Annotated in this window: 96 protein-coding genes and 11 pseudogenes (2 of these 107 only partly in view); 61 read left to right on the top strand and 46 right to left on the bottom strand. The window is 61.0% G+C overall.

What is annotated here, in order from left to right; genetic code table 11:
* The 3 genes from P9272_RS03980 to P9272_RS03970 form a co-directional block, all read right to left on the bottom strand.
* Window positions 1–973 carry the 5' portion of an ABC transporter permease gene (locus P9272_RS03980; protein ID WP_278159183.1) on the bottom strand. The gene continues 38 nt to the left of window position 1, outside the view, so the window shows 973 of its 1011 coding nt (coding positions 1–973); it begins with the start codon at window positions 971–973; its stop codon lies off the left edge, out of view.
* Window positions 973–1902: an ABC transporter permease gene (locus tag P9272_RS03975; RefSeq protein WP_278159181.1), complete on the bottom strand. Its 930-nt coding sequence runs from the start codon at window positions 1900–1902 to the stop codon at window positions 973–975. The genes P9272_RS03980 and P9272_RS03975 overlap by 1 nt, the downstream gene beginning before the upstream one ends.
* 65 nt (window positions 1903–1967) lie before the next feature.
* Window positions 1968–3629, bottom strand: a complete 1662-nt coding sequence (locus tag P9272_RS03970; RefSeq protein WP_278159179.1) for an ABC transporter substrate-binding protein — start codon at window positions 3627–3629, stop codon at window positions 1968–1970.
* Window positions 3630–3842: 213 nt separating this feature from the next.
* Between P9272_RS03970 and P9272_RS03965 the strand changes: the two genes are divergently transcribed.
* The 3 genes from P9272_RS03965 to P9272_RS03955 all read left to right on the top strand — a co-directional run bounded on the left by P9272_RS03965 (window position 3843) and on the right by P9272_RS03955 (window position 7153).
* Window positions 3843–4820 carry an asparaginase gene (locus P9272_RS03965; protein ID WP_278159177.1) on the top strand — a complete coding sequence of 326 codons (978 nt, stop codon included), beginning with the start codon at window positions 3843–3845 and terminating at the stop codon, window positions 4818–4820.
* A gap of 82 nt (window positions 4821–4902) precedes the next feature.
* Window positions 4903–5979, top strand: coding sequence for a tartrate dehydrogenase (locus P9272_RS03960; RefSeq protein ID WP_278159175.1), 1077 nt, complete (start codon window positions 4903–4905; stop codon window positions 5977–5979).
* 10 nt (window positions 5980–5989) lie between these two features.
* A complete protein-coding gene (locus P9272_RS03955) occupies window positions 5990–7153 on the top strand; it encodes a mandelate racemase/muconate lactonizing enzyme family protein (RefSeq protein ID WP_278159173.1) in 1164 nt (387 codons plus the stop codon).
* Between the two features lie 76 nt (window positions 7154–7229).
* Here P9272_RS03955 and P9272_RS03950 read toward each other — a convergent pair whose 3' ends face one another.
* Window positions 7230–8312: a tartrate dehydrogenase gene (locus P9272_RS03950; RefSeq protein ID WP_278159172.1), complete on the bottom strand. Its 1083-nt coding sequence runs from the start codon at window positions 8310–8312 to the stop codon at window positions 7230–7232.
* A 184-nt stretch (window positions 8313–8496) separates the two neighbouring features.
* Between P9272_RS03950 and P9272_RS03945 the strand changes: the two genes are divergently transcribed.
* Window positions 8497–9411 (top strand): LysR family transcriptional regulator, encoded by a 915-nt coding sequence (locus P9272_RS03945; protein WP_278159170.1) that lies wholly within the window; start codon window positions 8497–8499, stop codon window positions 9409–9411.
* Window positions 9412–10260: 849 nt separating this feature from the next.
* On the opposite strand, the gene P9272_RS03940 is transcribed toward P9272_RS03945, so the two are convergent.
* On the bottom strand, window positions 10261–11046 hold the full coding sequence (locus P9272_RS03940) for a GGDEF domain-containing protein (RefSeq protein WP_278159168.1): 786 nt from the start codon (window positions 11044–11046) through the stop codon (window positions 10261–10263).
* A gap of 123 nt (window positions 11047–11169) precedes the next feature.
* Here P9272_RS03940 and P9272_RS03935 point away from each other — a divergent pair, with 123 nt between their 5' ends.
* From P9272_RS03935 to P9272_RS03925, 3 genes and pseudogenes are all read left to right on the top strand, one after another.
* Window positions 11170–11643: an IS1595 family transposase gene (locus tag P9272_RS03935; RefSeq protein WP_278159166.1), complete on the top strand. Its 474-nt coding sequence runs from the start codon at window positions 11170–11172 to the stop codon at window positions 11641–11643.
* 38 nt (window positions 11644–11681) lie between these two features.
* Window positions 11682–11867, top strand: a pseudogene (locus tag P9272_RS03930) (transposase); the annotation flags it as partial.
* Window positions 11788–12054 (top strand): transposase, encoded by a 267-nt coding sequence (locus tag P9272_RS03925; RefSeq protein WP_278159236.1) that lies wholly within the window; start codon window positions 11788–11790, stop codon window positions 12052–12054. The pseudogene P9272_RS03930 and the gene P9272_RS03925, both read left to right, overlap by 80 nt.
* Here the strand turns inward: P9272_RS03925 and P9272_RS03920 are convergent.
* The 5 genes from P9272_RS03920 to P9272_RS03900 all read right to left on the bottom strand — a co-directional run bounded on the left by P9272_RS03920 (window position 11987) and on the right by P9272_RS03900 (window position 15531).
* Window positions 11987–12175, bottom strand: coding sequence for a hypothetical protein (locus P9272_RS03920; RefSeq protein WP_278159243.1), 189 nt, complete (start codon window positions 12173–12175; stop codon window positions 11987–11989). The two genes, P9272_RS03925 and P9272_RS03920, sit on opposite strands and share 68 nt — an antisense overlap.
* Entirely contained in the window at window positions 12175–12870 is a 696-nt protein-coding gene (locus tag P9272_RS03915; protein ID WP_278159164.1) for a hypothetical protein, read from the bottom strand. Before P9272_RS03915 ends, P9272_RS03920 begins: the two co-directional genes overlap by 1 nt.
* 62 nt (window positions 12871–12932) lie before the next feature.
* The gene (locus P9272_RS03910) at window positions 12933–13484 is read right to left on the bottom strand and encodes a hypothetical protein (RefSeq protein WP_278159162.1); all 552 of its coding nucleotides are present in this window, start codon (window positions 13482–13484) and stop codon (window positions 12933–12935) included.
* 256 nt (window positions 13485–13740) lie between these two features.
* A complete protein-coding gene (locus tag P9272_RS03905; protein WP_278159160.1) occupies window positions 13741–14652 on the bottom strand; it encodes an amidohydrolase family protein in 912 nt (303 codons plus the stop codon).
* 9 nt (window positions 14653–14661) lie between these two features.
* Window positions 14662–15531 (bottom strand): IclR family transcriptional regulator, encoded by an 870-nt coding sequence (locus P9272_RS03900; protein ID WP_278159158.1) that lies wholly within the window; start codon window positions 15529–15531, stop codon window positions 14662–14664.
* 129 nt (window positions 15532–15660) lie between these two features.
* On the opposite strand from P9272_RS03900, the gene P9272_RS03895 reads away from it, so the two are divergent.
* The 8 genes from P9272_RS03895 to P9272_RS03855 all read left to right on the top strand — a co-directional run bounded on the left by P9272_RS03895 (window position 15661) and on the right by P9272_RS03855 (window position 23283).
* Complete coding sequence (locus P9272_RS03895) at window positions 15661–16848, top strand: substrate-binding domain-containing protein (protein WP_278159156.1); 1188 nt, start codon at window positions 15661–15663, stop codon at window positions 16846–16848.
* 74 nt (window positions 16849–16922) lie between these two features.
* A complete protein-coding gene (locus P9272_RS03890; RefSeq protein ID WP_278159154.1) occupies window positions 16923–17939 on the top strand; it encodes a succinylglutamate desuccinylase/aspartoacylase family protein in 1017 nt (338 codons plus the stop codon).
* Window positions 17936–18886: a threonine/serine dehydratase gene (locus P9272_RS03885; RefSeq protein WP_278159152.1), complete on the top strand. Its 951-nt coding sequence runs from the start codon at window positions 17936–17938 to the stop codon at window positions 18884–18886. Before P9272_RS03890 ends, P9272_RS03885 begins: the two co-directional genes overlap by 4 nt.
* A gap of 1 nt (window position 18887) precedes the next feature.
* Window positions 18888–19649 (top strand): ATP-binding cassette domain-containing protein, encoded by a 762-nt coding sequence (locus tag P9272_RS03880; RefSeq protein WP_278159150.1) that lies wholly within the window; start codon window positions 18888–18890, stop codon window positions 19647–19649.
* Complete coding sequence (locus P9272_RS03875; protein ID WP_278159147.1) at window positions 19639–20388, top strand: ATP-binding cassette domain-containing protein; 750 nt, start codon at window positions 19639–19641, stop codon at window positions 20386–20388. Before P9272_RS03880 ends, P9272_RS03875 begins: the two co-directional genes overlap by 11 nt.
* Window positions 20385–21377, top strand: coding sequence for an ABC transporter permease (locus tag P9272_RS03870; RefSeq protein WP_278159145.1), 993 nt, complete (start codon window positions 20385–20387; stop codon window positions 21375–21377). The genes P9272_RS03875 and P9272_RS03870 overlap by 4 nt, the downstream gene beginning before the upstream one ends.
* Window positions 21374–22342, top strand: coding sequence for an ABC transporter permease (locus P9272_RS03865; protein WP_278159143.1), 969 nt, complete (start codon window positions 21374–21376; stop codon window positions 22340–22342). Before P9272_RS03870 ends, P9272_RS03865 begins: the two co-directional genes overlap by 4 nt.
* A gap of 578 nt (window positions 22343–22920) precedes the next feature.
* Entirely contained in the window at window positions 22921–23283 is a 363-nt protein-coding gene (locus P9272_RS03855) for a hypothetical protein (RefSeq protein ID WP_278159141.1), read from the top strand.
* Window positions 23284–23550: 267 nt separating this feature from the next.
* On the opposite strand, the pseudogene P9272_RS03850 reads toward P9272_RS03855, so the two are convergent.
* From P9272_RS03850 to P9272_RS03835, 4 genes and pseudogenes are all read right to left on the bottom strand, one after another.
* Window positions 23551–25000 (bottom strand): annotated as a pseudogene (locus P9272_RS03850) (ISKra4 family transposase).
* Between the two features lie 88 nt (window positions 25001–25088).
* Window positions 25089–25922 (bottom strand): annotated as a pseudogene (locus P9272_RS03845) (IS1595 family transposase); the annotation flags it as partial.
* A gap of 118 nt (window positions 25923–26040) precedes the next feature.
* Window positions 26041–26343, bottom strand: a pseudogene (locus P9272_RS03840) (Tn3 family transposase); the annotation flags it as partial.
* A gap of 548 nt (window positions 26344–26891) precedes the next feature.
* Complete coding sequence (locus P9272_RS03835; RefSeq protein WP_278159139.1) at window positions 26892–27182, bottom strand: hypothetical protein; 291 nt, start codon at window positions 27180–27182, stop codon at window positions 26892–26894.
* A gap of 588 nt (window positions 27183–27770) precedes the next feature.
* On the opposite strand from P9272_RS03835, the gene P9272_RS03830 reads away from it, so the two are divergent.
* A complete protein-coding gene (locus P9272_RS03830; protein ID WP_278159137.1) occupies window positions 27771–28160 on the top strand; it encodes a hypothetical protein in 390 nt (129 codons plus the stop codon).
* A 400-nt stretch (window positions 28161–28560) separates the two neighbouring features.
* Window positions 28561–29937, top strand: coding sequence for an FAD-binding oxidoreductase (locus P9272_RS03825; protein WP_278159135.1), 1377 nt, complete (start codon window positions 28561–28563; stop codon window positions 29935–29937).
* A gap of 404 nt (window positions 29938–30341) precedes the next feature.
* On the opposite strand, the gene P9272_RS03820 is transcribed toward P9272_RS03825, so the two are convergent.
* Window positions 30342–31403, bottom strand: a complete 1062-nt coding sequence (locus P9272_RS03820; RefSeq protein ID WP_278159133.1) for a medium chain dehydrogenase/reductase family protein — start codon at window positions 31401–31403, stop codon at window positions 30342–30344.
* Window positions 31404–31893: 490 nt separating this feature from the next.
* Between P9272_RS03820 and P9272_RS03815 the strand changes: the two genes are divergently transcribed.
* Complete coding sequence (locus tag P9272_RS03815) at window positions 31894–32187, top strand: hypothetical protein (RefSeq protein ID WP_278159131.1); 294 nt, start codon at window positions 31894–31896, stop codon at window positions 32185–32187.
* Window positions 32188–32451: 264 nt separating this feature from the next.
* On the opposite strand, the gene P9272_RS03810 is transcribed toward P9272_RS03815, so the two are convergent.
* The 6 genes and pseudogenes from P9272_RS03810 to P9272_RS03785 all read right to left on the bottom strand — a co-directional run.
* Entirely contained in the window at window positions 32452–32691 is a 240-nt protein-coding gene (locus tag P9272_RS03810) for a hypothetical protein (RefSeq protein ID WP_278159130.1), read from the bottom strand.
* Between the two features lie 132 nt (window positions 32692–32823).
* Complete coding sequence (locus tag P9272_RS03805) at window positions 32824–32955, bottom strand: hypothetical protein (RefSeq protein WP_278159128.1); 132 nt, start codon at window positions 32953–32955, stop codon at window positions 32824–32826.
* A gap of 174 nt (window positions 32956–33129) precedes the next feature.
* A complete protein-coding gene (locus P9272_RS03800; protein ID WP_278159127.1) occupies window positions 33130–33327 on the bottom strand; it encodes a hypothetical protein in 198 nt (65 codons plus the stop codon).
* A 58-nt stretch (window positions 33328–33385) separates the two neighbouring features.
* A complete protein-coding gene (locus P9272_RS36055; RefSeq protein WP_347404028.1) occupies window positions 33386–33532 on the bottom strand; it encodes a hypothetical protein in 147 nt (48 codons plus the stop codon).
* A gap of 609 nt (window positions 33533–34141) precedes the next feature.
* Window positions 34142–34833 (bottom strand): annotated as a pseudogene (locus P9272_RS03790) (SMC-Scp complex subunit ScpB).
* A 2-nt stretch (window positions 34834–34835) separates the two neighbouring features.
* Window positions 34836–35009, bottom strand: a pseudogene (locus P9272_RS03785) (DUF1403 family protein); the annotation flags it as partial.
* 268 nt (window positions 35010–35277) lie between these two features.
* On the opposite strand from P9272_RS03785, the gene P9272_RS03780 reads away from it, so the two are divergent.
* From P9272_RS03780 to P9272_RS03765, 4 genes and pseudogenes are all read left to right on the top strand, one after another.
* Complete coding sequence (locus tag P9272_RS03780; RefSeq protein WP_278159125.1) at window positions 35278–36360, top strand: site-2 protease family protein; 1083 nt, start codon at window positions 35278–35280, stop codon at window positions 36358–36360.
* 686 nt (window positions 36361–37046) lie between these two features.
* Entirely contained in the window at window positions 37047–37685 is a 639-nt protein-coding gene (locus tag P9272_RS03775; protein WP_278159124.1) for a DUF1326 domain-containing protein, read from the top strand.
* Between the two features lie 9 nt (window positions 37686–37694).
* The gene (locus P9272_RS03770) at window positions 37695–38588 is read left to right on the top strand and encodes a DUF2182 domain-containing protein (protein WP_278159123.1); all 894 of its coding nucleotides are present in this window, start codon (window positions 37695–37697) and stop codon (window positions 38586–38588) included.
* 505 nt (window positions 38589–39093) lie between these two features.
* A pseudogene (locus tag P9272_RS03765) lies at window positions 39094–40120 on the top strand (IS110 family transposase).
* Window positions 40121–40435: 315 nt separating this feature from the next.
* Here the strand turns inward: P9272_RS03765 and P9272_RS03760 are convergent.
* The 3 genes from P9272_RS03760 to P9272_RS03750 form a co-directional block, all read right to left on the bottom strand.
* Window positions 40436–43411, bottom strand: coding sequence for a Tn3 family transposase (locus P9272_RS03760; protein WP_278159122.1), 2976 nt, complete (start codon window positions 43409–43411; stop codon window positions 40436–40438).
* 389 nt (window positions 43412–43800) lie between these two features.
* Window positions 43801–44487 (bottom strand): XRE family transcriptional regulator, encoded by a 687-nt coding sequence (locus P9272_RS03755; RefSeq protein ID WP_278159121.1) that lies wholly within the window; start codon window positions 44485–44487, stop codon window positions 43801–43803.
* 108 nt (window positions 44488–44595) lie between these two features.
* Window positions 44596–45717: an RHE_PE00001 family protein gene (locus P9272_RS03750; RefSeq protein WP_278159120.1), complete on the bottom strand. Its 1122-nt coding sequence runs from the start codon at window positions 45715–45717 to the stop codon at window positions 44596–44598.
* 176 nt (window positions 45718–45893) lie between these two features.
* Here P9272_RS03750 and P9272_RS03745 point away from each other — a divergent pair, with 176 nt between their 5' ends.
* Window positions 45894–47063 carry a tyrosine-type recombinase/integrase gene (locus P9272_RS03745; RefSeq protein WP_278159119.1) on the top strand — a complete coding sequence of 390 codons (1170 nt, stop codon included), beginning with the start codon at window positions 45894–45896 and terminating at the stop codon, window positions 47061–47063.
* A gap of 22 nt (window positions 47064–47085) precedes the next feature.
* Here the strand turns inward: P9272_RS03745 and repC are convergent, their stop codons facing one another.
* The 3 genes from repC to repA form a co-directional block, all read right to left on the bottom strand.
* Window positions 47086–48423 (bottom strand): plasmid replication protein RepC, encoded by a 1338-nt coding sequence (gene repC, locus P9272_RS03740; protein ID WP_278159118.1) that lies wholly within the window; start codon window positions 48421–48423, stop codon window positions 47086–47088.
* Window positions 48424–48589: 166 nt separating this feature from the next.
* A complete protein-coding gene (gene repB / locus P9272_RS03735) occupies window positions 48590–49600 on the bottom strand; it encodes a plasmid partitioning protein RepB (RefSeq protein WP_278159116.1) in 1011 nt (336 codons plus the stop codon).
* A 2-nt stretch (window positions 49601–49602) separates the two neighbouring features.
* The gene (gene repA / locus P9272_RS03730; RefSeq protein WP_278159234.1) at window positions 49603–50748 is read right to left on the bottom strand and encodes a plasmid partitioning protein RepA; all 1146 of its coding nucleotides are present in this window, start codon (window positions 50746–50748) and stop codon (window positions 49603–49605) included.
* A gap of 2226 nt (window positions 50749–52974) precedes the next feature.
* On the opposite strand from repA, the gene P9272_RS03725 reads away from it, so the two are divergent.
* The 3 genes from P9272_RS03725 to P9272_RS03715 all read left to right on the top strand — a co-directional run bounded on the left by P9272_RS03725 (window position 52975) and on the right by P9272_RS03715 (window position 56385).
* Window positions 52975–53253, top strand: coding sequence for a hypothetical protein (locus tag P9272_RS03725; protein WP_278159113.1), 279 nt, complete (start codon window positions 52975–52977; stop codon window positions 53251–53253).
* Between the two features lie 791 nt (window positions 53254–54044).
* Window positions 54045–55370: a serine hydrolase domain-containing protein gene (locus P9272_RS03720; protein ID WP_278159111.1), complete on the top strand. Its 1326-nt coding sequence runs from the start codon at window positions 54045–54047 to the stop codon at window positions 55368–55370.
* A gap of 97 nt (window positions 55371–55467) precedes the next feature.
* Window positions 55468–56385 carry a 2-dehydropantoate 2-reductase gene (locus P9272_RS03715; RefSeq protein WP_278159109.1) on the top strand — a complete coding sequence of 306 codons (918 nt, stop codon included), beginning with the start codon at window positions 55468–55470 and terminating at the stop codon, window positions 56383–56385.
* 156 nt (window positions 56386–56541) lie between these two features.
* On the opposite strand, the gene P9272_RS03710 is transcribed toward P9272_RS03715, so the two are convergent.
* The 3 genes from P9272_RS03710 to P9272_RS03700 form a co-directional block, all read right to left on the bottom strand.
* Complete coding sequence (locus P9272_RS03710; protein ID WP_278159107.1) at window positions 56542–57156, bottom strand: response regulator transcription factor; 615 nt, start codon at window positions 57154–57156, stop codon at window positions 56542–56544.
* Window positions 57157–57414: 258 nt separating this feature from the next.
* Entirely contained in the window at window positions 57415–58578 is a 1164-nt protein-coding gene (locus P9272_RS03705) for an aminopeptidase P family protein (protein ID WP_278159105.1), read from the bottom strand.
* 53 nt (window positions 58579–58631) lie between these two features.
* Complete coding sequence (locus P9272_RS03700) at window positions 58632–59369, bottom strand: GntR family transcriptional regulator (protein WP_278159103.1); 738 nt, start codon at window positions 59367–59369, stop codon at window positions 58632–58634.
* Window positions 59370–59576: 207 nt separating this feature from the next.
* Here P9272_RS03700 and ehuB point away from each other — a divergent pair, with 207 nt between their 5' ends.
* The 6 genes from ehuB (at window position 59577) to P9272_RS03670 (ending at window position 64910) form a co-directional block, all read left to right on the top strand.
* Window positions 59577–60458 (top strand): ectoine/hydroxyectoine ABC transporter substrate-binding protein EhuB, encoded by an 882-nt coding sequence (gene ehuB / locus P9272_RS03695; RefSeq protein WP_278159101.1) that lies wholly within the window; start codon window positions 59577–59579, stop codon window positions 60456–60458.
* 108 nt (window positions 60459–60566) lie between these two features.
* Complete coding sequence (locus P9272_RS03690) at window positions 60567–61235, top strand: amino acid ABC transporter permease (RefSeq protein WP_278159099.1); 669 nt, start codon at window positions 60567–60569, stop codon at window positions 61233–61235.
* Window positions 61225–61881 carry an amino acid ABC transporter permease gene (locus P9272_RS03685; RefSeq protein ID WP_278159097.1) on the top strand — a complete coding sequence of 219 codons (657 nt, stop codon included), beginning with the start codon at window positions 61225–61227 and terminating at the stop codon, window positions 61879–61881. The genes P9272_RS03690 and P9272_RS03685 overlap by 11 nt, the downstream gene beginning before the upstream one ends.
* Complete coding sequence (locus tag P9272_RS03680; protein ID WP_278159095.1) at window positions 61878–62699, top strand: amino acid ABC transporter ATP-binding protein; 822 nt, start codon at window positions 61878–61880, stop codon at window positions 62697–62699. The genes P9272_RS03685 and P9272_RS03680 overlap by 4 nt, the downstream gene beginning before the upstream one ends.
* A 16-nt stretch (window positions 62700–62715) precedes the next feature.
* A complete protein-coding gene (locus P9272_RS03675) occupies window positions 62716–63750 on the top strand; it encodes a succinylglutamate desuccinylase/aspartoacylase family protein (RefSeq protein WP_278159092.1) in 1035 nt (344 codons plus the stop codon).
* A 131-nt stretch (window positions 63751–63881) separates the two neighbouring features.
* A complete protein-coding gene (locus tag P9272_RS03670; RefSeq protein WP_278159090.1) occupies window positions 63882–64910 on the top strand; it encodes a pyridoxal-phosphate dependent enzyme in 1029 nt (342 codons plus the stop codon).
* 37 nt (window positions 64911–64947) lie between these two features.
* On the opposite strand, the gene P9272_RS03665 is transcribed toward P9272_RS03670, so the two are convergent.
* The 9 genes from P9272_RS03665 to P9272_RS03625 form a co-directional block, all read right to left on the bottom strand.
* On the bottom strand, window positions 64948–66282 hold the full coding sequence (locus tag P9272_RS03665) for an MmgE/PrpD family protein (RefSeq protein ID WP_278159088.1): 1335 nt from the start codon (window positions 66280–66282) through the stop codon (window positions 64948–64950).
* Between the two features lie 77 nt (window positions 66283–66359).
* On the bottom strand, window positions 66360–66920 hold the full coding sequence (locus P9272_RS03660) for a GNAT family N-acetyltransferase (protein WP_278159086.1): 561 nt from the start codon (window positions 66918–66920) through the stop codon (window positions 66360–66362).
* Window positions 66917–68374, bottom strand: a complete 1458-nt coding sequence (locus tag P9272_RS03655) for an MFS transporter (protein ID WP_278159083.1) — start codon at window positions 68372–68374, stop codon at window positions 66917–66919. The genes P9272_RS03660 and P9272_RS03655 overlap by 4 nt, the downstream gene beginning before the upstream one ends.
* On the bottom strand, window positions 68326–69360 hold the full coding sequence (locus P9272_RS03650; RefSeq protein ID WP_278159081.1) for a pyridoxal-phosphate dependent enzyme: 1035 nt from the start codon (window positions 69358–69360) through the stop codon (window positions 68326–68328). The genes P9272_RS03655 and P9272_RS03650 overlap by 49 nt, the downstream gene beginning before the upstream one ends.
* A gap of 25 nt (window positions 69361–69385) precedes the next feature.
* The gene (locus P9272_RS03645; protein WP_278159080.1) at window positions 69386–70105 is read right to left on the bottom strand and encodes a GHMP kinase; all 720 of its coding nucleotides are present in this window, start codon (window positions 70103–70105) and stop codon (window positions 69386–69388) included.
* Between the two features lie 509 nt (window positions 70106–70614).
* The gene (locus tag P9272_RS03640) at window positions 70615–71316 is read right to left on the bottom strand and encodes a response regulator transcription factor (protein ID WP_278159078.1); all 702 of its coding nucleotides are present in this window, start codon (window positions 71314–71316) and stop codon (window positions 70615–70617) included.
* A gap of 154 nt (window positions 71317–71470) precedes the next feature.
* A complete protein-coding gene (locus tag P9272_RS03635) occupies window positions 71471–71941 on the bottom strand; it encodes a Fic family protein (protein WP_278159075.1) in 471 nt (156 codons plus the stop codon).
* 530 nt (window positions 71942–72471) lie between these two features.
* Window positions 72472–75726: an EAL domain-containing protein gene (locus tag P9272_RS03630; RefSeq protein WP_278159073.1), complete on the bottom strand. Its 3255-nt coding sequence runs from the start codon at window positions 75724–75726 to the stop codon at window positions 72472–72474.
* Window positions 75727–76747: 1021 nt separating this feature from the next.
* Entirely contained in the window at window positions 76748–76876 is a 129-nt protein-coding gene (locus P9272_RS03625) for a hypothetical protein (RefSeq protein WP_278159071.1), read from the bottom strand.
* A 158-nt stretch (window positions 76877–77034) separates the two neighbouring features.
* On the opposite strand from P9272_RS03625, the pseudogene P9272_RS03620 reads away from it, so the two are divergent.
* Window positions 77035–77196: pseudogene (locus tag P9272_RS03620) on the top strand (helix-turn-helix transcriptional regulator); the annotation flags it as partial.
* Between the two features lie 51 nt (window positions 77197–77247).
* On the opposite strand, the gene P9272_RS03615 reads toward P9272_RS03620, so the two are convergent.
* Both P9272_RS03615 and P9272_RS03610 read right to left on the bottom strand, forming a co-directional pair.
* Window positions 77248–77373, bottom strand: coding sequence for a hypothetical protein (locus tag P9272_RS03615; protein WP_278159242.1), 126 nt, complete (start codon window positions 77371–77373; stop codon window positions 77248–77250).
* A 99-nt stretch (window positions 77374–77472) separates the two neighbouring features.
* A complete protein-coding gene (locus P9272_RS03610; RefSeq protein WP_278159069.1) occupies window positions 77473–80355 on the bottom strand; it encodes a hypothetical protein in 2883 nt (960 codons plus the stop codon).
* Between the two features lie 276 nt (window positions 80356–80631).
* Here P9272_RS03610 and P9272_RS03605 point away from each other — a divergent pair.
* From P9272_RS03605 to P9272_RS03520, 19 genes and pseudogenes are all read left to right on the top strand, one after another.
* Window positions 80632–80844, top strand: a pseudogene (locus P9272_RS03605) (NADP-dependent oxidoreductase); the annotation flags it as partial.
* A gap of 305 nt (window positions 80845–81149) precedes the next feature.
* The gene (locus tag P9272_RS03600) at window positions 81150–81599 is read left to right on the top strand and encodes a MucR family transcriptional regulator (RefSeq protein WP_278159067.1); all 450 of its coding nucleotides are present in this window, start codon (window positions 81150–81152) and stop codon (window positions 81597–81599) included.
* Window positions 81600–81773: 174 nt separating this feature from the next.
* Window positions 81774–82022, top strand: coding sequence for a hypothetical protein (locus tag P9272_RS03595; RefSeq protein ID WP_278159065.1), 249 nt, complete (start codon window positions 81774–81776; stop codon window positions 82020–82022).
* A 360-nt stretch (window positions 82023–82382) separates the two neighbouring features.
* Window positions 82383–83291, top strand: coding sequence for a nucleotidyltransferase and HEPN domain-containing protein (locus tag P9272_RS03590; protein ID WP_278159063.1), 909 nt, complete (start codon window positions 82383–82385; stop codon window positions 83289–83291).
* A 294-nt stretch (window positions 83292–83585) separates the two neighbouring features.
* The gene (locus tag P9272_RS03585; RefSeq protein ID WP_278159062.1) at window positions 83586–84542 is read left to right on the top strand and encodes a DUF1403 family protein; all 957 of its coding nucleotides are present in this window, start codon (window positions 83586–83588) and stop codon (window positions 84540–84542) included.
* A gap of 2 nt (window positions 84543–84544) precedes the next feature.
* Window positions 84545–85240 (top strand): SMC-Scp complex subunit ScpB, encoded by a 696-nt coding sequence (locus tag P9272_RS03580; RefSeq protein WP_278159060.1) that lies wholly within the window; start codon window positions 84545–84547, stop codon window positions 85238–85240.
* Between the two features lie 260 nt (window positions 85241–85500).
* Window positions 85501–86280, top strand: coding sequence for a hypothetical protein (locus tag P9272_RS03575; RefSeq protein ID WP_278159058.1), 780 nt, complete (start codon window positions 85501–85503; stop codon window positions 86278–86280).
* Window positions 86281–86372: 92 nt separating this feature from the next.
* Window positions 86373–86543 (top strand): annotated as a pseudogene (locus P9272_RS36050) (DUF4236 domain-containing protein); the annotation flags it as partial.
* A 419-nt stretch (window positions 86544–86962) separates the two neighbouring features.
* A complete protein-coding gene (locus tag P9272_RS03570) occupies window positions 86963–87787 on the top strand; it encodes a hypothetical protein (protein WP_278159056.1) in 825 nt (274 codons plus the stop codon).
* 14 nt (window positions 87788–87801) lie between these two features.
* Entirely contained in the window at window positions 87802–88395 is a 594-nt protein-coding gene (locus tag P9272_RS03565; RefSeq protein ID WP_278159054.1) for a hypothetical protein, read from the top strand.
* 3 nt (window positions 88396–88398) lie between these two features.
* Complete coding sequence (locus tag P9272_RS03560; protein ID WP_278159052.1) at window positions 88399–91713, top strand: ATP-dependent helicase; 3315 nt, start codon at window positions 88399–88401, stop codon at window positions 91711–91713.
* Between the two features lie 78 nt (window positions 91714–91791).
* Window positions 91792–92283, top strand: coding sequence for a hypothetical protein (locus P9272_RS03555; RefSeq protein ID WP_278159050.1), 492 nt, complete (start codon window positions 91792–91794; stop codon window positions 92281–92283).
* A gap of 36 nt (window positions 92284–92319) precedes the next feature.
* Complete coding sequence (locus P9272_RS03550) at window positions 92320–92772, top strand: hypothetical protein (RefSeq protein WP_278159048.1); 453 nt, start codon at window positions 92320–92322, stop codon at window positions 92770–92772.
* Window positions 92726–93247 carry a hypothetical protein gene (locus tag P9272_RS03545; RefSeq protein ID WP_278159046.1) on the top strand — a complete coding sequence of 174 codons (522 nt, stop codon included), beginning with the start codon at window positions 92726–92728 and terminating at the stop codon, window positions 93245–93247. Before P9272_RS03550 ends, P9272_RS03545 begins: the two co-directional genes overlap by 47 nt.
* Before the next feature lie 2 nt (window positions 93248–93249).
* Entirely contained in the window at window positions 93250–94614 is a 1365-nt protein-coding gene (locus P9272_RS03540) for a hypothetical protein (protein ID WP_278159044.1), read from the top strand.
* A 187-nt stretch (window positions 94615–94801) separates the two neighbouring features.
* The gene (locus tag P9272_RS03535) at window positions 94802–98122 is read left to right on the top strand and encodes a type ISP restriction/modification enzyme (RefSeq protein ID WP_278159042.1); all 3321 of its coding nucleotides are present in this window, start codon (window positions 94802–94804) and stop codon (window positions 98120–98122) included.
* Window positions 98123–98223: 101 nt separating this feature from the next.
* Complete coding sequence (locus tag P9272_RS03530; RefSeq protein ID WP_278159041.1) at window positions 98224–98505, top strand: hypothetical protein; 282 nt, start codon at window positions 98224–98226, stop codon at window positions 98503–98505.
* 18 nt (window positions 98506–98523) lie between these two features.
* Window positions 98524–99480: an HrgA protein gene (locus tag P9272_RS03525; protein ID WP_278159039.1), complete on the top strand. Its 957-nt coding sequence runs from the start codon at window positions 98524–98526 to the stop codon at window positions 99478–99480.
* A gap of 57 nt (window positions 99481–99537) precedes the next feature.
* Window positions 99538–99762, top strand: coding sequence for a hypothetical protein (locus P9272_RS03520; protein WP_278159037.1), 225 nt, complete (start codon window positions 99538–99540; stop codon window positions 99760–99762).
* A gap of 37 nt (window positions 99763–99799) precedes the next feature.
* Here P9272_RS03520 and P9272_RS03515 read toward each other — a convergent pair whose 3' ends face one another.
* Window positions 99800–100510: a topoisomerase DNA-binding C4 zinc finger domain-containing protein gene (locus P9272_RS03515; RefSeq protein WP_278159035.1), complete on the bottom strand. Its 711-nt coding sequence runs from the start codon at window positions 100508–100510 to the stop codon at window positions 99800–99802.
* Between the two features lie 539 nt (window positions 100511–101049).
* On the opposite strand from P9272_RS03515, the gene P9272_RS03510 reads away from it, so the two are divergent.
* The 4 genes from P9272_RS03510 (at window position 101050) to P9272_RS03495 (ending at window position 107183) form a co-directional block, all read left to right on the top strand.
* On the top strand, window positions 101050–102309 hold the full coding sequence (locus P9272_RS03510; protein WP_278159033.1) for a DNA repair exonuclease: 1260 nt from the start codon (window positions 101050–101052) through the stop codon (window positions 102307–102309).
* Window positions 102306–105779: an AAA family ATPase gene (locus P9272_RS03505; RefSeq protein ID WP_278159031.1), complete on the top strand. Its 3474-nt coding sequence runs from the start codon at window positions 102306–102308 to the stop codon at window positions 105777–105779. The genes P9272_RS03510 and P9272_RS03505 overlap by 4 nt, the downstream gene beginning before the upstream one ends.
* A gap of 299 nt (window positions 105780–106078) precedes the next feature.
* Entirely contained in the window at window positions 106079–106315 is a 237-nt protein-coding gene (locus P9272_RS03500; protein WP_278159029.1) for a hypothetical protein, read from the top strand.
* A 697-nt stretch (window positions 106316–107012) separates the two neighbouring features.
* On the top strand, window positions 107013–107183 hold the full coding sequence (locus tag P9272_RS03495) for a hypothetical protein (RefSeq protein WP_278159027.1): 171 nt from the start codon (window positions 107013–107015) through the stop codon (window positions 107181–107183).
* A gap of 45 nt (window positions 107184–107228) precedes the next feature.
* Here P9272_RS03495 and P9272_RS03490 read toward each other — a convergent pair whose 3' ends face one another.
* On the bottom strand, window positions 107229–107714 hold the full coding sequence (locus tag P9272_RS03490) for an Lrp/AsnC family transcriptional regulator (protein ID WP_278159232.1): 486 nt from the start codon (window positions 107712–107714) through the stop codon (window positions 107229–107231).
* A 127-nt stretch (window positions 107715–107841) separates the two neighbouring features.
* On the opposite strand from P9272_RS03490, the pseudogene P9272_RS03485 reads away from it, so the two are divergent.
* Window positions 107842–110233: pseudogene (locus P9272_RS03485) on the top strand (transketolase).
* A gap of 115 nt (window positions 110234–110348) precedes the next feature.
* Here P9272_RS03485 and P9272_RS03480 read toward each other — a convergent pair.
* From P9272_RS03480 to P9272_RS03470, 3 genes are all read right to left on the bottom strand, one after another.
* Complete coding sequence (locus P9272_RS03480) at window positions 110349–110939, bottom strand: thermonuclease family protein (RefSeq protein ID WP_278159025.1); 591 nt, start codon at window positions 110937–110939, stop codon at window positions 110349–110351.
* Between the two features lie 95 nt (window positions 110940–111034).
* Window positions 111035–111571, bottom strand: coding sequence for a thermonuclease family protein (locus P9272_RS03475; protein ID WP_278159023.1), 537 nt, complete (start codon window positions 111569–111571; stop codon window positions 111035–111037).
* Entirely contained in the window at window positions 111568–112164 is a 597-nt protein-coding gene (locus tag P9272_RS03470; RefSeq protein ID WP_278159230.1) for a hypothetical protein, read from the bottom strand. Before P9272_RS03470 ends, P9272_RS03475 begins: the two co-directional genes overlap by 4 nt.
* Before the next feature lie 161 nt (window positions 112165–112325).
* Here P9272_RS03470 and P9272_RS03465 point away from each other — a divergent pair, with 161 nt between their 5' ends.
* The 4 genes in view from P9272_RS03465 to P9272_RS03450 are tightly spaced (at most 15 nt apart) and all read left to right on the top strand, a layout consistent with a single transcriptional unit that may run on beyond the window.
* Window positions 112326–113201 carry a lytic transglycosylase domain-containing protein gene (locus P9272_RS03465; protein ID WP_278159021.1) on the top strand — a complete coding sequence of 292 codons (876 nt, stop codon included), beginning with the start codon at window positions 112326–112328 and terminating at the stop codon, window positions 113199–113201.
* A 15-nt stretch (window positions 113202–113216) separates the two neighbouring features.
* Window positions 113217–113558: a TrbC/VirB2 family protein gene (locus P9272_RS03460; RefSeq protein ID WP_278159019.1), complete on the top strand. Its 342-nt coding sequence runs from the start codon at window positions 113217–113219 to the stop codon at window positions 113556–113558.
* A gap of 4 nt (window positions 113559–113562) precedes the next feature.
* On the top strand, window positions 113563–113862 hold the full coding sequence (locus P9272_RS03455; RefSeq protein WP_278159018.1) for a VirB3 family type IV secretion system protein: 300 nt from the start codon (window positions 113563–113565) through the stop codon (window positions 113860–113862).
* A gap of 2 nt (window positions 113863–113864) precedes the next feature.
* Window positions 113865–115343 carry the 5' portion of a VirB4 family type IV secretion system protein gene (locus P9272_RS03450; RefSeq protein WP_278159016.1) on the top strand. The gene runs 927 nt beyond the window's last position, so 1479 of the gene's 2406 nt are visible here — the first part of the coding sequence; its start codon is at window positions 113865–113867; the stop codon falls past the right edge of the window.

Below are 115343 nucleotides of genomic sequence, written 5' to 3'. Positions count from 1 at the left end.
GATCGACCATGATATACACGATGAGAGAGAAAATGGCAGAGAACAGTACAAAACCCAGTACTGGATAGATATCTGAGTTGAGCACGCCCTGTACAGCGTACTGCCCTGCCCCACCCCATGAAAACACGATCTCGACCAGCACGGCGCCCCCAATTAGGAAGCCGTAGAGCACGCTGATGATGGTCACGATGGACGGTAGAGCGTTGCGCAAGGCATGACGCACGACAAGGTTCTGCGGCACTCCGCAAAGCACCTCGTAGCGGCTGAAATCGGACTCCAGCATCTTGTCCATCGTTGCTTGGGTCATCTTCAAGATCGGGCCGGCATTGAGCAGCCCCAGCGTCAAAACCGGCAGGGCCAGGTGCGCACACGCAGACCAGAATGCCTCGAGGTCGCCCGCCAGCAGCGCGTCGATCGTTAGCGCGCCCGTCACTGGAACAGGCGGAATAACGATCATATCGATCCGTCCGAGCGGCGCGGGTGCCCAGCCGAGCACGGTGTAGAAGATGAAGATCAGAACCAGCGCGAACCAGAAATCCGGCAGAGCGCCGGCACTGAGGCCGTAGAGATCGGAAACGCGTGCAACCCAGCCGTTCGGCTTGCGCGCCGCATAGACACCCAGTGTCACACCCACAATGATGGCGAGAAGCAGGGAGAACGTTACGAGCTCGAGGGTAGCGGGAAAGCGCTGAAGCAGGTCTTCGAGCACCGGCCGTGTCGTTTGCCAGGAGGTGCCAAGGTCGCCATGCAGCAGATTGCGTATATAAATCAGAAACTGCATGTACAGCGGTTGGTCGAGGCCAAGTTGCTGTCGCAAGGCGGCTATGGCCGACGGTGTCGCCGTGGGGCCAAGCATCAGCACCGCTGGGTCACCTGGAATGCTCTTCACCAGCAGGAATGAGACAAGCACGATGCCCAGGAGTTGCGGTATGACAAAGACAAGCCGCTTTCCGAGATAGGCGAGGATGCGCATCAGCTTTCCTCCGCCGGAACATCCACCGCAATACGGCCGCTGCGCTCACGCGCCTCACTTAGAAGCTGCCTGCGCTTCGACGGATCGGCAAGGACCTCGATGGATGCGCCGACCAGAGAAAAGCCGAAAACGGTAATCGCGAGCATTGCACCGGGGAACATGGATGGCCACCACTGGCCGGTGACGACGTTCTGGAAGCCCATCGCAATCATACTGCCCCATTCCGGCGTCGGCGCGCGCACCCCGGCGCCGACGAACGACAGGGCTGACGTCAGCAGGATGCCCCATCCGATATTGACCGAAAGCTGTGCCAGCACGGGCGCCATCGCATTCGGAATGACATGGCGCATGATCGTGTGCAGATCAGACAGGCCATTGACCTGCGAGGCCTCGACGTACCGCATAGAACGGATGCTGAGCACCTGCGAACGCATCAAGCGCAGATAAATCGGTGCGTTGACGAACGCGATTGCAAGCACCACTGTCTGGATGCTCTGACCGAGGCTGGCGACCAGCGCGATGGCAAAAACGAAGACGGGAAAGGCCTGCAGCACGTCCGCCGCCCGCATGATAGCAAAAGACAGCCAAACGCGTATGCCATGTCCGCTGCTGTAGAAGCCAACGACCGCACCGATCGAGCTGCCGGCCATGGCCGAAAGGAGCGTTCCCAAAATGGCAATCGTCAGGTCGATGCGCGGCGCGTAGATGGAGCGGCTGAAGATGTCCATGCCGACATTGTCAGTGCCGAAAAGATGGACTGCACTCGGCGGCTGCAGGAAGCTCACGGAGTCCGCTTGGGTCGGCGAATAGGGTGCAATGGCCGGCGCAAGGATAGCCAGCAATGCAATTGATATGACGATCAGATAGCCTAGGGCAAATCTAGGCCGGATGACCGCCAGCCTTATGAGAAGGCCAAGCTTCGAAGACATCTATACTCTTTTCCAATGATCGAAAGACCTCCGGAGGCCAGAGAAGCCTCCGGAGGAAGCAGTCATCAGCCTCGGGTAAAATCCTGGAACCTGAGATTATTTGACGTATAGTAGGTGAAACCCTTGAGGTTCGCCTTACGTGCGAGCGTGTATTTTGGATAGGCAATGAAGCCCCATGGCGCTTCGTCCATTAAGGTCTTCTGAACCTCGGTGTATTTCTGCTTGCGAATATTGTCGTCCAGCGTCGCAAGACCGTCTTTGATCATTTTGTCGACGGCCTTGTTGTCGTAGTTGGAGTAATTCACATAGCTTTCCGAATTGAAGTAGAGATAGGTCGAATAACCGGGATCCGGCGTCCACGGCGAGTCGAGGTAGAAGATCATCGGCTTGGCGCGCTTGGTGACATTCTCGTAGAACACACCGGCCGGCAGCTTCTCCAGCGTCAGTTCGATGCCAATCTGCTTCAATGCAGTCTGGATTAGCAACGCGATCGGCTCCTGCGTGGGATCGCCCGCATTGTAGGACAGGCTGGTCGCGAGGTTCTTGGCGCCGGCCTTGGCCAGTATCTCCTTAGCCTTGGCGATGTCGTAGGCATAGTTGAAGAAGCTCTCGTCCGCCATCGGGTAAATGTACGGCATAGGCGCCTTCTGCTCGTCGGCGTAGCCGTAGTAGATTGTGCGAATGATCTCGTCGCGCGGGATGGCTAGGTTGACGGCACGACGCACGTCGACATTGTCGAACGGCGCGATCTTGGCGTTGAGTTCCAGCCAGATCATATAGGAAGAATTCACCGCATCCACAGCCACGTTCGGCTGCTTCTTCAGCGCCTCGAGCTCACGTGGCTGCAGGAACTGGGCTATATCGACCGCGCCGCCCTGCAGCAGCGAGAAACGGCTGGACGATTGCGGCACCTCGCGCATGATGACGCGCTTCATGAACGGCTTCTTATCCCAGTAGTCGTCCCGAGCCTCAAACACGGCCTGCTGACCACGCACGAGTTGCGCAAGACGATAAGGACCGAAGCCCGCGCTGTCGTTCTTCAAGAAGTTGACCGCCCAGGGGTCGTCCTTGCCACCGACTTCAGCACATTTGGTGGCATCATAGATCGGGTTTGCCAGATTGCACTGCTGCTTCAACAGAAGCGGGTTCGGCTGATCGAGGTTGAAGGAAATGGCGTAGTCACCCTCGACCTTGATCTGGTCTGACGTCTTCAGACCCAGCACCGCCGTCTGGAAGAGGCCCTGTCCTTTCAGATTGAACTTGCGGTCCCACGTCCACTTCACGTCCTTCGACGTAAACTTGTTGCCCCAGTTGGAGACGACACCCTCACGCAGCTTGAACGTCGCCTTGCGACCATCGGGCGCCACTTCCCAGCTCTCTGCCAGACGACCACGCAAGGCGAGATTGTTTGGCTTGTCTGTATGGACGCCCGTGTCCTCGCGCAGAACGCCCGGTGCGTTCGGGTCTTCCATCTTCTCGTAGCCGAGCATGTATTCGTAGAGCGCGCCGAGCGAATCGATGGAGCCAAGGCTAACGTCGAACTCGATATCGAGGCCTTGTGGCGTTGCAGGAGCCGCGATCACCAAAGTGCTGTTGGCATCCTGAGCGAGCGCCTCTCCGAAGCGGCCCGTGGACGAAAGAAGCGCTGCGCCGCCAACTGCGGCGGTCGTCTTGAGGAACTGCCGACGCGTCGACGCCAACTGAATTCTAGTAAAACTCTCTGCCATGTGCGTTCCCCTTTGATCGCGCGCAGCCGCGCTTCTTCCCAGTTAATTTTGGCCTGACCAAACAGCCCATGAGCATTAATATGCAATTTGGCCTGACCGTCAACTCCAAAGGAAGCGGAAATTATCGGTCGTCACGCAAATGGCGAGAAGGGTGTCTTGATTTCTCGGTCTGACCAACATATTCAACGCCGGAGACACGAGCGAGGAAACGAAATGCCGAAAATCTGTCTGATAACAACAGGGGGGACCATCGCATCCAAGCTGGAGCCGGAGACCGGGCACGTGACGGCAAGCGTCACCGGAACTGAACTGAGAGCGATGCTGCATGACCCCCTCGAGCGCATCGAGATCGTAATCGATGAATTCTCCAATGTCGGCAGCTATGCCATTGACCTGCCGTTGGGTTTTTCACTAGCCCAGCGCATCTCGCAGCGCCTCGACGAGGGCTTCGATGGAGTGGTGGTCACTCACGGCACCGACACGATGGAGGAGACTGCCTTCATGGCCGATCTCTTGGTCCGTTCCGACAAGCCAATTGTCTTTACCGGAGCGCAGCACGCGGCCGATCAGCCAAACCCGGACGGCCCCCGCAACATAGCGGACTCGCTCCGGTTGGCGGCCTCGGACACAGCCCGCGGCCTGGGCGCGGTGATCTGTTTCGAGCAGGAATTCCATGCCGCGCGGGACGTTACAAAGTCCCATACCTCGCGCACCGACACGTTCATCTCCCACGAGCACGGCAAGCTCGGCGAAGTGGACGGCGACCGCATCGTGCTTCATCGCCGGCCGATCCTAAGGCGCAGCTATGAAGCGAAGGGAGTGGTAGCCGACGTGGAACTCGTCAAACTGGCGATGGGTATTAGCGACCGCTATCTGCGCTTTGCAGCCGACAATGGTGCCAAGGCGATCATCCTGGAAGGTTTCGGTCGCGGCAACGCCCCGCCTTTGGTAACGGCCACTGCGACGGCGCTCGTGAAGAGGGGATTGCCTGTCATCATGACCAGCCGCTGCCAGCGAGGCCGCGTCAGGCCGATCTACGGCAATGGCGGCGGCAAGACGCTATCGGACGGGGGCGTGATTTTCGCCGGCGATCTGAGCGGCCAGAAGGCCCGAGTGCTCGTTTCCGTGCTGCTCGGAATTGGGCTTAACGGCGAACGTCTGCGCGAAGAGATCGAATACATCGCAGGGTAAGCCTCGCGGTCATTTTTTGGTGTCAGCTGCCGCTCAGTCTGAAGCATGTACACCGCCTGCTCCGCAGACCGGGAAAAGCAATATGTCAGAAAAGAAGCACCGAATCGCAGTCATCCCCGGCGACGGCATTGGCAAGGAAGTCGTCCCCGAGGGACTGCGAGTTCTGGACGCGGCGGCAAGGCGTTTCGGCCTTGACCTGCAGTTCGACCACTTCGACTTCGCCTCCTGCGACTATTACGCCAAGCATGGCTGCATGATGCCGGAGGACTGGAAGTCCAGGATCGAAACCCACGATGCGATCCTCTTCGGCGCGGTCGGCTGGCCGGCAACGGTTCCCGACCATATTTCGCTTTGGGGATCGCTCCTACAGTTCCGCCGCGAATTCGATCAGTACGTCAACCTGCGTCCGGTTCGCCTGATGCCGGGAGTGCCTTCGCCGCTTGCCAATCGCAAGCCTGGCGACATCGATTTCTTCGTTGTACGCGAAAATACCGAGGGCGAATATTCCTCCATCGGCGGCAAGATGTATCCGGGCACGGAGCGCGAGATCGTCATCCAGGAAACCGTGATGTCGCGGGTGGGAGTCGACCGCATCCTGCGCTTCGCGTTCGACCTGGCGCGGAAACGTCCGCGCAAGCACCTTACCTCGGCTACCAAGTCCAACGGCATTTCGATCACCATGCCGTACTGGGACGAACGTGTGGAGGCTATGGCCGCGAATTATCCGGACGTTTCCTGGGACAAGTACCACATCGATATTCTGACTGCTCATTTCGTGCTCAATCCTGACCGTTTCGACGTTGTGGTGGCATCCAATCTTTTCGGCGACATTCTCTCCGATCTTGGACCTGCCTGCACCGGCACCATCGGCATTGCGCCGTCGGCGAACATCAATCCCGAGGGGCGGTTCCCCTCGCTCTTCGAGCCTGTGCACGGTTCGGCTCCTGATATTGCCGGCAAAGGCATCGCCAATCCCATCGGCCAGATATGGACTGCGGCCATGATGCTCGACCACCTCGGTCATGAAGAGGCCAGCCGCGCGATCGTGAAGGCCATAGAGGCAGCGCTGAGGAACGAGGCCACCCGTACGCGGGATCTCGGCGGCAAGGCCGATACCGTCACTTGCGGCAAAGCGGTCGCAGCCGCGCTCGAAGCATAAGGATCAGCGCATGCGCATAGTCGACATCAGGGAAAAGACGGTCTCGATCGCCTCGCCCATTGCCAACGCCTATATCGACTTCTCCAAAATGACCTGCTCGGCCGTGGCGGTGATCACCGACGTGATACGGGACGGCAAGCCGGTCATAGGCTACGGCTTCAACTCGAACGGACGCTACGGGCAGGGCGCGCTGATGCGCGACCGCTTCCTGTCGCGCGTTCTGGAAGCCGACCCGAACACGCTGATCGACCACGAGAACGATAATCTCGATCCGTTCGCCATCTGGAAGACGCTGATGACGAACGAGAAGCCCGGCGGCCATGGCGAACGGTCCGTGGCGGTCGGCACCATCGACATGGCCGTTTGGGATGCAGTCGCCAAGATTGCGGGCGTACCTATTTGGAGACTTCTGGCCGACCGCTACAGGAACGGTATCGCCGATGAGAAGGTTTGGGTCTACGCGGCCGGCGGCTACTATTACCCGGGCAAGGATCACTCCAAACTCCAGGCGGAGATGCGCAGTTATCTCGACCGAGGTTATAAGGTCGTAAAGATGAAGATAGGCGCGGTACCGCTGGAAGATGATTTGCGTCGCATTGAAGCGGTGCTCGAAGTCGTGGGCGACGGCAGACGTCTAGCAGTCGACGCCAACGGGCGCTTCGATGTACATACCGCCATCGCCTACGCCAAGGCGATGCGCCCTTACGGTTTGTTTTGGTACGAGGAAGCCGGGGACCCGCTTGACTATGCGCTGCAGGCGGAACTCGCCGCCCATTATGATGGACCGATGGCAACGGGCGAGAACCTGTTCTCGCATCAGGACGCGCGCAACCTTTTGCGCTATGGCGGCATGCGGGCCGACCGGGACTATCTGCAATTCGACTGCGCCCTCTCCTACGGCCTGGTGGAGTATCTGCGTACGCTGGAAGTTATGAAATCGCTGGGATGGTCCTCCCGACGCGTCGTGCCGCACGGCGGGCACCAGATGTCGCTCAACATCGCCGCCGGACTGCATCTTGGCGGTAACGAATCCTACCCGGATGTTTTCCAGCCTTTCGGCGGCTTCGCTGACGACATTGCCGTTGAAGACGGCTACGTCAGGCTGCCCGATACGCCTGGTGTGGGCTTCGAGAAGAAGGCGGAGCTCTACAAGCTGTTTCGCCAGCTGCACTAACCATCTATTTTACGCCGGTTCTCACTTTTCCTGGAATTGCTTTAGCCGGCCTGCCGGCCGGGTCGGCAGCGTAAGGTCAGCCGGCGAGGAGGTTGCGCCCGCGTATGGCTTTGCAGACCGCTTCGGTGACTTCGCGTGTGGTTGCCTTGCCGCCGGCGTCCGGCGTCATGATGCCGGCCTCGCCGGCGCGTTCGATGGCGCGCATGAGCTGGTCGGCTGCTTCCTGCTCGCCCAGGTGGCCGAGCATCTGCACCGCCGTCCAGAATGTGGCGACCGGATTTGCAATGCCTTTGCCGGCGATATCGAATGCCGATCCATGGATTGGCTCGAACATGGACGGGAAACGCCTTTCGGGGTCGATGTTGGCCGTCGGCGCGACGCCGATGCTGCCGGCGAGCGCGCCGGCGAGATCCGAGAGCACATCGGCATGAAGGTTCGTCGCCACGATCGTGTCGAGGCTCTGTGGCTTCGCCACCATGCGCACTGTTACGGCGTCGACCAGCATCTTGTCCCAGGTGACGTCCGCAAACTCGCGCGAGACGGTTTCGGCAATCTCGTCCCACATGACCATGCCATGGCGCTGCGCATTCGATTTAGTGACGACGGTCAGGAGCTTGCGCGGCCGGGACTGCGCCAGCCGGAAGGCGTAGCGGATGATGCGTTCCACACCGACGCGCGTAAAGACGGCGACGTCCATGCCGACTTCCTCGGGCAGGCCGCGATGCACCCGCCCACCGGCGCCTGAATATTCACCCTCGGAATTCTCGCGCACGATCACCCAGTCGAGGTCGCCGGCCCGGACATCGCGCAGCGGAGAGGCGATGCCGGGCAGGATCTTGGTCGGTCGCACATTGGCGTATTGATCGAAACCCTGACAGATCTGCAGGCGCAGTCCCCAAAGGGTGATGTGGTCGGGCACGTCGATCACGCCGACGGCGCCAAAAAAGATGGCGTCGAACTTCTTGAGCTGTTCCAGCCCGTCGGCCGGCATCATGACGCCGTACTGCTTGTAGTAGTCCGATCCCCAGTCGAAGAGATCGAATTCCAGCTTCAGGTCGCCGCGCTGCTCGGCCAGCACCTTGAGCACGGTGATGCCGGCATCAATAACCTCTGGCCCAATTCCGTCAGCGGGAATTGCCGCGATCGAATATTTGCGCACTGTCAATCTCCTTGGCATGCGATGACAGGAGCTGCCAAAGCTAGGCGAAGGCTTCCCGAGCCAGGGTAAAGGCATCGAGCTTCACACCGGCCTGCTTCGGGTTTAGAGGCTGGATTGTGCCTGCTTCAACGCGCTTTTGATTATATAAAAATGTGATTTAATCGAACTCAAAAGGGAATGCGCGTTGGAACTGCACCAACTCCGATGCTTTGTTATGGCGGCCGACGAGCTGCATTTCGGGCGTGCGGCGCAGCGCCTCGATATGCTGCCCTCATCGCTTAGCCGACATATACGGATGCTGGAGGAAGATCTCGGCGTGCGGCTGATGATGCGCACGACCCGCAACGCCGTTCTGACCGAACATGGATCTTTCCTGCTGGAAGAAGCCAGGGCTTTGCTGGCCAGAGCCGACGATTTGGAAAACCGCCTTCGAGAGAAGGGGCGCAACCGAGCGGCAGTGCTGCGCCTTGGCGTGATTGACAGTGCGGCCGTGGGGGTGGTGCCACGCCTGCTTCACGATTTTCGCGAAATCGCGCCCGACGTGACCGTGCAGGTGCTGGAGGACAAGACGATCCGGCTGCTGCCTCGCGTACTTTCGGGACGGCTGGACCTTGCGCTGATCCGGCCGTCTGCTGCGCCAAGCCGTCGCCTGGAGCTGCTTTTCTTGCTTTACGAAACCGCTGTCGTGGCCGTGTCCTCAAGCCACGAACTGGCTCACCGCGCCAGCGTTTCGGTTACGGATCTTGTGGACCAGACGCTCATTGTTCCGGAGCGGCGGTCACGCCCGCACAGCCACGACCTCACGATGCGGCTGTTCAGCGAGCGCGGTCTCGCGGCTAAAGTCGTCCATCTTGCCGATGAAAAGCAGACCATCGTGAACCTTGTGGCGGAGGGGATGGGCATCGCCATCGTACCGCGCTGGGCTTCTCGTTTGCAGGTCAAAGGCGTGACCTATGTCGCCCTCGACACGCTGGATACGAATGGGTTGAAAAAATTGCCGCTGGCTGTCGCCTGGACCGGCAGCACGCGCGATTCTGTCCGGGACGCGATGATCGATCTCCTGCGAAGCAACATCGATGTCTACGCCAGGGACGCCTGAACGCTTTCCGTTTTGGCAAGTCGCTCTCTAAACGCACGACCAGTTAATTAAAGTACCCAAAGCTCAGCCTGCATCCATATCCGGTGGGCCTATGCACAGTACAAATATAAGAACCCAGATATGATGTTCTCGATGGTCCGGAAGCAGATTGCACATTTTAATTGGCCGATCAGGACCAATGGAAATTCAATTTCGGCCAGTCTGATATTCTTTTTGCGGGCAGCTCGTCCGCATACTTTTCTAATGAAGCAATAGAAGTTCTCCAAGTTGGACCATCAGCGCCGCTACCGTCGCGCAAAGATCGGGACGGACTATCGCGCCAGAGCGAAAGCCGCCGCCAGTTCCGGGAGGCGTCCCGGCTGGGCCGCCGCTTGCGGCAGCGCTGGCTGGCTGCATATGGCGCTTCGTGCGGCTATCGATGGCGTTACCCGATACGGATTCCGACGCAAAGCCGGCCGCTATTCCGATCAAAGACCGGCCAGTTTTCGGCACTGAAGATTACCTCCTGGGTCAGCAACTTGGCATCAAGTGCCCCGCGGTAAATGGGGAGATTTTGATGCCGGCGAAGAGAAGGCTGACCATGAGACAATTGAGACAAATGCTTCGGCTTGCCGGAAGCGGGACGAACTGCCGCGAGATAGCAGTCATTTGGGGATAGCGCGCAGCACGGTGCAGGATAACCTGCAGCGTGCGGCAGCAATTGGATTGACATGGCCCTTGCCGGGCGAACTGACCGACGATGCGCTTGAGAACTCTAATGCGAGAACACGTATTTGGGTTCCCTTGCTGTCGGTTTTCATTCCGGCACCGGTTCGACGGGCTATCCACAGTTTGCCCATAGCGCGTCGACTACGGTATCACGACGCGCAACTTGGCTGCCTCATAGTCAAATGAAACGCGGTTCCGTCCACGGTACTTCGCGTCAAGAAGGCATCGTCCTGCTGTGCGAAGAGCATCTTGAGGGTCTGCACCGCGGGGAATTTCCGCGCCCCCGATGCTGACGGTCACTTTCACGTCATCCGGTAGCCCTTTGATCCACGGAAGTCCTCCGACATGCCGACGGATGTTCTCCGCAATGGTCATTGCCTGCTCTTTGTGCACGCCTCGCAGCAGGACCCCGAACTCTTCGCCGCCAAGGCGCCCAATCGAGTCGCCTGATCGCGTCAGATAGACCAGCGCTTTTGCAATTTGCACCAAGGTCTCGTCTCCCTTGGCATGTCCGTGCTTGTCATTGAATAGGGAGAAGTGATCCGGGTCGATCAGAAGAAGCGTGTCACATTCCCCTTCATCTCGCTTCCGGTCTATCCTAGCCATGAATTCACCGCGGCTGAAAAGCCCCGTCATCGGGTCGTGACTCGTTACGAAGGTCAGTCGATCATGCGTCTCTCTCAGCGCCTCATACGACTTCTCCAGCTTGTCACATGTGTCCTGGATCGTTTCTGCTTGGGCGAAGATGTAGGAGCCGACGGGCATTCCTATCAGAATGGGAATGAAGGTGCATTCCACCCAGCTCAGCCAATCGATCGGCATCTGCAAGGCCAGCCTGGCGGTAAACGACAGGGCGAACGTCGCAACGATTGCAATTATCGTCACAACTATCGACTTGCCCACAATACGCTTGGTGCGAGGCGTCATAATGCTTCTTCAAATATCGACATTGTTTCTTTAGGCAAATGTATTGAAAAAGTTCTTACCCAGTCAATTAAGATGGGAATTATCCCCTTGACGTACGTAAGGTGACTGCCCTATATTGAGGGCATGAGCAAGAGCAAATCGCCCCTCTTTTCGGTTCGTGACTTCTTCACCCGCTTCCCGGATGACGACGCCTGCCTGAACCACATCATGGAAGTCCGGTTCGGCATGAAGCACCCGTGCCGGAAGTGCCTGAACGTTGCCACGTTCCATCGCCTTTCCAAGGTCCGCGCTTTCGCTTGCTCGCATTGCGGTGACCATGTTCACCCGACAGCCGGCACCGTGTTCGAGGACACCCGTACGCCGCTCCAGTCGTGGTTTTATGCGATCTATCTGCTCGTCACGACGCGCCATGGCGTTTCGGGCAAGGAACTCCAGCGTCAGCTTGGAGTGACCTACAAGACCGCCTACCGCATGGGCATGAAAATCCGTGAGCTTATCGGCTCGCTTCAGGACTTCGACATGCTGCAAGGCCACGTCGAGATGGATGAGGCATACGTGCTATCGTCCCGGCACACGCGGTCGCGGCGCGGCTGGTAAGACCATTGTCATGGGCATAAAGGAACGTGGGCGGCGACATGCGAGCGGTCGTGATCCCAAACGTAAAGAAGTCCACGCTTCGCGACGTGACGTTTCGCAATGTCAAGGAAGGTTCTACCGTCTCGACGGACGAACTCATGTCGTATGGCTTACTGGAGGGTGACGGCTACAAGCACGGCGTGGTCACCCACTCGCAAAAGGAACTGGTCGCACTACGATTGGCGCGCTGGCGAGACGTTTTCGACGAACCACGTCGAAAGCTTCTGGGTTCTGTTCAAGCGGTCGGTTCGCTCGACGCATATTCACGTGTCGTCGAAGCACATGCACCGCTATCTGGATGAGTTCACTTTCCGGTCGAACCACCGCGAGATGCAGAACGCGATGTTCGATCTGATCGTGGCTCGTGTTTGATGACATTGGAGGCGGCTTTCAGAAAGACCGCCTCTTTGACGGGGCCGACACCGGCGGCCTCTTGCTGGCGGATGAATTCTTCCAGCCGATTCTCTTTCAAAGCCTTGGCAAGCGACAACATTAGGCCACTCTCGCGTAACGAAGGAAATCGTCATTCGAAGCCGTTAGTTCGATGACGTTGGCAACGTCTGATAGCATTCCCCCCTTGACCCCGAGCGTGGCTAGGCTCCGTACGACCGCATTTAGCGCAATACCCTCATCTCGCGCGGCAACGTCGGAGAACATCATATATTTGTTGGCTATTGAGTTCGCGTGCATCGATACGAATTCAAAGACGGCACGTTTGCCTTGCGAAAGTGTCACGACATTGTGTGCTGGCCAGACAGCCCGGCGGCCTTCTAACTGAACGATTTTGGCCACAGACGGCGCACCAAATATCTGGCGCACTCGCTCATACACCTCATCGTTTCGTCGCCGCTCGCGATCTTCTTCGGCCTTCAGCACCGCAAGCGATGCAGCTTGCACCGACGCATTGGCAACGGCTGTAATGGCCCCTTCCACACGATCTATCGGGGCCCACAGCACGAAGATGCTGTGGCCGTCATAGCCAATTCCGAAACGCTCGGCGGCGCGCTTGGCCTGATGGTCATAATAGTCAGTAGCGCCAGCCAGGTATGCCTCCGTGTGGCCGGCGGCCATGTCAGATACAAACACCTTGTCAGCACTAAATCCGATTTCGACCGTGCAGCCTGAACCACTGGGATAGAGCACCGGCATGGAAACGCGCACGCGCTCGGTGCTGGCTTGGGTGGCCATAAGCCGCTCCACAGCCTGCTTTATGCGTTCGTCTCTTGCCGTCGTTTCCATTCCATAACCCATCAGAACAGCGACCCTTGCGCGCTACGTGGCGGAATGTTGTCGCGGTTCACTATGTTGAGTTTAGCACAAGCGAACGCCAGAGCCTCATCGAAATTTTCGAAATCAGGATTAATCGGCCGCGCACACTGCACATCACCGGAACGAATTCTGCCTTCTGACTCAATAACATGGTCTAGACAGATATGGTCGTGTGTCTGCCCCATGACGAAGTGCAGACCATGGAACTCGGCCGGCCCATGATAGCCGTTCGTGTGGGCGCGTGTCGGTCTCCAGTCGAGCCTGTAGAGGGTATGTTTGGTCCTCCCAACGGGTTTGTCACAATCGAGTTGGAACGTGGCGCTGTCGATGTCGCTTGGCTGGAATGTGATCCGAAACCACACGCCTCTCGGTATCGTGCCGGCGACTGCAACGCGCGTTTCGAATATGTGCCGTTCGGAACGGGTTTCCCTATTTTCGGCGCGCTTCCACGGCCCGATCTCAACGAGCGTTTTTTCGGATTCGATCAGGAATTTTGCTTCGTCGACCCCAAGCCACATTTCACCATTGGACATGGAATCGTGGCGATACGCAACGTACGTACGTCAAGAGGATAATTCCCTATCGGTTACCGTATTATGGGGTGTCATCACTCACGGGCCGAAGGACAACGTCAGTTTTCAGGATATCAGAAGCTGACCTTTACATCCAACACAACGACCCTGTGCAGCAGCAAAGGAAGTCCGGCTCGCCCCCCACTTTTGCTCCTCCACGAATGCCGGCTGGAACGAACCCAGGAACGGCTGCACCAAGCATCCCACGTGCAGTGACCTATGCGACACTAGGGATTCGATAAATGCGCCGAGCCGTGTCGTGAAACAGCGCTCGCTGTTCTGCGGCGGTGAATTCGGCGGCGACGGCCCGATAGATGGCATAGGTTTCACTATAGGTCGCATGCAGGCTCGTCACCGGGAAATCGCTTGCGAACATGGTCCGTTCGGGGCCGAAAGCCTCTACGCAATGCAGAATCAGCGGCCGGATGCTGGCGAGAGTCCAATCGGGATCGTATCCGGTCAGGGCCGAAATTTTGATCGCGACATTGGGTGCCGTTGCAAGTTCGGCGATGCCTCGACGCCAGGCGGCCATGGCGTCGATGTCCCGGTCGACCGGGCTGCCGCTATGGTTCAGCACGAATTGCTGGTCGGGGAAAGCCGCGGCAAGTCGAATAGCGTCGGTTAATTGGCCGGCAAAGATCATGAGATCGAAGCTCAGCCTGTGGTTCCGCAGCTGCGCCAGCCCCCGTCGCCAGGCCGGGTCGTCCATCACATCGCGTCGGGCGCGAAAAGATCTGGCGGGGTCGCGATGCCAGCTCAGAATATCGCGGATGCCGACTACATCAGGAAATGCCGCCTGCTGCGCAAGAAGCTCTGGCGCATCTGGTCGGTCGAGCGCGACATGGGCGACGTAACGACGTGCAACGCCCGCGCGGCGGGCGAGCCCATCAAGCCAGCGCGTTTCGCCAACACAGTCGGCATCCAGCCAGGCCGCTTCGACATGCACTGTGGCAACGACGTTCTGATCCTTCGAGTCGGCCAGATAATCGTCGATCATGTAGCTGCGCCGCAACCGGGCATTGCTGTCGGTACCGGCCACTGGCGGAGCAAGCCAGGGGTGCTTTCCCAGTTCGAGGTCCCACAGATGATGGTGCGGGTCGATGATGGGACCGGTATAGGGACTGGGCATCGATAATCCTCATTCGGGATGCGAAGCGCGGGTCAGCGGGTCCGATAGCGGAAACTCGGGTGCCGGCGGCGTGCCGCCCAGGATGTTCGACAGCTCGCAGGCCGCCTTGAATTGCGATGCGGCTGCCTGCTGGATCGGCACCCGCCCGCGCACCGACTGAAGGAACGGCATGGTCAGCGCGGCCAGAGCCTGTCCCCGCCCGTCGAGGATCGGGAAACTCACGTCGGTGATACCGGCAATGTTTTCACCGGCAATCAGCTCGTAGTGCCGCGCGGCGATGGCTTCAATGCGCTGCCGCACCCGCTGCAATTCCGCGCGATCGATGCCGTAGGCTGCCAGCGCGTCGAAATTCCACTCGCGCATCGCTGGCGTCTGGAAGGCCAGGATCACCCGCCCCGAGGCGGTGTGCTCGGCCGGACTCGACGTGCCGAGCCGCACCCGGAAGCCAAGCGGCGCCGGACTGTCGGCATAGGCGATGGTGCGGATGAACGCTCCCTCCAGCACCGTCAGCAGGATTGATTGCTGCGTCTCCGCAGCGAGCCGCAGCAGGATCGGGTTGGCGGCCGTGGTGAGCATTTCGATCGGCGGAAAAGCGAGCGCCAGATCGTACAGCTTCATCGACAGCCTGAAGGAATCGTCCTGCGGCCCGCGGCGAATATAGCCCCGGCGCTCCAGCGAGACGACCATGCGGTAGACCTCCTGCAGCGAGCGGCTGAGCTGCTGGGCGATCTGACTCTGGGTCAGTCCTTCGGATTGGCGGGCGAGCAGCTCGAGCACGTCCAGGCCCTTCTCCAGCGCGGGCGCGAGATAGGTCGCCTGCCCCTCCTTGGGCGCCTTTTCCGCCCGCGCGGCGACGTCGCCCTTCCTTGGCCCACCCATTTGATTCTGGTCCTGTTCGTTCCGGTCGGCAGGAACTTGCTGATCTCGGCGGCGATTGACAAGCGCGCAAAGTTTCTATTACCTATTAAAACATGCTATCATATATGAAATCAACAGGGGAACTCGACCATGGATACGCATGCCGTTCGCATACTTTTTCCAGCTCTGCTGCTCGCCGGGCTGGCACTTCCGACAGCCGCTCTCGCGGATGGCAAGGCGGCGCTTGCCACGCTCCCGGACAATCTGCAGAGCCTCTATGTCGGGGCTGAACAGAATGTGCAGCCGTCGGCCTTCGACGGCTTCGCGATGCCGGCCAAGCCGTGGAAATGGTGCCATTCCGAATCGTATCAGGGGAATCCCTGGCGGGTGGCGCTGACCAACCACTTCAAGAGCCTCGTCGGCGCTTTCCAGGCCGACGGCAGCGTCAGCAGCTTCGAGCTTTCGGACTCGAACGGCGACACCAGCCAGCAGATCGCCCAGCTCCGTGCCTTCATCGACAAGAAATGCAGCATCATCACGGTCGTGGCCGGATCGTCGACCGCGCTGAACGATGCCATCGAGGCGGCCTATAAGGCGGGCATTCCGGTGGTCTCAGTGGGCCTCGTCACCACCCCCTACGCGGTCAGCGTCGATTCCAACTACATCAAGTTCGGCTACGACATGGCCAAGGACATCACCACGGCGCTCAACGGCAAGGGCAATGTCCTGAGGGTCGAGGGCATCGCTGGCAGTCCGCTTGTCGCCGAGCAGCGCATCGGCGCCGACAAGGCGTTTGCGGAATCGCCCGACGTGAAGGTCGTGCGCGACGTTAACGGCAACTGGACTGCGGCGGTGACCAAGACTGTGGTGCTGCAGGCGCTCGCCACCAATCCCGGTCCGATCGAAGCGGTGTGGACTTCGGGCAGCGAAGCGCGCGTCGTGGCCGAGGCCTTCGCGCAGGCAGGCCGGCCGGCGCCCATCATCACCGGCAGCATTTCGGGCGATGCTCTCGGCTATTGGAAGGCGCATCCCGACTTCAAGTTCACGGGTGGCGCGCTGCTGCCGTCGTGGACAGCGCAGACCGCAGTGCGCGTCGGCGTCCGGATGTTGCTCGGCCAGGAGCCCAAGGTGAGCCTGGTGGAAATCCCTGTCCCCGACGTCAAGATCGGCGACCTCGGATCCTGGTACCGTTCATGCATGACAGCCAACGCCGTATCGGTCTTCCCGGTCGCGCCACAGGATCCGATGCCGGAGGACCTGATGAACGGGTATTTCAAGAAGCCGGCACCAACGCCGCAATTCGACTACGCCAAGACGCCGGATCCCTGCGCCCAATAACTCCCGTCGAGGCCTCCCAAGGGCCTTCCTCGGAGGGCCCTTCCCCACCTTCAGACATCTTTGGCAGAACCACCATGAAGCTTGTCAGCACGGCCAGCACGGATATCGATTTCGAAAAGGACGGAAAGCAGATCGGCTTCGTCAACCTGCCGCTCTCCGTTCACGAGGATGCCTGGGGCGTCGTACCGATCCCGCTAACCGTGATCAAGAACGGCAAGGGGCCGACCATCCTGCTGCAGGGTGGCAACCATGGCGACGAATATGAGGGGCCGATCGCGCTCGGCGAGTTGATCCGCGACCTCGATCCGGCTTCGATCTCGGGCCGGCTGATCATCGTACCGGCAATCAATCTGCCCGCAGTCGTGGCGGGCCGTCGGACCTCGCCGGTCGACGACCTCAATCTCAATCGCGTGTTCCCGGGCGATCATGGCGGCACCATCACCGCCCAGATCGCCGCCTACATCAGCGATGTCCTGTTCCCGATGGCCGATGTCTTCGTCGACCTCCACTCCGGCGGGTCGTCATCGGTCAACGTGCCGAGCGCCGCCATCGAGCCCGCCGCCGATCCGGAGCATTTCAAGCGTAACATCGACGCGGTCGTGGCGTTCGGCGCGCCCATGGTCGTGATCATCTCCAATCGCGGCGATCCCCGAACCTCGACGGCCACGGCGGTGCGCGCCGGACTGACGGTGGTCGGCACCGAGCTCGCCGGTGGCGGCGGGGTATCCGTCGAAGCGCTGGCGGTCGTCCGGCGCGGCCTGCGCAACCTGCTGGCGCATTTCGGCGTGCTGCCGCCCGGAGAAGATGGGCCGGCGCCCTTGAAGCGGCCTGACATCTACGAGGTCACTCCCGATGCCTATGTGCTTGCCACCGAGACAGGCGTGTTCGAACCGCTGCAACTGAACGGTGTTGAGGTGCATGCCGGCGAGGCGGCCGGGCGCATTCATTTTCTTGCCAATCCCGGCCGCGCTCCGGAAACGCTCTACTACCGGGCCGACGGCATCGTTTACGTGCGCCGCCAGCCGGGCCAGGTCCGGCCCGGTAACGTTTGCATGGTCGTGGCCACGCCCTATCGGGGGCAACTGCCGTGATCGGCCTCGACGATGTGCGGGCCGCGGCCGAACGCATCGCCCCCTACATCCGAAGCACGCCAGTCGTGAAAGCGACGGCTACCCGTCAGCCATTGGCGGATGCCGAAGTCTGGATGAAGCTTGAGTCGCTGCAGCCGACCGGCTCCTTCAAGGCCAGAGGAGCCACCAACCGCCTGCTGACCACGCCCCGGCAAGAGCTCGCCGCCGGCATCGTCACCGCTTCGGGCGGCAATCACGGCCTCGCGACCGCGCGGGCGGCAACGATCGCCGGAGTGAGGGCCACGGTCTTCGTGCCCGAGACGGCTGAGCAGGCCAAGATCGAAAAGCTCCGTGCGTGGGGCGCCGAGGTCCGCGTCGAGGGCGCCATCTGGGACGCTACCAATCGTGCGGCCCTCGCGTTTGCCAAGGAGCGCAAGGCAGCCTATTTCCATCCCTTTGCCGATCCCCAGGTCGTGGCCGGTCAGGGCACGATCGGGCTCGAGCTCATCGAGGCTCTGCCGGAACTCGATGTCGCGCTGGTCGCGATCGGGGGCGGCGGATTGATCTCCGGCATTTCTGTTGCGCTCAAGGCGCTGAAACCTTCGATCTGTATTATAGGCATCGAGCCCACCGGTTCGCCGACGCTGCAAGCCTCTCTTGCCGCCGGCCATGTGGTCACCTTGCCGGCCGTCACCACCCGTATCGCCACAATGGCCTGCGGGAGAACAGACGAGCGCATCTTCGGCATCGTGCGCGAGCATGTCGACGAGATCGTCCTCGTCAAAGACGATGACATGCAGGCGGCTGCGCGCTGGCTGTGGTTCGAATTCGGCATCGCGGCCGACCTGAGCGGCGCGGCCGGCATCGCGGCCCTACGCTCGGGCAGGCTCCGTTTGCCGCCGCGCGCGAAGATCGCGACGCTTATCTGCGGTGCCGGCAGCAACGGCATCGGCGCGGACGGCCAATGAGATGACCGGCGAGCGGGCCCCGATGCTGGAAGCGTGCGGCCTCTCGAAGCGCTATGGCGAGACCGTGGCCCTGTCGAACGTCGATCTCGCCTTCCAGCCGGGCTCGGTCCACGCCATCCTGGGCGAGAACGGGTGCGGCAAGAGCACGCTGGTCAAATTGCTCTCCGGGATCGTCGCACCCTCGTCGGGGAGCATCCGGATGCTTGGCCGGCCGGTCACCGGCTCCAATCCGGCGCGCATCCAGAAACTCGGCCTGGCGACCGTTTTCCAGGAAGTGCTGCTCACCCCCGAACGCTCCGTGGCCGACAACATCGTGCTCGGCACCGGCTCGGCCTTCGGCTGGCGCGCCAGCCGCTTGGCGCGTCACGGCTTCGCCGCCGCGGCTCTCTCGCGGATCACCAGCCTGCCGATCGATCTCGATGCGCCCGCCGGATCGCTGTCGCTGGCGGTGGGCCAATTGGTCGTGCTGGCGCGGGCTCTGGTCCGCCGCCCGAAAATCCTCGTGCTCGACGAGGTCACCGCCGCGCTCGACCTCGGAGACCGTAACGCGGTGTTCGAGGTGATCGAGGACCACGCTCGGGCGGGAGGCCTGGTGCTGTTCATCTCGCACCGGATGGACGAGGTGATGCGTCTGGCCCATCGGGTCACCGTGCTGCGCAATGGGCAACTGGTCGATACGCTCGAAACCGCGTCGGTTTCTGCCGAGCGGCTGCTGCAATTGATGGCGCCCGCCACCGCCAGGGAGCTTGATCATGCCGTCTGAACCGGCCCTGCGTGTCGAAGGCGTGTCGCTTGGCCACAATCTGCCCGGGCTGGACGAACTCGTCCATGCGGGTGAGATCGTCGGTCTCGCCGGTCTAGACGGGCATGGCCAGGACGCCTTCCTCGAAACGCTTGCCGGCTTGCGAGCGCCGGTGGCCGGTCGCGTCCTTGTTCGTCATGCCAGCGCGGGCTATGTCGAAATTGACGATTTCCGCAACGCGACACGGCTCGGCATCGCCTATCTTGCCCGTGACCGCAGAGCCAACGGCATCTTTCCCTCGCTGTCGATCCTCGACAATTTCAGCATGGTGACGCTGGGGCGCGATCGTCGCTTCGGATTGATCAGCACGCGCGCCAGGCGTGAACGCTTCGAGCGCTTCCGCGAGCGGCTGTCGATCGTCTCGCCCGGCGGCAACAAACCGATCACGGCTCTTTCTGGCGGCAACCAGCAAAAGGTGCTGCTGGCGCGCTGGCTGGCTCGCGAACCCAGGATTCTCCTCCTTAACGACCCCACTCGCGGCGTCGATCAGCGGACCCGTGAAACGCTCTACCAGGCCTTCCGCGATCTCGCGCGGCAGGAGGGGATGGCGCTCGTCGTGTTGTCCTCGGAGCTCGAGGAAATCTTCCGCCTCTGCGATCGGCTTCTTGTGTTCCGCGAGCAGGGCCTCGTCGCTACCTTTTCAGGAGCCGATATGAACAGCAGCACAGTGATCGCGGCAATGTTCGGGCGCGTCGCATGACAGCCGCAGCGCCAATTGCTGGCAGAGCGCCCGCGCGATCCCATGGCATTGGAGCGCATCTCGCCGGTCGTCGCGAGTCGGCGCCGGCGCTGGTCATCCTTGTCGTTCTCCTCATCGTGGACCTCTGGCTGAACCGGGCCTGGATGCTGCCCGGCTCCTGGGGCACCGTCATCGGCCTCGCAGGTCCGACGATGGCGGCCGCCATCGCCTCGATGCCGGCGATCATGGCAGGGCGCGGCGGCATCGACGTCTCGATCGGTCCTTTGATGGGGTTCATCAACATCATCCTGGTCAAGGTGCTGGCGGGCGATCTGGGCATCGACCAACCCTGGGTGCTGGTGCCGGTCGCCCTTGCGATCGGCGCGCTCGTCGGGCTGTTTAACGGACTGCTCTCCGCGGTGCTGCGCATCCAGCCGATCGTGGCCACGCTCGGCACCTATCTGGTGCTCAGCGGCGTGACGCTGACCCTTCTGCCGGCGCCGGAGGGCGCAGCGCCCGCCTGGCTGAAGACCCTTGCCGGCCCCTACTCCATCGTCCCGCTCGCCGGCATGGCGGCAATCTGGCTGCTGGTAAAGCGCCTGACCGTCTATGATTGGCTGATGGCGTGCGGCAGTGATGACCGTGCCTGCTTCACCGCCGGCATCCCGGTAACCGGCGTGCGTTTGTTCGCCTACACGCTTGGCGGCCTTTTTGCCGGCGCCGGAGGGCTTTTGCTCAGCGCGCTGCTCGGCTCGGCCGACCCCAATGTCGGCCCCACCTTCACGCTGGTCGCCATCTCCGGCGTTGCGCTAGGCGGCGTCAGCCTTGCAGGAGGGCGCGGCGGCTTCGCGGCAGCGGGGGTGGGCGCGGCGGTGATCTTCCTGCTGCAGAGCACGCTCACCTATTTCAACGTCTCGAGCTTCCTGCTGCACACCCTCTACGGTGTCATCCTGGTCGCATCCGTGTCGCTGAACGCGCTGACCGGCCGCATCGCGGGAGGATCAAGATGAACGTCCCTCCTGGCCTCGGCGCCAACACGAGCCGTACCCTTGGCGCCATCGGCATGGCTCTGGTGCTGCTCGTCCTTGGTTCGCTGACGATCGAGGGCTTCGGCGCGCCGTTCGCCATCCGCTCGATGCTCGTCCTGGCGACATTCATAGCCGTGGCCTCCATCGGCCAGACACTCGTGGTCGTGCTTGGCGGCATAGACCTGTCGATCCCCTTCGTGATCGGCTTCGCCAACGTCGTTGCCGCCTCGCTTTATGGTGACGGGGTGGCGTTCTGGCTGGTCTGCATCATCGTAGCGCTGCTGTCGATGGCCATCGGAGCCCTCAACGGCACGCTGACCTCTTACCTCAGGATCCACCCTTTGATCGTAACGCTCGGCGTCGGCACAACGGTACAAGGGATCGTGCTGATGTGGACGGGCGGTCTACCCACCGGCTCAGCTCCTGCCTATCTGAGCGAGTTCGTGTCGATCGGTGGAACGATCGGCCCGCTGCCTGTGCCGTGGGTCGTGCCGTGCTTCGCGGTGCTGGCGGCCTTTGTCTATCTGATGCTCGTGCGCACGCCGTTCGGCCGCCAGATCTATGCGCTCGGCAGCAACCCGACGGCAGCGCCGCTGGCGCTGATCGACCCGCATCGGATCGTCATCGTCAGCTACGCGCTGAGCGCGCTGTTCGCTGCGCTCGCGGGCATTCTGCTGCTTGGCTTTACCGGCTCGGCCTATGGCGACGTAGGCCAACCTTACCTGTTCCAGACCATTGCCGCGGTCGTGATCGGCGGCACCGCCCTTGTCGGCGGGCGTGGCAGCCTGATCGGCACGATAGCCGGCTCGGCAGTTCTGATCGAGCTCAACACATTCCTGATCGGCCTCGGCCTCGCGCCTTCCACCGTGCAGGCGGCGCTGGGAATGGTCATTCTCGCATTGGTCTCAATCTACGGCCGCGAGGCCCATGTCCGTACGCTGATCTGACGCCACCGTACGGGCTGGCATAACACGCCGTTTAAGCCCGCCAATTGGGCCGGGTGGTTGACCCCGAGGCGGAAAATGTTTTCCTCCAGCACGTTCAGCGAGTCCAACGATGTTCTGGAATTGTCTATCTCTGCTATGAGCGGCTGCCACAGGATCGCACGCGTTAGCCCCTCCCCCTTGGTCTCAAGGCGATCGACAAAGTGCTTGATGTTTTCCTTGGCGATAAACCTGTCCACGTCCTACCGACAGCTCTGCTTGAGAGGCCGCCCACGCACAAGCCTGTATAGGTCGAACTGACAAGCTAGCGAAGCTGCCGGCGGGCAGATTGTGTCCATTCCCGCCAATGGGTGGGATAGACATCGACTTGCCGTCCTGTCTTGGCGTCCTGCCAACCAGAAGTCACACGACGACAAGGGAAAGCCAGCGCGTGCTCACCCTCATGGTTCGATGACAGCCAGCTCGAGCATGGAGAAATATGGGGCGCTTAGAATAGGATTGCACATAGCTCCGTAAATGCACGAGGGTTTCGACGCCGGATTTGATTTGCGTCAGTTTTTGGTGTCCGCATCTTTTCCCAAGTGTGTCTGCGTAGTCAATCTACGACGTTTATCGATCTCCCGGATATCTCGACGCCGCGTGGCAGGGAGCACGGCGCCGGACAAATAGCGAATGCCATCGCTCGGCTGGCGGGGCTGCTCAACGAAACCCGGCTGGACTGCGAATGCCATTCCAAGTTCGACGAGGCGTTGTCTCGCTTCGTCACGCAACAAATAGGGCTGGCGGCCCGCGAGCATCTGACCAACGCCCGCCTCCAACGCGCGCATATCCAGACCATTCTATTCTTCTTGCAGGACCTCGAAGAGATCGGAGGGGCGGAGCGGGCTAGCAGCGTTTACCTGGACTTCGCCCATCTCTTCGATGACCTCGCAGCAATTGCATAGCGCGGCGCGCATTCGATGCGGCAGCTCAGTCAGCTGGCCGCGCTTTCCTCGAGGACATCACGCGGGTAGCCCGCCAGTTCCAATGTCGGTCGACGCAAGCACAAGGCTTCATTCTCAAATGGCACCACATGGCGGCACCGTTCCTCTGGACCCGGCTCGGCATGCGCCCCCGCCAAGCCTCGAACGCTGCACCTTAGCCGCGGCGAAAGGTCGGGAGCCTGAGCGGTGGCGATTGCGGACTCATGGAGACCGGTAACTTCTCTGGGGTTATGCGGCTCGGAGTAGAGGCGGCTTTGGCTTGAACAACGATGGCACCTGAGGTTCTGGCAGCCGAAATTTTGCAGCCGATCGCGAAGCTCCATTCATTTCGGCGGTTCGAACCTGCATCAGCATGTGGCCACCATGGAGAGACCAGGGCATCTGCTGTTTCTTCACCATACGTTTGGCGACCATAGAATTGACCGCCGACTCGGCAAGGGTGGTGGCGACGCGAAGCCCAGCCCGGTAGCGCTTTCGGTAGTTGACGAACGCACCGCGGTTCGAACGGACATAGGTCAGGAGCTGCGCGCAGAGGCTGTGAAGCCGTGCGATCGAAAACCTGTCTTCTTCCTCCCAATCCTTCAGTCTCGCCAGGAGACGCTCCAAGTCGCGGATCGCTCGGTCCACGCGTCCGTGCCACAGACGCCACTTCACTGCTCTGATGTCGCTGTCGATGGACGGGAACGCGCCGGTGAGACCAGAGCGGGCTCGAACCATGTGATCCGCGATCTGCTGCATGGGCTGAATCTTCATAGCGATGTGGAACCAGTCGATGATGTGTGGTCGGCCTCGGCATTGCACGAGGTAGCCGTTTGAGGATCTCGGCGCCGTCGGAAATCACGGTCACATCGCCAAAGCCGCAATACCCCGCTTGCCGGAGGGCGTGAAGGGCGCGATCCCGTATCGCGTGTTGGCCGGTGTTGCTGGTGGTGAAATACCGGCCGCCCGCATCTCCCCGCCCACCACGACCGCAGCGGGCAATAACAATCTCGAAATTTCTTGCTGAGTTTGCATCGGCGCTGCGAACATGAGCGGTATCGATACTGACGACGAACTCTTTGCGTCGATCGCCAGGGAGCTGCATTTCGAGCTGGCGCTGCTCATCCATCTGCGTTCTCGCACACCACGATTCCTTGGTGATCTGATCGTCAAGCCGCTCGCCCACCTTGATCGTCCGCTTGCGCACGGTTGCATGCGTCTCGGTCCGCTCGATGGGCAGGAATTCCGCGAGCACGCTGGCCGCCTGTCGGTACGGGATCAAGCTTCCGAGCCGCGCCGTCAACTCCATCAGCTCGGGCGTCGCCCGATCCGGACAGATTTCCTTGAGCGGCGCGAACGCGGCATCCATCCCTGGATGGCAATCCCGGCACAACATCCAGCGGGGATTGCGAACCTCCACCGTGCCGAACACCGTTCGAATTCGACGCGGCGTATGGTCTTTGACTGGCCGAAAGTTGTGGCAATCCGGACAGACCCGTCGAAAGAGTGTGTAAGCTTCCGCCTCTTCGTTCACGACTGCGCTCTGCAGGGCGACCATGATCTTCTTGCCATCGTCGATCGACAGGCCGAGGTCTCCGTCACGCAGACGCTTATCGCTTTTGTCGATCCGGACCTCTCGGCGACAGATGTTGCCGAATTCGTTCGTCCCTTCGATCGAAATCGTCCACTCAATTGCCATCACTACCTCCGCAACCAAAGAGATGGTGATGGACCGGTTGGCGCTAACAAATCGTGCCGCGCTCACCCCAGAAAAGTTACCGGTCTCTGGTGCGACGGACGCGAGAGTTGAAACCTTCGGCCGAATTGACGTGGACGGCGTCACGAACTTACTCGCCGCTGGAATGCTTCACGGTCTCGTGCTCGGCGAAGCTCTCGCCAATGGACATGAACGTCTTCCACTCGTCACTCATTAGACGGGCATGGGGTTCGATTTGCGTTTCGACAGCACGCTCCGCAGCGCGCAATGACAGGCCGATCACGACTGCGGCGCGTGCGTCGCCGGCTGGCGTGCCGGGTGCGACGTCATTTGGGCGCTGCACCATTGTCAGAACCGACGTTTTCTCCGTGTTCGCCTGACCTTTGCGGCCTCGCCCGGGAGGCAGGTCGTCCGGATGTTTCCGGGGCTTTCCACCAAGATGGAAATGGTCGATCTCCACTGTGCCGTCGAGCATGTGCGCCCGCGCCATCATCAGGCGCAAAGCATGTCCCATCCGCCAGGCCGTCGGTTGACTCACTCCAAGGCTCTCGTCGAGCCGAACCGAGGACAGACCCTTGTCCGATTGCAGGATCAGCCACATTGCCTTCAGCCAGACACGCAAGGGAAGCTTCGTGGAGTGCAGCGGCGTGTGCGTTGTAACCGTGAACTGGAACCGGCAATCGCCGCTGGAGCATTGATATAGTCCCGGTCGGGCCCGCCGTTTGCCCATGTCACGACCGGCTATCGCGATTGAGCGCTTGTACCCGCAAGAGGGGCAGACCCGACCATCCCGCCACACCATGCCTTCCAACAATTTCCGACAATGTTCCTCATCGCGGAAAGCCACGACCATCTCTTCGATTGTTCGGATCCTGGAAAGCATCCCGGTCATGGTCTCATGCATTCAGGCCTCCTTCGAACAAGGCAAAGAATCGCATGCAAAAGCCACCATTTCAAGAGAATTACTGTCTTTAGTTGATAAAGGCTTCGTACGCTAAGGTCGAACAGAGCATAAACATCAGGCGCTTCAGATTAAAGTCCAACACCTGCTTTACTTCGTTGAGCCAAGCTACGCCGTCACTGCCCACGCCAAGGCCAAGCCGATCCTCTTCTTTCATCGTGATGAACGCCGATCGCGGCATGAGGTGCTCGTCGATCGGGCGGAATGATCGGCTACCCTCTACCCAGATATCCGCAGAGCGAAGCCGCTCGCGCAATGCGGCGAGCGTGGCTATTTCATAGAGCCGGCGATCGGGCTTCTGCTGCCCAAAGATCAGTTTGCGATCGGTCGGACTGAGATGGCTGGTTGGGACACGCTCGGGTACCCAAGATACGCCAAACTGAGACATCGTTGGCGGAGACACCCTGGCCCACGCTTACCGTGGTCTTGGCAGTGACTGATTGCCAGATGAGGTAGTTGGACGGTGACTCCGCTTCGGGGACGACACCCTTGTCGCCGTCGCGCCAATAGCCAGAGCGACAAGACAAGCCGTGGGAAGTGCTGGGTGCTCTCGAGTGTAAGCAAAAAAAGCCCGCCTTCTCGCCGAAGATCGACACGACCGGATATGCAATCCCGCGGCCGGCCCGTGGTGGCGCATCTTCTCCGAAACAAAGGAAAACAAGAAACCCGTTAGCTTCTGGAACATTCAGGGGAACCCGATGTTCGGTAGCAGCGACGCATCCTCCCGAGCGTTCCAAGGCGTCGCGTGGATGCGGGAGCCGACACCGCGCCCTGTAAATCAGGGTGCGTTCGCATCGATTTTATCTCACCGTTCCCATCAGGCAGAAGCTTCAACGCGCCGCTCTTGGCTTCGATGCGATGTACGCTCTCAGGACGATATGCTAATGGCGGGTTGTTCGCGCCCCAAGAAAACTATCGGCCGCGTTCGGACGAATCTCTGTCTTGCAGCGGATTGATGAAACGCCAGAAGCGGGAAGCGTAGCCTTTCCAACCGTCCGACTTGCGCTTCCGATAATCCTCACGTCGCCGCGACGGCCTGTCCGGCCTGGGAGAATCGACGGCGCTCTTCAGGAACCGCTCGGCCTCATCAGACCATCCTGTGGCCTCGCCATCGTTGTCGCGAATTGACTGACGGTACGCCGCGCGCAATCCGTCGAGGTCGTAGATTGATACCTCATCGCTGATATCGTCTTTTCGCCGCATCAGGAGCCCCTGTCAGCAGAGTCCGCGATTTATCCTAGGGCCACGCAAGTTAAACACGAACGGGCGATCGCTGCCCATTTCTGGGCATAATCCGAAGTGGTTACCTATCCCTTGACAACCAAAAGCCCATCGTACGTAGGGACCCTAAGCGACGGGCTTTCCCAAATTGGCTACACCCCGGACGATTTGGTTGCTCGCGAATTGGTGCCACTGCTGCTCTGCTGACGGACGTATTGCCGATCGGCTAGGCCGTGAACGCGTAGACGATCAGGAACGATGCGATGCGTGTCGCCGAACGTCTCGAAGCCGAGCTCGGCCCCGAGCAGACCACTTTCGCGAGCGGATGCCAGGCCGAATGGAACAAGATGTGGATCCCCGGACCGCCAGTTACGATCGGATCGACGGCGGCTATGTGCGCAGTTGGACCGACAGGCCGACGAATTTCGAGGTGATTGTCGGCAAGTCTGTGCCCGAGGACAGGCCTGTGCCGCGATTTGGCTTTGTAGCCGGACACGAAAAGCCGAAGCGCCATGCGACCAGACGCAGGCACCGATCGACAGTCGGGGAAGCCGGGCATTAAACGTCAACTTGCAGGCAACGTTTCTGAAGCCAATTTCGTCCCAAGAGTCGGTCGGCAACGACGCACGCGAAAAGATTGACCCGGCGCGAAGGATTGGTAAATTCTACATCATGGGAAGGGTCATTAGTATCGTTGAGGGCGATGTTGCGTTAGAGCAGATACCGGCGCTGATCGAGGCCTATAAGAACCTGATCGACAGCGGGTTGCCTCCTTCGATTGTGCAAAGCTTCCTGGTACAGCGATCACATGATCATGTGGCGATCATCACGGTTTGGCGGACGCGTGAGGACCTACAAGCCATGATCGACAGCGGCGGCGAACCGGTGGCCCGCCGACTGATCCGGGAAGCCGGTGGGCAACCGCAAGCCAATTTTCATGACGTTTTGATAGCGGGCTAGGTCGGAGAGGCTTTATTGTCAGCAGGAAGTGAGCAGGCCGGCGCGGCAGCGCTTTCTGTAGTGGTGATTGTGCAGCGGGATCTTCGGCTGGAGAAATAAATGCCGCTGGCCATAGATTCTGGCTCGAGGAAGACAGCCCCGGCACAACAGGCCCGTTCAGCGGCATTTGACGACCTGACCCGTTGTCGGAATGAATTCCCTCGCTGGATGGCTGTAACGAAGCGGACGGCCGGGTGTCCCTGCTCGACACCGATAGTGCTGCCGCCCTCTGGCCCATCTGGCGTCTCACGGCGAAGTTTGGGATTGTCAATGCCCGTTCCCAGTGTCAATCTTGCCCCGCAGAGCCGGTCATCCGGTGGATGTCGGTTATTCGGAAGCAAAATCTGAAGAGGCTTTCGTCATGGGTACCGATAGCCCAGCCAGCACGAGCGCGGAGATTGCGAGTCTGGTGCTGTCCGGCGAGGTGCTGCATCCCGGTGCACCGGGGTATGACCTGGCGCGCAGAATTCATAACGGGCTGATCGACAAGTATCCGAAGCTAATTGCGCGCAGCGCGGGAACAGCAGATGTCGTCGATGCTGTGAACTACGGGCGCGATCAGGGGCTGGAGATTGCGATACGGGGCGGGGGCCACAATGTGGCAGGCCGCTCCACTGTTGAAGGCGGATTGATGATTGATCTGTCGGCGATGCGAGGCGTTTATGTTGACGCCAGGGCGTGTGTCGCCCATGTGCAGGGGGGCGCTACGTGGGCCCTCGTCAATCGCGAAACCCAAATTCATGGTTTGGCGGTGACCGGCGGGGTGATCTCGTCTACCGGCGTCGCCGGGCTCACGCTCGGCGGTGGTATCGGCTGGCTTATGTCGAAGTATGGGCTGGCGCTCGACAATCTCGTTAGCGCCGAACTCGTGACGGCGCAGGGGAAGGTGGTGCGGGCGAACGCCGAACAGTATGCCGATCTGTTCTGGGCGATCCGTGGCGGAGGTGGCAATTTCGGTGTCGCGACCTCATTCGAGTTCAAGCTGCATCCGGTCGGACCGATGGTGACCGGGGGGTTGGTGGCGCACCCCTTCCCGAAGGCACAGGAAATGTTGCGCTTCTTTCGCGACCGCACCCAAAGTCTCCCCGATGAGATGACGCTGGTGGCGGCGCTGACCCACGCGCCGGATGGTTCCGGGATGCCGATCTCGGCCATTGCCGCCGCGCATTTTGGCAGTCTCGCGGAAGGCGCGGCAGCAGTGAAACCGATCAAGGACTTCGGGCCACCGATCATGGACGTCTTAGGGCCGATTCCCTATACCGCGCTCAACGGCATGCTCGATGCTGGTTATCCTCGCGGTGCGCTCAACTATTGGAAGTCGGCTTTCCTGAAGGAGTTGAGCGATGGCGCCATCGACACGATGGTGGCGTGCTTCGCCCGTTGCCCAACACCTATGAGTGGCCTTCTCCTCGAACATTTCCACGGCGCCGTGACCCGCATCGCACCAACGGCAACCGCATTTCCGCATCGCCAGGTGGGCTATAATCTGCTGGTTCTTGCGCAGTGGATGGACCCCGCGCAGACGTCGGCTTGCATTGCCTGGTGCAAGGAAACCTATGAAACGCTCCGCCCGTTCATGGCCGACAGCCGGTATGTCAACTATTTGGGCGACGATGAGATGCAGGATCAGGCCATGGCGGCCGCTTATGGGCCGAACCAGGCGCGGCTCCGCCAGATCAAGGCGAAGTATGATCCGGATAATTTGTTTCACCTTAACCAGAATATCAGGCCGGGGTGAAGAACTGCCAGGATCGAACGCGGCGAAGTTATCGTCGGGATTCATGTGTGCACTGGTCTGACCCTATGATTTGTCGGTCCGGCGTCCCTCTAATGATTAACTACGAAAAAAAAATCCTCGGCAACCGGCTCCTTTTATGCGTTCGGCTGCTTCTGCCGTTCGAGTGCGACGTCGGTGAGATTTGTCCAGAACAATAGTATGAAAGTCTCAGTGTGCAGGAGTCCGAGTTCGACATTTGACACTCTAGAGAACGGGGCATGCCCTCCGCTTTTTCCCGTCGTCGATTGACTGCAATCAAGAAGCAGTAGAGCCATGCGTCCATGGAACATGATGAAGGGTCTGAGTACAGTCAATCTAACGCGGGCCCACTCCAAGGCTACCCGTCACGTTTGAAAGGCTTCGCTTTAGCTCGGCAATCCTTGTCGAGTGGCCAGCGAATTGCAGATCAGCACGAGCTTGCCCTTGACCCCTCCCTGACCGAGCAGCTCCTGGGCGCGACGAGCCTCAATCAATGGCATCCGCTCGGCGACCATTGGTTTGATCTTCCCGTCGCGAAGCAGCTCGAGCAAGGCGCCGAGATCTTCGCGGAACCAAGCGAGCTTCCACCGTTTCAGATATTGTATGCTGTAGGGGAGTATGCGTCGTCGGCCTGGTGAAACGAAAGCGCGGACCGCGTACCACGCAGGTCGCAATATCCCGCGAAGACGGTAACGCAAGCCCCCTGCCAGTTGGCCTTTCTGCAGAAATGAGGTGAAGCCATAGGCTATGACGCGGCCACCAGGCCTCAGAGTTCGAAACGAACGCCAGACATTGGTCTCGCCGACCCCATCGAAGACGACATCCACGCCGTCGTTTGTCAGGCGATGTATCTCTTTGACGAAATCGGTTCGCTCGTAGTCGATCGGCGTGGCCCCGAGATCGGATACGATCTGATGAGTTGCAAGAGATGCGGTCCCATACATCTCAAGACCTGCCAGGCGCCCAAGTTGCAGCAGAGCCGTGCCGACTCCGCCGGCCGCGCCATGGATGAGGACCCGTTGACCCGGTGAGGCATGCCCAAGGCGATGCATCATCTGATAGGCCGTAACGTAGTTCAGCACGAGGCTGACTGCCTCGGCGGGATCAACACCGGTTGGAACCGGAGTGAGTTCATCTCCCGGCAGACAGATGAACTGAGCGTAACCACCATGAATGGGGAGCGCCGCAACCATTTTACCAACCATCGCATGGGAGGCTCCTTCTCCGGCCTCATCCACGACGCCAACAATGTCCCATCCTGGCGTGAATGGCAGGGTCGTTTTTTCCGGATGAATCCCCTCCCGCATCAGTAGCTCTGCGAAGGAGACGCCGGCGGCGATTGTTTGCACCCGCAGCTCACCCGACGCCGGATGGGGCGCGTCTTCCTCCACGATCTCCAGAACTTCAGGTCCGCCATGGTGGCGAACAACGACGCGTAGAGACTTCATGAGGCTCGGTCCAGATCGAACTCCTCCACTGAGGAAAACTCAGACGAACGGTACCGCGCGCTGGTGTGAAGCGACTTGTTCCAGATCAACCCCACGAAACAATTGCCCACCACCCCACTCCCATTTGAGCAGAAAGGCATTGGGACGCAGCCGCGACAGTGGCTGGAATGGACTCACACCAGCTCCCATTTGGCATGAGCGGAAACGAGTGACCGGTCAGGGTGGGCTTTCCATGCTGCATGGTGGCTAATCAAACCACGCCTTCAAATCGTTCCACGAAACCTCCGCTGGGACCAAAGAGGCCAGCGGACGAAGCTTTCGTCACTTTTGCTTTCCGCGTGACCTGAAACCCCGCCGACGTCGCCGCCGCCAATGATGCCGATCGCCGAACGACGACTTTTCGCGCGAATATCGATAACATGAGGAGTCGCTAATGTGGGCGCCATGGCCTACAAACAGCAATCGCTCAAACGTCACGATGGAGGACGAGATGGCTTATGGGATAGTTCACCACTTTCCGGGTGGGACAAAGTCACAGTACGAGGCCTCGATCGCCGCTGTGCATCCAGCAGGCGGTGCTCTGCCAAAGGGTCAGACCTTCCATGCGGCTGGACCGTCCTCGGGGGGGTGGACAATCGTTGCCATCCACGACTCCAAGGAGAGTTGGGAGAAGTTCCGCGATGGAATCCTGATGCCCACGATGAGCAAGGGCATTAAGGGCGGCTTCACCTCGCCACCCCAAGAGACAGCGTTCGAAGTCCAGAACATTCATGGCGGAACCTAGGCAACTGAATATGGCCATCGTCGTTAAAAGCAGGGCTGAGTAATAGATCGCGGCGGGGAAAGGCCCGGAAGCCGAAGCTCCGGGCCGGGTCGGAAAGTCAGCCCCTGCCAATGCCGCGTCCGTCACCTGCACACAACAACGGCTTGCACGTTTGAGAACGACAAGCGGTGTATTCACCCTTCGTTGTTACATTACGCATGCTGACGTTAGCCATGCGGACACAGTTTGCGGGTAGGCTCCGGTAGGTTGCACAACGCTGGGCTATTAGTTTCCCAGCTGTCTGTCGGCTGGGAAAAATACAACGTTGTGGTCGCGCTTGCGGATTTCCATCTCGCGGTAAATCAGAATGGTCATGGTCATCTCGGCGCTCCCGGCGAGTGACTTTCCTGGCATAGTCTCCAAGAAGGCTCTGAGCGTTTCGTCATCCATCGTAGAGAGATGCGCTTTGATGGCTTCGATTCCATCGCCAAGCCCCACAAGCAACCTTGCCGCAATCTGCATCATCTGCCCCACCAGTACCCCCCGGGGCGTCATACCCCAATTTCAAAACCGCCAGAATGATCTTCAAGTGACCGGCGTGTCAGAACCGTTCTTATTTCGCTTGGCCTTGTGGGCGACGCGCAGCGGGTTTGGTGTTCAGACCAGCCCTGTCATATGCATCAAATGAACAATCTTGATGCCTATCGCTTGCACAAGTTCACCGCCGTTGGCGGCCAAATCCCAGCCAAAGTATGCAGCCCAGCAAAAAAGCACCATGGCAAAACGCATTAGAGAATTCTAATGCGCCTCGCTTTACGGATCGTTACTAGGGCGCGCAAAGGCACAGATCACGCTGATCAATCGACGATAACACTTTAACCATTAACCTGGCGGCCGTGTGAATGGGCTGTCATCCATTCTGCCTATGCCCGCTGTCTGCCCGCAAACGGACAGCGTGCATTTTCATAAGCGCTTCCGCTTTTCCAGTTCTCGATATACGAGGACCAGCGCCACCATTTCCGCGCTCCCTGCCGGCGCGTTCCTTGGCAACCGCTTTTCAAGTGCGGCAAGGTTGACTTCATCCAGCTGGGAGAGGTGGTCCTGGATCGCCTCTATGGCATCGTGGAGCTTCGCTATTAGCTCGACCGCTACGACTTGCATCTGCGCCTCCCATTGAAGGGGACCAGCGAGCATACGCCCGCTACACGCTTAATATATATTAGTTTTGCTTAATCGGGCGGTCCGGCGTTAGAGCACCCGTCGTCGCCGTCGTGAACTGCGCTGTATATCCGGCCAGGATCGTCGGCAAGACGCACTTGGCGATCGCGCTTGGGCGAGAGGCGCCCGGCGGGCCAAGCAGCAGCACGTTCTGCCTGTTGGCGATCCAACGGGAAGCGGCCAGGTCGCGGATCTGCTTGTGCCTCGAAGTCGAAGCCCCCAAGCTCCTTCACGAGCCGGGAAGTATGCGAGCTTCAGCGCCATCTCGATGCGGCGGCGATCGGAACCTGTTGTCAACGACAACGGGACAGAAGAGACGTCTAGAGCGGCTTACCGCCGGGCGTGAAGGGTAACTTTCGTCGCGAAACAGCCGATTCACCATTCCTTCACGATATTAGCGCGCAGCGGACCAAAGGCTCATGTGAGGTTGGGTACTCGGTCCCAATTGAGCGGTTGAGCTTACGCTTCTAGATTGCGCACGCGGGGAGGAAACGGTTGCCACGACTCAACCCCCGCATTGGCCGGTGCAGCGCGACCCCCAAGAATAACCCAGCGCGCGCCGGCCAGCCCGCTAGTCACCATTCCTTCACGATATAAGCGCCCGCTGATTCAAGCACATTTTGCGGAACAGATTGCGATCTCGCCAGTTCAGGAGTTCGGGTAGGTACGGCGCGACTACCCCCGCGCCTGTCGCCTCAGTACCCGCTACTGCGCGCCGCCCTCCCTCCCAGCGGCGGGCTTCTTTCGTTCGCCGGCCTTAGACGCCAATTTCCACCTCGGCGTCCTGCGAATCTGAAGTAAGCTCCGGCATGATATCGCCGGCCAGAAGCTTCTCCTTCGACAGCAGCCCCGCGTCCTCGAGCGCCTCGAAATCCGGCAGCTGGCGCAACGTGTCGAGCCCGAACTGCGACAGGAAATTCTTCGTCGTCACATAGGTGTAGGGAGCGCCCGGCTGCGGACTGCGCGGTCCCGAGGCGATCAGGTCCTGCGCGCGCAACACGCCAATCAGATCGCGCGACACCTCCTTGCCGAAGAAGGAAGACAGCCGCGGGTAATCGGCTGGAAATAGGCAATGCACATGAGGACGAGCGCCTCCGACTCCGACAGTTCTTTTGTCCCCTGCCCCGCAGGGGTGCCGAAAGCGGCGTGGATGGCGTCGCCAAAGAGTTTCTTGGTCCGGTGCTGCCAACCGCCGGCGACGGAAACCAACTCGTAGGGGCGGCCGGCGAGCTCGGCGCGGATGTCGTCGATGACCAGGTCGAGATTGCAGTTTTTTCCCACCACCCGCGCCAGCACCTCGCGCGGCACAGGCTTGCTGGCCGCAAAGATCACCGCTTCGACGCGGCCCATCCATTCGCGCCAGCGCAGTTCTGGCGGCAGACGTTCCAGCTCGGTGTCCAGCAACGCCGGCTGCTCGTTTATCTTGCGCCGAACGGAGGCTTGGCTCATCGCTACAGCCCAAACAGCCGGAAGGTGGTGCGCCCGGAGAGCTCGCGCACGGCCTCGAGCTGCTGGAGGCGCTCGAACAGGCGGCGCGCCGCAAAGCGAGACAGGTTCTTTGTCACGAGCGATCCGGCCACGGCATCTTCATTCAGGAGCAAAACGATCACGTCGCCGGCGCCCTTTCAATGATAACCTCGCCAGCGACTCCAACCGTTCCTTGAGTCCCTCCTTCAGCCGCTCGAGGCGCTTGCGCGAGCCTCGCAATAGGCGCCAACCTCGCAGACGCTGCAGCGGCAGATAGCTACCGGGGTTGTACCCAAGACCTCATGAGAAGATCTCGCGCCGGTCGGAGCCACGCGCTCTAACGAATGGCGAGGCACTTGACGCGACTGCAGACGGGGGCATGCTCGGCGCGCGCGGCCTGCTACTCGACCCCGACGGAGTTACATCATGCAGTGGTCCTACCCGATCCTCCATGTCGGCGGCACCGAGATCCGCATCCACCTGACCTTCCTGCTGCTGCTCGCCTGGATCGGCATCGCCTATTTCCAGGAGGGTGGAACGTCGGCTGCGATCGAGGGCGTCGGCTTCATCGGCGCCGTGTTCGCCTGCGTGCTGTTGCATGAGCTCGGCCATGCCGCTGCCGCTAGTCGCTACGGCATCCGAACTCCAAAGATCACGCTCTTGCCGATCGGCGGCGTCGCGGAGTTGGAGCGCCTACCCGAGAAGCCGTCGGAAGAGATCGTCGTGGCGCTCGCCGGCCCGCTGGTCAATGTCGCCATTGCCGCTTTCCTCATAGTCGCGCTCGGGACCACCGTCGGTATCAACGCGCTGACGTCTATGGATAACCCGCATGCTGCGTTCTTGGCTCGCCTGGCCGCCGTCAATATCTGGCTGGTTCTGTTCAACCTCATTCCTGCCTTTCCGATGGACGGCGGGCGCGTGCTGCGCGCCTTGCTCGCCACGCGCTACAACCGCGTGCGCGCGACGGAGATTGCAGGGACCGTCGGTCAGTTCGCCGCCTTCGCCTTCGGCTTCATCGGTCTTGTCGCCGGCAACGTGCTGCTGATATTCGTTGCGATCTTCGTCTACCTCGCCGCCACTGCCGAAACGCAAGCGATGGGGCTCGAGGCAGCGGCGCGTGCCGTCAACGTCCGCGACGTCATGATCAGCCGGTTCGAAAGCCTGTCGGCTACCGCGACCCTCGACGAGGCGGCACAGGCCCTGTTGCGCACGACACAACACGAGTTCCCGATCGTCGACGGTGACGGCAAGCTGCGCGGCGTGCTGACGCGTGAGGGGCTGGTCGCCGGCCTGCAGCAGCGCGGCGGTCAGGCTCCCGTGATCGAGGCAATGGCCGCAAGTATCCCGGTGGTGCGCGACGATGAGAAGCTCATCAAGGCGCTCGAACCCCTGAAGAAGGGAACTGCACCTGCCGTCGGCGTTGTGGATGCCAAGGGCCGTTTGGTCGGTTATGTCACCATCGAAAACGTCGGCGAGCTCATGCTGCTGCGCAGCGCCGTTGCAAGCTGACAGATCTCGGTCGGGCCGCGGCCCATGGATATAGAGCGCGTGAGATGCGCTTGCGCGAAATGGTGCAGACTGAAGGGCGGGAAGCGCGCTTAAAAATCGGGCAGCCCGTTAGCGCCTCCCGGTCGAGCGTGAGAAATTGAACGGCGCTCCATACAGGCCCGACAGGTTCGGCGCGCCCTTGAGCTCTAGCCGAGACGATGCGGCTTCCCGGCCTGCGCCATACCCGAGGCGCCGGCGGAACTTGCCAATCCGGTGGAGTTGCCGGAGTGCGAGGCGGGGCAGACGACAGCGCCGGGTTCCCCATAAACCGGCCCTGTGCAAGTCGCGGGATGCTGATCACCAGCGCGCGAACGGCGCGCGTTTCAAGCAACGATCGCTCTGCATCGAAAACTTTAGGAATACGAACTTTTGAGCCCTGTCGGCGGCCGAGCACTGCGTAGGGAGGCGCATGGCGCCCGACCCCTCGTCAAGGCCTGACTCGCTCGGCATTTCTTGGCCTTGCTGTTTCCCGCAGCGGCTCTATGCGAAAAGCGAAGCTAGCATGTGGCGGCTGGGTTCTGATGAGAGCAGTTCTTGGGCACAAGCGGTGACTTGTGGCCAGGCGGCCAGCCCATCAGCGAACGACGCGCTGGATTTTAACCCGGGATCGACGTATAGTCTGGTCCTGAATCTCCGGAGGGACAGCCATGAATGCCGTGCCTCAATGGCGGCTCGCAGGCGACTGGTTCGACATCTGCAGCTGCGACATCCCTTGCCCTTGCGAGTTCGCACAACGGCCAACGGGTAATCACTGCCAAGGCGTGCTCGCCTGGCATGTGCGCGAGGGTCAATATGGCGACGTGAAACTCGACGGCCTGACGCTCGTGGCACTCGGCGAGTTTGAAGGCAATCTCTGGGCTGGCGAAGCAAAGGCCGCGATGGGCATGTATCTCGACGAAAGGGCGAACGAGCGGCAGCGCGAAGCCCTGCAGACGATCTTCGGCGGCCACGCCGGCGGCTGGCCGGCGGGCTTTGCCGCCAATGTCGGCGAGATGCGTGGCATCGAGTTCGTTCCGATCACTTTCGAGGTGGCGGGCGACCTCTCCACCTGGCGGATCGATATTCCTGGCCTTGTCGTCGGACACGCGGAAGCGCTTTCCGGACCCACCACGCCGCCCGGCAAGCGGGTGCAGACGATCAACCCGCCAGGCTCGGAGGTCGGCCCGGGCCAGGTTGCCACCTGGGGGCGTTCTGTCGAGGTGAGCACCAAAGGCTTCGGACTCGATTGGACTGGAACGGCCCGCTCGAGCAAGCACATTCCGTTCGACTGGACCGGCCCGAACTAGGGCATCACAATGGCTGACGCGTTGCTCAGGACATCGCGGCGGTTCACCCGAAATCTGCGCGGCATCCCGCTCGGTCTACTCGCATCGCTCGCTGTGCTAACAGCGGCGGCATGGGCGCTCACCCTCTACCAGACGTTCAGCATGGACATGCCCATGGGCATTGCCGTGCGCGGCGGCATGGAGGGTATGGAAGGCATGGCCGGCATGGCGATGGCCGGAATTGCCGCCGACGGCTGGTCAGTTGCCGGCGCCGCCGCTTTTCTCGCTGTGTGGACGGTAATGATGGCGGCCATGATGCTGCCAGCTGCGGCGCCAATGATTTTTATGTTCGCGGCGGCGCAGGCGAGGCGCGAACAGCACGTGGCCATCCCGACATGGATCTTCGTCGCGGGCTATCTGCTCATCTGGGCGGCGGTGGGCCTTGTCGTATATGTCCTGGTCCAGCTCGCTAGCGACTTTGCAACGAGCCTCGATCCACCCCAGCGTTCGAAATGGGCACCGCTCGCGCTCGGTGCCACGCTTGGCGTCGCGGGGCTCTACCAATTCACGACCTTCAAGCACATTTGCCTTAGCCATTGCCGTTCGCCGCTTGCTTTCGTTGCGCAGCACTGGCGCGACGGTCGTCTTGGCGCGCTCAAGATGGGGCTGCGCCACGGCCTCTATTGCTTTGGCTGCTGCTGGGCGCTGTTTGCCGTGCTGGTTGCGGCCGGCGTCATGAGCGTTGCCTGGATGCTGCTTCTGACGCTGGTCGTCTTCGTCGAGAAGCTGCTACCGCGTGGCCGGCGCTTCGAAGGTAGTCTGGGCGTTGCGCTAGTGGCTCTGGGCATCGTTGTATCGCTCGGGGCGATTGAGATGCCTTGGATGAGCGGTCAGGGGGCTTTGATTGCAAATTTTCGTCGGTAACAGGCTTCGAGATCGCTACTGATCAATTTTAACATATAATTTTCGGACAGCCGATGGTGACCGATGCCAGACCCCACGTCCGACACTCTCGATCGCATTCATGATAGAATCGCCAAGGCAGCGCCCTCGGGTGTGTGGTCACGCGCCAGGCGGCGCAGCTTCCACCCTTGACTGAGCGGGAGAAGGCCTGATCGACCGCAGCGCGCCCCGCCACATCGAGGAAGTCGCTGGGCGTGAAGAGACCACCACGCCCGCCGGCGCGGTATCCATCGGGAGACAAAAAGACCACGCCTTGCGAACCGCGAGGTCAGTTTGTGCTGAAAGGCTTTGTAGCCGCTCCAAGATATCCAGTCTTGCCAAGGCACGGATCGAACACCGGGATCAATGCCAACAACATCGCAGCTTGGGGTCGGAACAAGATGGGGTGGTTGCCGTCCTCCCCCACCCGGCATCGCAATGTGCCAAGATGATGTGGTGTAGGCCACAGGACGGAGAAGACGGCAAGATGAAGGATACGATGATCGGGGTGGACCTGGCAAAGAGTGTTTTCCAGGTGCACGGGGCGTCGGAGACAGGCGAGGTGAAATTCCGCAGGAAGTTGTCGCGAGGTCAGTTCTTGCGGTTCATGTCGGAACAGCCGCCAGCACTTGTGATCATGGAGGCCTGCGGCAGTGCACATTACTGGGCGCGCGAGTTGGTCAACATAGGTCATGAGGTCAAGCTGATCGCGCCACAATACGTGCGCCCGTTCGTGAAGCGCCAGAAGAACGACGCTGCCGATGCCGAGGCAATTGTCATAGCGGCCCGCCAGCCCGAGATGCGCTTCGTTGCGCCCAAGACGTCGGATCAGCAAGCGCGGGCAGTTCTGTTCCGGGCACGCGAGCGTACCGTTCGCCAGCGAACGGAACTGGTGAACGCTCCGCGCTGTTCTCTACGAATATGGCCAGATCATTCCGCAGGGTATTGGCCACATTAAGCGCATTGAGGCTATTGTCGGGAATGCTGAGGTCGACCTGCCCGAGCTTGTGAGGGAAGAGTGCTATGACCTTCTTGCTCAGATCGGCGAGAAGACGGCCCGGATCGACGAAAAGGCCAAGAAGCTCGCGGAACTATCCCGCCAAAGCGGAGTCGCACGGCGGCTTCAGACCATGCCGGGTGTCGGGCCGCTGATTGCCCTAGCCGTCGAGGCTTTCGCACCAGCGATGGAGAGCTTCCGATGCGGACGGGATTTTGCCGCTTGGCTCGGCCTCGTCCCCCGCCAATTCTCGTCAGGCGGAAAGGAACGGCTCGGTCGTGTGTCGAAGGCCGGGCAGGCCGACATCCGCAGGCTACTGATCATCGGCGCAATGACCCGTGTTAGGTGGGCGAGCCACAAACCGCCTGTGCAGGGATCGTGGCTTTCGCGGATGCTCGCGAAGAAGCCGAGAATGCTGGTGGCGATCGCACTGGCGAACAAGATGGCCCGGAAAATATGGGCCATGCTGACGAAGCAGGAAGATTATCGAGACCCGGCTCTGGCTGTGGCGGCGTGACAAGCAACCGACCGCGGACAACCAGGACCGGCAAGGAGGTGTGAGAAGTCGATGACCTGAATGGGCGCATGATCGAACCGATCCGGAAAGGGAAAACCAGTACTGCTCTTGGGGCCCAGAGCTCGGGAACAAGATTTGGACCCGCTCCGCAGATCACCATACCGGCCAGCGGCTCCTGAAAGTGCCGCAAGTAAAGGCCTGACAGAAGACCGCACTCGATCACACGTCAAAAAGTCAGAAACTACTTGCGCAATGGACGGCAACCACAGAAGAGCAGTTCGAAATCGTACGCTAAGGTCGAACGGAGCAGGAACGTTATGCGGCACGCCGTAGCCCAGCCGGGAGGCGGAGCGACCTGAAGCCTTCCGGAAGATGTTGCTCGCTGTCCCAGGTGTAGATGCCCGTCAGGTTGATATGCTCCCAACTCAGCGGCGAGACAGGCTTCAACAGCGGATCTGGAACGTTCCTTCCCGCTCGCTTGAGCTGTGTGACCGCGCGGTCGAGATAGACCGTATTCCAGTGTACGATTGCACTGACGACGAGGTTGAGGCCAGAGGCTCGGAATGCCTGGCTTTCGAACGATCGGTCCCGGATCTCACCGCGCTCATGGAAGAAGACCGCGCGTTTGAGTTTGTGCGCAGCCTCGCCCTTGTTGAGGCCGGCCTGGCAACGCCGGCGTAGCGCGGGACTTGAGTACCATTCGATCATGAAGAGCGAGCGCTCGATCCGGCCGAGTTCGCGCAGCGCCCTTGCGAGTTGGCTCTGCTTCGGAGATGCCGAGAGCTTCTTCAGGATCGTGGACGGCACCACGGATCGGGTCGTGATCGACGCCGCCAGATGGAGCAGATCATCCCAGTGGTCGAGGATCAGGGTGGTGTTGATGGGCGCCCCGATGTGGTTTGACAGCGCCGGATATGCATTGCCTTTTTCGAATGTATGAAACTTCCGATCTTTGAGATTGCGCAGCCGAGGCGCGAAGCGTTTGCCGATCAGAGCGAAAAGCCCGAAAACGTGGTCGCTCGCACCGCCGGTGTCGGTAAAATGTTCCTGGACGTCGAGGACCGTGTCCTGATCGAATAGCCCATCGAGCACATAGGCCGCCTCGCTTTCGGTCGGACTGATGGGCAGAATGCTGAAGTAGCCGTACTGATCGGAAAGATGGCTGTAGAATTTCGATCCGGGTTCGCTGCCGTAATGCAAATTGATGTCGCCGCGCTTTGCAGCTCGATCGCTCGCGCGAAAGAACTGCCCGTCGGATGACGCGGTCGTTCCATTGCCCCAAAGTCGAGGATGGGGGTGACGAGTGTGCGCATCGGTAACGCATGCCTGCGCGGCACGATAGGTCTCGGACCGGGCATGGAAGGTGCGCATCCAACTGATCTGGTGAGCGCTGATGCCTTTGGATGCGCTCGCCATCCGCTTCGGACCAAGGTTGGTCGCATCGGCCAGTACACCAGCCAGCATGGCCGAGACACTCTTCGGAGTGTCACCCGTGCGAACACGCGTGAAGAAATCAGCAAAGCCTGTCCATTCATGCACTTCCCTTAACAGGTCGGGAACCTCGACCAACGGATACATGTCGCTGATCTCGGCATTAAGGTCCGCGGCGGCGGCAGGGACTTCGCTGGCGGTCGGCGTGACGATCAAGGTACCGTCTTCAAGACGAACACCTTCGAGCTTCCCGGACCGTGCTCTATGCGCGAGGCGCTTCAAGTTGAAGTCGAGCATCTGACGCGCTTCGGCAAGCCACTGCGCGCCGTCAGTTTGGACGCCCAGTCCAAGGCGATCCTCCTCCTTCATGGTGGTGAATGTCGACCGCGGTATGAGATGCTCGTCGATCGGCCGGAAGGATCGGCTGCCATCGACCCAAACGTCCGCAGATCTAAGCCGGTCCCGCAAAGCCGCGAGCGTTGCAATCTCGTAGAGGCGACGATCGGGCTTCCCCTGGCCGAAGATGAGCCTTCGATCCGCTTGACTGAGGTGGGTGACCGGGACGCGATCCGGAAGTGTCCGCCGCTTCTCAGCATAGAGCCGTTTCAGCAGCGAAATTGCCGCAAGAAGCGGATCGTGTCGCCGCGCGGATTGGAACGAGAACGCCCGTAGGAATGCACCGACATATTTGTTGACGGTCGCATATTGCTCGGCCGCCAGGGTCAACGGCGACGCCTCGTTGTCCTCGACCATCGACTCAAGCTCAGGCTTCATCCGCAGCAAGCGGTGCCATCCGACTTCCTGATCGAGAACCTCCAATGCGTTCCGGCCATAGTCGTTGGCGGACTGCAGGGCAGTGATCGTGTCGAGGAACATGCGCAGCGCCTTTGCGGTATCCGGCCTGCAGTCTATCTGTCGCTGCTTCTTGCGGTTGTTGGCTTGCGAGAACAGCCGACCCATCAGCTTGATGAACATCGTCACCGCATCATCGGTAAGCTTCTGACCGAGTTTGATGACTTGCGCGACGATCAGAGCATGCCGACGGCTGGCATTGAAGTCATTGGCAAGCCAGGCAGGCGTAGCGTTGCCCTCACGTATCATCTGGTCCCATCGTCCCGACGAAATGCGCGCCTGCAATTTCGGATCGATTTCCAGTGTGCGCAGGAAAGCAATCCGTTCGGTCAGCCCGACCAGGTTTGACCCACCTGGCGCTTCGGGTGCCGATCGCAGCCAATGAAAGCGGGGTTGGCCGATCGCCGGGTCAACGTCCAATAGCCTGTCCAATGATTGAAGCTTATCAAGCGGGATGTCTTCAATCAGAATTCTCTCTGCCCGTCGGCGGGCAATCGCGCGGCCGGCAAGGCCGATCCGTTCGATCGTGTCGACTGCCGGCAGAAGAGATCCGCGTTCACGAAACGTGGCGACAATGGAACTGGCTATCGCAGCACCATCGTCGGACATCGTCGCCGCCTGAATTGCCGCCAATAGCGCGGCCCGACGATCTTGCGCCGTCGCGCTTCTCGTATCCAGATACACCATTAGGCGCGCTGTGTGATCGCGACGGGTTTCTTCACGGCGTGCATAGAGCGCAAATGCTTCTGGGTCGGCGCCGATTTGATCAGCAACATATCTGAGCATGGCGCAAGGCGGAGTCTCTTCTGCGCCCAGCACTCGGCCTGGGTATCGCATCAGACATAGCTGAACGGCAAAACCGAGCCGATTATGCTCACGCCTCCGCAGTTCAATCTCCAGACGATCTGCCGGGGACAACGAATAGCGTCGGATCAGGCTATCCTCGTCGGCTGGTATATCGAAAACCTTCTGTCGATCCTGAACTTTGAGAAGCTTCCGTTTTGCCATCGCCCGACGCCATCCCCGACCAATCTGCCGAGAGCGTTGTCGAGTCGGACGGACGAGGAAATAAAAACTGGTGCCTGGCGGTAGCAATCCACAGGGATCGGAGGCTGCACATCCGAGCTCCGGCACAGTTCATGTTCCGTTCGCCCTTAGCGTACGATTTCGTACTGCTCTAGTTCCCACCCCTTCAGGGAGTCGCCGAGGTAGAGAACGCCAAAGCGATTTGCCTCGACGCGGCGCCGCGGATCGCTGAAACGACTTGGCGATCTTCCGTACCCAAGGGGATCGGGATAGGCGCCCCAATAGATCCGCCCAAATGTGCGGCCCGGCGGTCAGGTCTCGATCTCAAGCTCCACTCGCTCGAAATCGGCTGGAGGCGGAGTGCCAGGCATTCAGTCGAAGTCGCCTCTTGTCATACCTTCCGCGGCGGCCAGCACCAAGGCGTCATCGCCTTGCTGAAGAGCGTGTAGACCTGTACGTCCATCGAGGGCGCCATGGCGCGATACCAGAAACCGGTAGACCGCCCAGGCGCTGTTGCCCAACGTGGCGTGGAGCGCGGGAAATGCGCCAAATGGGCGGCCGTGCTTATCGAGTTGCCAGACAGGAAAGCGAAAGCCGCGCTTAGCCCCATCAATCCCCAGCACCTGCCCGCTCTGCCGCCAGGCGTTGACAGTCACCCGTGATGTGCCGAGCAGCTTGGCGAAGGCCTCAGCGCCAAGCATGTCCTCGCCAGCGACAATTTCGGCGACACGCTTGCGGCCACGCTCGCGCGCCGCGGCAAGAGCCGCCTCAAGTTCGGCACCGGGCTTGCCTGTCTCTTCAACAGGAAACTCATCGTCGGAGGCGATGGGCTGTTCCTCGACCGGCGTGATCGTCTGCGCGTCGGCGGCCGGATCGACCTCGACCCGGAACGATACGCGATGCCCGAACTTGCGGCTGCGTGCGATCGCTTCCTGGTACCGCTCCAGCAGCACCTTCTTGAAGTTCGCCTGTGCCGGCAGCTTTGTGGTGAAGCTCAGGGCAGTTACTCCCGCGTGCGACCCGGTCCCGCCATGATTGCTGCGTTTTGGAGCGGCCATGGTGACAACCTCCTTCTTGTTGTCACCAATTTGGTTACAAAACGCAAGTTCGTCAAGTTCGATAACTTCGTAAAGTCACCAGAATGGTTCTAATGACCAACCTTTGAGCTACACAATTCCCCAGGCCCGAAACCTCCCCCTGCCGGTCATTTCGCGCAGGCCGAGCTCGCCGACGAGATTGAGCGCTCCCTGTTTCGAGACTTTTAGCCTCTCTTCGACCATGCCGGTCGAGACGAGCGGCCGCGACAGCACCAGGTCGACTAGCTCAGGCAGCTTCGAACTGGAACGACGCTTGCGCAACCGTCGCTCAATCTGGTTTTTCGCCAGCACCAACCGGTCGTGCTCCTTCAGCCCGGCGAGCGCCGACTCGTGGATCGCATCGAGCCATGCCAGGATCCGATCGCTCCGCGTCCGCGCCCGCCGGCGCTCCCGCGGAATGGTCTTGGCGCCGAGGTGCAGGCCCGCGAGATGGCCTGCGGCAACGCCTTCCTGGCGCAGCAATGCGGCCGCCAGCAGCGGCCCGAGCCAGGCGGCATGCTGCAGCACCTCGATCTGGGACCAGGCCTCGAGCAGGATCGCTGCACGCAGCACTGGCGGCAGCGCCCGCGTATCCGCGAGTACGCCCTGCCATTCAGCCAATCGCGCGTCCTCGTCCCAGTCGAGATCATAGACGAGCGACGGCCGGTCGGACTGCCGCGGGCGCTCCTTGCGGACCGACGCCGTCCCACCCTCCAGCACCTTTGCGGCGCGGTCGAGAACGGCGTCGATCGCCGCGAACTCCTCGGCCAGGGGATCCGGCTCGGCCGCGTCGGCCAATGGCTCGCTCGGCGCCTGGGGCGTAGGCCCGCCCTGCCCTTCCGGGTCGCGGTCCGCCGGCGCAGCCGTGCCGCGACCGGTCAGCTGGCGCAGGCCGTCGCGCCCAAGCGCCCAGTCGGGAGCACGGGCGACAATTTGCCTTCGCGCGCGCAGGACCGCGTGAGCCCGTGTGAGTTCGTGCGTCGGCGCGCGGATATCCATGTGGGCGTCGTGCAGGACCAGGTCCTCGATATGGACGAGCTCGCCCTCCAGCCAAAGTGCCGCAGCGGCATCGGCGAAATTCTGCCGATCGATCCAGCCGTCCCGGACCGGCGAACGGTGAATCCGCTCGTCGAGACGTGCCAAGACCTCCGTAGCCCGGGCAACAGGCGCTATCAGCGCAGCCAGAGGCAAAGTGCCGAAATCGTAAACCATTGATTTACCTTAACATGATTCGCGATAATCAAGCTATCTGACACTTCATTGGACTTGCATCGTGTTTCGTCTGGCGCTCTTTTAACTATCGATAAGTATCTCTTATCGATAGTGATTGTTTTCGCAGCGCAAATCGGCAAGAATCCATGCTCCAACCGGCCGAGGAGGCGTGGGAAATGCGCGAAATCAGACCGATCTCGAGCTCGGCCGACGTCTTGCGTCGCGCCGAGGCGCTCGACACCCTGGATGCCGTTCTGCCGTTCGATCGCCGCGAGTTCCTTGCCGAGATTCTGTCGGACGACGATGTCGAGACCCTTCGTCACCTGGCGCGCGAAGGCATCGGCGAGAACTCGATGCGGGCGCTCGCCTCCGACCTGGCTTACCTTGAGGCATGGTGTCGGGCCGCCACAGCCAATCCCCTGCCCTGGCCCGCCCCTGAGACGTTGCTGCTCAAATTCCTGGCTCATCATCTGTGGGATCCGATCCGGCGCGAGACCGATCCCTCGCACGGCATGCCCGAGGACGTGAGCATAGCATTGATGCAAGCAGGGTTATTGAGAGCCACGGGACCCCACTCCCCCAGCACCGTTCGCCGGCGCCTTTCGAGCTGGTCAACGCTGACGCAATGGCGCGGACTGCAGGGCAGGTTCAACGCGCCTCGTGTGCGCAACGCGATCAAACTCGCGGTGCGGGCTAGTTGCCGTCCGCGACACCGCAAGAGCGCTAAGGCCATCACGGCCGACGTGCTGGGCACGCTCTTGCGGGGCTGCGCCGGCGAGCGCCTTGCGGATGTGCGCGACCGGGCGCTGCTCATGGTCGCCTTCGCCTCCGGCGGCCGGCGTCGCAGCGAAATCTCCTCGCTGCGTATCGAACAGTTGGTCCAACAGGATCCCGTCCGGGAGGATCCGAACGATCCCGATACAGCCCTGCTGCCGTGCCTTAGCATCCAGATTGGCCGGACCAAGACCACCGAGGCCGATGACGGCGCATTCGTCCTGCTGGTAGGCAGGCCCGTCGCGGCGCTGGAAGATTGGCTCGCGCGCGCGGGGATCAACGAAGGCGCCGTTTTTCGTCGCATCGACCGTTGGGGCCACGTCGAGCGGAGGGCGCTCACACCGCAGGCTGTCAATCTCATCGTGAAACGGCGCATCCTCCAATGTGGGCTCGATCCACGGGAGTTCAGCGCCCATGGCCTGCGCGCCGGGTTCCTGACCGAGGCGGCCCGGCGCGGCATTCCCCTGCCCGAAGCCATGCAGCAATCCCAGCATCGGTCCGTGCAGCAGGCCTCGCGCTATTACAACGACGCCGAGCGACGGCATGGAAAGGCCGCGCGGCTTATGGTGTGAGGCAAAGATCGGCGATCGTGCCTCATGATGCGCCGCCTCGCCGCTCCCAGCCTTTCTTTTTCATGCTGTTGCGCAGCGCGTCGCTGATTTCGACCGGTTCGGCTGAATGATCCGCCCCGGTCCTGAAGCCAGGGCTTGTTGTCTTGGCGTTCGCATCGAGCTTTTCGCGCAATAACGCCATCACCATAGGCCACACTGAGAACTTTTGATCGCGCGCCCTTTCGGTCAGATTGCGAAGATAGCCGCCCCGGCTGCCGATCCGATCGGAACGTTGCAGGATTGCAGCCACCGTAACCGCGGCCTTTTCCTGCCCCATGACTTCGACCGCTTCCTGCCAGGCGCTTGGGCTGATGCCCATGAACGGTCGGGCCTGTTCGGCCGCAGCGACAAAATCGCGCCAGGTCCTGATCTGCCCGTCGCGGGCCAGCGTCAAAAGTTCGGGGCAGGCATCCACCACCAAGCCCAATGGCAAATCCCGGTTCGGCAAGGCCCGTACATTATCAATTTTGGCGTCAACGCCGCTCGCTTCTGGTTCTTCTCTAACGCTGTGTTCAGATTCATCGGTAGAATAAACATATGGGTTTGAATTCTGTATGTGACGTTCAGATTGGGACTCATTGGCGCTCGGATTCTGTGAATTGATGAATGATTCCAGCGTCTGATGGATATCTACCCAAAGGTCTTCCAACTCGTTGCAGATGCCTTCGAGGACCGACCGCGCCGCCGTCCGCGGCAAGCGGGCGATAATTGCCTCATAGCGGCGCTGGAAGCTCTGCCAGTTGCCGGGAGCTGCCTCGTTGATCCCGACTTCAATCATCTTGACGACATCGCGGCGGCATATTGTCAGGCGCTCCTTGGCCAGACGATGGGCCTTGTGCTCGGCCTTCACATCGGCAGCCAGCGCCTTGAACTCCTCGGCCCTGGCCAGGATCGGCGAAAGATCGAACCCATAGGCCTGGTCGATCGCACCGCCCTCCCCCTTTCGGGCAAACCGCTTGCCGTTCGGACTGTCGCGCCGGATGATGAGACCCGTCGTGACCAGATTGCCAAGGTGCCGTCTGAGCGTCGCCGGCGACATACCATTGGCGCGACGGCTGAGTTGCTCATTGGAGGGAAACACGATCAGGCTTCCTTCCCCGGTAAGCTCGTCCGCACGATGAAATGACAGGAGCGCATTGAGGATCGCCAGCGCGCGATCCGTTGCCCCCAACGCCTGCTTTGCCTCGCGTATATCCCTGAAGACCTCCCACTTCGAAACTCGCGCTTCCTGGTCGATCTGACCGGCCGTAACCTGGCTTGCAAGCAAGGCAAGCGTCATCGGCCGCCGCCCAAAGGGCGTCGTTGCGGTATGTGTCCCCATATTCCCTTCCACCTATCGCTAGGCAAAAGAAATCAACTCGCCAAATCGGCGCCAGGACTCTTGACAGTGATTCGTGGATTTGCGATTCTCAGACTGCTTAGATCATGAGAGAGGCTTCCACGACGGCGACGTCTGGGGGCCTTTTTCTTTTGCGGTTGAGTGCTCCTTAATCTGTTGTCTTCTGACGAAACTCGTCATAGAGCGCCTGCAGGCGCTCCCGCACGAAGCCTGCGAATTCCGGTTCGATCCGTTTGTCGAAGGCGAAGGTCATCTTCGTTTCGCTGTCGCTGATATTGACCAGTCGAGAGCCATTGGAGGCGGTCCATACCGTTCGGGCCGGTTTCTTTGCCGGGGCCCTGACAAGGTCGTGAATGGCTTGAAAGCGCTCGTCGCTGCTGTGGCCCGCGAATTCCGGCTCCTGGATCGCCTTGAGCGCCTTGGCCCGCTTACCCTTCTCCTCGAGCAGGTCGGCAAGCTCGGCCCATTTCTGCCGGCCAACAGATTCAGCGGTGCCGATCCCCTCGATGATCTCGGCCGGCAGTCGCGCGACCAGAGCAATCATCCTTGATAGCGCCGCCTTGTCGACGCCAAGCGAGGCCATGATGATATCGCGCGAAAAGCCCTTATCTTCGAGCTTTGCCGCAAAATAGCAGCGCTCAATATAGGACAGGTCGCTACGGCTGCTGTTTTCCTGCCCCTGGCTTACGATGAGTTGCTCATCCGACAGATCCCTGACGACAGCGCGGACCATGCGGCCGAGTTGCCTGACCGCGGCCAATCTGCGATGGCCGTAGGCGACCTGATAGCGCGCGTGGTCTTCAGGATGCGGGCGCACCAGGATGGGCACCTGTTGTCCATGTTCACGAATCTGATCGACGAGGGCTGCTCGTTTTTCGTCGCTCACCCCCAGTCGATCGACCACGATGGATTGATCGATAAGGCTGGGATCGAGTTCGACGACCGCCTGCCCTTCCGACAGCTTGCGTTCGATCTCCTCTGCTCGCTGAGCGCGTGAATTGATGTTTTCGAGCGATTGCGAGATGGCGCCGACCGGCCGGCCTGGCTTGAGGGGGCGATCCAATCCCATCAGAGGCCTCACCAGCGCCGTTCTGGCGGCATCCGGAGGCGTTTGCTCACCCGTGGGTTCCGAGACTTCGAAGAGGTTCTTGCGGGCCATTGCTATTTACGTCCCCAAGTCCTGCGGATCAGTTCTTCGATCTCGCCGTTGACGAGGGTCAGGCTCTCGAGCGCCCGATCGTAGGTTCCACGGGTGAATTGCCCGCGCTCGACCTCGTAGAGGGTTTGCTTGGTCAAGCCGGCATCGGAGATCGCCGTCGACTTCAGCATGGCGTTTTCGAGGACGCGGTTGCCGAAGATCGAGCGCATGAAACCCGCCATCTGGCTTTGTGGGCCATCGTTCGGCTCGAACCGCGTGACCAGATAGCGCATCCAGTCATAGTCGGTATTGCCGCCGGCGTTCTCCACGACCGAGAGCAGGTCGGAGGTCATCAGCAGGAATTGGGACATCGACATGACGTCGAGCATCTGAGGATGAACGGTGATGATGACGGCCGTGGCCGCGCACAACGCCGAGAGCGTCAAGAAGCCGAGCTGCGGCGGGCAGTCGATGACGACCACATCATACGCGCTCTCGATCTCGGCCAGGCATTCGCCAAGACGTGCAAAGAACATCGTTCCCGGCTGCCGGCTTGCCAATACTTTCGGCGTCTCGTGCTCGAACTCCATCAGCTCGAGATTGCCCGGGATGAGGTGCAGGTTGGGGGTATAGGTGGACCGGACAATCTCCAGAATGCTGCGACAGTCGTCGTCGTAGCGAATTGCCCCATAGATGGTCTCGTTGGGCCCCACGTCGAGTTCGGGCTGATGGCCAAACATGGCTGAAAGACTGGCTTGTGGGTCGAGGTCGATCGCCAGCACCCGATATCCGCGCAAAGACAGGAATTGGGCAAGATGCGCAGCTGTAGTCGTCTTGGCGCTGCCGCCCTTGAAATTCATGACCGAGAGAATCTGGAGCTTCTCCCCTGCCCTGCGGTGTCTGATATACTTTCCGGGGCCTTTCGAGTTCGCCTCGTCGAGCACGTGTCGGAGCCGTTCGATGTCCTCCACCGAGTAGAGCCGCCGGCCGTTTGCTTGTGGCTGCGGACCATGCCCCTCCGCGACGATCTGGCGAAGATAGCCCTCATGAATGCCGATGAAGTCAGCCGCCTCGCCCGGCGTGAACAGGCGCATCCCCTTTTGCGAGGTTGGTGGGAATATCCTGGCCTGGTGCGCCTGCAACTGCCTTGACAGCTCCGCCGCATCCATGGCGATGAGTTCGCGGAGGCTTTCGCCCGCGGGGCTGCTTTGGCTGACCTTGTCCAACACCGGCCTCTCCTGATCTGCGCATTTTGGCCCGGAGGCGGCAGAAATGCGCTGATCAAGATGGACTGATTCTGGATGGCCGACAAACCCTTTTTGGTTAATGAAAGGTTAACGCGCCATTGCGAGTCTGTATCAACTGCGAGATTACAAGATTCAGCGCTCAATCACTACTGCCGCGATCTCCATCAGCAGGAGTTGACCAATCGACGCGCGTGTCGGCAGGCCGCGGTTGGTCACGGCCCCTCCTTAGAAGCTAGCGTGAATCCGCCCTACGACCGGAGCATGTTCGAAGAGGCTTGCTGGCCGTCGAGTCCTGTCGGCTTGCCGCTCTTGCGCTCTTATGGTGTTAGCGTTGGGCATCCTTCGGCAACTCATCACCCCTCTCCATGGCGCGCCGATCTGTGGTTGTTATAGGTGACACGCCTGTCAACCCGCCGGCGGCGAATAGGCTCTCGACGCGCCCTAGATGCAATTGCGATCAGGAAGGAGCACATTCCTTTCGGCATGGCTGTTTCGGCCCACCTAACAGGATCAGCGAACCAACGAGCCTATCGGTTGTACATGTGCAACTCGGCTAAGGACCGATACGATTCCGCGACAGGGCCGCACGCACCACTTTCCGTGCACGCGTCAGTTTGGACTTGGCAGAATCTGGGCTTTCACGACCCTAGCAGGCAGGGACAGCAGGCCGACCTTTTGACGGCTTGGCTTGTACAATTCGTGTCGGAACGGAAGAGCCGTCGAGACCAATCGCAACACCCTCCAGTCGTGGCGGCGGCGGCTGGGCGACAAACCTTTCACCAAGGTTGAAGTTCTTGCTGTCGTTCCTTCTTTTCGAAGGCTGCAGACTTTCTGCACGCGTGCCGATCCGATCCGTTTGGCCCAATGCTGCCGCACGTCGTCGGCTGCTTTGCTGCTCCGGCCGAGGCCGCAAGCCGAACCTCTTCGTGTAGAGACCTTCGAACTCAAGCGAGTTGCGCTCCTTGAGCAACAATAGTTCCGGCGCGATCGCATCGCCGGACAGTGCACCTATCTCGATGTGCCTTCAGGCGCTAGATGACTTGCGCCTACGCAACTATGTGACTGGTCAGCCGGACAACGGCACTCGTAGGGCAGGCTACTGCAACTTCTCGCCTGGGCAGCGGCTGAGCGATCGGCGCGCACATATCTGTCTGCAAATCGCTCTATAATGGAGCACGGTAGAGCCCACTTTCCCTACCGAGTTGCACATGTACAACTTTGCGCTGGAGCCGCGCCTCCTGCTCAAGGAGGCCGGTTCCCCGTCGCTCGCAGCTGAGGGATTCGGGCGCGCGTCTGCAGATGATTCTATAATGGGGCATGGCAGGACCGACCAGCCCGCCGAGTTGCACATGTACAACTTTGCGCTGGAGGATCCACGCTGACCGCTCGAGGGACAGGTTCCCCGTCGCATCTTGCATTCGAATAACGACTTATCGGCGCTTTTCTCTGCACGACGCTTTTCAGCAAGACGGTAGAACGCAGTCCCACAATGGCGGATGCGGTGACGCTTCTACGGTGCAGAGGGTAGGCTAACCTGCAAGGATCCGCAGAACATTTGATCGATGGTCCAGCTAGGATCACGACGACTGAATGGTTGTTGAATCACCCTTGCCCGCCGAGCCGATCCGTAAGACCCACTTCAGCTAAGTAGGTTAACGAATGCTTAAACGCGCGAGCCATGGTCACGCGATGGCCTTCCTATCCCGTTGTTTTTCCAAGGGCTTTTCGGAACACGCAACGCATTTCACCGGCAGCGTAAAGGCCGACCAGCCCTCCAGATGCCGGGAAAAAGGGCCAGACTTGCTTGAGGTGTTCAAGACAGACAATCCGACATGTCCTCAGAACAGGGTGAAGGCGCCACTGTACCCTGAGAGGGCGCTTACAGCTCGGCCGAAGAAAGAGGGGAGGGGACCTCACCGGCAATAGCTGTATCCGAGTTGTCTGCAGACCTTAATCATTTGGGCCGATATGCCGGCCTCATTGCCCGTCAGCGGGTCAACAACGAACGAACCAAGGCGTATTTGGCGTCCACCATAAGGTCATTTCTAGCCCACTGGCTGCATAGGTGGAACAGACAGTCAACCCTCGTCACTCACCAACGCCGCTTGGGAATGGCCGTATCAGCGACATGACACATTTGGAAGCGGCATGAGCGACACTGAACGAAGACGTGCACTTGAACTGGCACGCGCCGCCGAAAGGGGCACGTTGATCCGGCAAGTCGTCGCCATTTCGGCTTTGATCCTCCTTATCCTCCGAGGACAGCGTGAGCGCAGCCTTGCACTGCTTGTGGAGGCTCGCCTCGCCAACCTGAATAACCCAACTGTGTTATCGCTCTTTGCCTTCTGCAATGTGCTGGCCGGCGGCCGAAAATGGGCAGGCAAGCGTTCTTGGAGGCATATGAGATTTCTCCTCCGGGGCTGGTAGACTACGAACTTCTCCTCGGCATCAACCTGTCCCATATTTTGAGCGTGCAGTTTGGCGTCTGCGTCAAACGGGCGCTTAGGAGCATAACAGCCAATGGGAGTGGCTGGCACACTTGGGCACGTGAAGCCCAAGTCCCGGCCTCCAGTCCAAACGAGCTCCCTTCGACAATGACCATAGTCGAATGGGCTGATCTTCCAACCCGGCATCGCGCGTCGCCTGAGGATTAGGAGCGGGCTGCCCAGAGCCTGGCCGGAGGGCGGATGGGACTGACCTAGGGAAGGCTCCAGCGTTTCAACGTCCCTTCGGGATTGCATCCACAACGTCCGCATGAATGAATCGCCGGTCCCGGACACCGTAATTACAGCCGGTTTTGGTCGGACCTCTGCGTCGAGCTAAGCAACCTCCGAGGTAGATTAGTTATCGCTAATATGCTATGCAGATAGGCAGAACTTGAGGGACAATCCAATGGGCCGACTGCAATGGCTGATAGCCCTGATCTGTTCTGTCTGGGCAGGCGACGCCTACGCCCATAGCTGGTATTCGGGCAAGACCGATCCTGTTCTTCATCTCGAGTGCTGCGGCGGTCACGATTGCCATCCGGTCACGTCAAGCGACGTCAGATCGGCACCGGAGGGCTATTACGTAAGGCAACCGCAGCCCTATTCTCGCAACGACCCGCCGACAGGCGAATGGTTTGTCCCACGGGACCGCGTCCAATCAGCCCCCGACGACAATTATCATATCTGCGAAAACCTCTATCCGACGTACCGCGTCGGCAAATTGCGGATGCGATGGACGTGCTTCTTCGCGCCGCGAACCACCGCATCGAATTCAAACTAAGACGCTTTACGAAAGGCCATCTGTTGCGACAGGACATTGGTGCGATGAGTCAATTTGACAGCGAACTAGTTCGTGACCCTGCGGACCTAGGCTTCGACAAGGCGCGACTGGCGCGACTGAAGCAGTGGATGCAGCGCTATTCCGATGCCGGACGCTGGCCTGGCGGTGCGGTGCTCATCGCCCGCCACGGAAAGCTCGCCTATTTCGACTGCGCCGGATACGCCGACGTCGAAGCCAAGCGGCCTTGGCAACGCGACCTCATCGCCCGCATCTGGTCGATGACCAAGCCGGTCACCGCCGTCGCGCTGTTGATGTTGTACGAGGAGGCGCGCGTGCATCTCGACGATCCAGTCGAAGCCTACCTGCCGGAATTCAAGGACATGCAGCTTTTGATACCGGGCGCAACGTCGCTCGACCAGACGGTGCCGGTCAAAACCAGGATGACGATCCATCATCTGCTGACCCACACATCAGGTCTGAGCCTGTTTACAGGTCCTCGCCTGCTTGGTGAGGCTTATGCCAAAGAAGCGCTCGGCCTTGCCAAGGACTATGGTGGGCTCGACAAGATGGTGCGCAGGATCGCCGAACTGCCAATGGAATGGGAACCGGGGACGCGCTGGCAATACAGCGCCGGGTCCGATGTCATTGGCCGCATCGTGGAAGTCGTTTCCGGGAAGCCGCTCGACGACTATTTTGCGAAGCGCATTTTCGAGCCTCTCGGCATGACCGACACCGGCTTCTCCGTGCCAGACTCTGGGATCAGCCGCTTCCCCCCGCAGTATGAGGTGACTGCCGCTGGCATGGCTCTGAACGAAGCGCCGGAGGCTTCGGCGTGGCGGCAAGGAAAGGTGGATACGTTTTGCGGCGGCGGTGGACTCGTCGGAACCATCGACGACTATTGGCGATTCGCCGAAATGCTGCGCGCTGGGGGTGAGCTGAACGGCGAACGCATTCTCAGTCCCAGCACTTTGAGATTGGCTACATGCAATCACCTGCCTGGCGATCTGGCCGCAATGGCAACCGAAGTCTGGGCCGAGACCCAGTTTGACGGCGTCGGCTTCGGTCTGTTGGGCTCCGTCGTCCTCGATCCGGCCAAGGCGCAAATTTCGGCGCAGGTGGGCGATTATGGCTGGGGCGGGGCGGCAGGCACCTTCTTCTGGGTGAGTCCGGTAGACGACATGGTAGTCATTCTCTTCACGCAACTGCTGCCTTCGAGCGCTATTCCGGTACGCAAGGAGTTGCGCGCACTCGTCCATGGCGCATTGACGGGAACCTGAAAACGTCGCCGAATGATGCGCGAAACAAAATGCTAATATTTCACCATTCGGTTCGCATTGGTTGGCGAGTGGAGGCTGACAGCGTGGCGGGGAAAACATGCGGATCGCAATGATGGGAGCGGGCGGCATTGGCGGCTATATCGGCGCCAGGCTTGCCCAGGCGGGTGGGGACGTGAGCTTTATTGCGCGCGGAGCGCATCTTGCAGCAATGCTTGAGACGGGCCTGAGTATTGAAAGCGATCTGGGCGGCTTTGTTCTGAGGCCTGTGTCCGCCAGCGAAGCGGCGGTCGATATTGGGCCCGTCGACGTGGTGATCTTCGCAGTCAAGCTTTACGACAGCGAGGATGCCGCTGCGTCCATGGCACCGCTCATAGCCGACAACACGCGCGTCATTACGCTGCAAAACGGCATCGACAGCGTCGAAGTTCTTCGTCGCCATGTTGAGGGCGACCGGGTGATCGGTGGCGCTACTTATCTTTCCGGCTTCATCAACAAGCCCGGCGAGATCATTCATTCCGGCGGGCTGCCGCATATCCTGGTCGGCGGCCAGCACGATCCTGTCATCCAAAAACTGAAAGCGCTTTGCGATCGCGCCATCGGGCTTGAACTGAGACCGGTTTCCGACATCGATGATGTGCTTTGGGAGAAGTTTGTAACGCTCGCGCCGTTCTCGGGAGCGACATCGCTGATGCGCTCGGGCATCGGTCCGATACTTGCCGATCCGGAGGCACGCCTTTTCATTGCACAGTTGAGGGATGAAGGGATGGCGGTGGCCGCGGCGGCAGGCCACCCGATGGCCGATGGATTCGTTGACCGCGTGGTGACCAGATGGTCCGCCTTTCCGCCGCATGTGAAATCCTCGATGGCCAATGATCTCGAACGAGGGAAACCCATCGAGGTCGCGTGGCTTTCCGGGCGCATGCATCAACTGGGAATGAAGTTGGGTGTGGCTACGCCAGGTCACACGGCGGTGTTTCGAGCGCTGCATCTCCATGCACACGGACTGCGAAACTAGAGTTCCAACCTGCGGACCGAAGACTATGGCCGGGGCCATCGAAGCGATATTTGACGACCCGAACTCGGTTGCCCGCCGCGGTAGCATAGGGCGGAACGTCCCTTGCAGCGACAGCATGTGCCCCTGTGACTGGGCCATCGCCGGCGTCAGCGATGCTCATGACGCCACATCTTTTTCGCTTGGTCCAGATCGATATTCCAAGGCGTATCCACCGAGTCGGACGGTGCGAATGGCGTCTAAATCCGATGATTGCCGGAGCGACCTTCGCAAACGGCTGATATGGACGTCGACCGTGCGTGGTCCGACATAGACGTTTCGGGGCCAAGCCGCTTCGATCAATTCGTCTCGGGTCAGCACCTTCCCCGGATGTTCCAGCATATGCCGCAGGAGTTTGAACTCGATAGGTCCGAGCAGGATCTCCCGGCCATTGCATCGCACGTGATGCGAGTCGATCTCCATTTCGACCCCGCCGTAGCTTAACGATGCAGGCCCATCCGGCCGCGATCGCAGCGATCGGCTGCCGCTCAATCTTGAATGCAGACAGTCGAGCAGCTTGGCCGGCGCGAATGGCCGCACCAGGATTTCGTCCACTCCCGATTTGAGCAAGGCGATATGCTGGGTTTCGGCACCAGGTGCGATGGAGGCGATCAAGGGCAGGGCGCTCGCGCGGCCGTCCTGCCTGAGCCGTCTGCAGACCTCCGCCATTGCGTTGCAGGCCCGGCAGTCAAGAATGCCTGCTTGCGCTTCGGTCTCGCCGGCCAGTTCAAGCATCTCGTCGGCATCGCTGGCTAACGCGGTGGTGAACCCTTCGACCGCGAGGATATGGCTGAGGACCATGTAGAATTCCGCATCTTGCGAGCATATCAGGATCAATGGCTTCATGGGCGTGCTTCGCAACAGGCAGCCTACACAGCACGCGAAAGGTCGCGGTGCTGCTTGGCCTTCATCATTTGACTGCATCCGCCGCCCAACACGCGGGTCGACCTCAACGGGTCGTGCCCGCCCAAGCGAATGCTGAATTCAGCTCAACTAATTGATGACCGGCAATCGGTCTGGGGACAGTTCACTTAGGAACTCAGGCCCCCCATTTCGAACATAAATTACCTCCTCGAACTGAAAAACGGCCCCGTCGATCTCGAGCTTCGGTTCGAGGTGCAAGATCATGCCATCCTCGATCGGGTCCGGATTGTCCCTGGAGATTGACGGAGGCTCGGTGACATCGAGGCCTCCGCCGTGGCCGATCCGCGAGACAAGGCCGTAGACGGGCGGCAACCCCGCATCGCGCCAGAGCTCCTCGAAGTGCGCAAAGACGTCGCCGCAGGTCATCCCGACTCTGACGCCTCTGGCTAACGCCACGGTCACGGCACGCGTCCTCCTATAGGCATCGACTTCCCAGTCCTCCGGGGCGCCACCACGGGCGATGCGATTTCTGTCGGCCGGATAGCCGCCATATGTGGAGCGGAAGTCCGTCCATGCGTACTGGCCCGCCTGCAATGGCTGCATGCCTGGCGGTCTGCCGTAGTTGAATTCGCCCCGGCAAAACGTCATCGCGATCGGATCGGCGGCCTCAGCGCCATTCATAATGATGCGGGCCTGGATCTCACGGCACAGCTCTACTTCGGTAATCCCCAGACGGGCCTCGGAAACTGCGTCATCGAAGGCGTTGTTGACGATCTCGAACGAGATGCGTTTCAGTTGAGCCTCGAACGGTGACTTGACGACGCGGGTGCGCCACAATAGTTCCGTGGCGCTTCCAAGCCGATAGCCACGGGCTCTCAGACCATCGGCGATGGCAAGTGACCCGCGGCCATACATGTCCTGCCCATAGTCTATCGCGGCATTGACGAGCCCGGTTCTGGTTCGGGCGCCAATCTCGTCGACGATGGCGCGGGCACCCTCCTCGAGATAGCCGGCGTAGTAGCGAATAGAAAACGCGCGCTGACGCGCCTCGAGATTTCGCGTTTCGATCTTGTTGGCGACCACAATGATCTCGTTGTGGCCAAGCACAGCGAACAATGGCCGGGAGTGATAGCCCCAGGACAGTGTCCGGTAGTCTGTGAAGTATTCGATGTTCTTCCTGTCGGTGAGGATCACGAAGTCGACATCGTGCCTCGCCATCTCCTGGCCAACCCTTGCCAGGCGCGTGGCCAACTCGTCCAAAGGCACCTCGGGTGATGGTGGCGCTGGCAGCATCCTCGTCTCCTCCTCGATCTTCAGATGATTTGCTCGATGACGGGCATACCCCGCTAGCGCTTGCGCTTCTTTGGCTCCGCTTCGAGCTCGACCATGCAAGCCAGACGATCGAACGGAGACTCTGCGACGCCGTAGACGCAAAAGGACTTGTCGGTGGTGTCCAGCCGATAGAGGCGACGCAAGGTCGGATAGCCGTTTGGGATGGTGAAGGTCTCGCGTGCCTGCTCGGATGCGGGTGCGGCGTCGATCAGGAGCTTGGTCCTGGTGAACTTGGTGCCGCGGGCGCGAAGCGCGTCGCCGATGAACTTCTCGCCGAACTCCTCGACCACGGCATCGTCGAGCGATCGGGGCAGGTAGGAGGTGTCGTACATGATCGGCGCCTTGTCGGCGAAGATGACCTTGCGCACGCACAACATCAGTTGACCTGGCGGCTCGAGCGGATCAAAGGCCGGATCGACTATCTTTTCCCTGGTCAATGAGACAAGTGAAATGGAAAGCTCCAGGCCGAGCCGCAGCGCATCGGCATGGGAGGTCAGGGAGAAATCGAGGTCGCGAATGAACCGGCGGTGTTCCCTCACGAAGGTTCCCAGTCCCGGCACCGATCGCAATATCCCTGTGGGCTGGAGATCACGAAGCGCCCGCTTGATGGTGATCGCGCTGACCCCGAATTCCTCCGACAGGGATGCGGTGGAAGGGAGAGCCTGGCCAGCTTCATATTCCCCGCTGCGCACCCGGCGCATGATTTCCTGCCGCACGTTTTCGTGCAGAACGGTCCCAATCTGTCCGGCCATTTCGCCTCACTCAGCTGCAGGTATACCAGGAATATCTATACGAACGCGTTGGTTGTGTCCATCCCCGCGCTGCTTTAGCCGACGAAGCATGCTCACGGGGGTGCCTCTTCACAAAAATCAAACATCGGCTTAACAAAAGTTTGACATACCTGGTATACCTAGACTAACTAGATCTGGACGGCCGTGACGGATATTCGGGAGAAAGCGATGGCGAGCATGAACACACTCTGCAAAGCGGCGGCGGGAATGGTGACGGGCCTGGCCTTGGTGGCTCTATCGACGGTGCCGCTGAGAGCGGAAACGACGCGCGAGCGCGTGCTGAGGGAAGGCACGATCGTCGTTGGCATCTCCAATGGCGCGCCGTGGGGCTTTCGCGGCAAGAACGGCGAAGCCGAGGGGTTCCATCCCGAGTTGATCCGGGCTGCGTTTGCAAGTCTTGGGGTCGGCCGGGTGGAGATTGCGGTGACCGAATTCGGCGCGCTGATCCCGGCGCTCAACGCGCAGCGCTTCGATGCGATCGCCGCGGGTCTCTACATCACGCCGGAGCGATGCCAGCTCGTCGCCTTCAGTGATCCCGACCTGCAGCTCGCCGACGCCGCGGTGGTGGCCCAAGGCAACCCGAAGCAGATCCACAGTTACGCACAGATCGCCTCGGACCCGGCAATCAAGTTCGGTGTCGGACGCGGCAGCACGACGGCGAAGAATGCCGAGGCTGCAGGTGTGGCGCAGGATCGCATGCTGCTTTTCCCCGACATCCAGTCCAACATCTCCGCCTTGCTCACAGGCCGGATCGATGTCGCCGCATTCTCGGCCCCAACAGTGGCTCGTATCCTGTCCGATCAAAACATCCACGGCATAGAGCGCGCGCTGCCCTTCCAGGGGCTTCAGGACGGCGGCAAGGAGCGCTTCGGCTATTCCGCCATTGCATTTCGCAAAGACGATGGCGACCTTCGCGATCTCTACAATTCCAGGCTCAAAGAGCTTAAGGCCGACGGCACACTCGCCAAGATCATGACCAGGAACGGTTTCAGCGATCAGGAGAAGGTCCCGGATCTGACCAGCAGCCAACTCTGTAACGGACAAGACTGAGCCTGCCACGCGGCGACAGGCTGCGGTGACGAGGGCACACCGGATACCATGAGACCGCGTGCCGGCACCTTTATCAGGTCTCCGCGCTGCAAGACAAGAGGATCAAGAATGTCCGGCGTAAGTTCGTTCGAGATATTTGCAGGTATCTTCGATGGGTTCCGCATTACGGCCACGGTGACGGCGTTGGGCGCCCTCTACGCGATTCCCTTCGCCCTGGTCTTCGGTATGGCGCAATATCTGACGACAGGCGGGGTCCGCTTGGCCATCACCGCGATCATCGAGTTCTGGCGAAGCTCCGCTGTGATCATCCTGCTCTTCTTGTTCTATTACGTTCTTCCCGTTGTCGGCATCCATCTGTCCGCGATCACCGTGAGTTCGATGGTCCTTGGGTTGAACACGGGCGGTTATGGGAGCCAAGCGGTGAGGGCCGGCCTGCAATCGCTCGAGCGCGGCCAGGTCGAGGCGGCCCTCGCGCTCGGGCTGCGGCGTGGCCATGCGCTCTACCTCATCGAGTTGCCGCAGGCGCTCAGAAGAATGGCGCCGGCCTTCGTCAACCTGTTCATCCAGTTGATCAAGGGCACCGCGCTCGTCTCGCTTGTGACGCTGACGGACATGACGTTCCGAGCCAAGGAGATTGCCGAGCTCTCCTACAATCCGATCGGCGTGTACACCTCGCTTCTGCTGGCCTATTTCGTGGTCTGCTATCCCGTCACGGTGTTCGGCCGATGGCTGGAGCAACACATGGGCCAGGGAAGGGAGCTCACCCATGAACTTTGATCTCGCCTTCGCTCTTTCAACCGTTCCGGAAATCCTGAGCGTCATCGGAACGACGCTCGTGATCGCGATCGCCGCCTGCGTTGGGGCCTGCCTGATCGGATTCAGCTTTGAGTTGCTCCGGCGGGCTGGTTCCATCACAGGCTACCTCATGCGCTTCGCGATCGATTTCATCCGATCGACACCGGTGCTGGCCTGGCTCTATTTCCTCTATTTCGTGCTTCCTTATTGCGGTGTGACGCTGCCGGCGCTGGTAGTCGGCATTGCCGGCTTGAGCATCTATTTCAGCGGCTACCTCGCGGAAGTGTTCAAGGCAGGCATCGACGCCATCCCCAAGGGCCAGAGCGAGGCCGCGCAAGCGCTTGGTCTGCGGCGTCGCGACGTCCATATCTTCGTGCTGGCGCCGCAAATGCTGCGCAATGTCGCCGCTCCCATCGGCAACTACTTCGTCTCGATCCTGAAGGCGACACCCTATTTGGCGGTGATCGCCGTGCCCGAGATGCTGGGCAAGGCGTTCGACATCGCATCCGACACCTACCGGTACGCCGAGCCCCTGACGGTTGTCGGCATCGCCTTTCTCGTCCTGGCTTTGGCCGTTGCACAGGTGGTCAGGCTGCTCGAGCGGAAACTGTCGAGGTCGAGCCGATGATGACTGATCTTGCAGCACCCCTGACACCCCTGGCTTCGCGGCCAACGGCGACCGTTGCGGACGGCAACTCACACCTCGCCAAGGCTCCGGTGCTGGAAGCCTCGGGGCTGAACAAATGGTTCGGTCGATTCCACGCCTTACGGGATGTCGATCTCGTCGTCGCGGAAGGCGCTCGCATCGTCATCTGCGGCCCGTCGGGATCGGGGAAATCGACGCTGGTCCGATGCATCAACGGCCTGGAAAGCTTTCAGGGCGGTACGCTTCGCATTGGCGGTGAAGAACTCACACGCGACAGCAAACGCCTGCAAGCGGTGCGGCGCCAGGTCGGGATGGTCTTCCAGCAATTCAATCTGTTTCCGCATCTGACGGTGCTCGCCAACTGCACCCTGGCTTTGCAGCGAGTGCTTGAGATGAATGGGCCCGAGGCCAACGAGATCGCGCAGCATTACCTCGGTCGCGTCGGGATCGCCGAGCAGGCGCAGAAATATCCCGAGCAGCTTTCGGGTGGCCAGCAGCAGCGTGTGGCGATCGCTCGCGCGCTCTGCATGAAACCCAAGGTCATGCTGTTCGACGAGCCGACATCGTCGCTCGATCCCGAGATGGTCAAGGAAGTGCTCGACGTAATGATTGAGCTCGCGGACGCCGGCATGACGATGCTTTGCGTCACGCACGAGATGGGCTTTGCCCGTCAGGCGTCCGACCTGGTGGTGTTCATGGATCAGGGCAGCATCGTCGAGGTCGCGCCGCCAGCCACCTTCTTCGCCGCTCCAACGCAGGAGCGGACGCGGGCCTTCCTGGACAAGATGATCCACTTGTGATGATGAGGTTCTGACGATGGCTGGTGAGACACGGATCTGGACGCCGATCGACTATGAGGCCGAGGGCAAGCAGGCCGACTGCCTGAGATTGCCCTACTCCTCCGATCTGTCGGCCTATGGCTGGATCCCGATCCCGCTGGTATGCATCAAGAACGGCGTCGGCCCGACGGCGCTCCTGGTAGCCGGCAACCACGGGGACGAGTACGAGGGGCAGATCGCCCTTGCCAACCTCGCCCGCACGATCCGGCCGGACCAGGTATCGGGGCGCTTGATCATCCTGCCGGCGCTAAACTTTCCGGCCGTCGCGGCCGGCCGGCGCGTGTCGCCGATCGACGAGGGCAACCTCAATCGCCTGTTCCCCGGTGACCCGTACGGCTCGCCGACCCAGATGATCGCCCATTATGTCAGCGAGGTCCTGATCCCGATGGCTGATCTTGTGGTGGACCTGCACTCGGGCGGCCGCTCGCTCGATTATGTCGCAAGCGCGCTGGTGCGTCCCGGCCGAACACCGGACGAGCACGCCTCACTGCTCGGCTTGATGGAAGCATTCGGCGCGCCGGTCAGCTTCGTCAGCGACGGCACGGGTGGCGGCGGGGTGACGACGTTGGCCGCGGCGGCACAGGAGCGCGGGGCGCTGGCGCTGACGACCGAGCTTGGCGGCGGCGCGACGCTGTCGAGGCAGGGCCTGGCGCTTGCCGAGGCAGGACTGAAGCGGGTGCTCAAGGCCCATGGCGTGATGCCGCAAGCTGTGGTCGAGGCGGCGCCCCGGACGCGGTTCATGACGGTCAAGGGTCACGGCGCCTTCGTCTATGCGCATGAGCGCGGCATCTTCGAGCCGTCGGCCGAGCTGGGCGAAGAGGTCGCCAGCGGTCAGATGGCGGGCCGCCTCCATTTTCCGGGTCTGCCGACACGCGAGCCGGAGACCTTGCTCTTTCAATCCAGCGGCCTCGTCGCGACCCGCAGGTTTCCCTCGCTCACCAACCGCGGCGATTGCCTCTTCAAACTGATGGTCGATCTGGACCTCGGACCAGAACATGCCCACCACGCGTAAACCCTTTGGCTGGGCTCAACCCGAGGGTCGTGGGATTTCGGTGCATACGTTGCGGCGCCAGGCTGCCGGTTGCGGATTATTTCGAGGGGTGCCCCGCTTGCCTGAAGCAAAAGAGCCCTGCGAGCCTTGCGGTGGAATACGAGGCGTTCCCGACCTCCCTCGAGAAGCTCGCCGATTGGCAGGTCTATCCTGAGCACGTGACGCTCGGCGAGGGCGACACGCCGCTGGTGTCATTGGAGGACCTTGCCGGCGAGACCGCCATCCGCACGCTTCATCTCAAGAACGAGGGCGCCAACCCGACCGGATCGCACAAGGACCGCATGAGCCGCTTTGTCGTGCAGCGCGCCCTTGAAGCTGGTGCTTCCACCGTCGCCGCGGCCTCCAGCGGCAACGCAGGCGTGTCGCTTGCAGCCTACGCCGCCAAGGCCGGCCTGAGCTGCGTGGTCGTCACCACATCGGAGATGAACCCGACCTGGCGCCGCGCGATCGAGATGCACGGAGCAACACTGCTTGCAGCCGCCAGCCCGGAGCGGCGCTGGGAGGTTGTCGCCCAGCGGGCGCGATCCCGCGAATGGTTCCCCGCCACCAACTTCTCGCTTCCCGCTGTCGGCAGCAACCCGTTCGGCGTCGATGGCTACCGGTCGCTTGCCTTCGAGATCTTTCGCGATCCGGAAGGACGGCAATGCACCGATATCGTCGTACCAACCTCGAGAGCCGATCTCCTGTGGGGGATCGCCAGGGGATATCGCGACCTGTGGACGGCCGGGTTCCTCGACTTGCCGCCGCGCGTCCACGCGGTCGAGCCCTTTCCTCGGCTTTCGAGAGCGCTTGCCGGCGAGGACTATCGGGGGACCTTTCCGGGCAGTTCAGCCTTGACTTCGATCGGTGGGTCGACCGTCACGTTCCAGGCCCTGGACGCGATCGAACTCTGCAAGGGGTCCGCTGCGGCCGTCGGCGATGCGGCCGCGCAAGCGGATCAAAGCCGTCTGGCGCGCGCCGGATTTTATCTCGAACTGTCGAGCGCTGCCGCGCTCAGCGGCTTGCGCGCCCTTGTCGCCAACGGTGTCATAGGGCGGGAGGCCTCAGTCGTGCTGATCGGCACGTCGAGCGGCCTCACCGAGGTTGCGACGTTCTCACACCCGATCGCGGCAATAGATTAGCCGATGAACATCGCGGCGGCGCGGCGATCCTGCCCGATCAGTCAGGAGGGTTTGGCGGAGCCGCGAGGCAGGCCAGCAGCGGCTCAGTCTTGCCTTCCTTGAGCAGCGCGATCGCCTGGATAAGCATGTCGAGGTCGGTCTCGCTCAGGAGATCGCGTCCGAGATCATGAAGCTTCTCCTCGACGGCGGATTGGTGCATTGGATTGTTGGGATCGCCCAGCGGTCGCGGCACGTCGCAGAAGCGCTCATATCCGCCCACGGTCATTTTCACGCGCGCCGGCGTGCGCACTGGAAAGATCCCGGCGAGATCGTCCGGGTAGCGGATTTCGACCTTCCGGGCGAGCGCCACCACGTCGGCATCCAGAAGCGAATGGGGCCGCAGCGGCCGGAAGGCCTCTGCGCCGCGCAGCGCTGCAAGGGCCGCAGCAAACGGCACCGAGAACTGGGCGCCCTCAAGGGATCTCGGCGCGTGTTCGTTGGGGAGTTTGCGCGCCTCCGGGAAGATCTCCACCAGGAGGCGATCGATCGGCTCGTCGCGGCGATCCGCGACCAGCTTGAGCACCGCGTCGATGACGGGATGTGTGTAGCGGCAGGAGGCGTATGGCTTGAGATAGGTCTCGCTGACCAGCCAGCGGCTGCCGAGATCGGCGGTGATGGCCGCGACGTCGTAGGCGTGGGCACGGTCCAGCATGTCGATCGATCCGCTCATGCCCACCCCCGCCCGCTCGACCGCGAAAATGGCCGTCACGGTCGACCAGGGACTGCTGCCCTTGACCGAGCTTGCCTGGCAATCGCCCTGCGGCAGATTTTGCGGCGCCTCGGCACCGGCAATCGCGATGGCGTTTGCAAGCTGGTCCGGGCGCAAGCCGCGAAGCCATCCGATCGCCGCGGCGACGCCGAAGCCGGTCCATTGCCCGCTGGCAAAGCTCATTGTGTCGGTGAAGCGTCGCGCCGCGGCAATCCGCAAGGCAACGTCATAGCCGATCGCGGACGCGGTCAGCACGTCATGGCCATCGCTGCCAAGAATGGCAGCTTCCGACAACACCGCGGGAACGATAGCGGCGCCCGGGTGACCCGCCGCCTGGCAGTGACCGTCATCGACGTCGAGGGAGCTGGCGGCCGCGCAATTGGCGAACAAGGCGCCAAGGACGTGCAGACCGGTTTCCGCGAACCAGGCAGGCTGCTCTCCGGGCCCGAAGCAGGCCCGGGCGGCCCGACGCGACAGCTTGGCGTTGTCGGTCGGCACGCCGCCGATGAGCGACGCCAGCGTGTCCAGGATGGCCCGTTCCGTCTTCGCAACGACCTCGGCCGGCAGATGATCGTAGCGCAGTTCGCCGACGAAGCCGGCGAGTTGTTCGGTTACAAAGGTCATCAAACTCCTCCATTCGGAATACCTAGTATACCTGGTATTGCCTATTGAAAAGAGTGTCACCGCAAAAACCGCCCGCTTCAGATTCTCCCGAGGCGAAAAGCCAGGATGTGTTGATCGCCGACGGGTCCGTGAACGATCCTTCCGGTATCGACGAAGCCCGACTTGAGATAGAGCGCCTTCGCCGGCGCATTGCGGGCGTTGACAGCAAGCATCACTTGCGAGGCTGCGCGGCGCCGAGCCCGAACCCAGGAAATCGCCAGCGCAACGGCAGCGCTGCCGTAGCCCATTCCCTGAAAGGCCTGGCGGATGCGAAAGCTGTGCAGCGTGACCGCGCCGTGAGGCGCCCAATCGGGCAGGGCCAGTTTCTCGCGCAGGACGAGGAAACCCACGGTGCGGGTGCCCGCCACGATCGCGAAGGGATGCTCCATCCTCGGGTAAGGGCTCGCTTGCAAAGCATCGAAGACGGCGTCCACCGAGCCGGCGAATTGCTCCTGTTCGGAATCGAGCGTCAGCTGCCTGATCTCGTCGCGATCAAGGACCGTGACAGTGCGCAAGGCGATTGCGGCTCGGCCACGCCGACCAGGGCTTGGTTGCGGGTCCTGATTGGGAACCCCGCCAGCCTCCGACCCAACTTTCATGGCTCGATCCTTCGCGTGGACACAGGAGGGCTTGAGGGTATGGCCCGGCGGTTGTCGCCGGGCCGAGGAGGACCTGCCCTTGCCGAACAGAACTGCAGCCAGAGGATCAAGCCACTGCAGCAGGCAAAGGCACATGAAAGGCTGACGAACATAGCCCTTGGCGAGAAGCCCTGAAGGAGCGATGGAAGAAGATATATAACGATCGCCGCCAGGCCGATCGCGGCATCGATGTTGCTGCGCACGCGCCCGATCATGCCTGTCGAGACGGCCTTCAAGATCGTCACGTCGCAACCGGCACGAATAAAAGTGAAGGAGAGCCCAATCGCTCCCTGCCAGCACAGAGCCTCGGTCGCAGTCCCAGCGCTAGAAAAGCCTCCCGTCGCCACCGCGAGAAGGACGGTGCCGGCGCCAACCATAGCCCTCTCGGCCATCCGTCTGGAAAAGACGGCAAGAGCTACGCTCCCCAGCACGCCACCGCCCGAATACATCGCGGCAAGGAAGCCGTAGGTCTCGGACGAACTCTTCAAATCGAAGCGTGTGAAAGCGGCGAGCAGCGCGTTTGACGCATGCGCCGATGCGAAGGCCAGGATGAGACCAAAGCAGGCAATCCTGACTTGCGCGTTGCCAAAGGTCTCGGAAAGCCCTCGAGCCAAATCCCGGCCGTGCACGCCACGAGACCGCGAAGGAGCGCTATCCTGGTCATCGACCAGACCGGCGAGCGCCGCCGCGACAAACGAAAATCCAGCGCACATCAGAAGGCAGGCTGTCACGGAAAAAGCTGCCAGGCAGAGCCCGCCGATAACGGCACCGACAATGTTTCCCACTTGGCCGGCGAGGATACCTCGGGACACGGCCCGCATCAGGGCCGCAGCACCCGCGCGCTGAAGCAGGGCCTGGCTGCTGGGATAGGACAGAAGCGAACCAAGCGAGACGAAAGTGGCTGTCGCGTAGAGCGCCGCAAGGGGGGTTGGTTGCGACCCATACACCCAGGTGACCACGCTAAGCGCCGCCACCCCGCTGCCGTGGATCATCTCTCCGGCCGCGAAAGCCCGCCGCCGATTGCTTCTGTCTATGAGGTGGCCGGCGAAGGGGCCGATCGTCAATGCCAGGATCTGCCAGCAGATGAGGACCTTGCCGACGGAACCGACATCGCCGCTGATACGCAGCGCCAGCCAGGAGATCAGGACAATGTACATGCTGCGCGCGCATTGCATGTGGAAGAGCACCGCGTAGATCAACAGGATCGGACGACCGGAGCGGGCGCTCAGCGCGCACCGGGATTGGACCAGCTTGCCACCAGACGGCATCGCCGCTTCTCCTGTCAGCCGCTTTGTCCGACGTTCGCGCAACTGAGGCTGTCGCCTCGGGGAGACGACCGGGTTCGCCACAAAGGACGTGGAGGTCTTCAACCCGGTGCGTGCCGCAGCACGTCGTCCAGCGTCCTGCGCCTCCACAAGAAGCGCGACCAACCAGGCATTGGCGCCTGCGGGGTATCGACGGTCAGCGGATCCTCACGAGCCGGGTCGCCCCAACCGGTGACGGCCTGCAGCCAATCCGGATCGTAGACGGTTTCGACATAGCGGTTTCCCTCGTCGGGAAAGAGGGCAACCACCTTCTTGCCCGGGTTGGCCTGCGCCCACCACCTGGCAACGCGATAGGCCGCGCCGCTTGTCGGCCCCATGAAAAGGCCGTGCTTACGGTTCAGGTCATGCGTTGCCTTGAACACCTCGGCTGGGGTCAGCCAGTGAACCTCGTCGAATTGGCGGTGGTCGACATTGCGAGGTAAGATGTTGCCGCCAAGACCGCTCAGGTTCAGCCTGCCGCTTGGCTGGCCAAAGAGCACGCTGTTCGGTGTGTCGATGCCGATGGCGTAAAGATCGGGAAACAAGGTGCGCAAATAGCGAGAAGTCCCGCTCATTGAACCTCCCGAGCCGACAGGGCCGACCAGGCAGTCCAGATGCCCTATCCGGTCGATGAACTGCCCCGCGACCTTGGCGTAGGACAAAGGGTTGTCGGGATTGTCGTATTGCGAAGGCCAGTAGCTGCGGGGCACATCGCGCAGGTAGACGGCAAGGCGGTCGAGCCGAGCCTGCTGCAAGCCACCTGAGGGTGCGGGGTTCTCGACGATGGTGACATCGGCGCCGAGTTCGACGAGGCGCCGATGAAGGTGACGATCCAGCGCCCAGTCGCTCACCAGGATGAGCCGATAGCCGTGCTGGACGGCCAACATCGCAAGTGCCATCCCGAATGTGCCCGACGAGGATTCGCAGATGGTCCCTCCCGCGCGCAACTGTCCGCGCTCGACCGCGCGCTCGAGCATGAATCTCGCTGGCAGAAGCTTCATCAGGAAGAAGCTCGCCCCGAAAAGGTCCCGGCCCAGCGGGACGATGCGTGAGTTCTCGAAATCCTCGACCTTGCGCATCAATGCACGCATCGACATGGATCATCCTCCCGCGCGCTGACCGCTAGTGACGGAAAATGGCCGGCTCGAAGCCGGAGCGCCGCAACGCGTCTGCCGCCCGGCCGAGATTTGCCGGGGCGTCTGCAACCGTCGCATCGAACATCAGTCCGACGACCGTGCCGCTGTGGGCGACCTGGACGCCGACGGCGTCATAACGAGCACCGATCGCCTCGATCTCGTCGAGCCGCGGCTTCGGCAGGAAGCGCTCGTTGATGCGCGCGCTCGCGGTTGCGACGCGGCCCACCATGCCCACATCGGCGTTGTTGATGGCTGTGCGCAGCAGGCTGCGCAGCGGACGAAACGTCTCGATCTCCAGCGCGTCATAGCGCGCCGGCTCGAAATCAAGGGTATCGACGGTTACGTCGGGCGTGGTGTCGACGCTGATGAAATCGATCGGCGGCAGCGGCCTGCGAAAAGCCTCAAGGACGACGCCGTCGCGGTGCGCGAACAGCACCGCCTGCTGCCTGAAGAAGGTCGAGTCACACGCGGTTTCGGCACTCACGGCGATTTGCATCACGTCGGTCGAGACCGCGTCGATCGCCAGCCAGTCCAACACCGCCAGGATGCTTGCAAGAACATCCGCCGTCGACGACCCCATGCCTCGGCCGATCGGAATGTTGCTATCCAGGACGAGCTTCCCGCCGGCCGTCGGCGGGCCGAACGACTTGAGGGTCAATTCGGCAGCGCGCCGGGCCTTTTCTCGACTGCAAGGCACGACGGTCACGCAGTCGCCTGGGCTTGGCGTAAAAGTCGTCCTGGACTTCAGCTGGCGGCAAGGGAGCGACACCAAAGCGCGACGAAGCCGTGCGCCATCGTCCTCGAACAGGCCCTGAACCAACTCGCCGTGATGCCCGATCGCTTCGCCATAACCCACGCCACCCCGCATAACCCGCGCCTCCTCGCTTTAAAAAATCGTGATTATATTGTCACTCGAAGCCGCATTGACTTTGTCACTCAAATCTAGTTCTCGCAACGCCCGACGAAATAAACTTATATTGTATATATATTACGAAAAGTTGCTATGATAATCTTATAGTTCGCATTCGCTTCAACTGTGACAAGCGCCAGCCGGGAAACCAAGCCCCGGTCGCTTCCGCGATGATAGGGCTGCCGTTGATCAAAATCGGTATCGAGGGCTGAGGGTCGGTTCTGAACGCGCATCAAGAGTTGCTAAGGCAGAAATGGCCGTCATGGTCAGGGCATCGACGACGGCGCCATCATCTTGTCGCGTTGCTAACCGTGCTTGTTCTGGAGCGCGTACCCGGCAAGCCGCACGGTCCGGATGCCCGCGCCAGACGAGGATTCGACCAGCAGCTTGCGCAGCTGGCTTATGTGAACGTCGACCGTGCGCGTGCTGACACCCGTAACGTTCGGCCAGGCGACGCCGATCAGCTCTTTGCGGCTGAACACCTTCCCCGGGTGCTCCAGCATGTGACGCAAGAGTTTGAACTCGATCGGACCGAGCGCGATTTCCTTGCCCGTGCAGTACACCCGGTAGGTATCGATCTGCATCTCGAGGTCGCTGAATATCAGCACTCGCTCGCTGCTGGCCATATTTAGTCCCTGCCGCTGCGGCATCACACGCGAATGCAGAAAGTCAAGAAGCATGGCTGGCGCAAAGGGTCTCACAAAGCACCGGTCGACGCCGGAGCGCAAGAGCTGAAGATGCTGCTGCTCGGCACCTGCATAGACCAGCCCAACGCAGGGGAGGGTGCGCGTGCGGGGATCCCGCTTCAGCCTTGCGCTCTCCTGCGCCAACTGATTGTCAGGCCGGCAGTCCAGCACGACGGCATCGAATCGAGGCCCAGGCTCAATGGCTCGCATGTCGTCAATGGAACTGACCAGCGCGCTGGAGAAGCCCTCGACCTCCAGGATGTAGCTGAGCAACAGATAGAAGTCCGCATCTTGCGAACAGATCGCGATTAAGGGCTTCATGCGCGCGCAGCTTAGTGTGCCGCCCAGCCTGCCACAATATCCGACCCGTCGGATAGCGGCGAGCGCAACGCGCGCGGCGCCCTTTCGGCTCTTGGTCACGGCTGCAGGACTGCCGTTTCAGTCGTTGCCATTGAGGTGGTAGCTGGTGTCGCCGTCAGTTGCGTGCAGTACCGGCTGGCAGTTCTGCAGTTCTCTCGCCTGACATTCCTCGACGAACCAGGTCCCCGATGAAGTGGGCGAACGGAACTATATCGAGGTGGGTGCTCGCGCGCTCTAGGGCGGCCATGTAGTCGGCGCGACGTTGCACTGGAATAACAGTCCAGGGATAACCGCCGGCAGCCATCATGACGTTCATTAGGAACCGTCCCATACGACCATTCCCGTCCATATAGGGGTGGATGTAGACGAAGATGAAATGGCCAAGCACGACGCGTACCGCGGGATGTTCCTCCTTTTCGAGCATCTCAAAAAAGACCGGCATTGCATCGCGCACTGCGTTGGGAGGCAATGGAACATGCATGGAATTGCGGATGAACACGCGCTCGCTACGGCAACCTGCCAGGTCGGCGCGCTGCCGCACTTCCAATAGGTTATCATGGTGCACCAATTTTAGGTTATTGGGCAACACCCCGCTTCCGTCCTGTGGGTCTAGGATAGATCTAGACTTGGCGCGAGCATTCTTGCCTGGCATGCGCAGCAGCTATCTCGCCGCGAAACGATCGAACGTCTTTTCCTGGGACAAGTTCGCTGGATTGGCCGTGCGGCTCCACCCGCGAGGTTACGAATGCCCTGATCGCTTCTTGCCCGGTGGACGGCCAAACATTTCCGGTGGAAAGCTTCGCCTGCTGTGTTTCGCGGGGCACGCGTCTGGCGCGCTGCGAGAGATGCTCAACAGACCCTCATGAGTTCGACGCTCGCCATCTTCACCCTCGTCTTGACGACGATGCCGTCCAGGTTGCGATCGTTCCAGTTGACAGTGCCGTAGTCCTCAACTTCCTAGGTCACGGTCAGTGAGCTTCCAGTTGTCTTGCAAACGACCCGCGTTCCACTTTGCGCAATCAGAGGAAAGCGTCTCCATATCGATCCCCGACGAGGAGTTGAGAAGCTCGCTTTCGTAACTGTCGCCATCATCAGCATCGCAGTACGGATAGCGATCTATTTCCGGACTGAACGGCGGCGCGCCAGCGGGTCGTCATGACCGGTATGTTGCGCATATTCCTCGATCGGTCGCGGTCGGCCGATCAGATAGCCTTGCACCTGATCGCAGGATTCGTCGGCCAGGAAGTCAAGCTGGTGGCTGGTTTCGACCCCTTCGGCCACCACCGGCAGCTGCAGCCCCCGACCGAGGCCGATCACCGCTCGAACGATGGCGGCCGACTGCGGATGGGCGACGTTGGCGACGAAGGACTGATCAATCTTGATCTTATCGAACGGGAATGACTGCAGATAGGAGAGCGACGAATAGCCCGTCCCAAAATCGTCCATTGCGACGCGCACACCGAGCGCCTTGAGACCGCGAAGGATCGATAGGGCGCGCGAAGAGTTGTCGATCAGCACGCTTTCGGTGATTTCGAGCTCGAGCCGGTTCGGGGCAAGACCCGTTTCCAGCAAGATCGTGTGCATCATTCTTGGCAGGTCGCCGTGCTTGAACTGGACCGGCGAGAGATTGACCGCGATATGCAGATCGCGTGGCCAGGAAGCCGCTTCACGACAGGCTTCGCGCAGTATCCAAGCGCCGATGTCGCAGATCAGGCTGCTTTCCTCGGCAATCGGGACGAACTTGGAGGGCGGTATGTCTCCCCTTGCTGGATGATGCCAGCGCAGAAGCGCTTCAAACCCTACGATCTCCCCGTCTATGAGGGCCTGGGGTTGATAGTGAACTCTGAGTTGACCATCGGCGAGCGCGGCATGGAGGTCGCGTTGCAGCGCGCGCTTCTCACGCAGATGCCGGTCCATCTCCGGCTCAAAGAACCGCACCGTGCCACGGCCGGCCGCCTTGGCGCGGTAAAGTGCAGCGTCTGCACTGGCCATGAGTGTCGTTGCGTCTGTTCCGTCGGACGGAAAGATAGCCACGCCTATGCTCATGCCGGCCCTGGTCCGCTGCGCATCGATTTCCAACTCTGCGGTGAATGCCGCCAGGATCCGTTCGGCGAGCGCAACCGAGGAGCCAGGCTGTTCGTCACCTTCTGCGAGCAAGATGAATTCGTCGCCGCCCAGCCGTGCGACAAACGCGCCTTCCGCCGTCATCTCCAGCCGGCGCGAGATGGCGCATAGAAACGCATCGCCGGCATTGTGCCCAAACACGTCGTTGACCTCCTTGAAGTGATCGAGATCGAGACAAAGGAGGGCAAACGGGCGGGTATTGGCGCTGCCGGCGTCCAGTAGGCCAGCCAATTTTTCCATAAGGGCGGCGCGATTGGGTAAATCGGTAAGCGGGTCGTGGAGCGCCAAGTGGGCGGCGCGGCGCTCGGCCTCAATGCGTTCGGTCATGTCCTCCACGACGCGTAACAGATAGCGCGGCGATCCGTCCTTGCCGGCAATCGTGACCGCTGAGGAATTGACCGTACGAGGCCCTTTCGATTGCGTGTCGAATACGTCACCGACGATCGTCTCCGAACCGCCGCACGACAGCAATTCCTCGTCCCGTGCCGCGATTTGCTCGGCAATCGCTGCCGGCATGATCTCGTGGACAGTCTTGCCCACCAGTTCGGACCGGGGCAATCCGAGCAGGTCCTCTCCCGCCTTGTTCACGAGCACGTAGCGTTGCTCGATCGCATCTTTGACGAAGATCGTGGCCGGCACGCTCTCGATGACGGTGTCGAGGAATTCCCGTGTCGTCCGCAAGTCGTCTTCGGCGCGCTTGCGCTCGGTGATGTCGACAACCGCAATCAGCGAGGCTTGGCGTTCCTCATACGTCAACCGTCGGGAATAAATCAGGACTTCGATTTCGCTCCCATCCGCTTTGCGATGTCGCCAGGAACGGTTTCCATCTTGACCATCGCTAGCGGAGATCAACGTCTTGACCGCATCCCAATCCCCGGTGGGACGGATGTTGAGCAGGCTCATCGACAGGAACTCTTCGCAGCTGTAGCCGTAGTGATCGATAGCGGCCTGATTTACCGCGAGGAAGTTCAGGGTCTCACGATCGTAGACCCACATCGGCACGGGATTGTTGTCGAAGAGGAGCCGAAAAGAGGCTTCTCGCCGCTTCAGGTCGGTTATGTCGATGCGAATGCCGACGCTGCCTCCGTCAGATGTGCGCCGCTCCTCGATTCGAAGCCAACGGTTTCCGGCGAGGTGCTGCTCATGTGTGCTCTTGGCCTGCGCATGGCGCGCCAGTCTTTCGGTGAGCCACTCGTGCTCGCGCCCCACCGCCTCGGCATACTGGCCTACCTCGAGTCCGGCACGAAGAGTGTCTTCGAACCGCATGCCCTTCACGATCTTGTCGCCGCTTTCGGCGTAGATCTGTTCGTAGCGGCGGTTCCAGAGCACATACCGATCCTCAGAATCGAACAACGCCAGACCCTCTGGCACCACTTCGAACGCATCGAGCAAGCGGGCATGGGCGGCGCGCGCTTCTTGTTCCGCCCGCTCCGCCTGCTCCCGTGCTTCGTTAAGGGCCTTTCTGGCCTGCCAAGCCTGGGTGATATCCTCGTGCGTGGAAACCCAGCCCCCGTCACCTGTCCGTTGGTGATGACCGCGGATGACCTTGCCGGATTCCAACTCCAGAACCCACTCCTTCGGCCCATCGCTCGCATTCTGCTCCGTGGCCCAGGCGAGATATTCCTGCGTGGATATGTCTGCACGGGCCCCCACCGCATAGCGGAGCTTCAGGACCTCATCGAGAGTCATGCCCGGATGAACGGAGGTCGACTCAAGGCCATAAACCTCGGCATAGCGGGCGTTCGAAAGGACCAAGCGCCCTCGCGCATCAAAAAGGCATACGCCTTGGGCAATACTGGCAAGCGTCGTCTGAAGCTGCTTGTTGCGCTCGATCAATTCCCGTTGTGCCGCATTGAGTGCGAGATGGGTGCGCACGCGGGCGAGGAGTTCCTCGAGCTGAAACGGCTTGGCAACGTAATCGACGCCTCCTGCAGCAAACGCAGTCACCTTGTCGTTCATGTCCGCCAGCGCCGTCATGAAGATGACGGGTATCTCGCGTGTCGCGGCATCGCCCTTCAGTTGGCGACATGTGTCGAAGCCATCGATTCCCGGTAGCAGCACGTCGAGCAAGATGAGGTCTGGCCTAAGATATCTGGCGCGTTCCAGCCCCTCCTGGCCATTGCGGGCAATGGCGACGGTCATACCGTCTTGTTCGAGATAGTCGACCGCCAGACGCAGGTTCGACGCGTCGTCCGCGACGATGAGAACAGTCGGGCTCGGTGCAGTTGCTGAGGTTTCGGCGTTCATCAGGCTGCTCCCATTTCTTGCTCCCGAATCAAAAGCTCCGGCGAGTTGCAGCAGGCGGTTGGCGATGGTTGGTCATCAGCCGCCTGGTTGTCCTCCAGCCCGTCCACGATCGTCATCATCACATCCATCAGGATCAAGCCAGGGGCGCTGTTTGGAACGGGGCGGCGGCGTTCCGGTTCGCTGACACGTCAACGCTCACTTCCAGAACAGAAAGTGCAGATCGCCCGCCATCGCAAGTTAGACGATGCTGGGACTGCGACTGTCGTCGGAGATGAAACCTAACTATTCAGAATGTATTTTTGGTTAAACTGTAGCAGTTCGACCGATAGTGCCTTTTCGGCTTTTGCGAGCGATGCTGTCCGCTTGCAATTCAGGCAGCAGACCCGCTCATAGAGCGATGTTACATTAGCGATTGCTTGACCAAAGCACCTGAAGGCGAGGTAAGAGCAAGCCGATAAGCACCTGCCGGGCCGGCTTCCGCGATCGCACCTATGGCCCGAGCGAAGATGTTTTAGCTAGGCCGCATATTTGGCGGACCATCACGGTTCGCCGGGTCGGCGCACGCTTAGGCAATCTCCCAACGAGAGGCGTCGGCCACTCTTAGCCCGCCGCTGGTGTGGGGACACACCAGCGGCGGGCTGTTGAAGTGACCTGGCCGGCTGGCGTGCTACCGAGCCCGGCAGGTACAAGGTACTCGAGGAACTCAGATGAGCCGGGTCACGTGGATTAAATGCAAGAGCCAGATGCCAAACGCGGTGACGCCGTGACCGTTGTTTGCGGTCAGATCCCACCCGAAGAATGCTACCCAGCAAGATAGCAGAATGGTGAAGCGCATTAGCGTATTCTAAAATGATAGAGATTGCGCAACTGTTAAGGGCCCACTCCGCCCTCGGCGATGGGGGATGGCTAGATGAGGCCCCTAAGCATCGTCCATGCCAGCATAACGAACACGGCAACGATAATGACCGCGCCAACCGCCGTCCCAATCTTCTGCGGCAATCCGTCTACCGGGGCGGTCGTTTTACATCTCTATCAGAGCGTAGGCCGCGCCGAAGAGGGCTGTCATTATCACGGGGAGAAATGCCCACCCTTTCAAAGCGTGGCGCACGTCTTCAGGCTTCGCGCCCTTCTGGTTGTCGGAATCTTCCATTTGTCCGATCCTAGGTCTGTCGTTCTCGACTAGGTACGAAATTGGTGCCTGGGAGCAACCCTTCAGGAACTGCGCGGTAAGGCGCAGCTTCAGCGGGTGAGCCATGGAACGACTTTGGCAGTCTGGAACATTTTAGCAGCATTGCATGTTCCAATCATATGGACAGCCGACGTCTCTCCCCAGAACAAGCAAGAGCTGCCCGGGCTCTGTTGAATTGGTCGCGAGTGCGACTCGCTGCTAAGGCCAGTCTTGGCGAAATGGTTGTCAGCGAATTTGAGAACGGGGTCAGGAAACCGAGGTCGGGTAATGTCGCCGCTATACGTCGGGCTTTGGAGAGCGCGGGTATTGTCTTTGCCGTTGACGGCAGCCCCTCATTGGTGCGCTCGGAAGATCAGACTGGAATTCGCGAGGCCGACAACAGGAATGACGCCGCCGGGAGAGAAACCGCGCCCGGAGAGCAGCGAAACCGGTGGAATGTAACCAACCGTGATCTTCATGCAGCTTCGCTAACGTAACCTTCCGCTGGCATCGATCGCATTCTGACAATCAAACTTCGACCGCGAACGGCGTCAATCGGCCAGGCGAATCTCCCCTGCTCAGTTCACCACCCAGAGGCTCTTCAGCTCGTGACCGACGGCCCATTGGGCAGAAGTCTGAGCATCGTTGCATCTCGTCTCATACGGGTCGCGAACCATCTGGAATTCGTTGTCGACCACTGCGCCGAACAGGAAGCACTCGTCCTTGTACTGGCCGCGTTCCGCGCTCGCCATCTTCACCGTCGTCTTGACGACAATGCCGTCCAGGTTGCGACCCTTCCAGTTGACGGTGCCGTAATCCTGGACCTCAGAGGTCACGTCAGTGGCCTTCCAGTTGTCTTGTGAAAGGCCCGCGTTCCACTTCGCGAAATCAGGGAACAGGGTCTCCATATTGATCCCCGACGAGGAGTTGGGCTTGTCTGTCGTACCCAACACGCTCCTCTTCAGGCCGTCCGAGAACAGGTTCAGCAATGCGGTCGCGGCCGGCCCGTTCTTCTGGCGCAAATCCGCCTGGCGGGCCGACTTGGAGTTCCTCTCATCCGCCTCGCGCTGGGCCGCGATCTTTTTCTGTTCGTCGGCGGCGACGCGAGCGGCTTCAGCGGCTTTGATTGCTTCCTGCTTGGCGGCATCCAACTTGGCCGCCGTACTGGCGGCGTCGCTGTTGCCGAGCCAGACTGGAGCGAAGGCGAACTGCACGCCGTCCCTGGCGAGCGCTTCCGACGTAGCCTTAAGGTCGGCGGCTGACGCGTAGAGCACGCGGCACTGTTCGTGCCGTACGTCCTCGTAAGCTTTGTCGATCGACGGATAGGACACGGTGCTTCCGGACATGCCCGCGAAATCAGCTATCCGTCTGACGGTCGCCTCGTGCACGGCTGCGTTGCCGTCAACGACCGTGCAGATCCGGTCCGACGTGCTCGACAGCACGATGCCGCCATATCCCTCGCGAGTTCCCGATGAGACTTCCTGGGCGATCTTCAAGGCCTGGGTCTGATCTGACTCCATGCGGGCCTTGATGTCTTCAAAGCGGATGGGATCGAACACGCGGATCGTTCTGGCTTGCATGGCTTCGAGATAGGCGGCCTGAAGCGTTGCGGGGGCCTCTAGGAAAGTCTTGCGCTGGACAAAGAAGAGGTCAGCGCTTTCGAGGCCGTCCGCTCCGCACTCCGAGCTGACGTTAATTGCCTTGCCTCCCATCGGGTCGATCGCCTCGAGAAGCGCCTTGTCCAAGGCAGGTGTCCGTTGTGGACCGAGCAGGCAGATCCAGGCTTGGTTCTTCGTAAGAGAATATTGGCCCGATATCGTGCGCAGAAGCGAAGGCGCCTTCGGGCCAGCGTTGTAGAGGACGACCACGTCCTCCAGTGGGCCTCGTAGCAGGGCCTTGTTCAAGTCCGTGACCGCATAGGTCGTGCTGTCGCTTTGCTGGGTGGCTCCGCTTCCGCTGTCGGCTGTGTTGCCTGCATCCAGTTCATCGGCCAGACCCTGTCTCGCGATCATCGCCCGCGCCACTTCTCGCGCATCGGTCAGCGTATCCAGGTCATTTGTGTCGGAAATCTCGTCAAGCGCCTTCACTTCCTGGACGACCTCGGGAAGCTTGGGCGATGTCAAATGGCTGCTCATCCAACGCTTCAGTGATTGGCGGTCCGCTTGGAGCTCGGCGAACGTCTCGGACTTCTGCTTTTCGACCGCCTGGGCACGCTCCTTCTCCCGCGATGCCGAAAACTCGGAATATCCGGTCACGGCTGTCAGCAGGTTTCTCAGCTTCAGCGAGGAATTGTTCAGCGCGTCAGTGGAATCTGTCTGGACCTGCGCGTTGAGGGCGGCAGCCTGACCCGCGATCTCGACGAGGTTCGAGGTTTGAGGGTTAAGCTTCAGGAACGTCTCGGCGTCAGAGAGCAGCGCGTTCGCGGCGGCTCTCGCCGCCTTCAGCTTGCGGGCCTCCGCCTTGTCGTAGGAGGCCTTGTCGGCAAAGCCCTTCTGCTTGGCATCGCGGAACGCGGCGGGATCAGAAAACCCCGATGCGCGATAAGCGACCAGTTCCGCGTTCGTCTCTATACCAAGCTGGACGGCCGCTCGATACTCGTTGGCTGCCGTGAAGCCGCCCGTCTGGGCTCGCTGGTATTCATCGCTGCTTTGAAAGCCGCCAGAGACGGCCGCGTCGTAGTCGCGCTGCGTGGCAAAACCCATGCTCTTGGCCTGCGCGAATGCGCTGGCCGAGGTGAAACCGCCCGACCTTGCATCGTTGAAGCTCTGCGCGTCCGTATAGCCGAGAGCCCGGGCTGCGTTTCGCTCTTCGTCGCTATGAAAACCATCGCCGGCGTTGCGTTCGATCTCGGCCAGGCTGTAATCCGTGAGAAGTTCCCCCGGCTGCAGATCGAAATGCCCAAGGTATGCCCGGAAGGCCTTGACGGTCGTCGGTCCGATCAGGCCGTCGACAGGGCCAGAGTACAAGCCAAGCTTGGACATCGCCGCCTGCAGCCTTTGAACGACCCTCAGATAGGTGGGCTGGGTCGCAAAGTCGAAAGAGGCTCCCCTCTGGTAGGACATCCAGACCAATCCATCCAAACCGTCCCCGCGCGAGAGAAACGAATCCTGAGGGATGATACGCAGTTCCTTGAGCGCGGTCAGGTTCGCCTTCGCCTTGTCCTGGTAAAGCGTACCGGCGATGACAGCAAACACGCCGTTCCGGCTGTGAACGACAAGTGTCGGACCCAGTGTCGGCGCATAGGATTGCGCTAGGGTGATGGCCTCTCCTTCGGTTGGTCTGCTTGACACAACAAGCCAGAATGCGTTTGACTGCGGAGGCCGGAATCCCGTCGGCCGCGCCATTTGCTGCCCGTTCTGGATGATCTCGATAAACTCGGAAAGTGATGATGCCGAGCCCATAGCCGGCAAAGAAATACCCGCCAACAAAGCAACAACGCCCACACTGCACATGCGACGCATGGTGGCCCCCTAGACAACCCCAGCAGCCATATTCACGAATCCTGGAGGCGAGGCAAGAAGGCGGCGAGGGCTTTGAGCTTTTATGCTTACCGGGTGTTGGCAAGGGTCGTGAGTTGACGACAGGTTCCTCTCGCGCGACGTCCGGGGGTGAAAGGCAAGAGCCGACCCACATCCATCCTCCGCAACGATGATCAGCGGCCAGTCCTGGCTGGGCTCGAGATGCTGTGCTCATCCCCAGTTGATCGATTTTGGCTGGCAAGAAGGACCAAGACAGTCGTTGGGCCGACGCAGGCGAGGCCGGCAGATGGCCTGACGATCGACTTCGTGGTCGAGGCGGATCGCGCACAACTGAATGAGATCGTCCAGCGAGTCCGGGACGGACATTTGCGGACGAACATCGGCAGGGTCTCGACCCTCGATGATGCTGTCGCCACGTTCAATTCGAGTGAGCGCCGCGCGGGGAAGACCGTCATCCGGGTTCGTCCGTAAGACCTTCCATGGGAAGAGAGGAGGGAGCCAGCGTCGGCTCAGAGGACCAGTAGCTTGTCGGGCCTGAAAGCAGACCGTCAGCAAGCGGTCCCTGGTTGCCTTCTGGTCGCCGACCGTCTCGGCCGCCCAGCGACCTCTGCCACTCCGGAGCCTTCCCCTGTCTGATTGCCCACAACGCAAGCATGCGCTGATCTCAAATGAGGGCCAGCGCGGCTGGTCGCACATGAGTTACCCGGTGACTAGAGTTTTTCTAAGAACCGGCTAAGACGGTTGAGACCAATTCGCGCCAAAACAGGAGGTATTTCATGTCAGGGGACGTTGAGCAGGACCAGATCCAGTTGATCGAACTCACCGCCGATATTGTGTCGGCCTATGTGAGCAAGAACGCGGTGCCGGTTGCCTCGCTGCCAGAGTTGATCGAGAGCGTGAATTCGTCGCTTTCGAAGATCTCGGGGCCGACCGAACCGCAGACGCCTGCCCAGCTTCCCGCGGTCAATCCGAAGCGCTCGGTCTTCCCCGACTACATCATCTGCCTGGAGGACGGGAAGAAGTTCAAATCGCTGAAACGCCATCTCAGCGTCCACTATGGCCTCACGCCGGCTGAATATCGCGATAAGTGGGGTCTTAAAGCTGATTATCCAATGGTGGCGCCAAATTACTCAGAGCAACGATCAGCGTTGGCAAAGTCGACGGGTCTTGGCCGCAAGGCGCCCTCAAAGGCCCAGAAGGGCATGCGAAGGAAGCGTGCATCCTGAGGCGCCGCTTTGGCCATTTTGATGTCGAACACGTGCGACGATCATCTCCAGCAGCGGAACACGCCGGTTGGGTGGATCAAAACGGCAGCCTCGCCCTTTGAGCGCCGCCTGAGACCATCAATTGCATATGCCGGAGGCCTCTCGCTGCGTTAGATCCCATGGGGGAGATCGAGGTTGGATTGCTTCGACAAGCTGGAAGTGCTGATCGAGAGCGGCGGGGTTGACGTAGTCGAGCGCGCACGCGTCTGGCTTGGCCAGATCACGGTCGAATCAAAGGCCGCCGCGCAAGCCGTCGACGAATTACTGATCGACCTGATGACGCTTGCCTTCCTGGTCGAAAGCGGCCGCGAAGCCTTGCAGATTTCGGCCCGGCGCCTCGCACGAGCCAGGCTATCGAAATTGCGGGTTTTGCACCGGGCCTGACGCCGGCGAATCTTTGAATAGCTCCGGCCAATGCGCCTGGTTTGTAGCTTCAGAATTCAGGCGCTCAGAAAGCTGGTGCCGGTTCCCGGTCTCGCAGCCGCCTAGGGTCGATATGGCTGCGTACCACCCGGCCCCTGTTTTGGAACCTCGAATTTTCGCGGCAGTGAAGCAAAGATGGCTTGGCGACGGTCATTTTTCGGAACAATCGACTTGACTTGTTCTCTGTCTGTTCCCCACTGGCGCCTAGAATAATGAGGCCGGCATAAGTGATTGCGCGCAGGTATCCTTTTCGATGCAACCAAGCCTGCTATAACGGCCGCCTTCGACGCGCTCAGGCATCATCGGATTGAACCGACAAGAATGAAGACCAGCATCGATCATCTACCCGAGCACAAGCAGGAGGAATTGGCCCGCGTGGTCGAGATCCTGCACGCCGAATTTGAGGATGCGCTGGCCGAGAGCAGCGCGGAATGGAAGAAGAGCGGCCGTATCCTCAAGATCATTCTGTTCGGGTCCTATGCGCGCGGCGATTGGGTGGACGAGCCCTTGACGATGAAAGGTTACCGCAGTGATTTCGACCTTCTGGTGATCGTCAACAACAACAAGCTTTCCGACTTCGCATACTGGTACAAGGCGAAGGACCGGCTCGATCGCGACCGCGCGATCAAAACCCCGACCAGCTTTATTGTGCATAGCCGCCGCTTTGTTAACACAGCGCTTCGCCAAGGGCAGTACTTCTTCACTGACATCCGGCGGGAGGGCATAGTTCTCTATGAACTCGACGATGAGCCGCTGGCTGAGCCGAAACCCCTGACCCCCAGTGCCGCATATGAGGGTGCGAGAGCGTACTTCGAGACGCGCTTTCCGTTTGCTCGATATCAGTTGAAACTCTTTCACGTCGCACTTGGTGACGGCGAACTAAGCAATTCGGCTTTTCAACTCCATCAGGCTATCGAGCACAATTATTCCACGCTGCTGCTGGTGCTTACCAACTACAGCCCGCCCTCTCACAAGCTGACCTTCCTGAGGGCGCTCGCGGAAGACCAGGACAGACGGCTGGCCGCGGCTTGGCCACGCGAGCAGCAGCGCCATCGTGCCTGGTTCAATACCTTGAATGAAGCTTACGTGAAGGCCCGCTATTCCAAGCATTATTCAATAGGCGAGGAGGCGCTGGTCTGGCTGGGCGAGCGGGCGGCCGAGCTCCACAAATTCACGGGGGAAGTTTGCCTGGAGCATTTGTGCCGATTGAAGGCCGCCGTCGACGCCTAGCGGGTTGTCGGCGCAACCTTCAATGGGACAGAGCTATCAGTCAAAGGTGCCCTTCGCGGCTCACGCGGGGCATAACGCTAGTCCCGCAACCCTCAACAACCGTAATCTGATCGAGCAACACGCGTGCGCACTCGAAGGCGGCAATGAAACCTAAGCTGCCGGAAGCGATGTCAGGTCGGCATGATAAGTGATTGATAAGGCAACATTATCATTCGTTTTATGAGAACGACAAGCTGTGCGTTTTTGCGCGAAAATCATGGCACAAAGCGCACGGGCGCTTTACCCTCGAAAACGATGATTCGCCTCGATCCCGCGACCGCGAGCTCCGTCGCCGCGCCACCGACCGTTCCGACCTGGGCGGTCGCCGACGGCGTGCGCAGCGATCCCGACGCCCCCTTCCAAGCCGGCGCCGCCCTGGGCACTCTCGACACGCTTGCCCGCGCGCAACCTGCCTGGGCCGGCGCCTGGCGCCAGCGGCTGGCGCTCAAATGCGCCGCCGCCAGCATGCGGCTCGCCGGCCGCGCCGAGGATGAAGCCGGTTTGCGCGACGCCTGGCAGCTTTGCCCGGCCGGCGCGGATCCCGGTCCCGCCGGCGCCATTTTTGGCGCCTGGCGCCAGCTGGCTCTGCAGCCGCCGGCGGTCATCGCCGACCGGCTGGCAAAAGGGACCGAGATGCTCGGGCTCGCCTGGGACGACGAGGCGCTCGCCGACCTCTGCATGAAGATCGAAGACGTGGCGGGCTCACAGCGGCCGGCGCCGTTCGCTGCCGCGGCGATCGCCTCCCATGTCGTCGCCATGCGGCCCGACGCCGAGCTGTTCGCCTGGTGGCTCGCCGACCTGGTGCTGGCCCAAAGCCTGCGCTGGCCGCGGCCGCTGCCGCTGCTGATGGCGCAGGCCTTTGGCCCGGCTTTTCGCGGCGAGGCCAGCGGCGGCAAGCGAATCCGACCCGGGGGCAAAAATTTTGAGTGGGCGGTGTGCCTGGCGCTGGCGCAAGCGGCGGCCGCAGCCTGCCGGCTGGCCGCCGATCTGGCGCGCCGCGCCGAAAAACTCCTTGCGGTGGCGCCAAAACTGCGCGCCAAGGGCGCCGGCGACGTGATTTTCTTGCTGCTGAATGAAGACGCCGTCGCCGGATCGCTGACGACCAAAAACCTGTCGCGCTTCGCGGCGCGGCGACTGTTCGAGCGCCTGCAGCAACTGGATGCGGTACGCGAGCTGTCGGGCCGCGCCAGCTTCCGGCTGTTTGGGCTCTAGCGATGAGCCAGGCCTCCGTCCGCCGCAAGCCTGACGATCAGCCGGCGCTGCTCGACACCGAGCTCGAGCACCTGCCGCCAGAACTGCGCTGGCGCGAGTGGATGGGCCGCGTCGAAGCGGTGATCTTCGCGGCCAGCGAACCGGTACCGCGCGAGGTGCTGGCGCGGGTGGTGGGAAGAAACTGCAATCTCGACCTGGTCATCGACGACATCCGCGCCGAGCTCGCCGGCCGCCCCTACGAGCTGGTCGCGGTCGCCGGCGGCTGGCAGCACCGGACCAAAAAGGTCTTTGGCGACGCCATCCACGCCGCCTTCGGCACGCCAGCGGGGCAGGGGACAAAAGAACTGTCGCAGTCGGAGGCGCTTGTCCTCATGTGCATCGCCTACTTCCAGCCGATCACCCGTGGCGAGCTGTCGAGCTTCTTCGGCAAGGAAGTGTCGCGCGATCTGATCGGCGTGCTGCGCGCGCAGGAGCTCATCGCTTCGGGGCCACGCAGCCCGCAGCCGGGCGCGCCCTACACCTATGTGACGACCAAAAACTTCCTGTCGCAGTTCGGGCTCGACACGCTGCGCCAGCTGCCGGATTTCGAGGCGCTCGAGGATGCCGGGCTGTTGTCGAAGGAGAAGCTGCTGGCCGGTGACATCATGCCTCGATATTCCTCCAGCCATCAGGACGATTACCGGGGGATCGAGGATTAGCTGTCCTGCTGTCGCGTAGCAGCCATTGGCTTAGGTGCCGGCTGCCCCGCGACAGCAGGGCATCGGCCAGCAGCTGGCGAAAAACCGTCTCGCCGACACTTTGGCGGCCCGCTTCGGACGAACCTGAGATCAATCACCCTGCTGAGCTTGCGCTGTCGCCATTAGACCGCAACCGGGTTTTTCCAGGGGAAGGTTAAACTTTGCAAGAAGGAAAAAAGAGAAGTAACGTTGGTGTAGGGGTACAAAGGCAGGGGGCTTGAATGCGACGGACATTAGGAGCGTCGGCAGCGGTTCTTGTCGTCCTAGGCGGGTGCGCGGACCCAAAACTGTCGAAGGTCCGGGCGATCAATACGGACCGCGTCGGCGAAGTCATCGAACAGGCGAAATACCAGCTTGGCGTCTATACGGCCTATCAAAGATATCGCTACCCAGTAGTTATAAGGCGATCCCGCAGTAAAGTGTGCGGAAACGGCTTGATTGGCATGGATGTCGAGACGGCGAAACTCGAGCTTGTGACGACCAATGAGAAGACCGTCGGCGGCGGTATTGCAGTCGCGGGTCTTTCGGCGGGCGGGGCCGTCTTGGGCGCAGGCGTCAGCGGTTCGCGAGTTACGACCGATAGTCAAACCCTTACCTTTACAGGGGATGTGCTGCTGAGCAGCCAAGCCATCGACTATAGGCAAGGCATGCTTGAGCGCGCGCCTATCGCCCAGGCCTTAGCGAATCTTTGGCAGGCAACTTTGGTCGAGGGCGACAAACCGAGCGATGTGTGTCTGCGCCTCAAGAGCGGCGACGGGAATAGCTACAAAATTTCTCTCAACGTCGTCGATGACGGCAAGGGCAACATCTCGTTACAGCTCGCTCCCTCGACGCTGACCGCAAATGGTGAGCTCAAGAGCACGACCGGCAACACGATCACGGTCACGTTCGCCCCGCATGACTTTTCAAAACCTTTCAAGAAGCGTCCGCAACGAGCTGCTGCAGGTGATCCCAACGATGCGAATATATTTGGCGGCAAAAGTAAGTCTGCGAGCCAATGATGGACCAATTGGGACGGTTGTAGAGAGTACATCGGCTTCGTCACGACGATTGTTGGCGGGCTAGTCTTGGTTCAGCCGGCGTGGGGGCGCTTGTGGGGTTTCGCTATCGAAAGTCGGTACGGCTTGTGCCGGGCGTTCGCTTGAACGTCACGGGCAAAGGTTTTAGCAGCGCCTCAATCGGCAAACCCGGAGCGACCCTGAATATGGGCCGTCGGGGCACACGTAGCACCGTCGGGATACCGGGTTCCGGTCTGTCGTATTCTTCGGGGGGCGGAAAATCTGCGCTGCTGCCGGGGCTCATCCTCGCGGCACTCGTCGCGCTCTTCTATCATGCCGCCCGCGGCAGTCGAGCAGCTCAAGAGACTTTGCTGGTCATCGGACTCGGAGGGGTCGTTCTATTCGTATCTGGGCGGCACCCCGAGAGTCGAACAGCAGAGACCATTAGTGTGCAAGCGCCATCGGCCACACAAGCGACGCCGCCGGCGTCAGGCTCGAAAGGGCCTGCTAGCGTTACCGAGCAGGCGGCATCGGAAAGGACGAGGATCTCTGTCGGCATGCACCGGGAGGCGAGATATCGCCGCGCTTCAGCTTGGTCTGATTAATGTGGGTCCCAAGGGCGCTTCCCATTTTTCTCCGCTGGCGCCGCTTCACTTGGAGATAATGTCAACGAGGGCCTCGGTCGATGGTGATCTCGACGAACAAATTGAAGCCACCGCCATCCACCGACGCAATCGGCTGGCATAAGATAACAGAGGCAGGTCAGCTCGGCCGCTATGCGCCAGAGGCCATCATCGGGGCCTTCCAGAATGCCGGCGGCAAGGATAGCCGCCTTCGCGCGGATATGGCCCGCTATCTCTCTAATCTGGTGCAGCAGGTTCTGCGCAAACGTGTCGGAACCAACAAGATGAATAGCGGCCAGGACATCATCGACGACGTCCACGACGAATTCTTTGCCGCGATCTGCAATCCGAGCTGCGCCGACGCCAAAGGATACCAAGAATCCTTCTATGGACGACTAACGTTCCGGCTCAAGGACGCTATCGTCAAAGAGGAGGCGGCAAAGCTGATCCCGCCACCTGATGAGAAAAAGCCCGCGGCCGGCAAATCGGACGACGACAGCGAGGCCGGCGAGATCTCCGGCAAAATGGAATTGAGACCAGCGCTCGAAGAGAGCGCTGCCGAGGGATTGTTTGAAGTCGAGGAATTCACTGCGGATGCCGGTGTCAAGCGGCCGGACCCGGCGCTGCAACAGAACGTTGACCAGCTGGTCGAGGCAATAGATGTAGAGCGGATCCTTGCCCAGATCCCCGATCCGCGCAAACGTCTCGCGTTTCGGCTCCACATGGATCAGGTTCCGTACGGCGGGACAAAGGGGACTGCATCAATCGCGGGGGTTTTGGAAATTGACCGCAAGACGGCAGAACATTGGGTCGCGGAGGTTCGCGCGTTTTTGCTCGAGCATGTTACCCAAGTTCGAACCCTGAAGCGGCGCGCAGCGGGAGAATGACAATGGCGAGAACAATGACCAAGGACCGGGACGATGTCCTCTACAGCTTCCATATGGCCTGCCCGGCGCCGAGCGCCGCCGACATCATCGAGTGGACCAAGCAGTTTCCGCAATATGCCGAAGATATTCGTGCGCATGCCGCGATTGCGCGCGATTGGGCGGCCCAGTCGGAAGTCGAGGTTGAGGTAGACGACGTTGCCCTTCAGCGGGCCCATAGCCGTGCGCTGAACATCATCTATCGAAGTGCTGAGGCGGACGACGCCGCGCTCCCCCAGGCAGTCGGCTTTTTCGAACTTTTAACGCGCGCGGGCACCAAGGTTTCGCGTATTGCGACAGAGATCGGCATCGCGAGAGCGGTTGTGGCCGACCTCTTCAATGGCTGGATGCGGCCCCCCGTGGGTGGAAGGCTTACGCGCGCGGTCATGAATGCGCTGCATATTGATCAAGCGACATTCGACAGAGAACTTTTGTTTGCGCTCGCCAATCCGCGCATGGGTGAGGCGAAGGCATCCGGGCCACCACAAGTCTTACAGCGCAGCTACAGAGAAATTGTTGAGAGCAGTGGGATGTCAGCGGAGCGAATTCATTATTGGCTTGAAGAGGATTAGCCGTTGGATGCCTGGATAGATATTCGGCGGAAGGCACGTGAGGTTCACCTGGCTGCACTCACCAGTGCAAATGGCGATCGGAGTGCGGAGGCATTGGTCGCGAGCGCACTCAAGGTGGCGGATCTGGAGCTGCGACGGGTAGCGTTGGCCCCAGGGGTACTAGGTTCCCTCGACAGAGCCGGCGAACTCGTCAATGTCGCGCAAGGCCAGGATCCGGTCGATGAGCGAGTAGTCATCGCCCATGAGCTTGGCCATTTCTATCTGCACACAGATACCCGAAACGAAGTGCGTGCGACGTCTCACTCGCTCGGCGGCGACCCGATTGACAGCGGCGCAGGCCGGGTCGAAGGGTACGCGCCGACCGAGCGCAAGGAAGTCCAAGCCGACGTTTTTGCGGGCGAGTTCCTTTGTCCCGCGGATTGGCTGAGGACGGAATTTGTCGATCAGGGCCGCCGGCCTTGCGAGATCGCAGCTGCGCTCGGGCTGCCGTCTGCGCTTGTTACCAGCCAGATAGCTCGCGCGCTCCTTCTCCCGCCGCTCAGGCCGCCGCCCCCGCAACGACCCGCTATTGCGACCGAGCTCGATGATAGCCAACGCGACGCAGTGCTATGGGATAGGGGGCCGCTGCTACTCGATGCCGGCCCCGGCACCGGCAAGACCCGCACACTGGTGAGCCGCGTCGAGCATCTGCTCGCAAATAACGTTACGCCGACCGAATTCCTTGCGCTGACTTTTTCGAACCGGGCCGCCGAAGAAATGCGCGAGCGGATTTCGGCCGCCAATGTGGAAGCATCCATCCAGATGTGGGTGGGAACCTTCCACGCCTTCGGGCTCGAACTCCTCAAGAAGTGGCCATCTGGCGTCGGCCGCTCGCTTCCCTTGAAGGTGTTCGACCAGACGGCATCGCTCGCACTCCTGGAAGCCAATCTTGAGAAGCTCGACCTCGTCTATTATCAAAACCTGTACGAGCCGGCCTTCGAATTGGCGCCGGTCTTGCGCGCTATTTCGCGCTGTAAGGATGAGTTGATCTCTCCGGCAGACTATGCCCGCGCGGCCGCTGACTATAAAGCAACAGCCTCGGGCGAGGAGGACCTGGAAGCGGCGGACAAGATGCTGGAGTTCGCCCACATCTATGAAGTCTATGAGGACGCCTTGTTGCTGGCGAACGCGGTCGATTTCGGCGATCTGATCCGGCTCGCAATCGATCTCATTCAGATCAATGCCGATGCGCGTGCCTATGTGATGGGCTTCAAGCACGTGCTGGTTGACGAATACCAGGACGTCAACTTCGCCAGCGCCAAATTCCTGCAGGCGATCGCCGGCACCAATCTCAATCTTTGGGTCGTCGCGGATCCACGCCAGTCGATCTATCGTTTTCGCGGCGCGGAGCCGGAGAACGTCGTGCGCTTCGTTCCAGACTTCAAAGGGACGCGCCTGGCCCTCAATACTAATTACCGGTCGACGAAACCCATCGTGGACGTCTTTCAGCGTTTCGCCAACGACGGGATGGGCGTAGCCGGCCAGTGGAAAGTTAAACGCCCAGAAGGGGGCAGCATTTCGCTCACGGTGTCGCCGACCGTGAGCGATGAGGCTGCCGGCATCCGTGATCAGATAGGGGAGTTTCATGCGAACGGCATTCCATTCGCGGATCAGGTCATTTTGGCGCGAACGCATTTGACCCTGGCGCGCATCACGGGGCCCCTTGAGGCCATGAACGTGCCCCTCCTCTATCTTGGCGACCTCTTTGAACGCGCTGAAATCCGAGACCTGTTGTCTCTGCTCGCCCTTGATGCCGAGCGTGGCGCGGTGGGTCTTGCGCGCGTTGCGGCATTGCCCGAATACGCGGTATCGCGGGCAGATGTGCTCATATTGATCGAGTGGGGACGAACCAATGACGTGTCCGCGTTTGAAGCGCTCTCACGCGTTGGCGAGGTGCCGGGCCTAAGTATCGCGGGAAGCGAGGGGCTCACCAGACTGGCTGTACAGCTGGAGGGTTTGCGTCGCGCTTCACCTTGGAAAATGCTCACGACCTGGCTTTTTGAGCGGAGTGACTATCTTCGGCCTATTCTCCTGCGCCAGGATCCGGCCGCGCAGCAGCAGCTTATTGCGATATATCAGTTCTTGAAGGTGGCAGTCGAATTTGCGGCGACAGGAGGGCGAAGCCGGCGACGCTTTCTGGCCCGCGTGAGGCGCATCGAGGCGCTCAACGAAGATACCGCATACCGGGCAATTTCGTCGGAAGCGACCGACATGGACGCGGTCCGTGTCATGACCATTCATGGCAGCAAGGGACTAGAATTTCGCGGCGTCCATTTGCCAGGACTGGCAACGACGTACATGCCGAGTAATCGACAAGCCGTGCGCATCCCACCGCCTCCTTCGCTCGACCGGCTCGCCATGACGTCGGACGACCACGAGCACGAGGAACAGTCTCTCTTCTTCGTTGCGCTCTCGCGTGCCCGCGATCACCTCGCATTGAGCCGGGCGGAGCGATACACGCCTTCCCGTAAATCCAATCCATCGAAGTTTCTCGCACCCCTTGGCGGCCTCTCCAGCAGACACCGTGGGCCAGGGGCAACGGCCCCCACCGGGCTGGGGCTAGTACGGGCCTCCGCACCCGCACTGCGCTATGCGGAAGATGATCTCGGGATTTATCTCAATTGTCCTGCGCGCTATGGCTACCAAGTGAAGGATGGGCTTCTAGGCGGTCCGGAAACCTCGGCCTACGTGCGGTTCCATGCCTGTGTCTATGGTACCGTTGGTTGGCTTGAGGAACAGCGTGCCGCGGGCATCACTCCTAGCATCTCGGATGCGCTGGCGCATTTCAGCGCCGATTGGGCCGAACATGGTCCGGTTAAACACCCGTTTCAGAAATACTACCGTGCCACCGGGATGCAAATGGTCACGCGTATGGCTGAAGCCGTCTTGGGCGAAACCGGCCACTACGACCGCCGGGAGTGGTTGGTGAGCTTAGATGGTCGCGAGGTGGCGGTTACCCCGGATCGTGTCATCGTCGTGGCCGACGGCAGCGTGACGATCCAGAGGGTGCGCACCGGGAAGAAGACCAAGTCCGAACCGGACAAAGAAATCTACGCTCTGCTTCGGCTGGGTGCCCGTCAGATCTATCCGGGCAAGCGCTCCACGGTCGAAACGTACTACTTGGGAACCGGTGAGCGTGTCATCCCGCCGCTGAAGGACGATGGCAAGCTGCTCGAACGCTATTCGGAAGCTATCGCCGGTATCGAGAGCGGCGACTTCAGCCCCAAGACCGGCCGAGGTTGCCCTGCCTGCCCCTACTACCTGACCTGTGGCGGCTAGTCGGTCCCATTCCCATTTTTTCGCGCTCGCGGCGCTTCTCTTTCAGAGGGCCTGACGCCCAGAAAGGAAGCACCGAAAATGCCCACGAAAACCATCTTCATCCGTAGCCATGAACTGCCCGCGGCCATTGAGGTCGAGATCGCGGAGCCCGCGCTTGTCGCCGATCTTTTCGAGGCGATCAAGCATGCCGGCATCGCGATCGACGCCGATACCGTGATTTTCATCGACGAGGCGGAGGCGCCGCACCCGATGGCGTCAAACATGCCGGCTACCGACCTGAAACGCGGCTCGCACGTGCACGTCACCAAGTGCAAGAAGATCGAGGTGACGATCAATTATCTGGCAGAGGCGGCGACGCACAAGTTCGCCCCGGGCTCGCGCGTGCGGCGCGTCAAAGCCTGGGCCGTCGACAAGTTCAAGCTGAGCGCGCACGACGCAGAGGAGCATGTTCTGCAGATGTGCGGTACGACGCGCCGTCCGGCGAGCGATACGCCGCTCAACGAGCTGACGGACGGCAAGGCCTGCGCCGTCTGCTTCGATCTCGTCCCCGAAAAGCGCGTCGAGGGTTAAGCCATGAACCTTGTGGTGCCCCCAGACCGTCTTCTCTTGGAGGCCGATCTCGCGGCCACCGCGTTCCGGGTCGGCGAGATCGACGGGCGCTGGCGTCTCAGCACGATCGCCTGGCCGCATGTAACCATCGCGGTCGCTGCGCCGCTGCGGCCGAATGGCCCCGCCGAGTTCGCATTCCGCTTCGAGTGCACTGGCTATCGGCAGGTGCCGGTGACGGCGCAGCCATGGGACCTGCGCATTAACGGACCACTGGCGGCGAAGGACTGGCCCACGGGCCGGTCCATCATGCCCTCCATCTTCCGGCCGGAGTGGCGTGAAGGGCGGTGCCTCTACCTGCCCTGCGATCGCCTCTCGATCGAGGGCCATCCCGGCTGGACCACCGACCATCCGAGCCGTCTTTGGGATTCGAAGCGCGGCATCATTTGTTATCTGGAGCAGCTCCATGACCTTTTCCATCAAGGCGATTATTCGGGCGTTCGTGGCGCCTGAGCATCGTCTCTCGATGCCGCGCAAGATGTGGCGCAACACGCTTGCCGAACTGCGGCGTCGGGGCGGCGGGTGCACCGAGTCCGGCGCGTTTCTTCTCGGCACGATCGATGGAACGCGGCGGCGGGTGGTCACGGTAGTCTATTATGACGAGCTGGATCCCGATGCATACAAGTCTGGTGTGTGCGTCCTCCATGGAGATGCCTTCGCCAAGCTGTGGGCGCGCTGCCGTATGTTTGGCCTGACGGTGGTCGCGGACGTCCATACCCATCCGGGGGTTGCGCTGCAGAGCGGTAGCGATCGCACCAACCCGATGGTTGCTCGCGAGGGGCATATTGCGATCATCGCACCGAACTTCGCCGCCGCGCCGGTTCGACAGGATGCCCTGGGCATCTTTGAATACTGCGGCGGGCATATGTGGTTCGACCGGACCGATGCGCATGGGACTCGCTACTTCTACAACGGCTTCTGGGGATGACGATGAACGACATGCTCAACGCGGATACTCTGCACCGCACCGCCAAGTATTTCATGGATAGCGGCGCGGCCGCATCCCATGAGAAAGCGATGGCGATCCTAGGCCGATTTGCCCTTGCTGTTCATGTTGGGGCCGACATAGCCGCCTCGGCTGCTAAGCAGGTGGCGCTACTTTCGCTGGTCAATCTCGGCCACCGCACGCTACTTGGGGGAGTACGGGTCATCGGCGTTCCCGAATGCACCAACCTGACTACGCTCAGCTCGGCGCCGACGCTGCGCCTGGCGATCGAAACGCTGGGCGGAATATGCAGTGATGTAGCGGATTCCGTCACACCGGTTGCAGTCATCGGCGACGGCGAGGCGCCGCTAAACATTGTTACCGGTTGGCGACTCACCTGGAATGGCTGGTGTGGAGGCGTTGCGCCGTTGCGCGATCAATTGCGCCTTGCCGATGATGAGAATATGGCCCTGGCACCGATGGTAGCGGCGGCTTGTCTCATGACGGAGGTCTTCAGCTATCACGCTGGCGACCATCCGATGGCGGGCCGGCGCGCGGCAGGCCTATCACTTTGGAGGCCGGATGTGGATTGGCGTGAGCAGTCGACGGACGAACCTGCCCTCGGCTATTTGCCCTCTCGCCTCTGGCTGATTGGCCTTGGCAATCTCGGACAGGCCTTCTGCTGGACCTTGGCCGCGCTGCCCTATGCCGACCCCGCCGAGGTCGAACTCGTCCTCCAGGATTTCGACACGTTGGCGGCTTCGAACGCTAGCACGTCGCTACTCACGTTTCCCCGCAACGTCGGCAAGAAAAAAGCTCGGATTACCGCCGCTTGGCTGGAGGCGCAGGGGTTCAAGACGACCATCGAAGAGCGTCGCTTCGGTCCGGCAATCAAGCGCGAGAACTCTGAGCCGGGCGTTGCGCTGTGTGGCGTCGATAATGCGCTAGCGCGCTCGGCTTTGGAGGATGCAGATTTCGACTTTGTGGTTGAAGCGGGCCTTGGCGCTGGCCCCGACGGGTTCCGCGGCATTTCCGTCCATACGTTTCCCGGGTCGCGAACTGCGCGCTCAATTTGGTCGAATGTCGCAGTCGCCGCCGTATCCGTCGCGCACATGCCGGCCTACGAAGAACTCGCCAAATCGGGCATGGACGAGTGCGGGCTTGCCATTTTGGCCTCGCGCACAGTCGGTGTTCCCTTTGTAGGGTTGTTGGCAGCGACGTTGGCAATCTCCGAGTTGTTGCGCCGGCTGCATGGTGGGGCGACATTCGAATTGATATCGACCTCCAGCAATACGCTGGACGATGTCACCACCATCGCCGCGGAGGTTACCACCCCTTACAGCTTTGGACATCTTGCGGCCCGGACATAGCGAAGTGTACCGCCTCCCGAGACGGACCATTAGAACGGCTCAGCTATCGTCGGTTCGAGGGGGCGGCAATATTGTTCGGAATTGACTGAAAAAATGCCTGCAAATCTAGAGGTCTTTGAATAGGCTCAACAGAAAGTGGCAGTTTGGCCTGATTCACCCTAGGGGTGAGACGGCGCGGAGGGGAATATTGGCCGCAGGGACAGTTGCAGGTGCGGTGTCGGCCTATGGCGCATCGCTGAAACCGAAGCTATCGAATCCGGCAATCGGCGGGCAGCCCGAGGATCAGCTTCGCGGGCCTCTTGAGGCGTTGGTCAAGTCTCTCGCAGAGGTCGGCGGTTTCGGGGCCGGCGCTGTCCACCTGGTCGGCGAGACCAGCCTCGCCGACATCAAGACGCGGCCAGATTTCGCGGTGACGGCCAACAAGGCGCTGGTCGGATTCATCGAGGTAAAGGCACCGGGCAAGGGTGCCGATCCGCGCCGCTTCACCGATTCGCACGACAAAGAACAATGGGGCAAACTGAAATCGCTGCCCAATCTCCTCTATACCGATGGCCAGTCCTTCAGCCTGTGGCAGGACGGTGAGATCGTGGGCAAGGTCGTCGCGCTCGAAGGCAATATCGAAAGCGACGGGGCGAAGCTCGCCGCCCCCGGCGCGCTGCTTCCTCTGATCGTCAATTTCCTGACCTGGAAACCTATACCCCCCGCCAACGCCAAGCAGCTCGCGGAGATTTCGGCGCGACTGTGCCGCCTTTTGCGCGATGAGGTGATCGAGCAGCTGGAGCGCAAGAGCCAAGGGCTGACGGATCTCGCGAGGGACTGGCGCAGGCTGCTTTTTCCGGAAGCCAACGACTACCGTTTCGCCGATGGCTATGCGCAGGCCGTGACGTTCGGCTTGCTGGTCGCTCGGGCCATCGACATCCCGCTCTCCGGCGGCATCCACCAGGCAGCCTTCCAGTTGCGCGGTTCCAATTCGCTGATCGGCACCGCGCTAGGCCTTCTTACTGACGACCCCGAAAACCAGAGGGCGCTGGAGACGTCACTCGCCACCCTGACGCGGGTATTGAACGAGGTGAACTGGCACACCATCAGCAAGGATCGGCCGGAAGCATGGCTCTATTTCTACGAGGATTTCCTTGAGGTCTACGATAACGACCTCAGGAAGCTGACCGGCTCCTACTACACGCCGCCGGAAGTGGTAGCGGCGATGACGCGGCTGGTGGATGAGGCCTTGCGCGGTCCGCTGTTCTCGCGCCCGGCGGGTCTGGCTTCCACTGACGTGACATTGGCAGACCCGGCCATGGGTACAGGAACCTTCCTGCTGGGTGTGATGCGCAAGATTGCAGACACAGTCGAGGCCGACCAGGGCAAGGGTGCGGTGCGGGGCGCAGTCGAGGCGGCGATGGGCCGCCTGATTGGCTTCGAGCTCCAGTTTGGCCCATTCGCGGTGGCCCAGCTTCGCCTAATCGCGGAATTGCAGGCTTTGATAAAGCCGGATGCCACGAAGCCGCCGAAACTGCCCGACTTGCAGCTTTTCGTCACCGACACGCTTGGCAACCCGTATGTTGAGGAGGACACGCTGGTGCAGAGCGGGCCCATCGCACAATCGCGGCGGGAGGCCAACAGGATCAAGCAGCAGCGCGACATCACCGTGGTGCTCGGTAACCCGCCCTACAAGGAAAAGGCGCGCGGGTTGGGCGCTTGGATCGAGCAGGGCAGCGGAGAGAAGGGTCTGATCGCGCCGATGGACTGGTGGGCGCCGCCACCTGAGTGGAAGGTCGGCGCGCACGCCAAGCATCTGAAGAACCTCTATATCTATTTCTGGCGTTGGGCGACGTGGAAGGTCTTCGGCACCGGCAACCGAGCAGCGACCGGAAACCCCGACCGCGACGAGGAGGGGATTGTCTGCTTCATCACCGTCGCAGGCTTCCTTAACGGTCCCGGCTTCCAGAAAATGCGCGACGATCTAAGGCGTACCTGTTCGGACATCTGGGTGATCGACTGCTCGCCGGACGGCCATCAGCCGGAGGTACGGACACGAATCTTCCAGGGCGTGCAGCAGCCTGTCTGTATCGTGCTGGCCGCGAAGCCGTTGGGCAAGGATCGGAATGAGCCCGCCAAGGTGCGATTTCGGGCGTTACCCAAAGGCCCGCGCAGAGATAAGTTTGCCGCGCTGAAGATGCTGAGCCTTGACGCGCCAGACTGGCTGGACTGTCCCTCGGATTGGCGCGCACCATTCTTTCCGGCGGCGAGCGGCGACTGGGCGACCTTCCCGCCGCTGAAATCTTTCTTCGTCTATGACGGGTCCGGCGTGATGCCGGGGCGTACCTGGATCGTCGCGCCGGACCGTCAGTCGCTTGAGGCGCGTTGGGGGCGGCTGGTCTCCGAGAAAAATACCGAGAAAAAGGAGGAATTGTTCCACCCGCATCTCCGACGCGGAAAGCCAGGCGATAAGCATGTCCGAAAGACAGTCGCCGCCGGGCTCGCTGGCCATGAGGCGCGGCTTCGCCCGGTCATCGACGATCGCAACGGCGTTGTTCAGCCAGATCGCTATGGTTTCCGTTCCTTCGACCGCCAATGGATCATTCCCGACGCGCGCCTCATCAACCAGCCAAATCCCGCGCTATGGGGCAGCTATTCCCCGAAGCAGGTCTTCCTGACAGCCCTGGAACGAGCTTCGCCCAGATCTGGTCCGGCCGTTACATTCACCGGCCTCATCCCCGACCTTGATCACTTCAACGGTCGAGGGGGGCGCGCCCATCCGCTCTGGCGCGATGCCGCGGCGAAGGTTCCGAACATTCCGACGGAACTGCTTGGCGTGCTGGCCGACGTCTACGGGCATGCGGTCTCGGCCGAGGACGTCATGGCGTACCTGGCTGCGGCGATGGCGCATCCAGCCTTTACCGCGCGGTTCCAGGACGACCTCGTTCAACCTGGCCTGCGTGTGCCGCTGACCGCCGACCCGGCGCTGTTCAGCGAGGGCGTCGCAATCGGCCGCGAAGTCGTCTGGCTGCACACTTACGGCGAGCGCTTCGCGGACCCCGCAGCCGGACGGCCCAAGGCGCCGCCGCGCATGGCCGAGGGCGCACGGCCATTCATTCCGGATGGCGGCGGCATTCCTGGCAGTCCGGAGCCGCTGCCCGACACCATGGAATACGATCCGGCCATTCGCCGCCTCCATCTCGGCGGTGGGTTCGTAGACAACGTGTCACCGGAAGTGTGGGCCTATGAAGTCTCGGGCAAGCAGGTGGTCTGGCATTGGTACAGCTACCGCCGGCTTGATCGTACGCGGCCGCAGATAGGCGACAAGCGCCCGCCTTCCCCGCTCGACAAGATACAGCCCGACCATTGGCTCGCCGAATACACCAGCGACCTCATCGACCTCCTAAACGTGATAGGGCGGCTGATCGCGCTAGAGCCTCGCCAAGCAGACCTGATGGACCTCATTCTGAAGGCCGAGCTCATCAAGGTCGATCATCTGAAGACGGCGCTCGGCGTAGGCAGCAACTGACAGGGCTGAGTCAGGAAACCGGGGATAAGTCAGCCTGCGACCGTCGCATGTCCTGTTCGGCTGGGGCATAGTGCAGCCCTGTGAATCAAACCAGCAGGACCATGGCTAGGAATCAGCTCGACCTTTTCGGCGCCGCTCAGCCCGAGCTCTTCGACGAGGACGCCCCGCCCGTCTATTACCAGGGCGATCCGGACCGCGTGCGAGCGAGGCTGCATAGGCTGATTGCCGAGGCGCGGGCGGCCGACACGCTGCCGTGGGACGCCGATAGCGTGCGGCTTTACCGCAAGATCGTGCCGCAGATGGTGTTGTGGCTGCCCGAGGACGAAGCAAAGCAGCTTTGCTTCGATTTCGAGGAGGAGATCCGGCGGCTGCTGGCAGCGTAAAAATCGGGGCTGTCATTCATGGCATTGGAATTGAAGAACAGGGTTGTTGAACTTTTGTCAGCGAACCCAGGGAAGAGATTCAAAGCCAGGGACATAGCGATATGGATCGCAGAAACATACCCCGAGGCTGTGGCAGCGAAGATAAAGCGCAGCGTAGCAATCCAGACTCATGATCAGCTTCTTTATCAGCTTGTTGCCGAGATCGGGGCTAACCGTCCAGTGTGGCAAAAGCAGCTTCCGCAATTGCGCAGCACCGAAGGCGTGCGACCGCGCCTCTTCTATTGGTCCGACAAGACTGAGGAACAGGAGGTGGCTGATGTGGAGAGCGGCAAGGAGCCTGTCCTTGAGTTCGCGACCGCGCCGGAAGATGCTGTTCCCGCTGCCGCCGGCGAAACCGAAAAGAAGGTTCTGCGGCGAAGTGAACATGATCTGTATCCGCTTCTCATAGAATTTCTGGAAGCGGAGCATGGTGTTCAAGGCCATCGCATCGATGAGAAGAAATCTTCCAATGCGTACGGGAGTGGCGGCAACAAGTGGCTGTTTCCAGACGTGGTGGGTATGGAAAACCTGTCGGACGGCCTTCACCCCGAAGTTGTGACAGCAATCCGGGAGAGCCGCGACAGGCAAGTCCGACTCTGGTCGTTTGAGGTAAAGCTTCTTATCAACCGTTCGAATGCCCGCGAGACCTATTTTCAGGCCGTTTCGAATTCCTCATGGGCCAACTACGGCTACCTTGTTGCCGCTAATTTCGAAGGTTCCGAAACTCTCAAGGAATTGCGAATTCTGTATGCCATGCACGGCATCGGCCTGATCCGGCTTGATGAGGAAAATCCTATCGAGAGCGAAATCCTTATTCCGGCGCGCGAGAAGCCAGATATCGAATGGCCTATGTGCAGCCGCCTCGCAACCGAGAACAAAGACTTCAAGCAGTTCATGACGAAGGTCCGTCACTTCTTCCAGACGGGCGACATGTAGTCGACAATGCTTCCACCACGAAGAGATAAATCGAGGGGTCGATTGTAGGGGGCGACGATGGATCCGAGGAGAAGGTTAGACGAGAAGAGCGAGAGCCTGCGCTCTTCAAGGGTTCCCTTCATCGAGACCTATCGAGAGGCGGTCCTCGAAGAGCAGCCGCTTGGAAAACCTCTGGAACGTGAGGTCATCGTTATCCGTATCGAGAAGAGCCATTTTGCGCTCTACTCGTTGCTTTTCGGGTTTTTCGTGGTCCTCATCATCTTTGGCATAATTTCCGGGTAGATGCCCTATGTTGAGGGGTAGTTGCGGGGTCGGACGGTCAGCCGGCCACCGAACAAGAATACCTGCACCGAGGATATTCGGAGCAGCCTAAGAATTGGCCGAACCTGCCGCTCTTTCTAATGAGGTGACCGCCACAGTTTTCTGTCGGGCATTGGGGCTTTGGCGCCTTGTTGCGATATTTCTGTTTCTTAAACTCCCAAGGATGGATGTTGTCCTTGAAGGCCCATATGCCTCGCTTTGCACGTTTGGCTTCCTCCAGGGCATCCAAATATCGCTGGTTAGGCCCGTATCGTTCCAGAACCCAAGCCCAGCCATTGACGACCATCTCTAGCTCGATGTTTCTCGTCACGCGAAGGGGCGCCCCAAGCATCGTCATGACATGTGGGCATGACGACGGGGTTCTGAACTCGCCGGCAGCGTAGTCCAGCGTCAAATAGGGAACGCAAACGACACGGCCGTACGTGTCTACCGACTGCCCGGTATTCATCTTCATCAAGATGGCGAGTTCGACCCACTTGTCGCCTATCAGGGCGGTGAGGAAATCCTTGGCTTCACGGCCGCCGGGTTGCTCCATCTCTGGAGCATCAATAAATCCGAATCTTGCGGTTATCTCGATCTCGGCTTGATCCCTAGGGTTTCCTGTCACCTCAGAAACCCTCACACGAGTTAGAAACCCATCGCCGTCGAACACCTTCAGCACCGGAACCCTGACTGTGTCCGTTTGTGGATCCTCAGGCACAATGATCATGGGCTCTACTTCTTGAACCATTGTATCGGCGGCAAGGGAAATGGGACTATACCGTCCCTGTTCTTCCTTTCGGAAGTGCTAAATTAAGCCAAAAATCTGGATCCGGAGTGGACGTTCTCGTCACCATGGAGGCTCAGCGAGCACTATCGGGCTAGAAGGCCAATCCCTTAATAATGTTCGCCGGAGCCGCGGAACGAAGCTTGGGAAATTAAAACATGCATGTTCGCCTTTTGTGCTCCGAAAGTCGCATAAAAGGGCAGTCTGGAATAGCTTTGCCCTGGTAGGTTACCCCCAACGAACAGAGGCCATTGTCCTCGTTCAAACTGCCATGCCTGGTTTAAGTGCAGGGTTCCGTCGTGAAGAAGACGGTCAGCTATCGCTTGCTAGGGCCCGTTACCGCTGCAATCACTTTTGACATTTTCCGGGGCGTACGAAACGCCTTGCCTGACCCAGTCCGGTACTTGTGGCAACCAGCGCCCCTGTGAATTCGATCTATCGGGCCGTGGCTGAACCCCGCTATGCTTAAAGGGGAGACCTGAATGGCATTTCGATTCGTCCACACCGCCGACATTCATCTCGACTCGCCGCTGCGCTCGCTGGCGCTGCGCAACCCAGATCTTGCCGAACTTGTCGGCGACGCCAGCCGCCAGGCTTTCATTTCGATCGTGGATCTGTGCCTTGCAGAGCGCGTCGACGCGCTGGTCATTGCGGGCGATCTTTATGACGGCGACCAGACGTCAATGAAAACCGCCCGGTTCCTGGCGGCGCAGATGGCGCGCCTGCACCAGGCCGGCATCAGGGTCCTGAAAATCCGCGGCAATCACGACGCGCTGTCGCGAATTTCAAAGCAGCTTGTGTTTCCTGATACAGTCACCATCTTCACCGGCCGACCTCAATCCATTCCGCTAACTGCCGGCGGTCTCGACGTCATGTTCCATGGCTTGAGCTTCGCCAACCCGAAGGCGCCTGAAAGCCTGCTGCCAAAGTATCCCGCCGCACGGGAGGGCGCGTTCAACATCGGCATCATGCACACCAGCCTTGCCGGCTCGCCCGGCCATGACGTCTACGCGCCGTGCAGTGTGGCCGATCTGCACGGCCACGGTTTCGACTATTGGGCACTGGGCCACATCCATGTCCGCCAGGTCCATCCCGGCGCATCGACGGCGGTGATGCCGGGCATGCCGCAGGGCAGGGACATCAACGAGGCGGGCCAGAAGTCCGTGACCCTGGTGACGATACATGACGATCGCTCGATCGAGATCGAGGAACGGCTGACCAGCGTCGCGCAGTTCGAGCGGCTGAGCGTCGATGTGACCGGGACAATGGAATGGTCCGATGCCGTCGCGCGGGTTCGTTCGTCTCTCGAAACGCTTCGCGCTTCGATCCCTTCACGTCATGCCGTGGTGCGCCTGGCCCTGACTGGTTCGTCCGCGCTCTCTTGGGCGATGATCCGCGACAAGGATCTTCTGCTTGCCGAGGCCGAGCAGGCGGCGGAGCAGGTTGGCGACACGTGGGTGGAGAAGCTGGAGCTTGACCTCACGCAACCACGGGCGGAGGCCCCAGAAGGGACTGCCGATCCGATTTTCGAATTGGCCGCGTCCATGCGTGACGACGCCAATTCAGAAGCCTTCCGCTCCGAGGCAAAGGCCTTCATCCAGAAGATCGTCGCGGACCTTCCTGCCGAAGGCCGCGACTTTGCGGGAAAGGACGAGGCAGGACTGGAGCGGTTCCTCGACCAGGTGCTTGCCAGCGGCACCGATCTGGTGACGGCACGGCTCAAGGCCAGCGGGTCTCCATGAGGCTGCGGCGGCTCGATCTCATCCGGTACGGAAAGTTCACCGACAGGTCGATCGACTTTGGCGCCAGACCGGAGACGGGCGCTGATCTGCATATCGTGTTTGGCCTCAACGAAGCCGGCAAGTCGACGGCGCTTGCCGGCTATCTCGATCTCTTGTTCGGCATAGAGGAGCGCAGCCGCTATAATTTCCTGCATGAGTACAGCGCCATGCGCATCGGCGGGGTGCTCGAGCTCGCCGGTACGGAGCACGCGTTCACTCGCACGAAGCAGCGCAGCAACTCGCTCCTCAACGCCGATGGCCAGCCGGTGAGCGAGGTCGCGATATCGGCACATCTGGCCGGCCTGTCGCGCGACGCCTACGCCACCATGTTCTCGTTGGATGACGATACGTTGGAGGCAGGCGGCAAATCGATCCTGGAATCGCGCGGCGACCTCGGCAAGCTGCTTTTCACCGCCAGCGCCGGGCTTGGGCATGCAAGCGATACTTTGAACGCGCTCGAGGCGGAGGCCGATGCACTTTATCGCAAGCAGGCGCACGGGACCGATCTGGCGTTGCTGAAGAAGCGTCTCGCGGACTTGAAGTCGCGTCGCGATGCGATCGACACGCTCGCCTCAACTTACGAGACCCTCGAGGCGAAGCGGCTCGATGCGACAGGACAATACGACCGCATCGTCAGCGACCGGGCCGGGCTGTCGGCCAGGCTTGACGCGATTGCCCGTTACCTACGGGCTCAGCCCATGCTTTTGGATATCACGCGCAAGCAAGTCCGGCTCGCCGAACTGCCGGACATGGCGTCGCCACCCCGCACATGGACAGGCAGCGTCACCGACCTCATTCACGACGACGCAAGCCTGAAGACGCGGCTGGCCGCGAACAAGGACGACGTCGAACGCCTGACGGAGAAGATCGCCGCGGTCGATGTCGATACCCAAATCCTTGCGGTCTCCGAGCGCATCCGAAAGCTTGGAGAGAGCAAGGTGCGCTTTGCCTCGGCAGGTTTGGACTTGCCCAACCGCAAGATGGAGCTACAGGTCCTCGACAACACCGTGGCGGGCTGCCTCGCGGCGCTGGGCCGGACTTCCGAGCCCGACCCGTCTGTGTTGCTTTTGCCCGCCGCCACCGTTGGCGTCCTACGCGGCATGCTCGAGCAGCGATCCGGGATCGCCACTAGCATGCGCTCCGCCCGCGACGAAGCGGCAGCGGCGGCCGATGCGCTGCAGAAGGCGAGGGAGCGCGTCGGCGAAGAAAGAGCCGTCCCCGAGCCCGCTCGGGCGAGGCTCGGCGCGGCGGTGGCGAAAGCGCGCGAGAGCAGACATCTGGCGGAGATCGAGGCGGCACGCGAGGCGGAGGAGAAGGAGACAGTCCGATGGACCGCGATGCTTGGGCGGCTCAAGCCCTGGTTCGGAGATGCTGAGGCACTTGCCCTCATCACGGTTCCAGGCGCCAGCCAAATTATGGCTTGGAAAGCAGCGGCGGCGGAATTGGCGAAGACCGGCGCGGTGCTTTCCGAGCGCCTCGCCGAATTCGAAGGCAGTCATGCACTAATCACGGCGCGACTGGCCGCTCTTCGCGCATCGGTGGACATTGTCGACGATGAACGGGCCGCAGCTATCCGGCGTAGCCGCGATGAGGCGTGGGCAGCGCATCGCGCCGCGCTGTCGGACGAGACCGCTGACGACTATGAGCAGGTCTTGGCGCGCGATGACGCTGCCGGGGCGGTCCGGTTGGCCGGGGCATCGGATCTGGCCGAAATGCGTGCAACCACGCGCGCCTTGGCCGAAGCCGCGGCGAGCCTGTCCCGCATACGCGCACAACGCGCACAGCTCGACGGGGACGTGGAAAGTAGATCGATCGAGATCCGCGCTGCCATCAAGGACTTCACCACTGAACACCCCGAACCATCGCCAGAGCGATTGATCGAGAAGGTCGAGGACCTGGTCGCAGCACGCACCGATGCGCTCGCCGCTTGGGAACAGATCGAGCTTGCCCGCGGCAAGCTCCGGCGGGCCAGCGAAGCGGGCGAGGCCATACGCCAGGAACTGGGCGCGGCGCTGTCGAGCGTCGGCATAGCGCCGGCGCCGGGCGACAGTCTCGAGGCGACTATAGCGATAGCTGAGCTTTTCCTCGACCGTCAGCGCAAGCTCGACGCGGAGCATGCCGAGGCGCTCAGGACCGTGAGCGCAAGGCAAGAGGATCTCGCCGCTCGCCGACTGGCGCAGGGGGCGGCAGAGCGCCGAGAGGAGGAATGGCTGGCAGGCATTACTGAGGCGCTCAAGGGTACCTGGCTCGAGAACGGCCTGTCGGCACCGGCGGTCGGCACGGTGCTTGATCAGCTGGCAGCACTCTCCAAAAGCCTGCAGGAGCGGGACGCCTTGCGACTGCGCATCGCCAAGATGGAGGCCGACAGAGCGCACTTCCTGGCCGAGGTCGCGGCGCTCGCAAACGATGCCGGCGAACCGGCAAAAGATGGCGACGTCGAGCAACTGGCAACCAGGCTGGCCGAGCGCCTGGAACGCGCCAAGCGCGCACGTGAGATAAAGGCGGGCTTCATCGATGACCTCGACCGCCTCAACAGCGCGCGCGACATGCTCGACAGCGAAACGTCAAGCCACGAGCATCGCAAGCAGGAGGTCCTCGAGGCCTTCGGGGTCGCCACGCTGGCCGAGGTCGTCGAGCGTGACGAGTTGCTGCACGAGCGCGACCGCCTCCTTGCAGCGGTCGACGAACTTGAGGACAGGGTGACGGTCGAACTGGCGGCCGAAAGCTTCGACAAGGCGCGCTCGGTCCTGAATGCTGTTGATTTCGATAGCCTCGCGGTTGAGAGGGAAGAAGGCGAGCAACGGCTGCGGCAACTCGACGATGCAATCAATCAACAGCTGATCCGCCAGACCCGGGCCGCGGACAAGCTGGACGCCATCGGCGGCGATAGCGCTGTCGCGCGCCTGGATGCCAAGCGGCGCACCACGCTTCTGGAAATCGAGGAGAAGGCTGTCCGCTACATTGAGCTGAGGCTCGGCATCATGTCCGCGACACAGGCCTTACGCGTCTATCGTGAGCGTCATCGCTCCGGCATGATGGCTCGGGCATCGGATGCCTTCGCGCTGATGACGCGCGGTCAATACTCAGGCTTGACCACACAGCCAGTCAAAGGCGGCGAAGTCCTGATCGCCCTGCAGCGGGACGGCCAGTCCAAGGTTGCCGATGCTCTGTCCAAAGGCGCGCGCTTTCAACTTTATCTGGCTTTGAGGCTTGCCGGATATCACGAGTACGCCCAGTTCCGGCCAGCCGTGCCCTTCATCGCCGACGATATCATGGAGACCTTCGACCATGTCCGATCCGAGGAGGTCTTCAGGCTGTTTGGCGAGATGGCGCGTGTAGGGCAGGTGATTTACCTGACACACCACCAGCATCTTTGCGAGATCGCGAGGGCCGTGGTTCCTGGCGTCAGGATCCACGAACTCGGACCATAGCGCACACGCCTTCCGACTTCCTCCGCTCCCACCTTACGCAGACAAGTCGGCGCCCGTGCAAGTGCCTGCAGCGCAGCCCACCGCCGCGGTTGTCTCCAGGACGCTGCTCTGCAATACTTGGGGTCGCGCAAAGCTTGGCCGGTGTCCCCGACGCCGGCCACTAGCACAAGGCCAGGGACGGCACGACAAATGTCCTGGGCGACAATGCCCTCGGACCGTGGCTCACTCAGTGGGTTCCCAACGTCCGGCCTTGCAGCGCTCAAGCTGCTCTCGCCGGTCCATCCGCGGGAGCCTTTTGCATGCCTGAAATTCACCTCGACCACAACAATGCCAGCGAAGCAGGCAAGGGCCTCCTCACGCTTTGGGATCTCGCCAACCCCCAGGCCACAGTCGAGGCGGCCAAGGAACTGTATGGTTCAAATGCCGCGACGGCTGCCGCCTGGTGCGCGCTGACAGCCCATTTCGATGGACGCAACGAAGACTATCGCTTCTGGTGCACCGTGTTTTCCAGACTTGGAAGCGACACCGAGCACTGAGAAACTCGCGAAGACCAGAGGTACACACCGGCGATGCGAGACTACCGACGCAAGGCGGAAGTCCGCCCACAGCAGCTTCCACATAGGACAGTTGGCAAGCGTCAAATGCCCGATCGGCCCGATGCAAAGTGCGAACAATATGTTGCGGCCGATTTAACATCTCTTCACTTGGCTTCAGAGCTGTATTCCAGAACAATCCATCAAACTGTTGCATCGCTTCTCGCATGAGCCATGCCTGAGCGTCTGCTCTGATTGTCAAGCGCGCGTCCTAAAGCGAGCACGCCGCAACCTGCCACTTTGGGTGGCCATGCTCTGATCATCGATCTTGCGAGCCGAGCGTGGCCGCAGGGGGCGGATTTCAATGGCAACAGCAAGAGGGAAAGTCGATCAAATGACAGACCTTTCGAAGCTGGTGGATCGTAACGAGGGCGCGGGCCAAGGGAGCAGTTGGATCAAAGGCGCAGCGACCGATTGCAAGGCTTGGTCAGGCATGATGCTTGTGCGCGTTCTGCGGTTCAGGGGAATCGGCGGCGGCGACATCGCAGATGCCATTACGCGGCATCGGCATTGGAGCAGGCGGGTCGGTGAACTGGCGCTGAGGCGCGCTCGGCGCCGGAACTGGTTCGCGACTGCCGCTCTTTTCGCCTTGGCTTCGAATACATTCCTCGAGACGATCGCTTGGCGCCGGCTGCTTCACATGCGACCGCGGGACGCCGGCGATGCCCGGCAAAAACTGCTCTATCTGATGTCGGTCTCGATCGGCGACGGAGTGACATTCACGTCCCGCGACATCGACCTGATCAACACCAGTCTGCGCGGCTTCGAGACGGAGCTTGCGGCTTTGCTTAAAAAGCCTCATCGCCGCTGAGGCGTGCTACGGCAACGCCGAGAAAACAGCCCCCCGGGGTGCTTGCTATCCGCCGTCCACCGGATCGACCGGCAATCGGTTCGACCGCTTGATCTGAGCCAGCGCAAAGCTTGTTTCGATCGAGGCAACGCCGTCGAGCCGCGTCAGTTTCTCCTTCAGGAAGCGCTCATAGGCGTGGAGATCCCGGACCACGATGCGCAGTAGGTAGTCGCGTTGACCTGTCATCAGATAGCAGTCGACAACCTCAGGCCAGCGCGCGATCGCGGCGTTGAAACGCTCCAGTTCGCTCTCGCGCTGACGCTCCAGCTTGATCGAGGCGAAAACTGAGATCGGCAGCCCGACCAGATCCTGATCGATGACGGCCGTGTAGCCTGTGATGACCCCCATATCCTCCATCAAACGCACGCGGCGTGCGCAGGGTGAGGGCGAGAGTCCGACCTTATCGGCAAGCTGTTGAGCGGTCATGCGCCCTTCGACCTGCAGCGCGTCGATAATCTTGCGGTCGATACTGTCGAGTTTCACCTTTGGCACGATGAGCCACTCCAGAGCTGGAATTTGAATAAAATGGCTAATCTTTCCCCTCCAGGCGCGCAAGTTTAATCACATCGCGCTGGCAACAAAGTCTAGCCTTTAGGCCTCATGACCAGGAGGCATCGACTTGAACAGGCAGGATTTGAGAGCGCTTGCGGCGCTGGAAAAGAAAGTGCTGTGGTTATCAGCGTGGATCATCCACAACGCCAACCACCTTCGTGAAAACACCGACGGCCTGAAGGTAGGCGGCCATCAGGCATCATCGGCCTCGCTGGCAACGATCATGACTGCGCTCTATTTCTCAGTGCTGAGGCCGGAAGACCGCGTGGCGGTCAAGCCGCATGCCTCACCTGTTTTCCACGCCGTCCAGTATCTTCTAGGCAACCAGACCCGCGAAAAGCTCGAGCAATTCCGCGCCTTCGGCGGCGCGCAAAGCTATCCGTCCCGCACCAAGGATTCCGACGATGTCGATTTCTCGACCGGCTCGGTGGGCCTGGGCGTTGCCCAGACGCTATTTGCGTCGCTGGTCCAGGATTACCTGCGAAGCCGCGACGACAGCGTCACTGAAGGCCGCATGGTGGCGCTCGTTGGCGACGCCGAGATGGACGAGGGCAATATCTTCGAGGCGCTGTTGGAAGGCTGGAAACATGGTCTGCGCAATTGCTGGTGGATCGTCGACTACAATCGCCAGAGCCTTGATGCCGTCGTGCGGGAAGGATTGTGGGAACGCTTCGAGAGCATCTTTCGCAATTTCGGCTGGGACGTGGTTGTCCTCAAGCACGGGTCGCTGCAGCAGGCCGAATTCTTAGAGCCTGGTGGGGAGGTATTGCGTGCCTGGATCGAGAACTGCCCCAACCAGCTCTATTCGGCTCTGACGTTCCAAGGCGGCGAAGCCTGGCGCAAACGCCTCCTGGCCGACATCGGCACCAGCCCGGGAGTGGCTGCGCTTCTCGAGCGCCGTTCCGACGTCGAGCTCGCCGCGCTGATGACCAATCTCGGCGGCCATGATCTGCCCACCCTCCTGGATGCGTTCGAGATGGCGCGGGGCAACGATCGGCCGACGTGCTTCATAGCATATACGATCAAGGGATTCGGATTGCCGCTTGCGGGCCACAAGGACAACCACGCCGGCCTCATGACCAGGCAACAGATGGCCACCTTCCGTGCGTCGATGTCGGTCGGAGAAGGACGCGAATGGGATCCGATCGCGGGACTGGATCTCGACGAAGCGGAATTGCGGAGGTTTATCGAAACGGTGCCGTTCATCGCCAAGGGTGATCGGCGCCATCATGCGCAACGCATCATCGTGCCCGACCACCTGGCCGTGGAAGCCAAGGGCAGCGTCTCGACCCAGGTCGGTTTCGGTCGCTTGCTGGACGAGATCGCTCGGATCGGCGGACCGCTTGCTGGCGCTATCGTCACCACGTCGCCGGATGTGACGGTGTCGACCAACCTGGGGCCCTGGGTGAACCGGCGCGGATTGTTTGCCCGGGAGACGCTGGCAGACACGTTCCGCAGTGAGCGGATCGCGTCGACCCAGAAATGGGAGTTCGGCGCAACGGGCCAGCACATTGAGCTCGGCATTGCCGAGAACAACCTTTTCATCTTGCTGTCGGCATTGGGTCTGGCGCATTCGGTTTTCGGCAGGCGGCTTTTGCCGATCGGCACGCTCTATGACCCGTTTATCCAGCGCGGCCTCGATGCGCTCAACTATGCCTGCTACCAGGATGCCCGCTTCCTGCTTGTCGCCACGCCCTCGGGCGTGACGCTGGCGCCCGAAGGCGGAGCGCATCAGTCGATCGCGACCCAGCTGATCGGCATGGCTCAGGATGGGCTTGCCGCCTATGAGCCTGCCTTCGTCGACGAGCTTGCTGTCATCATGCGCTTTGCGCTCGACTATATGCAGCGCGATGGCGATGCCGTTCAGTCCGAACGAACCTGGCTCCGCGATGAGACGGGGGGATCGGTCTATCTGCGCCTGTCGACGCGGCCGGGTCGAGCAGATCGCCCGCGTCATGACCCCGGCGCTTGAACAGGACATTGTCGATGGCGCGTACTGGCTTCGTCCGCCGGGTCCGAACGCCGAGGTGGTTATTGCCTACACCGGCGCGGTTGCGCCCGAGGCGATCGAAGCAGTCGGCATGATCGGGCAGGACCGCCGTCATGTCGGTCTGCTGGCGGTTACCTCCGCCGACCGGCTCAACGCCGGGTGGACGGCCGCAAGCCGCGCGCGTGAGCGAGGCCTTGTCCATGCGAGAAGCCATGTCGAAAGGCTGTTCGCCGATCTGCCGCAGCACTGCGCGATTGTCACGGTGACCGATGGGCATCCGGCATCGCTGGGCTGGCTTGGATCCGTCTATGGACATCGCACGCGCAGCCTCGGCGTCGAGCATTTCGGTCAGTCCGGTACGATTGACGACCTCTACCGGCATTTCGGTATCGATGCCAACTCGATCGCGACGGCTGCCGACAGGATCACCAGCGGCCGACCCGTGCGGGCCTTGCGGGCGCTGGATTGAGCAAAGTTCCGCAGCAACCCTGAGGGCGTTTGATCGCCGGCTCACGCCTGGAACGCGAAAGCCGCCATAGCCAAATCAAACGAGGAGGGACCGTAATTGAGATCCCGCCTACCTACTAGCGGTCCGTGCGATCGGGAACTTGCCGGAAATCCTGGAACGGCGGTGAAATCTCGCTTTGGCGTTCCGCCAATAAGCTGAAATCAGCGAAGGGAGCTCGGCCGAGCGTCCGGTCAATCGCCTTGCCGCGCCACTCGCCCATGTCCAGGACATAGGTCCCCCACATGCCATAGCGCGCTGCCCTGGCGAACTCTTGCGCAGCAACATACGCAGGCGGGGCAGATCCGCGCGCCCTTGCCCATCCAACGCGTAGCATCTCCTTGGCCAGGTCAAGCCCTTTCGTCCTGCAGCGGCCAGCCAAGGCTTGATCCACCACAGCCGACAACTGGCAGGTGACTGTGGCACCGCCGATCGCTCGTTTCAGCCAGGCTTTCGCCAGCCCGCCACAGGGCACAGGTTTGAGAATCTTGCTTGCGCCGTGCTGCCTCGGATCAAACGACCACTGGGGCAACTGACAGGCATCGATATCTGCAAGACGGACACCTAGCGCAAACTTCGGGAACCAGAGCGTTTGACCATCGACAACAGCAGCGCGCCCGGTGATGGTCTTCTGAAAGGGCGACAGATGGTTGGGAAGCGCCGCAAGCATCGCAGGCGAGCGCCCAACCATGTCCGCAGCTGGGGCAGGACTGGTGAGCGATGCAACCACCAAGACGCTGATACTGCACCGAAGCGGGATGTGCCTCATTGCGCTGGCCCTGTTTGGCGGACCGCCTGTCCAAGCAGCACCGCGGGATGTTCGACATCGCTGAATTGCCACAGGCCGGCCCGCCCGCCGCGTGCGCCCTGTTCGGCGACGGCGTATGGAGGATAGATCGGCAAGCCGTCGCGTCCGAGCGCGGCAAAGGCGAAGCCGGACGTTATCATCAGGTTGGCAAGGTCGACGCGGTCTTGGCCGATCATTGCATAACAGGCGACGTAGATCGTTCCCCTGGCTTGCGCGACCGTCGCGCAAAGCGGGTGGGTGTCAAGGATGTAGGCTGACAGCACCGCAAGCGAGGCCTCACCGCAATCGCGGCGCTGCCCGCCCTTGTCGGTATAGAACGTGCCGCGCAGGCATGCCTGGACGCCGTAGAGGCGGTAGTGCTTTGCGCCGTCGATCCAGCCGTCGCCGCTTTCGAGGACAACGTTGTGTCCGACAGGAAAATAGCCGACAGGCTCGGCTGCGACAGCGCCGGTAGATAGAGCGGCAGCCGACAGCAGGAGCATAGCGCGCTTCACTGGTTCTTGATCCTGGGGTCGGCCCACATGCCAAACCCGCTCCGCCCGATCTTCTCTGCTTTCTGCAGGTCGGGGCGCGCTGAAGAGCCATCCGGCTTCTTCGCGATCCGGTGGCTGCCAAGCGAAACGAGTTGCTCTTCGAGCATGTCGACGGCGTCGAGGCTGCCCGGATAATTGTAGTAGCCATAGCAGGTGGCGTCTTGAGCCGGGGCATTTTGCTCGCTGACGAAAACCCGGCAGAAAATCACCTTCGGCGATTTCAGCATGGTCTCCAGACCGCGCCGGGCAAAGTCGGCGCAGGATCCGGTGAATCTCTCGCGCCGGTTGACCAGGTCGCCATCGCAAGGCTCGATCCCAAACAGACGCAGGGTGACCGTCTCGTCGACACGTATATCGGTTGGCGAGGTGGCCCCAAAGCCGGCAGCGGATGCATAGCCCTTTCGATCGGCGACCCTGCCCTGGCCGTCATAGTACTCGATCACAAGGACAGTCCTGCCGGGCGCGGCGAGCGATCGGATGTAATCCTTGTCGACCATTCCGGCCGCCCCGGCCGGGCTGGTCAGCGCGACGCAGGAAGCAATGGCGAGAGGCATCCACCTGCTCATGATCTGGGGCTCCGAATTCAGCTCTGTTCGCATTGATGACGCCGCCTTCAATTTTTGCAAGAATTTTTTCTGATCCAAATTGACTTTGTTTTTTTGCTGCCTTACGCCTTTTCGCGAATCCATCGTTCCGATGCACGAAGGGGACTGGCATGGCGAGACGTACGTTCGGTGCATATTTGCTGCGTCGCTCCCTATCGGCCTTTGCCGCGGCCACTGTCGTTTCGGTCTCAGCCCCAATTTCGGCCGCGGAGCCCCTACCCAAACCGGCCGATCCAGCGAACTTTGCCTCCAATTCGGCGGTTAGGGAAAGGCTGAGCACTGTTTTCGCGACACGGTGGCAAACCAGTGAAAGCGACCTTGCTGTCGGATCCGACGGCAAAATTCGACGCCCCATCAGGCCCGAGATCGGGCAAAACGACGCCTTGGCTGGAACCTTTGATGCAGCCATCATCGAGATAGAGAAAGAAAGTCAAAATAAGTCAATTTCTAAAGTAGGGACCACTGATCCATGTGGGCCATCACCAGCCGCGCCCAACGAAATCAAGTGGCTCATCGCGGCGTCCGCCGATCGCCACGGCGTCGATGCGGGTTTTGCGTTGGCGATCGCGTTTGCCGAAAGCCGTTTTGATCGTCAGCGCAACTCGGCCAAAGGTGCGCGCGGGCCGATGCAACTCATCCCCGAGACCGCTGCGCGTTTTGGTGTCGATGATATCTGCGATCCGGCGGCGAACATCGATGGCGGTGTGGCCTATCTGCGCCAGCTGTTCGATGAGTTTCAAAACCCGCTGCTGGTGGCGGCGGCCTACAATGCCGGCGAAAGCCGGATCCGGGCGTCGGGTGGCATCCCGCCGATCCCCGAGACGCTCGGCTTTGTCGCCGAAGTCGTCAACTACCAGATCGCCATCACCCGCACAGTCGGGCGGGCGGGGCGCGCGACACAAGACCCGAGAGGTCGGGAGGCCACGACAGTTGGGTCCGGTACGAAGTCCCGACCGCGCTGGGTCGATGGCGTGCTGCAGTTCTAACCCCAGGAGCCCACCATGAAGAATTCCATCCGAAATCTCCTCACGACCGGGCTTTGCTCGGATATTGCCGTGATCGCCGCGGGCACAGTTGCGCTGTCGATCATGGCGGCGTCTCCGGCCTTGGCGCAAACGTCAGGGGCGTTCGCGCCGCTCGAGACCGCCGTGCAGATGATCGTGGACTTCATCACCGGCCCTTTTGGCCGGCTGCTTGCCATCATAGCCGTCATCGGACTCGGCTTTCTTGCCTTCGCCGGACGCCTTTCATGGTTTACCGCCGGCGCCGTCGTCATCGGCATTGGCCTGGTGTTCGGCGCTCCCGCGATCGTCGACCAGATGATCTCGGCAGTCGGGAAGTGACACTATGAACGATGTCGCTGACGACGCGCCGCATCTGACACCGCTGGTGATTGGCTTGACGCGCCCGCCGATGATGTGGGGGATCCCGCTCAACGCCTTCTACATCATCGTCGGCGTCACGCTGATCGCCTTTCTGGTGACCTCAAGCTTCTGGTCGGTGGCAATTGCTCCGCTGATCTATGTGACGCTTTTTGCCCTTTGCAGCCGCGATATCCGCATCCTGGATCTCGCTCAGGTCGCCGGGCGGCGCACTCCGCGCACGCCAAACAAACCGTTCTGGCGCACGAACTCCTACGGAATCTGACCATGCTGAGCATTGTCACGAAAGAACTTGGCTTTGGGCGTCAGCTACGGCGCGAGCGGTCGCTGGCAACCCACATCCCCTACATACGTCACGTATCTGACAGCGTGATCGGGCTGGAGAGCGGCGCCGTTCTGTCGGTGATCAAACTGGACGGGCTCTTCTTCCAGACGGAGGATCAGGCCGAGCTCAATATGCGGGCCAGCGTCCAGAACACGATGATCCGCGCCTTGGGATCGAGCCGGTATTCCCTTTGGTCGACAGTTCTGCGCAGAGAAGCCAAACCGTCGCTCGGCGGACGCTTCAGCGATCCATTTTGCGCTGCCTTGAACGATCGCTACATGGCCTCGCTCGCCGGCAAGCGCATGTTCACCAACGAGATCTACCTGACCGTCATTCGCTCCGGAATGCGGGGGGCGCTCGGTGCGGCTGCGTCGGTATGGCGGCTGCTCGACCGTCCGCAGGTTGGCGAACAAGGCAGCCGCGAGGCGATCGACGAGCTCGAGGAAGTCGTCGGCAACATCACGCGCGAGCTTCAGAAATACGGCGCGCGCCGGTTGGGCATCGTCTATCGCGACGGACAGGCCTGCTCCGAACCATGCGAGTTCTTCAACACGATCCTTTCCTGCGGCGTGGCGCGGCCGATGCGACTGCCACGCATGGCCCTGCGGAATTATCTCGGCACTTCGCGCCTGCATTTTTCGAAACGCACCTTGCAGGCGCAGGCGCCCACCGAGGCGGACCACCGTTTCGGCGCGATGCTGTCAATCAAGGAATACCCGCCTTTCTCCGGACCGGGCATGCTTGACGGCCTGCTGCAGGTCAATCACGAGTTCATCCTGACGCAATCCTTCACCATTGCGGACAAGCCGATCGCGCAGGAGAGGATTGCACGCCTGCAGCGCCAGATCCGCGCCTCAGACGAGGCCGGAAGCAGCGTCGAGACCGATATCGATTATGCCCTCGACAGTTTGGTCAACCAGGAAGCGGTGTTCGGCTATCACCATTTCAGCCTTTTGTGTCTGTCGCACGATCTCGAGGACATCGACAAGGCGGTGTCCGAACTCGGCGCATGCCTTACCGACATGAATGTCACGTGGCTGCGCGAGGACCTCAACATGGAGGCCTCCTTCTGGGCGCAACTGCCCGGCAATCATAGCTACATCGCCCGCGCCGCGATGCTGTCCAGCGCCAATTTCTCCGGCTTCTCCTCGATGCACAACTTCGCCACGGGACAGGCAACCGGCCTTCATTGGGGGCTGCCGATCTCGATCCTGGAGACGACCTCGCAGACACCATACTGGTTCAATTTCCATCAGCGCGACATCGGTCACTTCCTCGTCACCGGCCCGACGGGCTCGGGAAAGACCGTGGCCCTGACCTTCCTTCTGGCGCAGGCGTTTCGCGTCGCGCCGGAGCCCAAGGCGGTTTTCTTCGACAAGGATCGCGGCGCCGAGATTTTCGTGCGCGCCGTCGACGGCTAT

Origin of the sequence: Mesorhizobium sp. WSM4976 (assembly GCF_029625685.1) — a bacterium.
Lineage (GTDB): Bacteria > Pseudomonadota > Alphaproteobacteria > Rhizobiales > Rhizobiaceae > Mesorhizobium.
The sequence above is the reverse complement of the archived record's forward strand: the minus strand, read 5'-3'. Positions and strand labels throughout refer to the sequence as shown.

Coding starts and splice junctions, on each gene's coding strand:
- P9272_RS03975 (WP_278159181.1), bottom strand. CDS start 1,902: ATGTCTTCGAAGCTTGGCCTTCTCATAAGGCTGGCGGTCATCCGGCCT.
- P9272_RS03970 (WP_278159179.1), bottom strand. CDS start 3,629: ATGGCAGAGAGTTTTACTAGAATTCAGTTGGCGTCGACGCGTCGGCAG.
- P9272_RS03965 (WP_278159177.1), top strand. CDS start 3,843: ATGCCGAAAATCTGTCTGATAACAACAGGGGGGACCATCGCATCCAAG.
- P9272_RS03960 (WP_278159175.1), top strand. CDS start 4,903: ATGTCAGAAAAGAAGCACCGAATCGCAGTCATCCCCGGCGACGGCATT.
- P9272_RS03955 (WP_278159173.1), top strand. CDS start 5,990: ATGCGCATAGTCGACATCAGGGAAAAGACGGTCTCGATCGCCTCGCCC.
- P9272_RS03940 (WP_278159168.1), bottom strand. CDS start 11,046: ATGACGCCTCGCACCAAGCGTATTGTGGGCAAGTCGATAGTTGTGACG.
- P9272_RS03935 (WP_278159166.1), top strand. CDS start 11,170: ATGAGCAAGAGCAAATCGCCCCTCTTTTCGGTTCGTGACTTCTTCACC.
- P9272_RS03925 (WP_278159236.1), top strand. CDS start 11,788: ATGGCTTACTGGAGGGTGACGGCTACAAGCACGGCGTGGTCACCCACT.
- P9272_RS03920 (WP_278159243.1), bottom strand. CDS start 12,175: ATGTTGTCGCTTGCCAAGGCTTTGAAAGAGAATCGGCTGGAAGAATTC.
- P9272_RS03915 (WP_278159164.1), bottom strand. CDS start 12,870: ATGGCCACCCAAGCCAGCACCGAGCGCGTGCGCGTTTCCATGCCGGTG.
- P9272_RS03910 (WP_278159162.1), bottom strand. CDS start 13,484: ATGTCCAATGGTGAAATGTGGCTTGGGGTCGACGAAGCAAAATTCCTG.
- P9272_RS03905 (WP_278159160.1), bottom strand. CDS start 14,652: ATGCCCAGTCCCTATACCGGTCCCATCATCGACCCGCACCATCATCTG.
- P9272_RS03900 (WP_278159158.1), bottom strand. CDS start 15,531: ATGGGTGGGCCAAGGAAGGGCGACGTCGCCGCGCGGGCGGAAAAGGCG.
- P9272_RS03895 (WP_278159156.1), top strand. CDS start 15,661: ATGGATACGCATGCCGTTCGCATACTTTTTCCAGCTCTGCTGCTCGCC.
- P9272_RS03890 (WP_278159154.1), top strand. CDS start 16,923: ATGAAGCTTGTCAGCACGGCCAGCACGGATATCGATTTCGAAAAGGAC.
- P9272_RS03880 (WP_278159150.1), top strand. CDS start 18,888: ATGACCGGCGAGCGGGCCCCGATGCTGGAAGCGTGCGGCCTCTCGAAG.
- P9272_RS03875 (WP_278159147.1), top strand. CDS start 19,639: ATGCCGTCTGAACCGGCCCTGCGTGTCGAAGGCGTGTCGCTTGGCCAC.
- P9272_RS03870 (WP_278159145.1), top strand. CDS start 20,385: ATGACAGCCGCAGCGCCAATTGCTGGCAGAGCGCCCGCGCGATCCCAT.
- P9272_RS03865 (WP_278159143.1), top strand. CDS start 21,374: ATGAACGTCCCTCCTGGCCTCGGCGCCAACACGAGCCGTACCCTTGGC.
- P9272_RS03835 (WP_278159139.1), bottom strand. CDS start 27,182: ATGCGGCGAAAAGACGATATCAGCGATGAGGTATCAATCTACGACCTC.
- P9272_RS03825 (WP_278159135.1), top strand. CDS start 28,561: ATGGGTACCGATAGCCCAGCCAGCACGAGCGCGGAGATTGCGAGTCTG.
- P9272_RS03820 (WP_278159133.1), bottom strand. CDS start 31,403: ATGAAGTCTCTACGCGTCGTTGTTCGCCACCATGGCGGACCTGAAGTT.
- P9272_RS03815 (WP_278159131.1), top strand. CDS start 31,894: ATGGCTTATGGGATAGTTCACCACTTTCCGGGTGGGACAAAGTCACAG.
- P9272_RS03810 (WP_278159130.1), bottom strand. CDS start 32,691: ATGATGCAGATTGCGGCAAGGTTGCTTGTGGGGCTTGGCGATGGAATC.
- P9272_RS03805 (WP_278159128.1), bottom strand. CDS start 32,955: ATGCGTTTTGCCATGGTGCTTTTTTGCTGGGCTGCATACTTTGGCTGG.
- P9272_RS03800 (WP_278159127.1), bottom strand. CDS start 33,327: ATGCAAGTCGTAGCGGTCGAGCTAATAGCGAAGCTCCACGATGCCATA.
- P9272_RS03780 (WP_278159125.1), top strand. CDS start 35,278: ATGCAGTGGTCCTACCCGATCCTCCATGTCGGCGGCACCGAGATCCGC.
- P9272_RS03775 (WP_278159124.1), top strand. CDS start 37,047: ATGAATGCCGTGCCTCAATGGCGGCTCGCAGGCGACTGGTTCGACATC.
- P9272_RS03770 (WP_278159123.1), top strand. CDS start 37,695: ATGGCTGACGCGTTGCTCAGGACATCGCGGCGGTTCACCCGAAATCTG.
- P9272_RS03760 (WP_278159122.1), bottom strand. CDS start 43,411: ATGGCAAAACGGAAGCTTCTCAAAGTTCAGGATCGACAGAAGGTTTTC.
- P9272_RS03755 (WP_278159121.1), bottom strand. CDS start 44,487: ATGGCCGCTCCAAAACGCAGCAATCATGGCGGGACCGGGTCGCACGCG.
- P9272_RS03750 (WP_278159120.1), bottom strand. CDS start 45,717: ATGGTTTACGATTTCGGCACTTTGCCTCTGGCTGCGCTGATAGCGCCT.
- P9272_RS03745 (WP_278159119.1), top strand. CDS start 45,894: ATGCGCGAAATCAGACCGATCTCGAGCTCGGCCGACGTCTTGCGTCGC.
- repC (WP_278159118.1), bottom strand. CDS start 48,423: ATGGGGACACATACCGCAACGACGCCCTTTGGGCGGCGGCCGATGACG.
- repB (WP_278159116.1), bottom strand. CDS start 49,600: ATGGCCCGCAAGAACCTCTTCGAAGTCTCGGAACCCACGGGTGAGCAA.
- repA (WP_278159234.1), bottom strand. CDS start 50,748: ATGGATGCGGCGGAGCTGTCAAGGCAGTTGCAGGCGCACCAGGCCAGG.
- P9272_RS03725 (WP_278159113.1), top strand. CDS start 52,975: ATGAGCGACACTGAACGAAGACGTGCACTTGAACTGGCACGCGCCGCC.
- P9272_RS03720 (WP_278159111.1), top strand. CDS start 54,045: ATGGACGTGCTTCTTCGCGCCGCGAACCACCGCATCGAATTCAAACTA.
- P9272_RS03715 (WP_278159109.1), top strand. CDS start 55,468: ATGCGGATCGCAATGATGGGAGCGGGCGGCATTGGCGGCTATATCGGC.
- P9272_RS03710 (WP_278159107.1), bottom strand. CDS start 57,156: ATGCTTGAACTGGCCGGCGAGACCGAAGCGCAAGCAGGCATTCTTGAC.
- P9272_RS03705 (WP_278159105.1), bottom strand. CDS start 58,578: ATGCTGCCAGCGCCACCATCACCCGAGGTGCCTTTGGACGAGTTGGCC.
- P9272_RS03700 (WP_278159103.1), bottom strand. CDS start 59,369: ATGGCCGGACAGATTGGGACCGTTCTGCACGAAAACGTGCGGCAGGAA.
- ehuB (WP_278159101.1), top strand. CDS start 59,577: ATGGCGAGCATGAACACACTCTGCAAAGCGGCGGCGGGAATGGTGACG.
- P9272_RS03690 (WP_278159099.1), top strand. CDS start 60,567: ATGTCCGGCGTAAGTTCGTTCGAGATATTTGCAGGTATCTTCGATGGG.
- P9272_RS03685 (WP_278159097.1), top strand. CDS start 61,225: ATGAACTTTGATCTCGCCTTCGCTCTTTCAACCGTTCCGGAAATCCTG.
- P9272_RS03680 (WP_278159095.1), top strand. CDS start 61,878: ATGATGACTGATCTTGCAGCACCCCTGACACCCCTGGCTTCGCGGCCA.
- P9272_RS03675 (WP_278159092.1), top strand. CDS start 62,716: ATGGCTGGTGAGACACGGATCTGGACGCCGATCGACTATGAGGCCGAG.
- P9272_RS03665 (WP_278159088.1), bottom strand. CDS start 66,282: ATGACCTTTGTAACCGAACAACTCGCCGGCTTCGTCGGCGAACTGCGC.
- P9272_RS03660 (WP_278159086.1), bottom strand. CDS start 66,920: ATGAAAGTTGGGTCGGAGGCTGGCGGGGTTCCCAATCAGGACCCGCAA.
- P9272_RS03650 (WP_278159081.1), bottom strand. CDS start 69,360: ATGTCGATGCGTGCATTGATGCGCAAGGTCGAGGATTTCGAGAACTCA.
- P9272_RS03640 (WP_278159078.1), bottom strand. CDS start 71,316: ATGAAGCCCTTAATCGCGATCTGTTCGCAAGATGCGGACTTCTATCTG.
- P9272_RS03630 (WP_278159073.1), bottom strand. CDS start 75,726: ATGAACGCCGAAACCTCAGCAACTGCACCGAGCCCGACTGTTCTCATC.
- P9272_RS03625 (WP_278159071.1), bottom strand. CDS start 76,876: ATGGAAGATTCCGACAACCAGAAGGGCGCGAAGCCTGAAGACGTGCGC.
- P9272_RS03615 (WP_278159242.1), bottom strand. CDS start 77,373: ATGAAGATCACGGTTGGTTACATTCCACCGGTTTCGCTGCTCTCCGGG.
- P9272_RS03610 (WP_278159069.1), bottom strand. CDS start 80,355: ATGCGTCGCATGTGCAGTGTGGGCGTTGTTGCTTTGTTGGCGGGTATT.
- P9272_RS03600 (WP_278159067.1), top strand. CDS start 81,150: ATGTCAGGGGACGTTGAGCAGGACCAGATCCAGTTGATCGAACTCACC.
- P9272_RS03590 (WP_278159063.1), top strand. CDS start 82,383: ATGAAGACCAGCATCGATCATCTACCCGAGCACAAGCAGGAGGAATTG.
- P9272_RS03585 (WP_278159062.1), top strand. CDS start 83,586: ATGATTCGCCTCGATCCCGCGACCGCGAGCTCCGTCGCCGCGCCACCG.
- P9272_RS03580 (WP_278159060.1), top strand. CDS start 84,545: ATGAGCCAGGCCTCCGTCCGCCGCAAGCCTGACGATCAGCCGGCGCTG.
- P9272_RS03575 (WP_278159058.1), top strand. CDS start 85,501: ATGCGACGGACATTAGGAGCGTCGGCAGCGGTTCTTGTCGTCCTAGGC.
- P9272_RS03570 (WP_278159056.1), top strand. CDS start 86,963: ATGGTGATCTCGACGAACAAATTGAAGCCACCGCCATCCACCGACGCA.
- P9272_RS03565 (WP_278159054.1), top strand. CDS start 87,802: ATGACCAAGGACCGGGACGATGTCCTCTACAGCTTCCATATGGCCTGC.
- P9272_RS03555 (WP_278159050.1), top strand. CDS start 91,792: ATGCCCACGAAAACCATCTTCATCCGTAGCCATGAACTGCCCGCGGCC.
- P9272_RS03545 (WP_278159046.1), top strand. CDS start 92,726: ATGACCTTTTCCATCAAGGCGATTATTCGGGCGTTCGTGGCGCCTGAG.
- P9272_RS03540 (WP_278159044.1), top strand. CDS start 93,250: ATGAACGACATGCTCAACGCGGATACTCTGCACCGCACCGCCAAGTAT.
- P9272_RS03530 (WP_278159041.1), top strand. CDS start 98,224: ATGGCTAGGAATCAGCTCGACCTTTTCGGCGCCGCTCAGCCCGAGCTC.
- P9272_RS03525 (WP_278159039.1), top strand. CDS start 98,524: ATGGCATTGGAATTGAAGAACAGGGTTGTTGAACTTTTGTCAGCGAAC.
- P9272_RS03520 (WP_278159037.1), top strand. CDS start 99,538: ATGGATCCGAGGAGAAGGTTAGACGAGAAGAGCGAGAGCCTGCGCTCT.
- P9272_RS03515 (WP_278159035.1), bottom strand. CDS start 100,510: ATGATCATTGTGCCTGAGGATCCACAAACGGACACAGTCAGGGTTCCG.
- P9272_RS03510 (WP_278159033.1), top strand. CDS start 101,050: ATGGCATTTCGATTCGTCCACACCGCCGACATTCATCTCGACTCGCCG.
- P9272_RS03505 (WP_278159031.1), top strand. CDS start 102,306: ATGAGGCTGCGGCGGCTCGATCTCATCCGGTACGGAAAGTTCACCGAC.
- P9272_RS03500 (WP_278159029.1), top strand. CDS start 106,079: ATGCCTGAAATTCACCTCGACCACAACAATGCCAGCGAAGCAGGCAAG.
- P9272_RS03495 (WP_278159027.1), top strand. CDS start 107,013: ATGCGACCGCGGGACGCCGGCGATGCCCGGCAAAAACTGCTCTATCTG.
- P9272_RS03480 (WP_278159025.1), bottom strand. CDS start 110,939: ATGCTTGCGGCGCTTCCCAACCATCTGTCGCCCTTTCAGAAGACCATC.
- P9272_RS03470 (WP_278159230.1), bottom strand. CDS start 112,164: ATGCCTCTCGCCATTGCTTCCTGCGTCGCGCTGACCAGCCCGGCCGGG.
- P9272_RS03465 (WP_278159021.1), top strand. CDS start 112,326: ATGGCGAGACGTACGTTCGGTGCATATTTGCTGCGTCGCTCCCTATCG.
- P9272_RS03460 (WP_278159019.1), top strand. CDS start 113,217: ATGAAGAATTCCATCCGAAATCTCCTCACGACCGGGCTTTGCTCGGAT.
- P9272_RS03455 (WP_278159018.1), top strand. CDS start 113,563: ATGAACGATGTCGCTGACGACGCGCCGCATCTGACACCGCTGGTGATT.